The 113,464-nt window shown below is 60.2% G+C and carries 112 protein-coding genes, 1 tRNA gene and 1 other RNA gene (1 of these 114 running past the window's edge); 52 read left to right on the top strand and 62 right to left on the bottom strand.

The genetic code is table 11. From position 1 onward, the window contains the following. Positions 1–1,401: the 3' portion of a M14 family metallocarboxypeptidase gene (locus M2375_RS05095; protein WP_259164357.1), read on the top strand. 408 nt of this gene lie to the left of the window's left edge; only the last 1,401 of its 1,809 coding nucleotides appear in the window; its start codon lies off the left edge, out of view; the stop codon is at positions 1,399–1,401. A gap of 390 nt (positions 1,402–1,791) precedes the next feature. Further along, positions 1,792–1,923: a hypothetical protein gene (locus tag M2375_RS05090; RefSeq protein ID WP_259164356.1), complete on the top strand. Its 132-nt coding sequence runs from the start codon at positions 1,792–1,794 to the stop codon at positions 1,921–1,923. A gap of 163 nt (positions 1,924–2,086) precedes the next feature. Here M2375_RS05090 and M2375_RS05085 read toward each other — a convergent pair whose 3' ends face one another. From M2375_RS05085 to icd, 11 genes are all read right to left on the bottom strand, one after another. Beyond that, positions 2,087–2,407 (bottom strand): FHA domain-containing protein, encoded by a 321-nt coding sequence (locus tag M2375_RS05085; RefSeq protein WP_259164354.1) that lies wholly within the window; start codon positions 2,405–2,407, stop codon positions 2,087–2,089. A gap of 429 nt (positions 2,408–2,836) precedes the next feature. After that, positions 2,837–2,913, bottom strand: a tRNA-Arg gene (locus M2375_RS05080). Between the two features lie 282 nt (positions 2,914–3,195). Beyond that, the gene (locus M2375_RS05075) at positions 3,196–4,269 is read right to left on the bottom strand and encodes an alcohol dehydrogenase (protein WP_259164353.1); all 1,074 of its coding nucleotides are present in this window, start codon (positions 4,267–4,269) and stop codon (positions 3,196–3,198) included. A 219-nt stretch (positions 4,270–4,488) separates the two neighbouring features. Continuing rightward, positions 4,489–4,986, bottom strand: a complete 498-nt coding sequence (locus M2375_RS05070; RefSeq protein WP_259164352.1) for a disulfide bond formation protein B — start codon at positions 4,984–4,986, stop codon at positions 4,489–4,491. 135 nt (positions 4,987–5,121) lie between these two features. Beyond that, positions 5,122–6,255: a sulfate/molybdate ABC transporter ATP-binding protein gene (locus tag M2375_RS05065; RefSeq protein ID WP_259164351.1), complete on the bottom strand. Its 1,134-nt coding sequence runs from the start codon at positions 6,253–6,255 to the stop codon at positions 5,122–5,124. A 23-nt stretch (positions 6,256–6,278) separates the two neighbouring features. Continuing rightward, entirely contained in the window at positions 6,279–7,244 is a 966-nt protein-coding gene (gene cysW, locus M2375_RS05060) for a sulfate ABC transporter permease subunit CysW (protein WP_259164350.1), read from the bottom strand. A gap of 12 nt (positions 7,245–7,256) precedes the next feature. Beyond that, a complete protein-coding gene (gene cysT / locus M2375_RS05055) occupies positions 7,257–8,129 on the bottom strand; it encodes a sulfate ABC transporter permease subunit CysT (protein ID WP_259164349.1) in 873 nt (290 codons plus the stop codon). Positions 8,130–8,201: 72 nt separating this feature from the next. Continuing rightward, positions 8,202–9,206, bottom strand: coding sequence for a sulfate ABC transporter substrate-binding protein (locus tag M2375_RS05050; protein ID WP_259164348.1), 1,005 nt, complete (start codon positions 9,204–9,206; stop codon positions 8,202–8,204). A gap of 118 nt (positions 9,207–9,324) precedes the next feature. Next, on the bottom strand, positions 9,325–9,876 hold the full coding sequence (locus M2375_RS05045; protein WP_259164347.1) for a DUF1439 domain-containing protein: 552 nt from the start codon (positions 9,874–9,876) through the stop codon (positions 9,325–9,327). Between the two features lie 63 nt (positions 9,877–9,939). Next, complete coding sequence (locus M2375_RS05040; protein WP_259164346.1) at positions 9,940–10,578, bottom strand: trimeric intracellular cation channel family protein; 639 nt, start codon at positions 10,576–10,578, stop codon at positions 9,940–9,942. Between the two features lie 61 nt (positions 10,579–10,639). After that, positions 10,640–11,905, bottom strand: a complete 1,266-nt coding sequence (icd, locus tag M2375_RS05035; RefSeq protein ID WP_259164345.1) for an NADP-dependent isocitrate dehydrogenase — start codon at positions 11,903–11,905, stop codon at positions 10,640–10,642. A gap of 316 nt (positions 11,906–12,221) precedes the next feature. Between icd and M2375_RS05030 the strand changes: the two genes are divergently transcribed. From M2375_RS05030 to M2375_RS05020, 3 genes are all read left to right on the top strand, one after another. Further along, the gene (locus tag M2375_RS05030) at positions 12,222–12,665 is read left to right on the top strand and encodes a DUF192 domain-containing protein (RefSeq protein ID WP_259164778.1); all 444 of its coding nucleotides are present in this window, start codon (positions 12,222–12,224) and stop codon (positions 12,663–12,665) included. 108 nt (positions 12,666–12,773) lie between these two features. Next, a complete protein-coding gene (locus tag M2375_RS05025; RefSeq protein WP_259164343.1) occupies positions 12,774–13,358 on the top strand; it encodes a peroxidase-related enzyme in 585 nt (194 codons plus the stop codon). Positions 13,359–13,369: 11 nt separating this feature from the next. Continuing rightward, on the top strand, positions 13,370–14,395 hold the full coding sequence (locus M2375_RS05020) for an Ldh family oxidoreductase (protein WP_259164342.1): 1,026 nt from the start codon (positions 13,370–13,372) through the stop codon (positions 14,393–14,395). Positions 14,396–14,448: 53 nt separating this feature from the next. Here M2375_RS05020 and coaBC read toward each other — a convergent pair whose 3' ends face one another. Beyond that, positions 14,449–15,663: a bifunctional phosphopantothenoylcysteine decarboxylase/phosphopantothenate--cysteine ligase CoaBC gene (coaBC, locus tag M2375_RS05015; protein WP_259164341.1), complete on the bottom strand. Its 1,215-nt coding sequence runs from the start codon at positions 15,661–15,663 to the stop codon at positions 14,449–14,451. Positions 15,664–15,852: 189 nt separating this feature from the next. On the opposite strand from coaBC, the gene M2375_RS05010 reads away from it, so the two are divergent. The 6 genes from M2375_RS05010 (at position 15,853) to M2375_RS04985 (ending at position 21,119) form a co-directional block, all read left to right on the top strand. Continuing rightward, positions 15,853–17,508: a CTP synthase gene (locus M2375_RS05010; RefSeq protein ID WP_259164340.1), complete on the top strand. Its 1,656-nt coding sequence runs from the start codon at positions 15,853–15,855 to the stop codon at positions 17,506–17,508. A gap of 111 nt (positions 17,509–17,619) precedes the next feature. Further along, positions 17,620–18,477, top strand: coding sequence for a 3-deoxy-8-phosphooctulonate synthase (gene kdsA, locus M2375_RS05005; RefSeq protein ID WP_259164339.1), 858 nt, complete (start codon positions 17,620–17,622; stop codon positions 18,475–18,477). Then, entirely contained in the window at positions 18,478–18,768 is a 291-nt protein-coding gene (locus M2375_RS05000; protein WP_259164338.1) for a DUF1330 domain-containing protein, read from the top strand. Between the two features lie 89 nt (positions 18,769–18,857). Continuing rightward, positions 18,858–20,144: a phosphopyruvate hydratase gene (eno, locus tag M2375_RS04995; protein ID WP_259164337.1), complete on the top strand. Its 1,287-nt coding sequence runs from the start codon at positions 18,858–18,860 to the stop codon at positions 20,142–20,144. A gap of 60 nt (positions 20,145–20,204) precedes the next feature. Beyond that, positions 20,205–20,483 (top strand): septum formation initiator family protein, encoded by a 279-nt coding sequence (locus M2375_RS04990; RefSeq protein WP_259164334.1) that lies wholly within the window; start codon positions 20,205–20,207, stop codon positions 20,481–20,483. A gap of 117 nt (positions 20,484–20,600) precedes the next feature. Further along, on the top strand, positions 20,601–21,119 hold the full coding sequence (locus tag M2375_RS04985; RefSeq protein WP_259164333.1) for a hypothetical protein: 519 nt from the start codon (positions 20,601–20,603) through the stop codon (positions 21,117–21,119). Between the two features lie 67 nt (positions 21,120–21,186). Here the strand turns inward: M2375_RS04985 and M2375_RS04980 are convergent, their stop codons facing one another. Then, complete coding sequence (locus M2375_RS04980; RefSeq protein ID WP_259164332.1) at positions 21,187–22,176, bottom strand: Hsp33 family molecular chaperone HslO; 990 nt, start codon at positions 22,174–22,176, stop codon at positions 21,187–21,189. Between the two features lie 67 nt (positions 22,177–22,243). After that, on the bottom strand, positions 22,244–22,771 hold the full coding sequence (locus M2375_RS04975) for a gamma carbonic anhydrase family protein (protein ID WP_259164777.1): 528 nt from the start codon (positions 22,769–22,771) through the stop codon (positions 22,244–22,246). A gap of 98 nt (positions 22,772–22,869) precedes the next feature. Between M2375_RS04975 and M2375_RS04970 the strand changes: the two genes are divergently transcribed. Together M2375_RS04970 and M2375_RS04965 are read left to right on the top strand one after the other, a co-directional pair. Further along, on the top strand, positions 22,870–23,676 hold the full coding sequence (locus M2375_RS04970; RefSeq protein WP_259164331.1) for a ferritin-like domain-containing protein: 807 nt from the start codon (positions 22,870–22,872) through the stop codon (positions 23,674–23,676). 232 nt (positions 23,677–23,908) lie between these two features. Then, complete coding sequence (locus M2375_RS04965; RefSeq protein ID WP_259164330.1) at positions 23,909–25,030, top strand: EAL domain-containing protein; 1,122 nt, start codon at positions 23,909–23,911, stop codon at positions 25,028–25,030. A 127-nt stretch (positions 25,031–25,157) separates the two neighbouring features. On the opposite strand, the gene M2375_RS04960 is transcribed toward M2375_RS04965, so the two are convergent. The 4 genes from M2375_RS04960 to dnaX all read right to left on the bottom strand — a co-directional run bounded on the left by M2375_RS04960 (position 25,158) and on the right by dnaX (position 30,145). Beyond that, positions 25,158–26,468 (bottom strand): MFS transporter, encoded by a 1,311-nt coding sequence (locus tag M2375_RS04960; RefSeq protein ID WP_259164329.1) that lies wholly within the window; start codon positions 26,466–26,468, stop codon positions 25,158–25,160. 366 nt (positions 26,469–26,834) lie between these two features. Then, positions 26,835–27,425 carry a recombination mediator RecR gene (gene recR, locus M2375_RS04955; RefSeq protein ID WP_259164327.1) on the bottom strand — a complete coding sequence of 197 codons (591 nt, stop codon included), beginning with the start codon at positions 27,423–27,425 and terminating at the stop codon, positions 26,835–26,837. A gap of 94 nt (positions 27,426–27,519) precedes the next feature. Continuing rightward, complete coding sequence (locus M2375_RS04950) at positions 27,520–27,852, bottom strand: YbaB/EbfC family nucleoid-associated protein (protein ID WP_182322547.1); 333 nt, start codon at positions 27,850–27,852, stop codon at positions 27,520–27,522. 64 nt (positions 27,853–27,916) lie between these two features. Next, positions 27,917–30,145, bottom strand: a complete 2,229-nt coding sequence (gene dnaX, locus M2375_RS04945; RefSeq protein ID WP_259164326.1) for a DNA polymerase III subunit gamma/tau — start codon at positions 30,143–30,145, stop codon at positions 27,917–27,919. 154 nt (positions 30,146–30,299) lie between these two features. Here dnaX and ffs point away from each other — a divergent pair. The 12 genes from ffs (at position 30,300) to M2375_RS04885 (ending at position 42,042) form a co-directional block, all read left to right on the top strand. Next, positions 30,300–30,395, top strand: an RNA gene (ffs, locus tag M2375_RS04940) — signal recognition particle sRNA small type. 97 nt (positions 30,396–30,492) lie between these two features. After that, complete coding sequence (locus M2375_RS04935; RefSeq protein ID WP_259164325.1) at positions 30,493–30,804, top strand: lipopolysaccharide assembly LapA domain-containing protein; 312 nt, start codon at positions 30,493–30,495, stop codon at positions 30,802–30,804. Beyond that, positions 30,794–31,960: a lipopolysaccharide assembly protein LapB gene (gene lapB, locus M2375_RS04930; RefSeq protein ID WP_259164324.1), complete on the top strand. Its 1,167-nt coding sequence runs from the start codon at positions 30,794–30,796 to the stop codon at positions 31,958–31,960. Before M2375_RS04935 ends, lapB begins: the two co-directional genes overlap by 11 nt. 433 nt (positions 31,961–32,393) lie before the next feature. Beyond that, positions 32,394–35,318: a monovalent cation/H+ antiporter subunit A gene (locus M2375_RS04925; protein ID WP_259164322.1), complete on the top strand. Its 2,925-nt coding sequence runs from the start codon at positions 32,394–32,396 to the stop codon at positions 35,316–35,318. A 12-nt stretch (positions 35,319–35,330) separates the two neighbouring features. Beyond that, a complete protein-coding gene (locus tag M2375_RS04920) occupies positions 35,331–35,696 on the top strand; it encodes a Na+/H+ antiporter subunit C (protein ID WP_259164321.1) in 366 nt (121 codons plus the stop codon). Further along, positions 35,696–37,525: a monovalent cation/H+ antiporter subunit D gene (locus M2375_RS04915; protein WP_259164320.1), complete on the top strand. Its 1,830-nt coding sequence runs from the start codon at positions 35,696–35,698 to the stop codon at positions 37,523–37,525. Before M2375_RS04920 ends, M2375_RS04915 begins: the two co-directional genes overlap by 1 nt. Then, positions 37,522–38,013, top strand: a complete 492-nt coding sequence (locus tag M2375_RS04910; RefSeq protein ID WP_259164319.1) for a Na+/H+ antiporter subunit E — start codon at positions 37,522–37,524, stop codon at positions 38,011–38,013. The genes M2375_RS04915 and M2375_RS04910 overlap by 4 nt, the downstream gene beginning before the upstream one ends. Continuing rightward, positions 38,010–38,288: a K+/H+ antiporter subunit F gene (locus M2375_RS04905; protein WP_259164318.1), complete on the top strand. Its 279-nt coding sequence runs from the start codon at positions 38,010–38,012 to the stop codon at positions 38,286–38,288. Before M2375_RS04910 ends, M2375_RS04905 begins: the two co-directional genes overlap by 4 nt. Continuing rightward, positions 38,285–38,662 carry a monovalent cation/H(+) antiporter subunit G gene (gene mnhG / locus M2375_RS04900; RefSeq protein WP_259164317.1) on the top strand — a complete coding sequence of 126 codons (378 nt, stop codon included), beginning with the start codon at positions 38,285–38,287 and terminating at the stop codon, positions 38,660–38,662. The genes M2375_RS04905 and mnhG overlap by 4 nt, the downstream gene beginning before the upstream one ends. A 59-nt stretch (positions 38,663–38,721) precedes the next feature. After that, positions 38,722–40,554 carry a peptidase M14 gene (locus M2375_RS04895; RefSeq protein ID WP_259164316.1) on the top strand — a complete coding sequence of 611 codons (1,833 nt, stop codon included), beginning with the start codon at positions 38,722–38,724 and terminating at the stop codon, positions 40,552–40,554. 69 nt (positions 40,555–40,623) lie between these two features. Next, entirely contained in the window at positions 40,624–41,007 is a 384-nt protein-coding gene (gene crcB, locus M2375_RS04890) for a fluoride efflux transporter CrcB (RefSeq protein WP_259164315.1), read from the top strand. Positions 41,008–41,175: 168 nt separating this feature from the next. Beyond that, entirely contained in the window at positions 41,176–42,042 is an 867-nt protein-coding gene (locus tag M2375_RS04885) for a TIGR00730 family Rossman fold protein (RefSeq protein WP_259164314.1), read from the top strand. An 86-nt stretch (positions 42,043–42,128) separates the two neighbouring features. Here M2375_RS04885 and M2375_RS04880 read toward each other — a convergent pair whose 3' ends face one another. The 5 genes from M2375_RS04880 to M2375_RS04860 form a co-directional block, all read right to left on the bottom strand. Further along, positions 42,129–42,830, bottom strand: a complete 702-nt coding sequence (locus tag M2375_RS04880; RefSeq protein ID WP_259164775.1) for an ABC transporter ATP-binding protein — start codon at positions 42,828–42,830, stop codon at positions 42,129–42,131. A gap of 8 nt (positions 42,831–42,838) precedes the next feature. After that, entirely contained in the window at positions 42,839–43,606 is a 768-nt protein-coding gene (livG, locus tag M2375_RS04875; RefSeq protein WP_259164313.1) for a high-affinity branched-chain amino acid ABC transporter ATP-binding protein LivG, read from the bottom strand. A gap of 37 nt (positions 43,607–43,643) precedes the next feature. Next, on the bottom strand, positions 43,644–44,870 hold the full coding sequence (gene livM, locus M2375_RS04870; protein ID WP_259164312.1) for a high-affinity branched-chain amino acid ABC transporter permease LivM: 1,227 nt from the start codon (positions 44,868–44,870) through the stop codon (positions 43,644–43,646). Then, positions 44,870–45,793 (bottom strand): high-affinity branched-chain amino acid ABC transporter permease LivH, encoded by a 924-nt coding sequence (gene livH / locus M2375_RS04865; RefSeq protein WP_259164311.1) that lies wholly within the window; start codon positions 45,791–45,793, stop codon positions 44,870–44,872. The genes livM and livH overlap by 1 nt, the downstream gene beginning before the upstream one ends. A gap of 89 nt (positions 45,794–45,882) precedes the next feature. Next, positions 45,883–47,007: a branched-chain amino acid ABC transporter substrate-binding protein gene (locus M2375_RS04860; RefSeq protein ID WP_259164310.1), complete on the bottom strand. Its 1,125-nt coding sequence runs from the start codon at positions 47,005–47,007 to the stop codon at positions 45,883–45,885. A 710-nt stretch (positions 47,008–47,717) separates the two neighbouring features. Here M2375_RS04860 and M2375_RS04855 point away from each other — a divergent pair. Beyond that, entirely contained in the window at positions 47,718–47,933 is a 216-nt protein-coding gene (locus tag M2375_RS04855) for a hypothetical protein (RefSeq protein WP_259164308.1), read from the top strand. A 322-nt stretch (positions 47,934–48,255) separates the two neighbouring features. Here M2375_RS04855 and M2375_RS04850 read toward each other — a convergent pair whose 3' ends face one another. Beyond that, the gene (locus tag M2375_RS04850; protein WP_259164306.1) at positions 48,256–48,465 is read right to left on the bottom strand and encodes a hypothetical protein; all 210 of its coding nucleotides are present in this window, start codon (positions 48,463–48,465) and stop codon (positions 48,256–48,258) included. Between the two features lie 451 nt (positions 48,466–48,916). Between M2375_RS04850 and M2375_RS04845 the strand changes: the two genes are divergently transcribed. From M2375_RS04845 to M2375_RS04815, 7 genes are all read left to right on the top strand, one after another. Further along, entirely contained in the window at positions 48,917–49,135 is a 219-nt protein-coding gene (locus M2375_RS04845) for a hypothetical protein (protein ID WP_259164305.1), read from the top strand. A gap of 831 nt (positions 49,136–49,966) precedes the next feature. After that, positions 49,967–50,530 carry a sigma-70 family RNA polymerase sigma factor gene (locus M2375_RS04840; protein ID WP_259164304.1) on the top strand — a complete coding sequence of 188 codons (564 nt, stop codon included), beginning with the start codon at positions 49,967–49,969 and terminating at the stop codon, positions 50,528–50,530. Positions 50,531–50,535: 5 nt separating this feature from the next. Continuing rightward, positions 50,536–51,555 (top strand): FecR domain-containing protein, encoded by a 1,020-nt coding sequence (locus tag M2375_RS04835; protein ID WP_259164303.1) that lies wholly within the window; start codon positions 50,536–50,538, stop codon positions 51,553–51,555. Positions 51,556–51,700: 145 nt separating this feature from the next. Further along, complete coding sequence (locus M2375_RS04830) at positions 51,701–54,181, top strand: TonB-dependent receptor (protein ID WP_259164302.1); 2,481 nt, start codon at positions 51,701–51,703, stop codon at positions 54,179–54,181. Positions 54,182–54,197: 16 nt separating this feature from the next. Next, entirely contained in the window at positions 54,198–56,087 is a 1,890-nt protein-coding gene (locus tag M2375_RS04825) for a PepSY domain-containing protein (RefSeq protein WP_259164301.1), read from the top strand. A 220-nt stretch (positions 56,088–56,307) separates the two neighbouring features. Further along, complete coding sequence (locus M2375_RS04820; RefSeq protein WP_259164299.1) at positions 56,308–56,601, top strand: excalibur calcium-binding domain-containing protein; 294 nt, start codon at positions 56,308–56,310, stop codon at positions 56,599–56,601. A gap of 258 nt (positions 56,602–56,859) precedes the next feature. Continuing rightward, positions 56,860–57,183 carry a hypothetical protein gene (locus tag M2375_RS04815; RefSeq protein ID WP_259164298.1) on the top strand — a complete coding sequence of 108 codons (324 nt, stop codon included), beginning with the start codon at positions 56,860–56,862 and terminating at the stop codon, positions 57,181–57,183. Positions 57,184–57,320: 137 nt separating this feature from the next. On the opposite strand, the gene M2375_RS04810 is transcribed toward M2375_RS04815, so the two are convergent. After that, positions 57,321–58,820: a PLP-dependent aminotransferase family protein gene (locus M2375_RS04810; protein ID WP_259164297.1), complete on the bottom strand. Its 1,500-nt coding sequence runs from the start codon at positions 58,818–58,820 to the stop codon at positions 57,321–57,323. A 108-nt stretch (positions 58,821–58,928) separates the two neighbouring features. Here M2375_RS04810 and M2375_RS04805 point away from each other — a divergent pair, with 108 nt between their 5' ends. Together M2375_RS04805 and M2375_RS04800 are read left to right on the top strand one after the other, a co-directional pair. Continuing rightward, complete coding sequence (locus M2375_RS04805; protein WP_259164294.1) at positions 58,929–60,170, top strand: benzoate/H(+) symporter BenE family transporter; 1,242 nt, start codon at positions 58,929–58,931, stop codon at positions 60,168–60,170. Continuing rightward, positions 60,170–60,979 (top strand): YggS family pyridoxal phosphate-dependent enzyme, encoded by an 810-nt coding sequence (locus M2375_RS04800; RefSeq protein WP_259164293.1) that lies wholly within the window; start codon positions 60,170–60,172, stop codon positions 60,977–60,979. The genes M2375_RS04805 and M2375_RS04800 overlap by 1 nt, the downstream gene beginning before the upstream one ends. A 150-nt stretch (positions 60,980–61,129) precedes the next feature. Here the strand turns inward: M2375_RS04800 and ycaC are convergent, their stop codons facing one another. Both ycaC and M2375_RS04790 read right to left on the bottom strand, forming a co-directional pair. Continuing rightward, complete coding sequence (ycaC, locus tag M2375_RS04795) at positions 61,130–61,759, bottom strand: isochorismate family cysteine hydrolase YcaC (protein WP_259164292.1); 630 nt, start codon at positions 61,757–61,759, stop codon at positions 61,130–61,132. A gap of 364 nt (positions 61,760–62,123) precedes the next feature. Continuing rightward, positions 62,124–62,819, bottom strand: a complete 696-nt coding sequence (locus M2375_RS04790; protein WP_259164291.1) for an isochorismatase family protein — start codon at positions 62,817–62,819, stop codon at positions 62,124–62,126. 172 nt (positions 62,820–62,991) lie between these two features. On the opposite strand from M2375_RS04790, the gene M2375_RS04785 reads away from it, so the two are divergent. Continuing rightward, entirely contained in the window at positions 62,992–63,903 is a 912-nt protein-coding gene (locus M2375_RS04785; RefSeq protein ID WP_259164290.1) for a LysR substrate-binding domain-containing protein, read from the top strand. 304 nt (positions 63,904–64,207) lie between these two features. Continuing rightward, positions 64,208–64,546 carry a hypothetical protein gene (locus M2375_RS04780; RefSeq protein ID WP_259164289.1) on the top strand — a complete coding sequence of 113 codons (339 nt, stop codon included), beginning with the start codon at positions 64,208–64,210 and terminating at the stop codon, positions 64,544–64,546. 350 nt (positions 64,547–64,896) lie between these two features. On the opposite strand, the gene M2375_RS04775 is transcribed toward M2375_RS04780, so the two are convergent. Both M2375_RS04775 and M2375_RS04770 read right to left on the bottom strand, forming a co-directional pair. Then, positions 64,897–65,736 carry an alpha/beta fold hydrolase gene (locus M2375_RS04775; protein ID WP_259164288.1) on the bottom strand — a complete coding sequence of 280 codons (840 nt, stop codon included), beginning with the start codon at positions 65,734–65,736 and terminating at the stop codon, positions 64,897–64,899. A gap of 64 nt (positions 65,737–65,800) precedes the next feature. Then, positions 65,801–66,484 carry an SOS response-associated peptidase gene (locus tag M2375_RS04770; RefSeq protein WP_259164287.1) on the bottom strand — a complete coding sequence of 228 codons (684 nt, stop codon included), beginning with the start codon at positions 66,482–66,484 and terminating at the stop codon, positions 65,801–65,803. Positions 66,485–66,776: 292 nt separating this feature from the next. Here M2375_RS04770 and M2375_RS04765 point away from each other — a divergent pair, with 292 nt between their 5' ends. Beyond that, complete coding sequence (locus M2375_RS04765) at positions 66,777–67,409, top strand: hypothetical protein (protein ID WP_259164285.1); 633 nt, start codon at positions 66,777–66,779, stop codon at positions 67,407–67,409. A gap of 5 nt (positions 67,410–67,414) precedes the next feature. Then, on the top strand, positions 67,415–68,608 hold the full coding sequence (locus M2375_RS04760) for an XRE family transcriptional regulator (protein WP_259164283.1): 1,194 nt from the start codon (positions 67,415–67,417) through the stop codon (positions 68,606–68,608). Between the two features lie 318 nt (positions 68,609–68,926). Here the strand turns inward: M2375_RS04760 and M2375_RS04755 are convergent, their stop codons facing one another. After that, positions 68,927–70,819, bottom strand: coding sequence for a S8/S53 family peptidase (locus tag M2375_RS04755; protein ID WP_259164282.1), 1,893 nt, complete (start codon positions 70,817–70,819; stop codon positions 68,927–68,929). Between the two features lie 190 nt (positions 70,820–71,009). Between M2375_RS04755 and M2375_RS04750 the strand changes: the two genes are divergently transcribed. Beyond that, positions 71,010–71,855 (top strand): hypothetical protein, encoded by an 846-nt coding sequence (locus M2375_RS04750; RefSeq protein ID WP_259164281.1) that lies wholly within the window; start codon positions 71,010–71,012, stop codon positions 71,853–71,855. A gap of 110 nt (positions 71,856–71,965) precedes the next feature. On the opposite strand, the gene M2375_RS04745 is transcribed toward M2375_RS04750, so the two are convergent. Genes M2375_RS04745 through M2375_RS04700 form a run of 10 tightly spaced genes read right to left on the bottom strand, consistent with a single transcriptional unit; the run spans position 71,966 to position 81,867 of the window. Beyond that, on the bottom strand, positions 71,966–72,505 hold the full coding sequence (locus M2375_RS04745; protein ID WP_259164280.1) for a hypothetical protein: 540 nt from the start codon (positions 72,503–72,505) through the stop codon (positions 71,966–71,968). Further along, positions 72,502–73,134 (bottom strand): glycoside hydrolase family protein, encoded by a 633-nt coding sequence (locus M2375_RS04740; protein WP_259164279.1) that lies wholly within the window; start codon positions 73,132–73,134, stop codon positions 72,502–72,504. Before M2375_RS04740 ends, M2375_RS04745 begins: the two co-directional genes overlap by 4 nt. Next, complete coding sequence (locus M2375_RS04735; protein ID WP_259164277.1) at positions 73,131–73,427, bottom strand: hypothetical protein; 297 nt, start codon at positions 73,425–73,427, stop codon at positions 73,131–73,133. The genes M2375_RS04740 and M2375_RS04735 overlap by 4 nt, the downstream gene beginning before the upstream one ends. A gap of 56 nt (positions 73,428–73,483) precedes the next feature. Further along, positions 73,484–75,292 (bottom strand): hypothetical protein, encoded by a 1,809-nt coding sequence (locus M2375_RS04730; protein WP_259164276.1) that lies wholly within the window; start codon positions 75,290–75,292, stop codon positions 73,484–73,486. Position 75,293: 1 nt separating this feature from the next. After that, complete coding sequence (locus M2375_RS04725) at positions 75,294–75,734, bottom strand: hypothetical protein (protein ID WP_259164275.1); 441 nt, start codon at positions 75,732–75,734, stop codon at positions 75,294–75,296. After that, positions 75,731–78,118 carry a hypothetical protein gene (locus M2375_RS04720; protein WP_259164274.1) on the bottom strand — a complete coding sequence of 796 codons (2,388 nt, stop codon included), beginning with the start codon at positions 78,116–78,118 and terminating at the stop codon, positions 75,731–75,733. Before M2375_RS04720 ends, M2375_RS04725 begins: the two co-directional genes overlap by 4 nt. Beyond that, positions 78,115–79,281, bottom strand: coding sequence for a hypothetical protein (locus tag M2375_RS04715; RefSeq protein ID WP_259164272.1), 1,167 nt, complete (start codon positions 79,279–79,281; stop codon positions 78,115–78,117). Before M2375_RS04715 ends, M2375_RS04720 begins: the two co-directional genes overlap by 4 nt. Further along, positions 79,275–79,961, bottom strand: a complete 687-nt coding sequence (locus tag M2375_RS04710) for a hypothetical protein (RefSeq protein ID WP_259164271.1) — start codon at positions 79,959–79,961, stop codon at positions 79,275–79,277. Before M2375_RS04710 ends, M2375_RS04715 begins: the two co-directional genes overlap by 7 nt. Positions 79,962–79,968: 7 nt before the next feature. After that, positions 79,969–81,060, bottom strand: a complete 1,092-nt coding sequence (locus tag M2375_RS04705) for a hypothetical protein (RefSeq protein WP_259164268.1) — start codon at positions 81,058–81,060, stop codon at positions 79,969–79,971. Positions 81,061–81,069: 9 nt separating this feature from the next. Further along, positions 81,070–81,867, bottom strand: coding sequence for a hypothetical protein (locus M2375_RS04700; RefSeq protein WP_259164266.1), 798 nt, complete (start codon positions 81,865–81,867; stop codon positions 81,070–81,072). Positions 81,868–82,075: 208 nt separating this feature from the next. Here M2375_RS04700 and M2375_RS04695 point away from each other — a divergent pair, with 208 nt between their 5' ends. Continuing rightward, entirely contained in the window at positions 82,076–82,582 is a 507-nt protein-coding gene (locus M2375_RS04695) for a hypothetical protein (RefSeq protein WP_259164265.1), read from the top strand. Positions 82,583–82,776: 194 nt separating this feature from the next. Next, entirely contained in the window at positions 82,777–82,947 is a 171-nt protein-coding gene (locus tag M2375_RS04690; protein ID WP_259164264.1) for a hypothetical protein, read from the top strand. On the opposite strand, the gene M2375_RS04685 is transcribed toward M2375_RS04690, so the two are convergent. Then, entirely contained in the window at positions 82,942–89,556 is a 6,615-nt protein-coding gene (locus tag M2375_RS04685) for an LPD38 domain-containing protein (protein WP_259164263.1), read from the bottom strand. The genes M2375_RS04690 and M2375_RS04685 overlap by 6 nt on opposite strands. A 366-nt stretch (positions 89,557–89,922) precedes the next feature. Here M2375_RS04685 and M2375_RS04680 point away from each other — a divergent pair, with 366 nt between their 5' ends. The 10 genes from M2375_RS04680 (at position 89,923) to M2375_RS04635 (ending at position 97,826) form a co-directional block, all read left to right on the top strand. Continuing rightward, entirely contained in the window at positions 89,923–90,402 is a 480-nt protein-coding gene (locus tag M2375_RS04680) for a GNAT family N-acetyltransferase (protein ID WP_259164262.1), read from the top strand. Between the two features lie 157 nt (positions 90,403–90,559). Further along, positions 90,560–90,904 (top strand): hypothetical protein, encoded by a 345-nt coding sequence (locus M2375_RS04675; RefSeq protein WP_259164261.1) that lies wholly within the window; start codon positions 90,560–90,562, stop codon positions 90,902–90,904. Between the two features lie 36 nt (positions 90,905–90,940). Beyond that, positions 90,941–91,369 carry a helix-hairpin-helix domain-containing protein gene (locus M2375_RS04670; RefSeq protein ID WP_259164260.1) on the top strand — a complete coding sequence of 143 codons (429 nt, stop codon included), beginning with the start codon at positions 90,941–90,943 and terminating at the stop codon, positions 91,367–91,369. A gap of 248 nt (positions 91,370–91,617) precedes the next feature. Further along, positions 91,618–92,772, top strand: a complete 1,155-nt coding sequence (locus tag M2375_RS04665) for an Ig-like domain-containing protein (protein ID WP_259164259.1) — start codon at positions 91,618–91,620, stop codon at positions 92,770–92,772. A gap of 83 nt (positions 92,773–92,855) precedes the next feature. After that, entirely contained in the window at positions 92,856–93,257 is a 402-nt protein-coding gene (locus tag M2375_RS04660; protein WP_259164256.1) for a helix-hairpin-helix domain-containing protein, read from the top strand. Between the two features lie 283 nt (positions 93,258–93,540). Beyond that, positions 93,541–94,059 (top strand): GNAT family N-acetyltransferase, encoded by a 519-nt coding sequence (locus tag M2375_RS04655; protein WP_259164254.1) that lies wholly within the window; start codon positions 93,541–93,543, stop codon positions 94,057–94,059. Between the two features lie 146 nt (positions 94,060–94,205). Continuing rightward, positions 94,206–94,529 (top strand): hypothetical protein, encoded by a 324-nt coding sequence (locus tag M2375_RS04650; RefSeq protein ID WP_259164252.1) that lies wholly within the window; start codon positions 94,206–94,208, stop codon positions 94,527–94,529. 275 nt (positions 94,530–94,804) lie between these two features. Next, positions 94,805–94,978 (top strand): hypothetical protein, encoded by a 174-nt coding sequence (locus M2375_RS04645; RefSeq protein WP_259164250.1) that lies wholly within the window; start codon positions 94,805–94,807, stop codon positions 94,976–94,978. 131 nt (positions 94,979–95,109) lie between these two features. Next, positions 95,110–96,066, top strand: a complete 957-nt coding sequence (locus M2375_RS04640; protein ID WP_259164248.1) for an Ig-like domain-containing protein — start codon at positions 95,110–95,112, stop codon at positions 96,064–96,066. Positions 96,067–96,347: 281 nt separating this feature from the next. Beyond that, positions 96,348–97,826 carry an IPTL-CTERM sorting domain-containing protein gene (locus M2375_RS04635; RefSeq protein ID WP_259164246.1) on the top strand — a complete coding sequence of 493 codons (1,479 nt, stop codon included), beginning with the start codon at positions 96,348–96,350 and terminating at the stop codon, positions 97,824–97,826. A gap of 42 nt (positions 97,827–97,868) precedes the next feature. Here the strand turns inward: M2375_RS04635 and M2375_RS04630 are convergent, their stop codons facing one another. The 21 genes from M2375_RS04630 to M2375_RS04530 all read right to left on the bottom strand — a co-directional run bounded on the left by M2375_RS04630 (position 97,869) and on the right by M2375_RS04530 (position 113,275). After that, on the bottom strand, positions 97,869–98,012 hold the full coding sequence (locus M2375_RS04630) for a hypothetical protein (protein ID WP_259164245.1): 144 nt from the start codon (positions 98,010–98,012) through the stop codon (positions 97,869–97,871). Positions 98,013–98,017: 5 nt separating this feature from the next. After that, positions 98,018–99,637: a hypothetical protein gene (locus M2375_RS04625; RefSeq protein WP_259164243.1), complete on the bottom strand. Its 1,620-nt coding sequence runs from the start codon at positions 99,635–99,637 to the stop codon at positions 98,018–98,020. Positions 99,638–99,652: 15 nt separating this feature from the next. After that, positions 99,653–100,324 (bottom strand): hypothetical protein, encoded by a 672-nt coding sequence (locus M2375_RS04620; protein WP_259164242.1) that lies wholly within the window; start codon positions 100,322–100,324, stop codon positions 99,653–99,655. Further along, positions 100,321–100,770: a hypothetical protein gene (locus M2375_RS04615; RefSeq protein WP_259164240.1), complete on the bottom strand. Its 450-nt coding sequence runs from the start codon at positions 100,768–100,770 to the stop codon at positions 100,321–100,323. Before M2375_RS04615 ends, M2375_RS04620 begins: the two co-directional genes overlap by 4 nt. A gap of 55 nt (positions 100,771–100,825) precedes the next feature. Continuing rightward, positions 100,826–101,305 carry a hypothetical protein gene (locus tag M2375_RS04610; protein ID WP_259164239.1) on the bottom strand — a complete coding sequence of 160 codons (480 nt, stop codon included), beginning with the start codon at positions 101,303–101,305 and terminating at the stop codon, positions 100,826–100,828. A gap of 69 nt (positions 101,306–101,374) precedes the next feature. Then, positions 101,375–102,664: a DUF4043 family protein gene (locus tag M2375_RS04605; RefSeq protein WP_259164237.1), complete on the bottom strand. Its 1,290-nt coding sequence runs from the start codon at positions 102,662–102,664 to the stop codon at positions 101,375–101,377. Positions 102,665–102,681: 17 nt separating this feature from the next. After that, positions 102,682–103,773, bottom strand: coding sequence for a hypothetical protein (locus tag M2375_RS04600; RefSeq protein ID WP_259164236.1), 1,092 nt, complete (start codon positions 103,771–103,773; stop codon positions 102,682–102,684). Positions 103,774–104,006: 233 nt separating this feature from the next. After that, a complete protein-coding gene (locus M2375_RS04595; RefSeq protein WP_259164235.1) occupies positions 104,007–106,346 on the bottom strand; it encodes a hypothetical protein in 2,340 nt (779 codons plus the stop codon). Positions 106,347–106,348: 2 nt separating this feature from the next. Next, the gene (locus M2375_RS04590) at positions 106,349–107,623 is read right to left on the bottom strand and encodes a PBSX family phage terminase large subunit (protein ID WP_259164234.1); all 1,275 of its coding nucleotides are present in this window, start codon (positions 107,621–107,623) and stop codon (positions 106,349–106,351) included. Next, the gene (locus M2375_RS04585; RefSeq protein WP_404979274.1) at positions 107,620–108,213 is read right to left on the bottom strand and encodes a terminase small subunit protein; all 594 of its coding nucleotides are present in this window, start codon (positions 108,211–108,213) and stop codon (positions 107,620–107,622) included. Before M2375_RS04585 ends, M2375_RS04590 begins: the two co-directional genes overlap by 4 nt. Positions 108,214–108,277: 64 nt before the next feature. Then, positions 108,278–108,877 (bottom strand): hypothetical protein, encoded by a 600-nt coding sequence (locus tag M2375_RS04580; protein ID WP_259164232.1) that lies wholly within the window; start codon positions 108,875–108,877, stop codon positions 108,278–108,280. An 81-nt stretch (positions 108,878–108,958) separates the two neighbouring features. Continuing rightward, on the bottom strand, positions 108,959–109,492 hold the full coding sequence (locus tag M2375_RS04575) for a hypothetical protein (protein ID WP_259164231.1): 534 nt from the start codon (positions 109,490–109,492) through the stop codon (positions 108,959–108,961). A 13-nt stretch (positions 109,493–109,505) separates the two neighbouring features. After that, positions 109,506–109,964 carry a hypothetical protein gene (locus M2375_RS04570; protein ID WP_259164229.1) on the bottom strand — a complete coding sequence of 153 codons (459 nt, stop codon included), beginning with the start codon at positions 109,962–109,964 and terminating at the stop codon, positions 109,506–109,508. Next, positions 109,961–110,461, bottom strand: coding sequence for a hypothetical protein (locus M2375_RS04565; protein WP_259164227.1), 501 nt, complete (start codon positions 110,459–110,461; stop codon positions 109,961–109,963). The genes M2375_RS04570 and M2375_RS04565 overlap by 4 nt, the downstream gene beginning before the upstream one ends. Next, positions 110,454–110,789, bottom strand: coding sequence for an endonuclease (locus tag M2375_RS04560; protein WP_259164226.1), 336 nt, complete (start codon positions 110,787–110,789; stop codon positions 110,454–110,456). Before M2375_RS04560 ends, M2375_RS04565 begins: the two co-directional genes overlap by 8 nt. Before the next feature lie 5 nt (positions 110,790–110,794). Continuing rightward, on the bottom strand, positions 110,795–111,004 hold the full coding sequence (locus M2375_RS04555; protein ID WP_259164225.1) for a hypothetical protein: 210 nt from the start codon (positions 111,002–111,004) through the stop codon (positions 110,795–110,797). After that, complete coding sequence (locus M2375_RS04550) at positions 111,001–111,249, bottom strand: LexA family transcriptional regulator (RefSeq protein WP_259164224.1); 249 nt, start codon at positions 111,247–111,249, stop codon at positions 111,001–111,003. The genes M2375_RS04555 and M2375_RS04550 overlap by 4 nt, the downstream gene beginning before the upstream one ends. Further along, positions 111,246–111,902, bottom strand: coding sequence for a DUF6475 domain-containing protein (locus M2375_RS04545; protein ID WP_259164223.1), 657 nt, complete (start codon positions 111,900–111,902; stop codon positions 111,246–111,248). The genes M2375_RS04550 and M2375_RS04545 overlap by 4 nt, the downstream gene beginning before the upstream one ends. Beyond that, positions 111,895–112,773 (bottom strand): hypothetical protein, encoded by an 879-nt coding sequence (locus M2375_RS04540; protein ID WP_259164222.1) that lies wholly within the window; start codon positions 112,771–112,773, stop codon positions 111,895–111,897. Before M2375_RS04540 ends, M2375_RS04545 begins: the two co-directional genes overlap by 8 nt. A 51-nt stretch (positions 112,774–112,824) precedes the next feature. After that, positions 112,825–113,013 carry a hypothetical protein gene (locus M2375_RS04535; protein WP_259164221.1) on the bottom strand — a complete coding sequence of 63 codons (189 nt, stop codon included), beginning with the start codon at positions 113,011–113,013 and terminating at the stop codon, positions 112,825–112,827. After that, positions 113,006–113,275, bottom strand: coding sequence for a hypothetical protein (locus M2375_RS04530; protein ID WP_259164219.1), 270 nt, complete (start codon positions 113,273–113,275; stop codon positions 113,006–113,008). The genes M2375_RS04535 and M2375_RS04530 overlap by 8 nt, the downstream gene beginning before the upstream one ends. Positions 113,276–113,464: the final 189 nt, after the last annotated feature.

Genomic DNA, 113,464 nt, shown 5'->3' with positions numbered 1-113,464 from the left:
GGCAGCCAGGCCAATGGCACCAAATCCGAGCTGATCACCGCTGGCACCTCCCAGGAAGGCCAGCCCATTTTGGCGCTGCTGCTGACCCGCGCCACCAGCACCAGCTTGCATGACCTGGACGCCAGCAACCGCCCCACGGTCCTGCTCATCGGCCAGCAGCATGGCGATGAGCCCGCTGGCAGCGAAGCCTTGCTGGCCCTGGCCCAGGACCTGGCGCAAGGCCCCTTGTCATCCGTGCTGGACAAAATCAATGTGCTGCTGGTGCCGCGCGCCAACCCCGATGGTGCTGCCGCTAACCGGCGCACCACCTCCAATGGCCTGGACATGAACCGCGACCACCTGCTGCTGCAAACACCCGAGGCGCAGGCGCTGGCCAAACTCAGCCGCAACTACCGGCCCATGGCAGTTTTCGATGCTCATGAGTTCACCGTGGCGGGCCGCTACCTGGAGAAGTTCAAAGGCGTGCAGCGCTATGACGCGCTACTGCAAACGCCTAGCACCGCCAATGTGCATGAGTTCATTGGCAAGGCAGCCAACGAATGGTATCTGCTGCCCATGCAAAAGGCGCTGACCGAGCAAGGGCAAACCACCAACTGGTACTACACCACCACGCGGGATCCCCAGGATCTGTCCCTGTCGATGGGCGGCGTGCGCGCGGACACCGGCCGCAATGTCAATGCCCTCAAGAACGCGGCGACCATGCTGGTCGAGACACGCGGTGTCGGCATTGGCCGCGCCCACATACAGCGCCGCGTGCACGGCCAATACACCGCCATCGCCTCAGCACTGCAAACCACCGCCCAACGCACCAAGGAGCTGGAGCAGGTGCGCACCTTTGTCAACCGAGACATCGCATCTCAGGCCTGCCGGGGCGAGTTCAGCCTGGAATCGCAGCAGACCACAGAAAAGCGCCGCGTGATCTTTATTGACCCGCAAACCGGCGAAGACATGCAGCAGGAAGTGGACTGGCACTCGTCCGTCAAACTGCGCCCCGGACCGACGCGAGCACGGCCCTGCGGCTACTGGCTGGCCGGCAATGCCACCGATGCGGTGGACAAGCTCCGCGCCCTGGGCCTGCAGGTGCTGCGCATTGCCGAACCGGGCAACCTGCTGGCCGACACCTACCAGGAGCAAGAACGCAGCAGCAGCGCCAAAAGCGACGTGCTAGGCCCTGGCGCGCAGAACGTAGAACGTGTCAAGGTAGCGCTCGAGCGCGTTGCCATTGATGTGCCAGAAGGCAGCTTCTACGTGCCGTTGAACCAGTCGCTGGCCAATGTGGCGATCGCCGCATTGGAGCCCGATACACAAAGCAGCTTTTTCGCCAACCACATCATTCCCAGCCTCAACGATGTGGCCCGCTCGATGAACAACCCCTCCCTGGTGTACGAAGAGACGGATTAAGGCCCGACACCCGTGCTCGGGTGTGCTGTGCAGAACACCTGCAAGCACCCCGGCGCGGGTGAGAGCATTCGACCACGAGCAGCATTTTAAAAATACTGCTATACTGGTGGATCGACCTGGGTCTGCTTGCCCCCATGTCTGACTTCTATATTCTGGCGCCCGGCACCTCTGCCGCTCTCGCCCACCCCCTAGGCAAGCCACAAGCCATAATAAATTCCTAGGTTCGGCTTTTTCCCGTATTTCTGTTTTTATGTCTGGCGCACTATGCTCCACCGTACAGCGGCGGAGCGCGTAAACATGTTCCAATTTTTCAAAAACGCCCCAAAAATCTCTCGCTATTTCGTATCCCCTGGCGTCTGCCAGCAGGCTGACGGCAAGTTCAGAAGCGCCGTGTCGCTCAAATCTGGCCAGGGCGCGCTGGCACAAGACACCATCTACACCTTCAGCACACTGTTCGAAACCGCACAGGAAGCAGTGGACCACGCCACACACGAAGGCATGTCGCTCGCGCTGATGCGCTAAGCCCCCGGTTGCCAGCCAGCCAAGCAGTTCCGCTAGCGGGCTGACTTGCCAACGGCCCCCTTAACGCATGCCATGGCATGCAGCACAAAGCCCGCAATTGCGGGCTTTGTTGATGGGAAATGGCTGCAGTGCCAGACCCGTGGAATTGCCTTTGTTCAGGCGCTCAGTTATCCGCTTGGGCGGAGCGGACGGAGCCAGACTTGACCACAATCTCGAACGGACCCATCGACACCTGATCACCGGCATACAACACCTGCCGTTTGACACGTTGTCCATTGACGAAGATGCCATTGGTGCTGTCGTGGTCCTCGACCATCAAAAGGCCGATGTAGTAACTGAATGCGCCATGGTCACGGCTGATGCTCGGGTCGCTCAGAAAAACACCACTGCTTCTGCCCCGACCGATACCCGTGCAGCCGCGCTCCAGCTGGATGGCGCGGGGAGGCGATTGAAGATCTGAACGAACAAGGATTTCCGGCAACATACTGAGCCCCTGAGGCACTGGCGAATTTCTACGATGGCCGGATTATGCACCTATTGTTTGATAAATTTTGATATAGATTAACAATAATTGTTATAGCCGATCCCAATGCATGGAATCTATCGGCGCCGTTGCGAAACGCTGGGCATTTGAACGCTGCCAGCACCGCCCAACGTCGACACAAAGGGCACTCGCCAAAGCCGCCACCAATACCGCTTGCGCAGCACCGCCAACCACAAGCCACAAGCCACAAGCCACAAGCCAACTCAGTGGTTATTGTGCGCAGACGTTCCAGGGATGGCCTGCAGAGCCCATGCCCTCTCGGATGGAGCGGAGAGCGGAGTGTTAGAGGCCATGCGCAAACAGCAGCAGAGACCTACGCCGACTTGCCTTGGCATTCGGGAGAACTGGCTGCCATGTGTGATGCTGAGGTGGCCTGCCCGACTGGGATCGAACCAGTGACCCACAGCTTAGAAGGCTGTTGCTCTATCCAACTGAGCTACGGGCAGATGCTTGATTGATCAAGTAGATGGACATGCGCACGAACCTTGCCGGGGCTGTATGCAGCGCGCTTTGCCGTAGGCAGAGGCTTCATGACCATCCGTTATTATGCCCGCAAATTGCTGCGCATTCTTGGCATTGAAAGCCGGGTTCCTCGCTGGGCTTACCCCTGCCGCTTTCGGCAACCCAGCGAGCAGGCTCCCAGGTTACCTTGCCGCATAGCTTTGACGGTGTCAGCTGGACACCGGCTGATCGGGCGAGGCCTGCCGCCCGATCTGCATGCCTGACCTTTAGGCGACTGCCTCTTCGTGCGGGGTCAGCATGAGCCGGCCCACTGCTTTGCCCTGCTCCAGCGCCACCAGTGCCGAGAAAGCTTTGCTGAAATGCATGCAGGTGGTCGGCACGGGGCTGAGGTTCTTGTCGCGCACCAAGGCGATCAGCTCACGCAGATCGCCCAGGTTGCCGACATAGGTGCCTTGGTAGGTGATGGCGCGGATCGCATGCGTGGGGGTGGGCAGGTCCACATGGCCGCCAAACAGGCCAATTTGCACCAGGTGGCCGCCCTTGGTCAGCATGTCGATGCCTTGCTGCACCGTCTGGCTGGAGCCCACGCAGTCGATGATGGCCCAGACCGCGCCACCCGCAGCCTGCTTGACCTGCGCGATGAAATCCGGAGATTTCGGATCAATGACCACGTCCGCTCCCGCGTTCAGCGCAGCGGCGTGCTTGCTGGCATCGGGCTCGATCACCACGACGCCGGCGCCGCCCATAGCCTTCATCAGCAAGATCGCCATCAGGCCCAGGCCACCGGCGCCAAACAGCACGATCTTCTCGTCCTTGAACACCTGGGGGTCGATCTTCTTGATGGCGCTGTAGGTGGTCAGGCCCGAGCAGGCATAGGGCGCGGCACGCTCGGCGGGCATGTCGCCAATATCCACCAGGTAGTAAGCATGGTTGACCAGCACATGGTCGGCGTAGCCGCCGTTTTGGTACACGCCCATCGATTTGCCAGCCAGGCACAGGTTCTCATCGCCGCGCTTGCAGACCTTGCATTCGCCGCAGCCATGCCAGGGGAAGACGACATAGCGCTTGCCGATCTCCACGCCCTTGGCATCCGGGCCCATGGCCACGACTTCGCCAGCAATCTCATGGCCCAGTGTCAGCGGCAGCTTCATGCCACGGTCGGCCATCGACAGCTTTTTGCCATTGCCCAGGTCGTACTCGCCATGCCAGATATGCAGGTCCGAGTGGCACACCCCCGCCGCCTCGATGCGCACCAGCACCTGGTCTCCGGTCGGTACGGGGGTGGGGCGCTCGCTGCGCACCAGTGGTTCACCAAAGCCTGTGACGTCATAGCTGATCATGCGATCTCCTTGTTGCTTGTTGGTTGTAGTGAGCCGGGCAGTTCCTGCCCATCTCGATGCCTGACAGATGAGCATATTAGTGCCGCTGTTTTGCAATACAAGCTGGCACCGCGCGCGCCAGTCGCCTTGGCGATAAAGGCTTAGCGGGTATTCCCGCGCCCTCCTTCGGGCATGAAAAACGCCCCTCGAAAGGGGCGTCGGAATGCAGATCGGAGAAGCTTAGCGCTTGGCTTTGAACAAGGCCAACAGCAGCACCACGGTGAATACCGCAAAAGCGATGAAGGACCAGTTGGCAATCGACAGGCCCAGGAAGGTCCAGTCGATGGCGGTGCAATCGCCCGAGCCACGGAAGATCATCGGCAGCGAGCGGCTGATGGGGTAGTTCTCGATCATGCCGTAGAAATCACGGCCGCAGGTGGCGAACTCGGGCGGGTTCCATTGCAGCCAGCTCTGGCGCGCCGCAGTGAAGGCGCCAAACGCAGAAAACAGCAGCGCCAGCCCGCCAAAGCTTTTCCACCAGCCGGCTGTGGACGGCTTGAGGCTGCCCAGCAGCGCCAGCACACCCACCGCAATCAGGCAGTAGCGCTGCACGATGCACATCGGACAAGGCTCCAGCCCCACCACGTGCTGCAAATACATGCCAAAAGCCAGCATGGCCGCGCAGGCCACAAAAATCAGCGCCAACGTGCGGCGCGGTGCGTTCCAGATCCAGTTCAAGTCATGTCCTTATGCTGCCAATCCCGCCATCTTACGCGTACAGACCTGCAGGGGCCCAAAACCAGAAAACCGGCCCCGCCCCAAGGGGCAGAACCGGGTCTCACAGCTTCAGGCGCAGGCGCGAGCGTCAGGGCACTAGATATTGGCTGCTTGATCGAGAAAAACTCGGGCTTGGCGTGGTGTCACCACCAGCGTCTCGCCTTCCTTCAGGCCCATGGCTTTGAACTGTTGCGCAGAAATCTGCGCCTCAATGAGCTTGTCGCTGTCCGAAGCCTCGGCACCTTGGGCTTGGTGCCCATCGATGGCAATAAGTTCCAGCCGCGCGATGGGGCCGACCACAATGGCGCGCTCCAGCTGCACGACAATGCCGCGCTGGCGGCCATCGGCGTCCTTTTCCTGGCCGGGCGAATAGCGCTCCACATCCAGCTCATGGGGGCGCACATAGGCCAGGGCCTGGGCATTGTTGGCCGAGGCAAATTCGGGCGAATCGATCTGCACGCCCCCTGCCACCACGGTATGCCCATCGGTGGCACGGCCTCGGAACAGGTTCACATCGCCCAAGAAGCCGTAAACGAAAGGGCTGGCCGGGCTGTCCCAGACTTCCTGCGGGGTGCCGGCCTGCTCGATCTGGCCCTTGTTGATCACCACCACCCGGTCGGCCACTTCCAGCGCCTCTTCCTGGTCATGGGTCACAAAGATACTGGTCACATGCAGCTCATCGTGTAGGCGGCGCAGCCAGCGGCGCAATTCCTTGCGCACCTTGGCGTCCAGCGCACCAAAGGGCTCATCGAGCAGCAGCACCTTGGGCTCCACCGCCAGCGCGCGTGCTAACGCAATACGCTGGCGCTGACCGCCCGACAGCTGCGAGGGATAGCGGTCGGCGATCCAGTCGAGCTGCACGAGCTTGAGCAGGCTCATCACCTTCTCGCGGATCTGGGCCTCGCTGGGCCGCTCCTTGCGGGGTTTGATGCGCAGACCAAAGGCCACGTTCTCGAACACCGTCATGTGACGGAACAGCGCGTAGTGCTGGAAAACAAAGCCCACGTTGCGGTTGCGCACATGTACATCGGTGGTGTCTTCACCGCTGAACTGGATGGTGCCCTGGTCGGCAGACTCCAGGCCCGCGATGATGCGCAGCAAGGTGGTTTTGCCGCAGCCCGAGGGGCCAAGCAGCGCAATCAATTCGCCCGATTTGATATCCAGGTTGACATTGTTCAGCGCCTGAAAGCTGCCAAACGACTTGGAGATATTTTGAATTTCAATGCTCATATCCGACCTCGAAAATACCGTGTTTATGCCGTGACTGCGCTGTCATCGCGGGGACGTTCAGGGGGCAGACTCGCGGCCTGCTTGTGCTCCTTCTCGGCGCGCCATTCGGCGATCGACTTGAGCACCAGCGTCACCAGCGCCAGCAAAGCCAGCAAGGACGCCACCGCAAAGGCCGCAGAGGACTGGAAGTCGGCGTACAAGATCTCGACATGCAGCGGAATGGTATTGGTCTGGCCACGGATACTGCCCGAGACGACGGACACCGCACCGAACTCGCCCATGGCCCGCGCATTGCACAGAATCACGCCATACAGCAAGCCCCATTTGATATTGGGCAGGGTCACCCGCCAAAAGGTCTGCCAGCCGGTGGCGCCCAGCACAATGGCGGCTTGCTCCTCGTCATTGCCCTGGGCCTGCATCAGCGGGATCAGCTCCCGGGCAATAAAGGGGAAGGTGACGAACACGGTGGCCAGCACAATGCCAGGCACCGCAAAGATCACCTTCAGGTCATGGGCCTCCAGCCAGGCACCAAACCAGCCGTTGGCGCCAAACAGCAGCACATAGGTCAGGCCTGCCACCACCGGCGACACCGAAAACGGCAAATCCACCAGCGAGGTCAGCAAGGCCTTGCCCTTGAACTCGAACTTGGCAATGGCCCAGGCCGCAGCCACACCAAACACCAGGTTCAGCGGCACCGCAATCAGGGCAGTAATCAAGGTCAGCTTAATGGCCGACCAGGCATCGGGCTCGGTCAGCGCAGCGGCATAGGTGTCCCAGCCCTTGCGCAGCGCCTCGACAAACACAGCAACCAAGGGCAGCAGCAAAAACAGCAGCATGAAGGTCAGCGCGATGCCGGTCAACGTCCAGCGCACCCAGCGCGGCTCCGTGACCGTGCTTTGCTCTTCGGGCTCGTGGCGGGCCACATAGCGGTAGCGCGCAAGCACCGTGCCCAGCACCACCACAACGACGGCAATCAATACAAGATACATGGTTGGCATGGCTTAGGCCCCCGAACGCTTGCGCTGCCAGCTCTGCAAGCCATTGATGAGCAGCAAGAGCACGAAAGAGATCACCAGCATCACCATCGCAATGGCAGTGGCGCCGGCATAGTCATGCAGCTCCAGCTTGGCCATGATGACGAAGGGCGTGATCTGGGACTCCATCGGAATGTTGTTGGAGACAAAGATCACCGAGCCGTACTCGCCCACTGCACGGGCAAACGCCATGGCAAAGCCGGTCAGCAGCGCGGGGCCGATGGCGGGCAAGATCACCTTGTAGAAGGTCTGCCAGCGCGATGCACCCAGGCTGCCGGCGGCCTCTTCCAGTTCTTTTTCAAAGTCTTCCAGCACCGGCTGCACCGTGCGCACCACAAAGGGCAGGCCGATAAAGATCAGCGCAAACACGATACCGACGCGGTTGAACACCAGCTGGATACCCAAGGGCGCGAACAGCTGCCCAATCCAGCCGTTGTCGGCCAGCAAGGCGGTCAGCGAGATACCCGCAACGGCGGTGGGCAAGGCAAAGGGCAGATCGACCAGGGCATCGACAATCTTCTTGCCAGCAAACTGGTAACGCACCAGCACCCAGGCGATCAGCATGCCAAACACCAGGTTCACCAGTGCAGCAATCGCCGAGGCACCAAAGGTGACCTTGTAAGCGGCTACGGCGATGGGGGCTGAAATCGTCGTCCAGAATTGCGACCAGGTCAGCTCAAAAGTCTTGAACAGCAAAGTGGCCAGCGGGATCAGCACAATGATGCTGAGGTAAAAAATGGTGTAACCCAGGGTAAGTCCAAAACCCGGCAGCACCCGTTTGGCGCCTCGGCGTTTGGCACTGGGCACGGCCGGGGCCGAGGCAGTGGTAGCAGCTGACATGGAATCCGATCGGCAAAAATCTACAGGAAATACGCAGTCAGCGCCCGACTGGCGGGCGCTGCTGCTGGCTCATCACTTCTTGGGTTCGGTGAACAGCTTGTCGAAGTAGCCGCCATCCCCAAAGTGGGTCTTCTGCGCTTCGCCCAAGCTGCCAAAGTACTTGCCGACAGTGAACTGCTTGATCGGTTTGAAAATATCGGCGTGCTTTTTCAGCACCGCTTCGCTGCGCGGGCGGATCGCATGGTTGGCGGCAATCTCCTGGCCTTCATCCGAGTAGAGGAAATCCAGGTAGGCCTTGGCCAGCTCAGCGGTGCCCTTTTTCTCGACCGTGCGTTCGACCACGGCCACCGGGTTTTCTGCGGTGATGCTCACCGATGGGTAGACCGGATCGACCTTGCCCTTGCCAAACTCGCGGTCGATCGACACCACTTCCGATTCAAAGGTGATCAGCACATCGCCCACATTGCGCTGCAGGAAGGCGGCCGTCGCATCACGCCCGCCCTTGGCCAGCACGGGCACGTTCTTGTACAGCTTGCTGATGTAGGCCTGCGCATCGGCGTCCGAGCCGCCCTTTTCACGCGCCTGGCCCCAGGCTGCCAGATAGGCGTAGCGGCCGTTGCCACCCAGCTTGGGGTTGACGACCACCACCTGCACGCCGGGCTTGATCAGGTCGTCCCAATCCTTGATGCCCTTGGGGTTGCCGTTGCGCACCAGAAACAGCATGGTCGAGGTGGTCGGCGATGCGTCATTGGGAAACTTCTTGGCCCAGTCCTTGGCGACCACGCCCTTTTCGGCCAGAAACTCCACATCGGTGGTGGTGTTGAAGGTCACCACATCGGCGGCCAGGCCTTCAGACACGGCACGCGCCTGGGCGCTGGAGCCGCCATGCGACTGGTCCACCTTGATGTCCACGCCCTTGGTCTTCTTGTAATGGGCGATAAAAGCGGTGTTGTAGTCTTTGTAGAACTCACGGGCCACGTCATACGAGACATTGAGCAACTGGTTTTGTGCCAGCGCCGAACCACTGGCTACCACCGCTGCGGCAACCACCAAAGATTTGAATCCACCCAATTTCATGTTCTGCTACCCCTTTGTATGAAGTGATGTAGCAAATTGTGGACTTTTGTACTTAAAACTCAAACGAATATATTCTTGTTAATTTATGGTGTTTTTGGAATAAAGAAAAAGCGCGGTATCACAGGCCCAGAATGACAACGAGCACGCCCTTGTCCACCTTGATGTCTCGCACTGCCATGCGCGCAACACGCTGGCGGGTATCCGATGCATTGAGCGTGTAGACCGGTTGCTGCGCCAGGAAGGAAGCCATCGCAGCCTCCAGCGCGACCTGCGCCATGGCGGTGCGTCGCTCATCCAGGCCCTGCACCACCAGCTTGTCCATCACCGGCTGGTCCAGAAAGATCGCCCCGCGTTCAGCGTCATAGCGCAGGGAGGCAGACACATCGATCTGCGCACCCAGCAGCTGGCTGCCGCTGGTATTGGTGTTGACGGTCATGTGCAGACCGAAGTCGACACGCTCGCTGTCCTCGTTCAAATGCACCCGGGGCTGCGCCATGGTGACGGAGACCAGCGGATAACGCTGGGTCAGCGGCAGGCGCTCGGCCAGTTTTTGCTCCAGCTGCGCCTGGCTGATGCGGATTTCGTAGGTTTTCCCCGCCAGGTACCAGATCGCAGCCGCGCCCACCAAGGCCAGCAGCGCCAACAGTGACCATGTCAATTTTTTACCCATGCCTGCACAACTCCTCTTGCCTTAACCACGCGGCCCCGCCATGGAGGCCTGCGCCAATCCTTGCTAATCCACCCGCCAGCTCGGAAGCCGCCAGTGGCGCCACAACGCAATCGCCCGCAGCCCGGCCGTGACGAACACACAACCCAGCATGGGCGCCATCTCGGGCACGGGCGAGCTGCGCAGCAGCAAATCCACCCAGCCGCCCACAAAGGCACAGACCGCATAAGGCTGGTGGTCGCGAAAGGCCTGCGGGATCTCACCGCACATCACATCCCGCAGCACTCCGCCGAACACCCCGGTGATCACGCCCATCATCACGCAGATAAGTGGCGGCAGGCCCTGTTCGGCAGCCATGTCCACGCCCACAGCCGCAAACAGGCCCAGGCCCAGCATATCGGGCCAGAGCATGGCGCGCTCCGTCAGCGCAAAATGGCGCTGCCGCAAAAACACGATGGCCAGCAGGCTAATGCCCAGGATCACCCAGACAAAGGTCTCCTGACGCACCCAGAAAAAGGGCCGCTGGTCCAGCAGCAGATCGCGCAAGGTGCCGCCGCCAAAAGCGGCCACAAAAGCCACCACGCAGACCCCCACCACATCGAGCTTTTTGTGCGCTGCCTTGATCACCCCGGACAGCGCAAACGCGATGGTCGCGGCAATCTCCAGCACCTGGCGGGCCGTGTCAATGATGTGGGGTGTGTCCATGGCCATGGGCAACAAGCGGGGCACCACCTGCGTGCGCCAGCACGCCAGGCGGCGCGGTGGCTCAGGCCGGTTGCATATGGCTGATCATCTCGTCGCCAAAGCGCGAGGTGCTCACCTGGGTGGCACCGTCCATCAGCCGCGCAAAGTCGTAGGTCACGCGCTTGGAGGCAATGGTGGCCTCCATGGCAGCAATGATCAGATCCGCCGCCTCGGTCCAGCCGATGTGGCGCAGCATCATCTCGGCCGACAGGATCAGCGAGCCGGGATTGACATAGTCCTTGCCCGCATACTTGGGCGCCGTGCCATGCGTGGCCTCGAACACGGCGACCCGGTCCGACAGATTGGCCCCGGGCGCAATACCGATGCCGCCCACCTGGGCGGCCACCGCGTCCGAGATGTAGTCGCCATTCAAATTGAGGGTCGCAATCACCGAGTAATCCGCCGGGCGCAGCAGCACCTGCTGCAAGAAGGCATCGGCAATCACATCCTTGATGATGATCTCGGAGCCATCCTTGGGGCTTTTGAGCCGCATCCAGGGGCCGCCGTCGATCACTTCGGCGCCGAACTCGTTCTTGGCCAGCGCATAGCCCCAGTCGCGGAACGCGCCTTCGGTGAACTTCATGATGTTGCCCTTGTGCACCAAGGTCACGCTGGGCTTGTCATGGTCGATCGCATACTGGATGGCCTGGCGCACCAGGCGCTCAGTGCCTTCGCGCGAGACGGGCTTGATGCCGATGCCCGAGCTGTGCGGGAAGCGGATCTTCTGCGAGCCGATCTCCTGCTGCAAAAAGGCGATCAGCTTGACGGCGATATCGGAGCCAGCGGCAAACTCGATGCCAGCATAGATGTCTTCGGAGTTCTCGCGGAAGATCACCATATGCGTTTTGTGCGGCTCGCGCACCGGCGAGGGCACGCCTTCAAAGTAGCGCACCGGCCGCAGGCAGACATACAGGTCCAAGGTCTGGCGCAGGGTGACATTGAGCGAGCGGATGCCGCCACCCACCGGCGTGTTCAGCGGCCCCTTGATGGCGACCAGGTACTGGGCGATGGCATCCATGGTTTCCTGGGGCAGGCTCTGGTCTTCCCCATAGAGCGCAACAGCCTTGTCGCCGGCAAAGACTTCCATCCAGGCAATGCGGCGGGACCCGCCATAGGCCTGGGCGACGGCAGCATCCACCACCTTGCGCATCACCGGGCTGATGTCACGGCCCACGCCATCGCCTTCGATGAAGGGAATGATGGGCTGGTCAGGCACACACAGGCTGTGGTCCTCGTTGGCAGTAATGGCCTGTCCGCCCTCGGGCAGCTGGATAGGTTGAGCACGCATCGTCACAAATCTCCCAAACTGATTCTTCGCCCACCCGAAGCAAGCTAGGGGGCACATGTGTTACTGCCAACGATTCTATCGACAAATACCCGCCAGCCCCTGATTGCCCAAACCGTGACAAATGGACACAACGCCTTGCCACCCACGCAGCGCCCGCAGTGCCGCTGGCATGGTGTATAAAACCGCCTATGGCGCCATGCGCTGCGGCTGCACAGTCCGTGCGGTTTGCTTTGTGAGAGTCTTGACCACCATGTTCCCCACCCCCCTGGCTAATCCATCTTCCCGCCTCGTTCAGCGCTTCTTGGCGGCATCGGCCATGGCCTGCGCCTTGGCAGCCGCCCTGCCCGCAGCGGCACAACAGGCAGCGCCCACCGGGGAGCCGCAGATGCGCTTGGCGCGCACCGAACTGTCAGCGGGCATGCACCGCATCCATGCGCAAGTGGCGCAAACGGCCCGCGAAAAGGAAATCGGCCTGATGTTCCGCAAGGAGATGCCGGCCAACGAAGGCATGCTGTTTGTGTTTGACCGGCCCGGCGTGCAGTGCTTCTGGATGAAGAACACCCTCTTGCCATTGACGGCCGCCTTTGTCAGCGACGACGGCACCATCGTCAATCTGGCCGACATGCAGCCCTTGAGCGAAGACTCGCACTGCTCCAGCAAGCCGGTGCGCTATGTATTGGAGATGAACCAGGGCTGGTTCAAGCAAAAGGGCATTGCAGCGGGCACCCAGCTGCGCGGTCGGCCTTTTTCTGCACCCTGAGCCACCGCCGACACCGCTGCCACCGCTTGGAGGCAGTCACCAAGAGGCAGGCCCGGCGCAGGGCTTGCCTCTATGATGGTCCGCAGAACAACTCTGTGGAGACAAACCATGGCAGCCACCGCGCGCTACCCCCTGCCCGATCTCAAAAGCCTGCCGGAAGACATCCAGGCCCGCATCGCCCAGGTGCAGGAAAAATCCGGCTTCATCCCCAATGTGTTCCTCGCCTTCGCACGCCGCCCGGCGGAATGGCGCGCCTTTTTTGCCTACCACGATGCGCTGATGGAGCGTGAGCAAAGCAGCCTGAGCAAGGCCGAGCGCGAGATGATCGTCACCGTCACCAGCGCCCACAACGAATGCCTGTACTGCGTGGTCGCGCATGGCGCACTGGTGCGTATCTATGACAAGGCCCCGATGCTGGCCGACCAGCTCGCCGTCAACTACCGCAAGACCAACATCTCTGCGCGCCAGCGCGCGATGCTGGATTTTGCGATGAAGGTCTGCACCCGCTCGCAAGAAGTCGATGACGCTGATTTTGAAGCCCTGCACACCCATGGCTTTGATGACGAAGACATCTGGGACATCGCCGCGATCACCGCCTTCTTTGGCCTGAGCAACCGCATGGCCAGCTTTGCAGGCATGCAGCCCAATGAGGAGTTCTATCTCATGGGCCGCATTCCCCGCAGCAAGACCTGAGGTGGGCGGAAATGGCGCAACCACCAGAAGACACACTGCTGATCAGCGAAGAAGATCTACACCGCCTGGCGCTGCGCGTGCTGCAGCACCTGGGCCTTAGCACAGCCCACGCCCAGTCCATTGCGCGCATCGTAGTTGCCGGCCAGCGCGATGCCTGCCAGTCCCACGGGGCCTACCGCATCCTGAGCGCAGCCCACACCATCGGCACCGGCTTGGTGCACCTGCAGGCCCAGCCCGTGCTGCAGCCCACGCAAGGCGCCATCACCCGGGTAGATGCCAAACGCGGCTTTTCCCCCCTCGCGCTGGAGCTGGGCCTGCCACCGTTGGTAGCCACCACCCGCTCCTTGGGCATGGGGGCCTTGGTGATCAACCATTGCGTCCACTTCACCGCCCTGTGGCCCGAGGTGGAGATGCTCACCGACCAAGGCCTGGCCGCGCTGATCATGACCCCCAGCCATGCCTGGGTCGCCCCGGCCGGCGGCACCAAGGGCGTGTTTGGCACCAACCCCATCGCCTTTGGCTGGCCCCGGCCTGGCCCCTACCCCTATGTGTTTGACTTTGCCACCAGTGCCATTGCGCGCGGCGATCTGGACCTGCACCGCCGTGCCGGAACCCTGCTGCCCGAAGGCGTGGGCATCGATGCGCAAGGCCAGCCATCGACCGACCCGGCAGCCGTCGCCCAAGGCGCGATGCGCACCTTTGGCGGCCATAAGGGCTCGGCCCTGGCGACCATGGTGGAGTTGATGGCCGGCATGCTGATTGGCGATCTGGGCAGCCAGGAATCGATGGCACTGGACGCCGGTGCTGGCGGAATGCCCTGCCATGGTCACTTGGTGCTGGCTTTTGATCCACAGCGTTTTGCTGGCGAAGACTGGCCCGGCCACCAGGCACGTGCGGAGGCCATGTTTGCCGCCATCAAGGGCCAAGGTGCACGCTTACCGTCGGAGCGGCGCTATGCAGCGCGGGCCCTGAGTGCGCAACAAGGCATCAGTCTGCCACGCAAGCTGCACGACGAAATTCTGGCCTTGTTGGGCTAAGTCCAAGCACACAGCCACCCATCTTGGTGGCTGTAAGGGGCGGAGTTTTTGGCCTACCGCGTGATGCGCTTGGCGATCTCCGCCACCAGTTGCTCGCCCAACACCGCCTTGCTGGCATGGGGCAGCTCCTGGTGGCCCTGCGCGTCCACCAGCAGCAAGGCGTTGTCGTCCTTGCCAAAGGTGGCAGGGCCGATATTGCCGACCAAGAGCGGTATCTGCTTGCGCAGGCGCTTGGCCTGGGCGTTAGCCAGCAGGTTCTCGCTTTCTGCGGCAAAGCCGACGCAGTAAAGCTGGCCGCTTTTGGCGCGCGGCAGCTGGGCCACAGTGGCGAGGATGTCCGGGTTCTCGACAAAGGCCAGCTGCGGCACCGCGCCACTGCCGTCTTTCTTGATCTTTTGGTCGGCAGCGCTGGCCGGGCGCCAGTCGGCCACTGCGGCAGTTGCCACAAAGATATCGGCGCTTTCGATGCCGCCCAGCACGGCCTGGAGCATGTCCTGCGCCGATTGCACATCGATGCGGCGCACCCCGCGCGGCGTGGGCAGATGCACCGGCCCGGCCACCAGGGTCACCTCGGCACCTGCCGCCTGGGCGGCGCGCGCAATGGCAAAGCCCATCTTGCCGCTGGAGAGGTTGGTGATGCCCCGCACCGGGTCTATGGCTTCGAAAGTAGGCCCAGCCGTGATCAGCAGCTTTTTGCCTGCCAGCGCCTTGGTGCTGAAAAAATACTGCAGCTCTTCCTCAATCTCGGCCGCCTCCAGCATGCGGCCATCGCCGGTTTCGCCGCAGGCCTGGTCGCCGTTGCCCACACCCAGCACCACGGCGCCATCGGACTGCACCTGGCGCAGGTTACGCTGGGTGGCGGGGTGGGCCCACATCTCACGGTTCATGGCCGGCGCCAGAATCAAGGGCACGGTGTCGATGGGCCGCGCCAGGCATAACAGGCTCAGCAGCTCATCGGCACGGCCTTGCACCAAGCGGGCGATAAAGTCCGCACTGCAAGGGGCCACCACAATCGCATCGGCCTCGCGACTCAGGTTGATATGCGGCATATTGTTGTGCTCGCGCGCATCCCACTGGGATACATAGACCGGGCGGTTGGACAGCGCCTGCATCGTCACCGGGGTCATGAACTGGGTGGCCGCCTCGGTCATCACCACCTGCACCGTCGCGCCAGCCTTGGTCAGGCGGCGGCACAATTCGGCAGACTTGAAAGCGGCAACGCCGCCGGACATGCCAAGAACAATATGTTTTCCGTGGAGCTGGTTCATGCCCGCCAATGTAGCAGAGCAGGCCCGCCGCCGCTGCCCTGCAGCAGACAAGAAAGCAGTGCCAGCACGGCTATCTGCGCAGCGGTGTGCAAGGCGCAAACCCGTGGGCATTGAAGCCCATTTAGAGCAGCTGCCCGCACGGGCTGGCTTACGCCTTTATAATCAGAATTTCCCACCTCCCTAAAAGACATGACCAAATTTGTCTTCGTTACTGGCGGTGTGGTGTCTTCCCTGGGCAAGGGAATCGCCTCAGCCTCCCTTGCAGCGATTTTGGAATCGCGCGGACTCAAAGTCACCCTGATCAAGTTGGATCCCTACATCAATGTGGATCCAGGCACCATGTCCCCCTTCCAGCACGGCGAAGTGTTTGTGACGGACGATGGCGCCGAGACCGACTTGGACCTGGGCCACTATGAGCGTTTCATTGAAACGCGCATGCGCCAGACGAACAACTTCACGACCGGCCGTATCTACCAAAGCGTGCTTGAAAAAGAGCGCCGTGGTGATTACCTGGGCAAGACCGTCCAGGTCATCCCCCACATCACCAACGAGATCCAGGAATACGTCAAGCGCGGCGCCGGCATCGGCACCGACCATGCTGTCGATGTCGCCATCTGCGAAATCGGCGGCACGGTGGGCGATATCGAATCGCTGCCCTTCCTGGAAGCGGTGCGCCAGTTGTCGCTCAAGCTCGGCCCCAACAACTCGGCCTTTGTCCACCTCACCTACCTGCCCTATATTGCGGCGGCTGGCGAGCTCAAGACCAAGCCGACCCAGCACACGGTGCAAAAGCTGCGCGAAATCGGTATCCAGCCCGATGCGCTGCTGTGCCGTGCCTTGCATGCGGTGCCCGAAGAAGAGCGCGAAAAGATCTCCTTGTTCACCAACGTCCAATCCTGGGGCGTTATCAGCATGTGGGATGTGGACACCATCTACAAGGTGCCCCGCATGCTGCACGAGCAAGGTCTGGACGGCCTCATCTGCGACAAGCTGCGCCTGAACACGCCGCCAGCCAACCTCAAGCGCTGGGATGACCTGGTCTACGAGACCGAGCACCCCAAGGGCGAAGTGGCCATCGCGATGGTCGGCAAGTATGTCGAGCTGTCGGATGCCTACAAGTCCGTCAACGAAGCGCTCAAGCACGCCGGCATGCAAAACCATGTGCGCGTCAAGATCACGCATGTGGATTCGGAAACCATCCACGACAGCGATGCGGCAGAGGTTCTCAAGAGCTATGACGGCATTCTGGTGCCCGGCGGCTTTGGCTCGCGCGGCGTTGAAGGCAAGATCTCGACGGCCAGGTTTGCCCGCGAAGGCAAGGTACCCTACCTGGGCATCTGCCTGGGCATGCAGGTCGCGACCATCGAATATGCACGCCATGTAGCGGGTCTGGACAACGCCAACTCCACCGAGTTTGACCGCCAAACCCCCCACCCCGTGATCGCCCTGATCACCGAGTGGAAGGATGCCGACGGCACCATCAAGACCCGCGACGAGAACTCGGACCTGGGCGGTACCATGCGCTTGGGCGCGCAATCGTCCGATGTGCAAAAGGACAGCCTGGCGCACAGCATCTATGGCGATGTGGTCACCGAGCGCCACCGCCACCGCTACGAAGCCAACACCCAGTACCTGGACCAGCTGCGCAGCGCGGGCCTGGTGATCTCGGCACTCACCCAGCGCGAGCACCTGACCGAGATCGTCGAGCTGCCCAAAGCGGTACACCCCTGGTTCATCGGCGTGCAGTTCCACCCCGAGTTCAAGTCCACCCCCTGGGCCGGCCATCCGCTGTTCAATGCCTTCATCAAGGCGGCAGTCGATCGCAAGAAGCTGGCAGCCAAGTAAAATTGCAGCCAGCTTGCGGCACACACAGAAGCCATGACAAACAAAGCACTCCAAGACGCTGCGTTTCTCATGGCGTCTTTGCTCTCACACCACCCTTAAGGAACACCGTCCATGCAATTGTGCGGATTTGATATCGGGCTTGATAAGCCCTTTTTCCTGATTGCCGGCCCCTGCGTGGTCGAGTCCGAGCAGCTGCAGATGGATGTGGCCGGACAGCTCAAGGAAATGACGGCCAGCCTGGGCATCCCCTTTATTTTCAAGAGCAGCTTTGACAAGGCCAACCGCAGCTCGGGCACGAGCTTTCGCGGCCCGGGCATGGAAAAGGGCCTGGAGATTCTGGCCAAGGTGAAAAAAGAGCTGAATGTGCCCATCCTGACCGATGTACACAACGAGGCCGAAGTGCCCTACGTCGCCAGCATCGTTGATGTGCTGCAGACCCCGGCCTTCCTGTGCCGCCAGACCGACTTCATCCGTGCGGTCGCGCAGTCGGGCAAGCCGGTCAATATCAAGAAGGGCCAGTTTCTGGCGCCCCATGACATGAAGAATGTCATCGACAAGGCCCGCGCTGCCGCCAAGGAAGTCGGCCTGCCCGAAGACAGCTTCATGGCCTGCGAACGCGGCGCCAGCTTTGGCTACAACAACCTGGTGAGTGACATGCGCTCGCTGGCCATCATGCGCGAGACCAATGCGCCCGTCGTGTTCGACGCCACCCACAGCGTGCAGCTGCCCGGCGGCAATGGCACGTCCAGCGGCGGCATGCGCGAGATGGTGCCGGTGCTGGCCCGTGCAGCGATTGCCGTGGGCGTCGCTGGCGTGTTCATGGAAACCCATCCAGACCCCTGCAACGCCCTGAGCGACGGCCCCAATGCCGTGCCTCTCAAGCACATGAAGGCCTTGCTCGAAACCATGGTGGCGCTGGACAGCATCACCAAGAAGAACGGTTTCCTGGAAAACAATTTTGGAGCTTAAATGCCAAGCGCATACATCATTGCATCGGTCACCGTGACCAACCCCGAGCAGTACGAGGAGTACCGCAAGTACAGCACCATCGCCATGCAGGCCTATGGTGCAGAGGTTTGCGTGCGCGGTGGCAAGGTCGAGGTGATCGAGGGCGACTGGAACCCCGGCCGCACCGTGATCCTGAAGTTCAAGGACAGCGAGCAAGCCCGCCGTTTTTATGATTCCCCCGAATACAGCAAGGCGCGCGAAGCACGCGACGGCGCGGCCATCATGCGCATGGTGCTGGTCGAAGGCGTTTAAGACGCACCCCACCCTATGGATTCCGTGCCGTTGCAGTCCACCCGTATGCAGCGCACCAACCCTTTTTTCAATCTCTGAAAGGCTCTAAAGTGAGTGCAATTGTTGATATCGTTGGCCGCGAAATTCTGGATTCGCGTGGCAACCCCACTGTGGAATGCGATGTACTGCTGGAATCGGGTGTGATGGGCCGCGCGGCCGTCCCATCGGGTGCCTCGACCGGCTCGCGTGAAGCCATCGAGCTGCGCGACGGCGACAAGAGCCGCTACCTGGGCAAGGGCGTGCTGAAGGCGGTTGAGCACATCAATACCGACATCTCCGAAGCCATTCTGGGCCTGGATGCTGCTGAACAAGCTTTCCTCGACAAAACCCTGATCGACCTGGACAACACCGACAACAAGAGCCGCCTGGGCGCCAATGCCATGCTGGCCGTGTCGATGGCCGTGGCCCGCGCCGCCGCTGAAGAAGCCGGCCTGCCGCTGTACCGCTACTTTGGCGGCATGGGCGGTGTGCAGTTGCCCGTGCCGATGATGAACGTCATCAACGGTGGCGCCCACGCCAACAACTCGCTGGACCTGCAAGAGTTCATGATCGTGCCCGTAGGCGCGCCGAGCTTCCGCGAAGCCCTGCGCTGGGGCGCTGAAGTGTTCCACGCGCTGAAAAAGATCATTGACAGCCGTGGCATGCCCACCGCCGTGGGTGATGAAGGCGGTTTTGCGCCTTCGGTCGAGAACCATGAGGCCGCCATCCAGCTGATCCTGGAAGCCATCGACCAAGCCGGTTACACCGCCGGCGACCAGATTGCACTGGCGCTGGACTGCGCTGCCTCCGAGTTCTACAAGGACGGCAAGTACGTGCTGGAAGGCGAAGGCGGCATCAGCCTGACGGCTGAGCAGTGGACCGACATGCTGGCCACCTGGTGCGACAAGTACCCCATCATCTCCATCGAAGACGGCATGCACGAAGGCGACTGGGATGGCTGGAAGGTGCTGACCGAGCGCCTGGGCAAGAAGGTGCAGCTGGTGGGTGACGACCTGTTCGTGACCAACACCAAGATCCTCAAGGAAGGCATCGACAAGGGCATCGCCAACTCGATCCTGATCAAGATCAACCAGATCGGCACCCTGAGCGAAACCTTTGCCGCCATCGAAATGGCCAAGCGCGCCGGCTACACCGCCGTGATCTCGCACCGCTCGGGCGAGACCGAGGACAGCACCATTGCCGACATCGCTGTGGGCTTGAATGCCGGCCAGATCAAGACCGGGTCGCTGAGCCGCTCGGACCGCATGGCCAAGTACAACCAGCTGCTGCGTATCGAAGAAGACCTGGGTGAAGTGGCGGTCTACCCTGGCCGCTCTGCCTTCTACAATCTGCGCTAAGCTTGCGTCGGGGCATGGCATGCCGCCATGTCCCGGCTGCCCTCGGGACCCGTCTTTCTCATGATCTCTCGTATTGTTCCCTTTGTGCTGCTGGCCATCCTGGTCAGCATCCACGCCCAGCTCTGGAGTGGCCGCGGCAGCATGCCCTATGTCAAGGACATGAAGCAGCAAATTGCCACGCAGAAGACCGAGAACGAAACCGCAGTGCGTGAGAACGTTCGCCTGGAGACGGAGGTCACCGACCTCAAACAAGGGATGGACATGGTCGAAGGCAAGGCCCGCAACGAGTTGGGCATGGTCAAGCCCAATGAGGTATTTGTGCAGTACACGCGCAAATAGGTCCAGTCCTCGCCTAGCCCACCAAGCGCCTCTTTGCAGGCGCTTTTTTATTGGACGCCGCCGCTTTGACCGTATCATCGCGGCCATGCCTGCGCCCCAACCACCCCATCCCGCGCCATGACGCCCAGCACCCCGGCAGCGCCACCCAAGGTCTACCTGGCGGCCATCACCTGCGAGGACAGCACCGGGCTGGCTGCGCAACTCAACCCCTACCTGGCAAGCCACCCCGCAGCTGAACCACCGGCTTTTCTGCTGCAAGCCTGCAGTCTGGCGCAGTTGCTGCACCGGCTAGATCTGCCCATGGCCGCTGCGGATGCGGTCTTGCTGATGGCCCCTCCGCTGTCGGCCAGCCCCATCCAGGACAGCCAAGCCCAGGCACTGCTGATGCAAACGCGCTTGCAATTGGTCGCTCGCGCTCAGGCCTTTCAGCTGTTGTTCAGCCAAGGCCAACGGCTGGAGCAAGAGGCCCTGGCCGCCCTGTGCAACTGGTACCCGAAAGCAGCGGCCCTGCAGGCGCTGCGAACGGCTTTGCGTGCAGCAGGCCACAGCACGCGCCAAGGCTGGAGTTGCGAGAAGTGCAGCGACCCGGACTGCGAGCTGCGCCTGTTTCAGGACCTGGTGGCGCCCAAAGCCTGAAGCAGTTGGCGCAACGTAGCCAGGTAGCCAGGCCATCAGGCGCTTTGCGGCCTGCACTGCCAGCGCATTACTGCACCAGGTGCGGCGCAGGCGGATCATTGCCGCGCTCAGTAAACAGGTGCGCCACATCAACGGCATCGAAGCGGTACTGCTGGCCACAGAACTCGCAGCCCACCTCGATCATGCCCTGCTCTTCGAGGATGCTGTCGGACTCTTCCTGGCCCAGGCTGCGCAGCATATTGCCGACACGCTCACGGCTGCAGGTGCAGGCAAAGTGCGGGCCACCTTCGCCGTCTTCGGGTACAAAGCGCAGCAGCTTTTCTTCCCAAAACAAGCGGTGCAGGATGGTCTCAACATCCAGGTTCAAGAGCTCATCGCGGGTCAGGCTGGCGGCCAGGTGGGCAATGCGGTTGTACTCTTCATTGAGGCCGATCTGGTCAAGCTCTTCGGTGTGGAGCGTGCCGCCTGCCAAATTGGCCTCGCCCTTGATGGGCATGCGCTGCACAATCAGGCCGGCTGCCACCTTGTCGTTGGCGGCCAGCACCAGCACCGTGTCCAGCTGCTCGGACTGGCGCATGTACTGCTGCAAGATGGCGGCCATGCTCTCGAGCGGCTGGCCATCCACATCGACCAGCGGCACCACGCCCTGGTAAGGCTGCTGGCCGGGTTGCTTGTCTTTGGGGTCCAAGGTGATCGCGCAGCGGCCTTTGCCCTGCACATTGACCATATCGGTCAAGCTCGCATCGGCGGGCAAATCCCCCATCATCGTGACAGTGGAGCGCACGCTCAGGTTGCTGAGCACCTCGGTGACGGCCAGTTTTACTGGGCCATCACCCGAGATCTGGAACACCAGCGCCCCATTGAATTTGATGTTGGACTGCATCAGCACGCCGGCAGCGGTCATCTCGCCGAGCATCTCCTGCACCGGCAGCGGGTAGGCACCGGTGCTGGTGTTGACTGCACGGCGCTGCAAGATCTCTTGCCAGGCCTCGGTCAGTCGAACAATGGCGCCCCGAACGGGCAGCCCATCAAACAAAAATTTATGCAGTTCAGACACTGTAATTCTTCCAATTCAATACATGCGGGCCTGCTGTGCCCGGGCATGGCGCCCAGGCTACAGCCCCTCAATCCGGTAATTTTCGCAGACCCGATTTAAAACGCCGGGCATTGGCCACATAGCCTTGTGCACTGCGCCGCAGCCCCTCGATCTGCTCCGGGCTCAACGGCCGCACCACCTTGGCGGGGCTGCCCACAATCAGGCTGCCATCCGGGAACTCCTTGTTCTCGGTCACGACAGCGCCAGCACCCACCAGGCAGTGCCGCCCAATCTTGGCGCCATTGAGCACAATCGCCCCCATGCCAATCAGCGACTCATCGCCAATCGTGCAGCCATGCAAGATGACGTTGTGGCCAATGGTGACGTGTTTGCCAATCTCCAAAGGCTTGCCCTTGTCGGTGTGCAGCACACTGCCGTCTTGCACATTGCTGCCCTCGCCGATGCGGATCGGGTCATTGTCACCGCGCAGGATGGCACCAAACCAGACGTTGCTGTCCGCCGCCATCTCCACGCGACCGATCACCTGCGCGCTATCGGCAATCCATGCCGATTCTGCGACCAGCGGTTGCACACCATCGAGTTCATACTTGGCCATCAATGTCTCCAGCTTGTTGTGGCTGAACCCGCCAAACCAATCCATGGCTCGGGGGCCTTGCCCTCCCCAAGGGGGACGGCAGCCTCATAATTGTAGGGATGGAATTACGTCAATGTGCCTTGCAAGCCCTGTCTGTGGCCGATGCCGAGGAAAAAACCGCACGCACCCTGGCCATGTATGCGCAAAGAGCCACTATTTCAATAGCGCCCCAGGCCCGATTGCAGCTGCCCAACGGCACCGTTCTGCCCGGCCACCCGGAAAAGCCCGAGCTCAAGGCCCATACCGCGATGGGCCGCCGCTCACCGGCCACGCCGGAAGGCCGCGCCATTTTGCTGCATGCTATCGCCCACATCGAGTTCAACGCCATCAACCTGGCGCTGGATGCGATCTGGCGTTTTGAAGGCATGCCCGAGGCCTTCTACCAGGACTGGCTGCAAGTCGCGGCAGAAGAGGCCAAACACTTTGGGCTGCTGCGCGCGCACCTGCGCAAATGGGGCCACGACTATGGCGACTACCCTGCCCACCAGGGCCTGTGGACCATGTGCGAGAAAACGGCCCATGACATCGTGGCCCGGATGGCCTTGGTACCCCGAACTCTGGAAGCCCGTGGTTTGGATGCAACGCCCCAGATCCAGTCAAAATTGCAACAAACTTCTGCCGTGGATGCGCTGGAGGCCGTGGCCATTCTGGACATCATCCTGCGCGAAGAAGTGGGCCATGTCGCCATCGGCAACCACTGGTACCGCCACCTGTGCCAGCAGCAGGATCTGGACCCAGAGCAGCACTACAGCTGGCTGGTCGCGCACTACGAGGCACCACGCCCCCGCCCTCCGTTCAACCTGGCCGCGCGCAGCCAGGCGGGTTTCAGCCAGGCCGAGCTGGCTTGGCTGCAGGGCCAGTTGTAACAACCAGAATCGTTTTAGGTCCCCAAAGCGTGTGTACTTTGCTACAAACCCAGCAGGTTCACTCCACCCTCAGACGCGTGAGGCGCCCGATATGAAGGACAATGCACGTCGATCCCGAGATAACAAAATGCAGACACTGCTTGCACCGGCCGTTGGTGAGGCACCACTGATGCATGCGATGGTTCAGCCGTACATGCCACACACGAGCGCGTCACCTTCCCCCACATCCCCTTTGGCTGCTGCCTTGGTCTTTACGTCTCCTGCCCCGCCCATTGCCTGGCAGCCGATCAAAGACCCCCAGGGCACGCTGATTGGTCACGAGATATTCAACCGCTCTCGCACGGCGTCGGCCCACACCCTGGAGTCCGATCTGGCCTTGACCCATGCGGTGCTTTCGCATATCGAGCCGGCCAAGCTGCTGGGCGATGGCATGCTGTTTTTGAACACCACCTTCGAGAGCCTGCGCGGCAGCCATCTCGATCTGCTGCCGGCCCACCAGGTGGTGCTGGAGATCCCCTCTCTGGGCCACGCCGCCTCTTCCGAAGCACTGGCACGCCGCCCTGCATTGGAGGCGCTGCGCGCCAAAGGCTTTGCCCTCGCCTTCAACCACTCGGTGCTGGACTCGGCCTATGAGCCCTGGCACGACCTGGTCAACTACCTGAAGATCGACTTTTCGGTGCTGACGGCCGAGCGCGCCGTGTTGATGCTGCAATGGGCGCGCCGCATCTCGGGCGCCACCTTGATCGCCGACAAAATCGAGTCCCGCGCGCAGCTCCAACTGGCGCAAGAAAACAAGGCCCATCTGCTGCAGGGCTACGCCGTCAGCCGGCCAGAATCGGTTTCCGCCCGGGTGGTGCTGCCCAGCACCGCCGATGTGGCTGCACTCTCCACCGCATTGAGCAACCAGGCACAGACCGCTGCACTGGTGGAGCTGCTGCAGCAGCGCCCAGCGCTGATGTTCAATTTGCTGCGCATGGCCCATTCACAGGTCTTGGAAGCGCGCACGCCCTATCTGTCGCTGCCTGCGCTGGTGCAGGCTTACCCGGCGGAGCATCTGCGCGCATGGGAGACCATGCTCCAGGCCGTGGCCGCCAAGATTCCGCAACTGCCCGAGGTGCAGCAGTGCGAGAAGCTCTACCCCCGCCAAAGCGCCGAGCTGGCCAGCATGGCCCAGGCAATGTGGCCTGATGTGCCGGCGGACAGCCTGCAGCTGATCGCCAGCGCCTTGCTGCTGGGCCATGTGCTGGGTCTGTCGGTGGAGCAAACTGCCGACCAGCTGCTGCCCGGCGCGCTAGCACAGCCCGTGCGGCTGCTGGCGCAGGAATGGCAGCGCTTGCTGCAGGCCTTGACCTAAGCGCTGCAAGGCCGGCGCGGTCGCCAGCCATCTCCCCCGCCCCTGAACAACAAAAACCCGGGATTCGTGAGAGTCCCGGGTTTTGGCTATCTGCTTGGCCGCGCCTTGGCGGCGCGTCCCTCTGCCCTTACATCACGGCGTCCAGATCGTCCTCATGCGCGCGGTCACGAATGAAGAAGGCCGCAATCAGGCCCAGGGTCACGCCAAACATCACATAGAACGCCGGAGACATGGTCGAGCCGGTGGTCTTGATCAGCCAGGTCACGATGAACTGGGCAAAGCCGCCAAACACCATCACCGCGATGTTGTAGGCCATGGACATGCCCACCGAGCGCACATTGGCCGGGAACAGCTCGGCCATCACCGTGCTGAAAACGCCAAAGAACACCGACACAAACAGGCAGATCACCACCTGCACCGTCATCAGCTTGGCAATGGTCGGGCCATCGGTCAGCCAGGCATACAGCGGGTAAAGCACCAGCAGGTAACCCAGCAGCGAGCCAATCATCAGAGGACGGCGGCCCACGCGGTCGGACCAGGCACCCATGAAGGGCATCAGCACAACCATCAGCGCTGCACCGGCCATCTGCACCATGAAGGTGTCATGCAGGGGCAGCTTGAGGGTGACGGTCGAATAAGTCACCAGGTAGGTGAAGGTGATGTAGATGGACACGGTCGCGGTCACCACCAGGCCCATGCCCACCAGGGTTTCACGCGCATGGGTGTGCAGCATCTCGACCACGCCCACTTGCTTGACGGTGCCGGCCTTTTGCGCGGCTTGCATCTTCACAAAGGTCTCGGGCTCGTCCACATGGCGGCGGATATAAATGGCGACGGGCACGATCAGCAGACCCACCGCAAATGGAATGCGCCAGGCCCAGGACATCAGCTGTTCCTGGGTGAAGAAGTCGGTGATTAGGGTGCCCACGGCGGCGCCAATCAGCAGCGCTGCCATCTGGCCGGTCATCTGCCAGGAGCCATAAAAGCCCCGCTTGCCCTTGGGTGCCAGCTCGATCAGCAAGGCTGTCGAGGTGCCAAACTCGCCGCCAGCGGCAAAGCCTTGCAGCAAACGAGCCAGCACGATGAAGATCGGCGCCCAGATGCCTACGCCCTGGTAGGTGGGCGCAAAGGTGATCAAGGCAATGGCCACCGCCATGATGCCGGTGACCATCACCATCGCCGCCTTGCGGCCCTTGCGGTCGCCGTACAGACCCAGCAGGATGCCACCGACCGGGCGCATAAAGAAGCCCACACCAAAGACCGCCGTGGTCATCAAGATCCGGTTCAGGTCATCGCTGGGATCGTTGGGGTTGGAGGGAAAGAACAGCTTCGCCACGATGGGCGTCATGAACGCGAAGACCAGAAAGTCATACCATTCGAGCGCGTTGCCAATGACAGCGGCCAGAATATTTCGCTTGGATACAGCAGTAGATTGCACGCAAAAATCCTAAAAAACACAAGGCACAGCCGGCAGCAACGCGGCTTGATGCAATAACGAGAACGAAGAATGATCTTTGGAACGGTACGGCCAGAGAAGTAGGCGTGCGAGACAGAAAAGCGGGCAAATCCAGAAAAAACAGACTGCACCGAGGATGATTCATGCATGAAATGCATAAATAACCATAAAGATCAGCATTGAATTGTAATCGGTCGCAAGCAGCGCGCCAGGGGCCAAGGCGGGATTTAGCCCTGATGGGGGTGCAGGAAAACCCAGTTTCCCAATCTGCGGGAGGCTCTGCGCCAAATACGGCACAGACCTATGAATCCCTGGGAAAAGGCGCTGGCTCCGCCACTCGCCCCGGCTTCAGCGGCGATCAGCCAAGGCGTGGGCAATGGTGCCCAGATCCACATACTCCAGCTCGCTGCCGATGGGCACGCCCCGCGCCAAGCGGGTAAAGCCGATGCCCTTGCGCTGCAAGGCCTCGGAGATCACATGGGCGGTGGCCTCGCCCTCCGCTGTGAAATTGGTGGCCAGAATCACCTCTTGCACCACCCCATCGCTGGCACGCTGCAGCAGCTGCTGCACGCCAATATCACGCGGACCGATGCCATCGAGCGGCGACAAACGCCCCATCAGCACGTAGTAATACCCTTTGTAGGCACCGGTGCGCTCAAGGGCGGCCTGGTCGGCAGGCGTCTCCACCACGCACAGGCGCGCGGCATCCCGGCCTTCATCGAGGCAGGTTGAACAGATGCTGTTTTCGGTAAAGGTATGGCAACGCTCGCAATGGCGCACCCGGCTGCTAGCCTCGTGCAAGGCGCGCGAGAGCAGCTCGGCACCTTCGCGGTCGTTTTGCAGCAGGTGGAAGGCCATCCGCGAGGCCGACTTGACGCCGACACCCGGCAGGCGGCGCAGCGCCTGCACCAAGACTTCCAGGGTGCCGGTATCAGACATGGGAAAAACTCACAAAGGGCCTAGCACCACAAAGCGCCCGCCCATGCCATCTGCCAAGCAGCGTCAGGAAGGGCAAGCGCATCAGGCAACAGATTTAGAACGGGAGCTTCATGCCACCGGGCAAGCCAGGCATGCCGGCGGAGATCTTGCTCATTTTTTCGTTGCTGGTCTCTTCGGCTTTGCGCACAGCGGCGTTGAAGGCAGCAGCCACCAAGTCTTCGAGCATGTCCTTGTCTTCGGACAGCAGGCTCGGATCAATGGTCACGCGCTTGACGTCGTGCTTGCAGGTCATCAGCACCTTGACCAGACCGGCACCCGATTCGCCTTCGACCTCGATGTTGGCCAGGTCATCCTGGGCCTTTTTCAGGTTGTCCTGCATGGCCTGGGCCTGCTTCATCAAACCAGCGAGTTGTCCTTTGTTGAACATGAAAAATCCTTTTGTTTGAAAACCTGCGGCAGGTTGTAAAGCCAACCCGCCAGCGAACGCCGCATCATAGTGGCTGAATGCTACCGGGCACTATTTTCGCGCCAAATTGCTGTATCAGCGATTGAACATAGGGGTCTTTGCGCACGGTGTCCTCGGCAGCCCGCTGGCGTGCCTGCACCGCATGGGCCTTGCGCCGTGCCGGAGAGTCCTCCACGGCACCGACCGACACCTGGATTTTGCCCACCAACCCGGCTGCCACCAGGGCCGTGCGCAGCCGCTCCACGGTCCCCGGCTGGGCCAGAGACTCCAGATCCACGCGCAGCTGCCACTCATCGGCATCGCGCTTGAGCAGCTGGGAACGCAAAGCCAACTGGCGCGCCACGGCGGTCACCGCCTCTGCCTGCACCAGCTGGGTCACGGTCTCGTTCCAGAACCGGCCCTCGGCCGTGTCCTCGAACTCCGCCGGCACCCGGCCCAGGTTCTCGCCAAAGTTGGCAGCCGGCCGGTCAAAATCACTGGCTTGTGGTGTCTGTACCGGCAAGGCAATCAGGCTGGTGCGCTCTTGGGCAAGCCCGGCCATGCCCGGCGCATGGGGTAGCGCGCCAGGGGGCGCTGCCAATGCCGCATCTTCGTCATTGGCGTAGGCCTCCATCGGCACATCGTCAAAGTAAGGCACGCCATCCGCGTCAGCGCTGCTGCCGCTTTGCGTGTCCTCATCGCCGTCGTCATCGCTATCGTTATCTGGCAACGGTGCCGCGTCATCATCATCGTGCAGCTGGGGCTGCTCCTCTTCCACCAGCTCTTGCTCAGTCTGGGCTGGCGTGGGTGGCGTCGCCGCCACCTCGGGCACCGATGCTGCCGCACGCGCGGGGATCAGGTCCTCAGCACTGCGCACCGGCAGCTTGACCGCCTCCACCGCAGCGGGGGCCGCTTGCGACACCGGCGCGTCTGCGGCGGTGGCTGCGGCTGGAACTGCGGCCTGGGCTGCCACAGCAGGAGCAGGAGCAGGAGCAGGCTGAGGCGCAGGCGCCGCAACAGGGGCCACTTGCGGCAATGGCGGGGATGCGGGAGCTGTAGATGCCAGCGCCGGGGTTGCGGGCATGGCCACAGCGGCTGGCGGGGGTGCAGGCGCCTTGGGCGGCTGCGCTAGCGCATTATTCAGAGTTTTTTTTTCAGCCGATGCTGCAGGTTTGAAAGCCAGCAGCCGCAGCAACGCCATCGTCAGCGCCGCATACTCATCGGGTGCCAGCCCCAGTTCAGCGCGGCCGTGCAGCGCAATGCTGTAGAGCAACTGGGTTTCATCCGCAGGCATTTGCTGCGCCAGGCGCAGCACTTCTTGCTGATCGGCATCGTCTTCAGCGGCGGATGCGCGTGCCTTGTCCGGCACGGCCTGCAGCACTGCCATGCGCTGCAGCTGCACGGCCATGTCTTCCAAGGTGGACGCGGCTGACAGACCTTGGTGGCGCAGCTGGTCGACGGTATCGACCACTTCGGCGCCGTCTCCGCGCGCCAGCGCATCGATCAGGCGAAACACATGGCTGGAATCCACGGCACCCAGCATCTGGCGCACGCTGGTTTCCTGCAGTTGGCCACCACCAAAGGCAATCGCCTGGTCGGTCAGCGACAGTGCATCGCGCATGGAGCCGCGGGCCGAGCGCGACAGCAGGCGCAGCGCCTGGGGCTCGGAGGCAATCTCTTCTTGCACCAGCACACGGCCCAGATGCTCTTGAATGGTCTCTGGCGCCATGGGCCGCAGATTGAACTGCAGACAGCGCGACAGCACCGTGACCGGCACCTTCTGCGGATCGGTGGTCGCCAGCACAAACTTCAGGTACTCGGGCGGCTCCTCCAGCGTCTTCAACATGGCGTTGAAGGCGGTATTGGTGAGCATGTGCACTTCGTCGATCATGAAGACCTTGAAGCGCCCCTGCACCGGCTTGTACACCGCCTGCTCCAGGAGGCCCTGCACTTCATCGACGCCGCGGTTAGAGGCGGCGTCCAATTCGGTGTAGTCAGGAAAACGCCCGCTGTCGATCTCGGTACAGGCCGGGCACACACCGCAAGGCGCAGCAGTGATGCCGCCCTGGCCGTCGGCACCCGTGCAGTTGAGCGACTTGGCCAAAATGCGTGAGACCGTCGTCTTGCCCACGCCACGGGTTCCCGTAAACAGGTAGGCATGGTGCAAGCGCTGCTGCACCAGTGCATTGGACAGCGCCTGCACCACATGCTCCTGGCCTACCATTTCAGAGAAATTCCGCGGACGGTATTTGCGAGCGAGAACAAGATAAGACATAGAGCTGCATTCTACGGTCAGTCGCGGCAGCCCTGAGAGTCACTGCCTTGGCGGGCACGCAATACTTTTGCCTGCACCGCAGAGCCGCCCCCGCTTAAGGACTTTTTGGCCGGCTTGCTTGGGAGTCCGTTTTCTTTAGGTACAATCAACCGCTGACGGGCCTCCTCGCATGGGGAAGCGGCCAACCGGGTCAGGTGGGGAACCAAGCAGCCCTAACTGTGGATCCAGTGCCGGGGTCAGGCTCGTCACCTCATACAATAAATGCCAGCCTTGTGCTGGCATTTGCTTTTCAAGAGCCCAAGCGTGAATCCACGTAGAATGGCGCCCAAGCCATTCCTGTCACTGCCATGAAATACCTGCTGTGGCTGCTCAAAGCTGTCATCTTCTTCACCCTGTTTGCATTTGCGCTCAATAACCAGCGGGATGTAGTGGTGCACCTGTTTTTTGGCACCCAGTGGCAAGCGCCCTTGGTGCTGGTGGTGCTACTGGCTTTCAGCGCCGGGGTGATTGTGGGCATCATCGGCATGGTGCCCCGCTGGTGGAAGCACCGCAAAGCGGCGCAACGCGCCGCATTGGCGCAAACTGCTGCCGCAGAGCCGACCCTCTCCTCCACGTCCTCTGCGGACGAGTCCACACCGCTGCCACCTCATGGAATTTGATATCTCCTGGATCTTGCTGGGCTTTCCGGCCGCCTTTGTGCTGGGCTGGCTGGCATCGCGCTTTGACTTGCGCCAGATCCGCCGCGAGAACCGCAGCGCCCCCAAGGCCTATTTCAAGGGGCTGAACTTTCTGCTCAATGAGCAGCAGGACAAGGCCATCGATGCCTTTATCGAGGCAGTACAAAACGACCCCGACACCGCCGAGCTGCACTTTGCGCTGGGCAATCTGTTCCGCCGCCGGGGCGAGTACAGCCGGGCCGTGCGCGTGCACGAGCACCTGCTCTCGCGTGCCGACATCAGCAAGCCCGAACGCGAGCGCGCTCAGCACGCATTGGCACTGGATTTCCTCAAGGCCGGCCTGCTGGACCGCGCCGAAGATGCGCTCGCCCGGCTGGACGGCACGCCCTATGAAAACGAGGCACGCCTGTCGCGCCTGGCCATTTACGAGCGCGCCCATGACTGGCCCCAGGCCGTACAGATTGCCCGCCTGATGCACAGCCGCAACCAGGGCGACTACAGCGTGCGCATTGCGCACTACCTGTGTGAGCAAGCCCTGGGGCAACAGGCGCAGGGCCAGCTGGATGCCGCACTGGAGTTGCTGCAGCAAGCCCTGTCCGAGGCGCCGCATGCGCCGCGCCCACGCATCGAAGTGGCCCATCTGCAACACAAAAGCGGGCAGCATGCGCTGGCGCTGGGCTCGCTGATGGAGCTGGCCTCGGTCTCTCCGTCATCGGTGCCTCTGGTGGCGCCCTTGATGCTGGAGCTGGTCAAGACCGATACACGCAAGCCGCAGGTGCGCGCCTTGCTGCTGGCTAATTACCGCAGCTCGCCATCGCTGGACGTGATGCAAAGCCTGGTGCAGATGGATGAACAGGCCATGGTGCCCGATGCGGCGCACCCGCTGGCGCGCGACTGGTATATCGAGCATCTGCGCCATGAACCGTCCCTGGTCGCCGCTGGCCGCTGGCTGGCACAAGAGACGCTCAGCCATGAAGAGCACCACCCTGCCGTGCAACGCGCGCTGGACACGGCCGCCAAACCGCTGACGCGCTACCGCTGCGCGGCCTGCGGCTTTGAGGCCAGGCAGCATTTCTGGCAGTGCCCGGGCTGCCAATCCTGGGACAGCTACCCCCCGCGCCGGGTGGAAGAGCAATAGGCCATCTCCGCGGCTTCTGCTAGGATGCGTTGACGCCCTGCTCCAGGGCGCAGGAGCCCTGATATGCCTTGGCACTGGACCCCGACGCAACGCAACTTCTCTTGCAAACCACCACTGCCATCTCCCGCAGCATGGCTTGGCACACGCTTGCAACACCCCGGCGGCACCGCCGCGCGGTCTTTTTCTCCCCCCCCAGCTCCACCCCGAACCGGTCACATTGCCGCAGTCAGGCGCTATGGCGTGCCCGCTTCCTATTCATGCAAAGCATGCATCAGCGCATGTGCAAAACAAGCAGCGAGAAACCACCTTTGCTGCGGCATTTGCAGTCACTAACATAGGGTATTGACTATCGATAACCCATGACCAATATCCTGAACTTGCTCGGGTTTTAGTAGCAGCTGGGATCGGGCCAGCTTGTAGAATTTACAAAAAAATGGCACTTTCATACCTGATCCTTCTCCCCTTCATCGGCAGCGCCATCGCGGCGCTGCTGCCTGCCAACGCGCGTAACACGGAGTCCACGCTGGCAGGGGCCATCGCCGTGTTCTGTGTGGTCCAAGTCGCCATGCTTTTCCCGGAAACACAGAACAACGGCGTGGTTCACCACAATGTTGCCTGGCTGGGTCAGCTGGGGCTGGATCTGCATTTCCGCATGGATGGCTTTGCCTGGTTGTTCTCGATCCTGGTGCTAGGGATTGGCAGCCTGGTCGTGCTCTATGCGCGCTACTACATGTCGCAGGCCGATCCGGTGCCGCGCTTTTTCTCCTTCTTCCTGGCCTTCATGGGCTCGATGATGGGTGTGGTGCTGTCGGGCAACCTGATCCAACTGGTCTTCTTCTGGGAACTGACCAGTATTTTTTCGTTCTTGCTGATCGGCTACTGGCACCACCGCAAGGATGCCCGCATGGGCGCTCGCATGGCGCTCACCGTCACCGGCACCGGGGGTCTGTGTCTGCTGGGCGGCGTGCTCTTGCTGGGCCACATTGTCGGCAGCTATGAGCTCGACAACGTGCTGGCCGCTGGCGACCAGATCCGCAACCATGAGTTGTACCGCGTCACCCTGGTGCTGATTTTGCTGGGTGCGCTGACCAAGAGCGCCCAGTTCCCCTTCCATTTCTGGCTACCCCGCGCCATGGCCGCGCCCACCCCGGTCTCGGCCTATTTGCACTCGGCCACCATGGTCAAGGCCGGCGTTTTTCTGCTGGCGCGCCTATGGCCTGCGCTCAGCGGCACCGAGGAGTGGTTCTGGCTGGTGGGCGGCGCGGGCGCCATCACCTTGCTGCTGGGTGGCTATATCGCCATGTTCCAGCACGACATGAAGGCGCTGCTGGCCTACTCGACCTTGTCGCACCTGGGGCTGATCACCTTGCTGCTGGGCCTCAACAGCCCGTTGGCAGCCGTGGCAGCGGTGTTCCACATCATGAACCATGCCACCTTCAAGGCGTCGCTGTTCATGGCCGCTGGCATTGTCGACCACGAGTCGGGCACACGCGACATACGCCGCCTCTCCGGCCTGCAAAAGATGATGCCCATCACCGGCACCCTTGCCATGGTGGCCAGTGCGGCAATGGCCGGTGTGCCGCTGCTCAATGGCTTTTTGTCCAAAGAGATGTTTTTTGCCGAGACGGTGTACATCAACACCACGCCGTTTCTGACCACCGCCCTGCCGGTGGCTGCCACCTTGGCCGGCATTTTCAGCGTGGCCTACTCCTTGCGTTTTACCGTGGATGTGTTTTTTGGCCCGCCCGCCACCGACCTGCCCCATGAACCCCATGAGCCCCCGCACTGGATGCGGGTGCCGGTCGAGTTCCTGGTGCTGGTCTGTCTGCTCGTGGGCATCTTCCCGGCCTGGGCAGTGGGCAACTACCTGGATGCAGCAGCCTCGCCCGTGGTGGGCGGCACGCTGCCTGAATTCAGCCTGGCGCTGTGGCATGGCATCAATGCGCCCTTGGTGATGAGCATCATTGCCATGCTGGCGGGCATCTTGCTGTACTTGCTGCTGCGCCAGCTGCGGGCCAAAAACTATGTCGATGATGCACCGCTGGTGGCACGCATCAACGGCCAATGGGTGTTCCAGGCCGTGATGGCCATCATCACCAACGGCGCGCGCCACATGCGCCGCTGGCTGGGCACACGCCGCTGGCAATGGCAGGCGCTGTGGCTGGTGCTGGCGGCCTTGCTGACCGCCGCCCTGCCCTTGTTGATCCATGGCTTGCAACTGGGTAACCGGGGCCTGCAGCCGCTGTCACCCGCCTTCGGCATTCTGTGGTTGATTGGTATCAGCTGCTCGCTGGCGGCGGCCTTCCTGGTCAAGTACCACCGCCTGGCGGCCTTGGTGACCTTGGGCGGTGCCGGCCTGGCCACCTGCATGACCTTCCTGTGGTTCTCGGCACCCGATCTGGCCTTGACCCAGTTGGTGGTCGAAGTCGTCACCACCGTGCTGCTGCTGCTGGGCCTGCGCTGGCTGCCCAAGCGTGACAAGAAGCTGAAAAAGGTATCACAGCAAGGCGTTTGGGTGACGGTGCGCCGCTGGCGCGATCTGCTGATCACCTTGCTGGCCGGCGGCGGCATGGCCTGGCTGTCGTTTGCGATGATGAGCCGCCCCTTCCCCGAAAGCACCTCCACCTTCTTTCTGGAGCGTGCGCAAGCCGAGGGGGGTGGCACCAATGTGGTCAACGTCATGCTGGTGGATTTCCGCGGCTTTGACACCTTTGGCGAGATTGTGGTGCTGGGCATTGTGGCGCTCACGGTCTATGCACTGCTGCGGCGCTTTCGCCCGGCCCCTGAGGCCATGGATGTACCCGAGCAGCAACGCTTTTTGCCGGCTGACTTGCACACCGACCTGCTCAACCCGCGCAGCGCCACCGATACCGCTGTCGGCTACCTGATGGTGCCCGCCGTGCTGGTGCGTTTGCTGCTGCCTTTTGCAGCGGTTGTGTCCATGTACCTGTTCATGCGTGGCCACAACGAGCCCGGTGGCGGCTTTGTCGCCGGCCTGACCCTGGCCATCGGCCTGCTGCTGCAGTACATCATCTCCGGCACGCACTGGGTCGAATCGCACCTGCCGATCTACCCGCGCCGCTGGATTGCAGCGGGCCTGCTGTTTGCGTTGGGAACGGGCGTGGGCAGCTGGTATTTTGGCTACCCCTTCCTCACCAGCCACACGGCACATTTCAGCTTGCCGCTGGTGGGCGAGATCCATGTCGCCAGCGCGCTGTTCTTTGACATCGGCGTGTTTTCGCTGGTGGTGGGCTCGACCATGCTGATGCTCACCAGCATTGCCCACCAATCCGTACGGGGCTTCCGCTACCACGAGCGCCAGCAAGGCGAGCGTAGCGACTCCGCTTCTCAACCCTAAGGACAATACCAAATGGAAATCGTACTTGCCATTGCCATTGGCGTATTGACCGGCTCGGGCGTCTGGCTGCTGCTGCGCCCACGGACGTTTCAGATCATCATGGGTCTGCTCTTGCTGTCGTATGCGGTCAATTTATTTATTTTCAGCATGGGCCGCGTCGGCCTGGCCATTGACCGGGAACCGATTCTTCAGCCCGGTGTGCCTACCGATCTGCTGCACTACGCCGACCCCATGCCCCAAGCACTGGTGTTGACGGCCATTGTGATCGGCTTCGCGATGACTGCCCTATTTCTGGTGGTGCTGCTCGCCTCGCGCGGCATGACGGGCACTGACCACGTGGACGGCACCCTCTCCAACGATGTGCAGGAGACGCCTTGATGTCGCTGTTGACGCTGGCTGAGCGCCTTATGCCGCACCTGCTGCTGGCCCCGATTTTGCTGCCCATGCTGACGGCAGCCTTGATGCTGACCCTGGGCGAAAAGTACCAACGCACCAAGCTGCTGATGAACATCAGCTCCTGCCTGATTGGCCTGGTGATTGCCATGGCCCTGGTGAAATGGAGCAACCAGGACGGGGTGGCCACTTCGATGAGTGTCTACCTGTCGGGCAACTGGGCGGCGCCATTCGGCATCGTGCTGGTGCTCGACCGCCTCTCGGCCCTGATGCTGCTGACCACCAGCGTCGTGGCGCTGTGCGCGGTGGTCTATTCAGGTGCACGCTGGCACCGGGCAGGTGTGCACTTTCACCCGCTGTTCCAGTTCCAGATGATGGGTCTGGCAGGCGCCTTCCTCACCGGCGACCTGTTCAACCTGTTCGTGTTCTTCGAGATCATGCTGGCCGCCTCTTACGGGCTGCTGCTGCACGGCTCGGGGAAATCACGGGTGCAACATGGCCTGCACTATATTGCGATCAACCTGGCCGCCTCTTCGCTGTTCCTGATCGGGGTGTCGATGCTGTATGGGATCACCGGCACCTTGAACATGGCCGATCTGGCGCGCATCATCCCCAGCGTCAGCAGTGCCGACCGGGGTTTGCTGCACACCGCCGCCGGCATTTTGGCCACCGCCTTTTTGATCAAGGCGGCGGTCTGGCCACTGAACTTCTGGCTGGTGCCCGCCTACGGCTCGGCCACGGCCCCAGTGGGCGCCATTTTTGCGCTGATGACCAAGGTCGGCATCTACACCATCGTGCGGCTGTGGACCCTGATGTTCAGCAGCGAGGCGGGGCCTTCTGCGCACTTTGGCAGCGCCTGGCTGATTCTGGGTGGGCTGGCCACCATGCTGTATGCGGCCATATCCATCCTGGGCACGCAGCGCCTGGGCTATGTCGCAGGTTACGCGGCCATCTTGTCCGCAGGTACCTTGCTGGCCGCGGCCGGCTTTGGCCAGAATTTGATGACCAGCGCCTTGTTGTACTACCTCCCCAGCTCTACGCTGGCCGTGGCAGCGCTGTTCTTGATCACCGACCTGATCGAGCGCTGGCGCACCACCGATGGGGCCAGTGTGCGCTTTGATGACGAGGAAGCGCCGTTTTTGACGGCGGAGCTGCTACCGCGCGAAGGCCTGAACCTGGACGAAGACGAGGAGGTGCTGATTGGCCGCGCCATTCCTGCGGCCATGGCCTTCCTCGGGCTGTCGTTCATGCTGTGCACCCTGGTGGTGTCTGGCCTGCCTCCGCTCTCTGGGTTCATCGGCAAATTTGCCATGCTCTCGGCCCTGCTCAATCCGCTGGGGCTGGGTTCTTCGGCGGGCACCCAGATCGGCTGGCTGGGCTGGCTGTTCATGGCCGTGCTAATTGGGACTGGCTTGATGGCCTTGACGGCCATGGTGCGCATCGGCATCCGCGAGTTCTGGTCCAGCGTCAGCCGCACCACCCCTGAGCTCAAAGTCATCGAAGGCTTGCCGCTGGCCGTGCTGCTGGGCTGCTGCGTGCTGATGGTGACCCATGGCGCCAGCGTCATGCGCTTTACCCAGCGCGCCGCCGATAGCCTGCACTCGCCTGACACCTACATCCGTTCGGTGCTGGGCAAGCAGCCGCTGCCATCGCCCACGGCCAAGTCGGTGCCTACCTTGGAAGAAACCCCGGCTGAGAGCCTCACCACCAGCGCCGACAGTTCGAGTACCTGGTCTCCGACCACAGAGCAGGTGCCTGCAGCGCCAACGCAAGACGCTGCGCCCGTCCTCAATCCTAGCGAAGGAAAGCCATGATCAAGCGTCTTTTCCCCGCCCCTTTGCTGTCGGTCTTCCTGTTCGTGGCGTGGCTGGTGCTGAACCGCACCACCAGCGCCGGCCAGATGATTCTAGGTGCCGTGTTTGGGCTATTGATTCCCGTGCTGACCCAAAGCCTGCGGCCGCGCGAGGTCCATATCCGCAAGCCGTGGACGATTGTGCGCCTGGGGCTGCGCGTGTCCCGCGATTCCATGCAGTCCAACTGGGCGGTGCTGCGCCTGCTGCTGGCACCGGGCAGTCGCAAAAACCCGGCGGCCTTTGTCCATGTACCGCTGCAACTGCGCGATCCCAACGGGCTGGCGGTGCTGGCCATGATTGTCTGTATCACCCCCGGCACGGCCTGGGCAGAGATATCACGCGACCGCTCCATCTTGCTGCTGCATGTGCTTGAAGCCGATGACCCCCAGGGCATCATCGACCACATCAAGGCCTTTTATGAGCGCCCCCTCATGGAGATTTTTGAATGAACCACATCCTTGCCTGGACCATGCCCGTGGCCCTTTGCATATTGCTGCTGGCGATGCTGTTTGCCATGGTCCGCCTGCTCAAGGGCCCACAGGCGCAGGACCGCGTGCTCGCGCTGGACTGCATGTACCTGATCGGCATGCTCACCATGCTGGTGCTGGGCATCCATTACGCATCGGTGAACTACTTTGAAGCGGCCCTGCTGATTTCCCTGTTCGGCTTTGTCAGCTCCACGGCCATGGCCAAATTCCTGCTGCGCGGCGAGGTGATCGAATGATCGAACAACCGCTCTCCACCTGGGTGCAGATTCTGGTGTCCGTGCTGGTGCTTGCGGGCGCGCTCAATGCCCTGATCGGGGCACTGGGCCTGTTTCGCCTGCCCACCTACTATGAACGCGTGCATTCTCCGTCCATCATCGCCACCGGCGGCTGCTGGTGCATTGTCTGGGGCAGCATCATCTATGTGACCTTGCAAAGCGAATCCATCTCGCTGCATGCCTTGCTGATTGCGGTGTTCATTGCCATTGCCGTGCCCATCACCAACATCTTCCTCATGCGCGCTGCCCTGTTCCGCGATCGACGCATGGGCAAGGCCGTGCCGCCCAGCGTCAGCCGTATCGTCTCGACAGACAGCGATTCCAACGACGCCTGAGGCCATCAAAACGGAGCACGGTGACAGCGAGAACCGCGCAATTGCACTAAGCTCCGTGCATGACCACGATCCTCTCCACCTCCATCGAACGCAGCCTGGTCCAATGGCTGCGCGCCCGCACCGCGCAAGGCCAACCCGAGCTGCATTGGCAGCTCTGGTGTTTTGAAGGATTAGCGGCGCGGCGCGCGGTCGAGCAGCAGTTGGCGGAACTGGGCATCAGCGCCCGCATCCGCAGCGCCTACAAGCCGCTGGTGCATGCCCTGCTGGAGGACGTGGACATGGCAGGCCTGCAAAGCCTGCATCTGCACTACCCACTGCATGACGATGCCGCGCCCAACCGTTTCATGCTGGAGGCCTATCCGCTGGCCGCCATGCTGCCACCCACGGTGGCGCTGCAGATGCAGGCGGGCCAGCGCAACAACACCTACGAGCTCCTGCTGCGCTACCAGGATGGGCGCACACAAAGCCTGCAGGTGTTCGCACCCAACCGGTCCTTCCAGTCGGCACACGGCAGCAAGGGCATCACCCCCTGCGGCTGGCAGCAAGCCCACGATGCCCAGGGACACATCGTGCACGATGCCCCCTTGCACACCGAGTATGAAGAGGCCTATGCCCAGGCCATGCAGGCCATTGCGGCCCATAGCTGGCCGCAGACCGAACCATTTTTTGGCCGCCTACACATCGCCATGCAGCTGCCCGGCTTTGAGCAGCAGATTGCCGGCACGGGCGAGACCATGAGCACACCGGAAGCCATGCACGAGGACCTGTACTTCTCGCTGCTGGAGCACTTCCAAAAACTGTCCGGCCGCGTTGCCGGTGACCGCCGCCTGCAACCCGGCCAGATCGTGCCGGATATCCGCGTAGCTGCGCAATCCCACCCGCTTGCGCTCACCAGCATCGCGTTGCAAATCCGCGCCCTGTCCCTGTCCGATTCCCTGCCCGCCCCAGTGACCGGGGAGGAAGAAAACACCGCACCCTCCCCGTCCGCACTGCGGTCGATCGCCCAAGCCGATGCCGCAGCAGCACAGCTGCAACGGGCACCCAGTCTGACCCAGATGGATGCGCTGGTCCAGCCCCTGTTTCATGCCTACGGCAGCGCATGCCAGGGGCAAAGCGTACAGGGCCGCCCGATTGCAGCAACGTATAAAAGGGGCAGCCAGCACCCCGTGCTGCTGAGTGGTGGCCAGCATGCCAATGAGATATCGGGCGTGACCGGCGCCTTGCGCGGCGCGCTGGCACTGGCGCAACAGGCAGACAGCCACTTTGCCTATATCCCCATCGAGAACCCGGACGGCTATGACCTGCACCAGTGGTACTGCCGCTATGCCCCCGAGCAAATGCACCATGCAGCGCGCTACACCGCGCTGGGCGATGACCTGGCCTACCGCGACCATGCACCGTGGCACGAGAGCGCGCTGCGCAAGGATGCCGCTGCCGCCAGCGGCGCCCAGTTGCACCTGAGCCTGCATGGCTACCCGGCGCATGAATGGACCCGGCCACTGTCTGGCTATGTGCCGCAGGGCTTTGATCTATGGACCATTCCCAAGGGGTTTTTCTTGATCCTGCGCTACCAGGAAGGCTGGCCGGCTGAGGCCGAGGCCTTGGCTGAGCAAGTCGCGCAGGCCTTGCTGCAGGTGGAGGGCCTGCCGGCGTACAACCGCCGGCAACTGGCGCTGTACCAAAGCCATTCCGGCCGCCAGCCTTTTGAGCTGCGGCACGGCACGCCCTGCAGCATGCAGATAGACAACACCGGACCCACGCCCGTGAGCCTGATCACCGAATTCCCGGACCAAACGGTGGTGGGTGATGCGCTGGTATTTGCGCATACGGTGCAACGCGCTGCGGTTCTGGCCGCGTATGCCGCTTGGCAGGGCATTGTGCAAAAGCGCTAAGCCGAGCTGCGGTCAAGGGTTGCCGTGGATTTTTCACGCACACGCCGCCGCCCTGCTAAGCTGCCCGCCATGTGGAATGTCATCGGTATATCGATCGGAGCCTGCCTGGGTGCCCTGGCGCGCTGGCAGCTGGGTCGCTGGCTCAACCAACCCCATGCCTTGCTGCCTTGGGGCACCTTGGCGGCCAACTTGGTGGGGGGCTATGCCATTGGCTTGCTGGTGGCCTTGTTCCAAAACTCACCGGGCATTGACCCGGTCTGGCGCCTGGTGCTGATCACCGGCTTCCTGGGGGCGCTCACCACGTTCTCCAGCTTCTCGGCCGAGACGGTATCGATGCTGCAGGCGCAGCGCTATGGCCTGGCCTTGTTGCAATGCAGCCTGCACCTGCTGGGCTCGCTGGCACTGACCGCCCTGGGCCTGGCAACGGGCCAAGCCCTGTGGGCAGCGCGTTGATACGTATTTTTTGACGCAATGCGCCGGGCGCGTGCCCAATTCGCTCTATATTCAGTAGCAGCGCAGGCTCGGCTTGCGCTGGCCGTGTTTTTTGTGAACGCTGGTGTATCCCGGGCTGCCTCTACCGAGGCGTCCTGGCACCTTGCATAGTGAAAGCTGGAGAAGACCATGGACGCCAACACCCAACTCGACGAACAAGTCATGGCGCATGACTGGAACCTGTTTGGCACCGAAATGCCGGCAGAACAAGCTGCCAAACGCGACTCTTACCGCCTGGCCTTTGCCGACCCGGAGTTTCTGAGCCGCCGCGAAACCCGCTCCATCCGTTTTCAGTTGGAGATGCTCAAACCCGACCTGGAGTTGACCGCACAAGGCATCAACAACACCGTGGTGGTGTTTGGCAGTGCACGCTTTGTGGCCCCGGATGAGGCAGCGCAACTGCTGTCAGCAGCCCAGGCCCAAGGCGATGCGCAAGCCATCGCCGTGGCGCAACGCGCCGTGGCCACCAGCCGCTACTACGATGCGGCACGCCGCTTTGCACGCCTGGTGGCCAAATTCAGCGAAACCCAGAAGCTCGAAGACCGGCTCTACATCTGCACCGGCGGCGGTCCCGGCATCATGGAGGCGGCCAACCGCGGTGCTTCCGAAGAGCACGCGCCCAATGTCGGCATGAACATCACCTTGCCGCACGAGCAATCGGGCAACCGCTACATCACGCCCGAGCTGTGCTTCAAGTTCCACTACTTTGCGCTGCGCAAAATGCACCTGATGATGCGCGCCAAGGCCTTGGTGGTCTTCCCCGGCGGCTTTGGCACCATGGACGAACTGTTCGAAGTGCTCACCCTGGTGCAGACCCACAAGGCCAAGAGCGTGCCGATTGTGCTGTTTGGTGTGGACTACTGGACGCGCATGCTCAATTTCGACGTGATGATCGAGTACGGCACCATCTCGCCCGAGAACGTCAAGCTGTTTAACATCACCGATGATGTGCATGAGGCCTGCCGCCTCATCCAGGCCTACTACCAGCCCGCATAAGCCCCATAAGGCGCAAAGGCCATGAAAAAACCGCTCCTGACCAGGAGCGGTTTTGCGTTGTGTACCACGTTCAGCAGCCGCGCTGATCAGCCGCCCAGATAGGCCTTGCGGATGTCCTGGTTGCGCAGCAGGTTGGCGCCGGTGTCTTCCAGGGTGACCTTGCCGGTCTCCAGCACATAGCCGCGATCGGCAATCTGCAGTGCCTGGTTGGCATTCTGCTCGACCAGGAACACGGTCACGCCTTGCGCACACACGGCCTTGATGATCTCAAAGATCTGCGCAATGATCAGCGGCGCCAGGCCCAGGGTCGGCTCATCGAGCAGCAGCAAGCGGGGCTTGCTCATCAGTGCACGGCCAATGGCCAGCATCTGCTGCTCGCCACCGGACATGGTGCCGGCACGCTGGTCGGCGCGCTCCTTGAGGCGGGGAAAGAGGCCGTAGACGTAGTCGATGCCCTGCGCAATCTCCGGCTTGCTCAAAAAGAACGCGCCCATCTGCAGGTTCTCCATCACCGTCAAGTCTTTGAAGACGCGGCGGCCTTCCGGCGAGATGGCAATGCCCTTGCGCATGATCAGGTGCGACGACTGCCCCACCAGCTCCTCACCCTCGAACTTGATCGAGCCCGTGGTGGCGCAGGGGTTGCCGCAGACGCTCATCAGCAAGGTGGTCTTGCCCGCGCCATTGCTGCCAATCAGCGAGACGATCTCGCCCTGGTTGACATGCAGGCTCACATCGTTGACCGCACAAATTGCACCGTAATGCGTGCTGACATTCTTGATTTCCAACATCGGCTGCATCAGGACTCTCCCAGGTACGCCTTGATCACGCGTTCATCATTGCGGATGGCCTCCGGCACACCCAGTGCAATCGGCTTGCCATACTCCATCACCAGGATGCGCTCGGACACCCCCATCACCAGGCTCATGTCGTGCTCGATCAGCAGCACGGTCACGCCGTACTCCCGGCGCAAGCGGTCGATAAGGTGCTGGAGCTCGACTTTCTCCTGCGGATTGAGGCCGGCTGCGGGCTCATCGAGCATCAGCAACTTGGGCTTGGTGATCATGCAGCGCGCGATCTCCAGCCTGCGCTGGTGGCCATAGGCCAGGTTGCCCGCTTCGCGGTTGCTGAAGGCGCGCAGCCCCATGACATCCAGCCAATGGGCCGCTTGCTCCTTGGCCCGGTCCTCTGCCTCGCGATAGGCCTTGGTCTTGAACAGACCGGCCAGCAGGTTGCGCTTGATGTGCTGGTGCTGTGCCACCAACAGGTTCTCCAGCACCGTCATGCCCTTGAACAGGCGCACGTTCTGGAAGGTACGCACCACCCCATGGTTGGCGACCTCATGGCTGGCCAGGCCGGCAATGGACTGGCCATCCAAAACGACCGTGCCAGCGCTGGGCTTGTAAAAGCCACTGATGCAGTTGAACACCGTGGTCTTGCCCGCGCCATTGGGGCCGATGATGGCAAATATCTCTTGGGGCTTGACATCCAGCGCGACTTGGTCGACGGCCAGCAAACCACCAAAGCGCATGCACAGGCCTTCTACCTTCAATATGCTTTGACTCATAAACACTTCTCCCTGTTTGCGTTTTCCGTGTTTACGGTCACTGCTTCAATTCTTCGTGGTGGCGCTTCATCGGGAACAAGCCCTGCGGACGCCACACCATCATCAAGATCATCACCAGGCCAAAAATCAGCATGCGGTATTCAGAGAACTCGCGCGCCAGCTCCGGCAGCACCGTGATCAAGATGGCAGCCACCACCACACCGATTTGCGAGCCCATGCCGCCCAGCACCACAATCGCCAGGATCAAGGCCGACTCGATAAAGCTGAACGATTCCGGGCTGACGATGCCTTGGCGAGCCGCAAAAAACGCACCGCCAAAGCCGGCAAACATGGCGCCCAAGGTGAAGGCTGAGAGCTTGATCTTGGTGGGGTTCATGCCCAGCGACTTGCAGGCCACCTCGTCTTCGCGCAAGGCCTCCCAGGCACGGCCAATGGGCATGCGAATGAGGCGGTTGCTGATCCACAAAGTGACCAAGGCCAGGCCCAGCGCCAGCAGGTAGAGGAAAACCACCATGTGCATGGTGTTGAACTCCATCCCCAGGAACTGTTGCAGGGTCTGCGCGCCCTCTTGCGAGGCGCTGCGCGTCAGCTCAAAGCCGAACAAGCTGGGCTTGGGAATGCCAGAGATACCGTCGGGACCTCCGGTGAAATCCACCAGGTTGACCAGCAGCAGCCGGATGATTTCGCCAAACCCCAGGGTCACGATCGCCAGGTAGTCGCCGCGCAGGCGCAGCACCGGAAAACCCAGCAGAAAGCCAAACAATGCAGCGGCCGCGCCGGACAGTGGCAGGGCTTCCCAGAACGACCAGCCCGCCCAGTGGAACAACAAGGCGTAGGTGTAGGCGCCTACGGCATAAAAACCGACAAAGCCCAGGTCCAGTAGCCCGGCAAAACCCACGACGATGTTCAGCCCCAGGCCCAGCATCACATAGATCAGCGCCAAGGTGGCAATATCGACCGCATTGCGGCCGCTGAAGAACGGCCAGATGATGGCAGCCACGATCACCAGCCACATCAACGTCATGCGCATGCGCGCACTGACCTCGGGCAGGCGCGGCGCCTGCACACGCGCCATGTGCTTGCCCAGCAGGGGCTTGACGAGCTGCAGCAGCAGCACAATCACAAAGCCCCAGATCACCAGGTTCCAGTGCGGCTCAATCGTGTTTTGTCCTGCCTTGCGCTCCAGGTGCAGTCCAAATATGGGGACCACCACCAGGGCAGCGAGCACGGCGGAGATGAAGGCGTTTTTGAAATTTGCTTTCATCAGACCTTCTCCACTTCAGGCTTGCCCAGCAGACCTGTGGGGCGGAACAGCAAGATCAGCACCAGCAGGCCGAACGCTACGATGTCCTTGTACTCGGACGAGATGTAGGCGGCCGCCATGGTCTCGGCGACGCCCAGCAGCACACCGCCCAGCATGGCGCCGGGAATGCTGCCGATACCGCCCAGCACGGCTGCGGTAAAGGCCTTGATACCCGCAACAAAACCGATATAGGGGTTGAGCTTGCCAATGGCCAGCGCAATCAGCACCCCGCCTACAGCCGCCAGCACCGCGCCCAAAATAAAGGTGAAGGACACCACCTTGTTGGTGTCGATGCCCAAGAGGTTGGCCATCTGCATATCCTGCGAACAGGCACGTGAGGCACGGCCCATACGCGAGTGGCGGATGTAGAAGGTCAGCGCGGCCATCAGCACCACGGCGACCACGATGATCAAGATACGGGTGTAAGGCACAAAAACCTCGAAATCACCCATGTGAAAGTTAAAAGCACCTGGCAACAGCGAAGGCACGGCCATATCGCGTGCGCCTTGGCCCAAGGCCACCCAGTTCTGCAAGAAGATGGACATGCCGATGGCCGAAATCAGCGCCACCAAACGCGGGCTGCTGCGCAAAGGCTTGTAGGCCACCTGCTCCACCACATAGCCATACACACCGGTGAGTACGACGGCCACCAGCAGCATGGCACCGATCACCACAAAGACCGGAAGCCCGCTTTGCGTGCCTATGGCCGACAAAGTCACCAGCCCGATATAGGCTGCAATCATGTAAATCTCGCCATGGGCGAAATTAATCATTCCGATAATTCCGTACACCATCGTGTAGCCAATGGCCACGAGCGCGTAGATCGCACCCAATGACAGACCATTGAACAACTGCTGTACGAATTGAGGCAAAAAATCGTTCATACCCTACCCACCCAATCTCTTTGGCGCTCGTGGCCGCCAAAATAAGAAGGCATGGCTTTATGTTTTAAAGCCATGCCTTTCATTCACACTTACTTAGACGCTGGCGACTTGCTGCCATCCTTGTGCCAGTTGAAAACCTGGAAGTCATAGGACTTCAGGTCACCCTTGGCATCCCAGGCGAGCTTGCCCAGAGGGGTGTCGAAGCTGGCGGTATGCAGATGCTTGGCCACTTTGCTGCCGTCATTGCCCACGGCCTTGATCGAGTCAGCGATCACCTGCACTGCCGTGTAGGAGCCCATCTGGAACGAGCCCGATGGATCGCGCTTCTTGTCCTTGAACGCCTTCACGATGGCGGCATTCTTGGGGTTCGAGGCAAAGTCGGCAGGCAGGGTCACCAGCATGCCTTCCACAGCCGGGCCGGCAATCGCATTGATCTCCGGGTTGCCCACGCCTTCTGGGCCCATGATGCGAACCTTCAGGCCCTGCTCGGCAGCCTGGCGCAGCAGCAGGCCCATTTCTGGGTGATAACCGCCGTAGTACACAAAGTCCACACCTGCGCTCTTGAGCTTCGTGATCACCGCAGAGTAGTCGCTGTCGCCGGCATTGATACCTTCAAACAAGGCCACGTTCACGCCGTCGGCCTTGAGGGTGTCGCGCACGGCGGTGGCAATGCCTTGGCCGTAGGACTGCTTGTCATGCAGCACGGCAACCTTCTTGGGCTTGACGGTCTGGGCGATGAACTTGGCAGCGAATGGGCCTTGCTGGTCATCACGGCCGATGGTGCGGAAGATCGACGTGAAGTTCTTGCCTTCGGTCAGCGCCGGCGAGGTGGCCGATGGGGTGACCACCACCACACCTTCGTTGTTGTAGATGGGGGCAGCAGCAATGGCAGCGCCCGAGCACACCGGGCCCACCACGTAGTGGATCTTGGCATTGACCACGCGGTTAGCGGCCACCGGGCCTTGCTTGGGCTCGCAGGCATCGTCAACGATCACCGCTTCGAGCTTGCTGCCATTGACACCACCGGCAGCATTGATTTGCTCAAGCGCCGTATCCACACCTTCTTTGACCATGTCTCCATATTGGGTCAGCGGGCCGGTCGCAGGGATCACCACGCCAATCTTGATACTTTGCGCCTGAGCAGCGCCAGCCAGCATCGTGCCAGCCAAGCCAAATGCAACCACCATCGAGTTGAAGCGAAACGGTATCTTCATATCGGGAATCCTTTTTAGTGAAGCTATGGATCGCGGACATTGCCAATAGAGCAACTATTATTCGCGATGCGGAGAGAGCATATAGATGTCTTGAAGACTCGCAACCGGGATGCCAAGGATTGTCAAATATGTCACTTATGTGCTAGCAAATAGTGTTTTCTGCACCTATACAGGGCATTTTTTGCCATTTACGCACCAAAAATGTGCAAACAGCCGATTTAAGCTCTGCCAGCAAAATAAACAAGCAAGCACCTAGATGCATTTTGTTGCAACAAATATGCGCTGACGATGCTGCCCTGCCCCAGCAGTCATCGCTTACCCATACTTTTACCCGGGCATTTTTCAGAACGGTACCAGCCACCGCAATGCGCGCACCGGGCCGCATTGTCCGCGAAGAAATCCATGGCACCGATAAAACCGCCAAGTTTCGGTGTGGCGCTGCGCCAGTATGGGCCTGCACCACCCAGGATTGATAGGAAATTTGTTACACCCACCTGCTAGCCGCTTTGCGCTGCGAAAGCCCGGGCAAGTTTCTAACGGCATATTTGGTGCAAAGTGCTTTGATATCTATAGCAGCAAGCCGTCAATGCACGCAAACATAAAAAGAATAACGCCATCCCTCAATTCTTTAACCATTGCTAACCCCAGCAGAAATTGCTTGCACAAAGTCAATCACAACTGGAGAATTGTTCAACATGAAAGAGATTAGGTTGATCAATTCAAACCGTGCTGGTGCCAGCGCTGGCACGGCCACGCCCACCTCCGACTGGCTGCCCGATGACGCCGTCCATCGGCAGCAATTTCTGTTGCTGCTGGAGCAGGCCATTGCCGCAGGCGGGCCGGGCACCTACCTGATGCAAACCCGTGGCCAGCATGTGCTCACCGACATCCTCTACCCCAATCGGGCATTTTGTACACCGGCATAGACCGGCTTTAGCGGCTACCTGCGAGGGCAGCGCTGCCAAATCCTCGCCGAATGGGATGGCCACGGATCGCCCGAGCCCGCGTTCAGCCCAGGGCAGAGCGTTTTCAAAGGGCTCCTAAGCCATCGTCACCCACCGACATGCCCATGCAGCGCGGGCGCCGACACGCCGGCTGCGCCCATCCACCCGCGTGGTAAGTGGTATCGCAGCCAGCTACCGTCTTATTTCTTAGCCCCTAGACAGCTCGGCAGCCAAGCAGGTACCACCTGCGCTTTAGCAAGCACTCAGCAAGCACACAGCACTTGGCCGCAGTTGTCAGGCAGCATCAACCGCCCAACTCCACCCCCAGCTTGGCAAGCTTGGTGGCCAGCACATCACGGCGGCGTGCCGCCTTGGCAGCCGTTTCGGTGGCAGCCTTGATGGCCAGCGGCCCTTTGAGCGACGCGGCCCGCACCAGCGCCGTTTTCTTGTCCACTTCGGCCACCAGCTTTTGGTAGCTGGCGATCAGCTCGGCATGTTCATGGGATGGGTTCACAGCGCTTCCTTGTTTTTTGCAGCCGACATTGTCCGGCAAAACAGCCCCGCAACCCTTCAAACCCGCCCTGCCTGAAGGCCAACGCGGCCAGGGCCAGAGCCGATTGGCCCGCCCCCGCGTCGCGACCGCCGACGGCAAGACCCAACACTGAAACGCCACACCCTGTGCAAACCGGCCATTGTGCATTCCGTAACCGGTTACAGTGGAACCCAAGTGCCAGGAGGTATTCATGACAGAAGCTCAAGCATGCCGCAGCCAATGGGCAACCCAGCGCCTGAGCGCGCCGCGCTGCCCCTGCGGCGCCTCCACCCCAGGTCCAGGCGGCAGGACATGCCTGCATGCCACGAAGACCGGACTCCCGCCACCTCCTTTTCGCTAAAAACTTCCTTTTCGACCGCTGATCGCAGGCGAGCTGGCTTGCTTGATCACAGAACACAAGATTTGACCCAAGATGAAGACCATCGACGAGATGCTGAGCCTTGACCTGCTTACCCATGCCCAACACCTGGAGATCAGTGCCTGGATTGAACAGTCCAGCTCCCCCGAAGAGATCCTGCAAATGCCGTCCACACTGTGGCAGGCACTGGAGCGTGCGAGCATGGTCATGGGCGTGAATGACGATCTTTTGCGCCCACCGGCCTTGGATGCTGGAAGCTTGCTGCTCAGCTAGGGAGCAGCTGCTGGCTAGGGACACGCTTGCGCTGCGGCAGCGCAGGGGTTTGGTCCCCCGTTTTGGGTGCGGCCCCGGTACCACGCGCCTGATCAGGTGCTGGACCAAGGCTGCACCCGCAAGCGGGCACGGCAGACAGGTTCCATGCCCCGTTGTATAGGCTGAGCGAGTTGCTGCAACACTGGCTGCAACCCAGCCGTCCTCGCAGCTTGACCTCGATCAATATGTAAGCCGAAATGCGCGGCATTGTGACAGTCGTTCACTTTGAGAATGCGCTGCTGCAATAACCCTGAATTATGATTTCATCAATACAGGAGGGTGCCAGAACCAAGTATTAGCTAGTCTTCCTTCCAGAGTCTGCCAACCGCAGGCTCTTTTTTTTGCCTAGACCTAGGGAATACCATTACAAAATCGATTTCTATCAGTCTATAGAATATATCTAATGGTTTTGCCGGTTTCATGCACTACCCTCCCTCCCTCTCTTAATTTGCATGAACATCCCTGAGCAATCAGGAACGGCTTTTTACAGCGCCTCTGGCCACCTCCGGGTGGCTTTTTTTTGGCCAGACGGTCTATGCTGTGCGCGCCTGAAAAGCGCCCGCTCCCCGGGCTTGCTGCCATCGCAGGGGCCGGCAGACCCAGCTTGCCAAATGCTGGTGTCTTGGAATGCAGCACGCCAGCAGGCCTTCCACGTTTGGGATGTCGCAACAACGCAGCCCTGCAGCGCGAATACACCCACCAGGTTTGCACTTTTGCGCTGGCCGTCAAACCACCTTAGAATGCGAACAATTCTCAAATACACCGTTGCGCTGCCCGCTTCCTGATGCTTCCATGTCAGCCACTCCCGACGTCCAGCTTCTCTACACCGGTCACCACAAGTGGTTGCAACAGCGTTTGCAGTTTCGGCTGGGCAATGCAGCCGACGCGCAGGACATGGCAGCCGACACCTTTGTCTGCGTGCTCGCCAGCGCCACCCCAGCGGATGCCATCCGCGAGCCCCGCGCTTTTTTAACGACCATCGCCAAGCGGCTGCTGATCAACCACTGGCGTCGCCGTGATCTGGAGCGTGGCTACCTGGAGGCCTTGAGCGCCCTGCCCGAGCCCTTGATGCCATCGCCTGAAGAGCTGGCCGTGCTGCAGGAAACCCTGGCCCATGTGGCCCACGCGCTTGACGGCCTGCCCCTGCCCGCGCAGCAGGCCTTTTTGCTCAGCCAGCTCGATGGCCTGGGTTACCAAGCCATCGCCGAGCGACTGGGTATTTCGCACAGCACCGTGCGCCGCCACATGGCAGAAGGTTTTCGCCGCATCGCGCTGGCCCTGGCCCGGCAGGATGCGGGCATCGCACCGCCGATGCGCGTGGCGCCCCTGGCCTTGGCAGAAAGCCTGGGCGCTTGATGCCCGTGCGCTCCGAACCCGCGCTGGATCCCATCAGCGAAGCGGCCGTGGACTGGCTGGTCCAATACCATTCGGGCCAAATGACGCAAGCCGACCACCGCCGCCACCATGCCTGGCTCGCCGCCCACCCCCAGCACCAAGCCATCTGGCAACGCCTGAGCAGCAGCTTGCATGCGCAGTTTGGCGCTGCGCGGGAGGCAGCCCTGCCCCAGGACGGCGCAGTGCTACCGGCCGCCACTCCCATGGGCGATGTGATGGGCAAGGCTTTGGCCCACGCGCAACGCCGAGGCACTGACAGGCGCCGCATGCTCAGTGGAGCACTGGCCCTTGGTGGCATCTCTGCCACGGCTGCGCTGGTGTTGGCAGACCGCCAGACGCCGCTGCGCCAGATGGCGGCCGACCTGCGCACCGGTACCGGCGAACGGCATACATTCACGCTGCCCGATGGCAGTGCGCTTTTGCTGGATGCCCGCTCGGCCGTCGACCTGGACTTTGCTGCCGGCCACCGCCGCCTTCGGCTGCGCCAGGGGGCGCTGCTGGTGCAAGCCAGGCCAGCTACCCAGGGCCTCGCCCCCTTTGAGGTCTTGAGCCCCCATGGCCGCATCCAAGCCTTGGGTACACGCTTTCATGTGCGCCTCGCTGAAGGCCACACCCGCGTCGGCATGCTGGAGCATGCCAGCCAGCTGTACAGCTCCAGCGGCGCCACCGAACGCCTTGGCGAGGGCCGCAGCGCGCATTTCGACGCCAGCACGATCACCTTGGACGATGCCAACCCGCAAGCCGCAGCAGCCTGGCAGCGCGGCATGCTGGAAGTCCACAACCAACCGCTGGGTGAGGTGGTGCAGGCGCTGCGCGCCTACCGCGCCGGCTTTGTCCGCATCAGCCCCCAGGCGGCTGCGCTGCGGGTCTATGGCAACTATGCGCTGGACGACAGCGACCGCGTCTTCGATGCACTGGCTGGCACCCTGCCGATTTCGGTGCGCGTCTACCAGCGCGGCTGGCTGGTCGTCATCGACGTGGCCTGAGCGCCAACGCAGGCCCAGGCCTCCCCGGTCGAGGGTTGCCACAGGCGCCCTCGCCGGCGCGCCTCAAAAATAAATGAACACTTTTTAGCGCTCGCGCTACATACCTTGGAAGCCTCGATTTACCCCCTCCATTTCCAAGGATCCCATGCCTATCCGCCGCTCGCCCGCACTGTCCACCGCGCATATGGGCGCACTCGCACTGGCCGCCGCTCTGGCCTGCAGCCCGTCCGCGCAGGCCCAATCGACCAACCCCGCATCCGAACAGCGCTATGACCTGCCCACCCAGCCCCTGGGCAGTACCCTGGCCCGCATCGCCTCGCAAAGCGGCCAGCAAATCAGCATCGACGCCAGCCTGGTCCAGGGCCGCAACGCGCCCGCCTTGCGCGGCAGCTATGCGCCCGAGGACGCCGCGCGCGCCGCCTTGGCAGACAGCGGGCTGGAGCTGGTCAAGCTCCAGGGCGGCACCTGGGCGCTTCGCGCCGCGCCCAAGGCGGGAACATCGGCCACCCCCACAGATGCATCGGCCGCTGCGGCCGGGCTCACGCTCAACGAGATCCGCGTGACTGCGCCAGCCATGCGCAGCGCCAGCACCGAGCAGACAGGTGCCTACACGGCGCGCGCCGTCACCATCGGCAAGGGCGAGCAAGCGCTCAAGGACATTCCCCAGTCCATCAGCGTGGTCACACGCCAGCTGATGGATGAGCAAAATGCCACCTCGGTCTACGACGCCCTGGGCAGCACCACCGGCATCACCTTGCTGCAAAGCCCGCAAGGCGGCAAGTACATCTACTCGCGTGGCTTCAGCATGGCCACCATCCAGTACGACGGCGTCAATGTGCAACGCCTCTATGGCCGCGCCAGCAACTACCAGGGCGGCACGGCCATCAATGACCGCGCCGAGGTGCTGCGTGGTTCGGCCGGTTTGCTGCAAGGCGGGGGCGACCCGAGCGGTGCCGTCAACCTGGCGCGCAAGCGCCCGCTCAAGGAAGGCGGAGTCACGGTGACGGCCAAGGCCGGCTCCTGGGACCGCTATGGCGCCCAGGTGGACGGCAGCGGCGCGCTCAATGCCGAAGGTACATTGCGCGGCCGCGCGGTGATCGATGTGGAAGACCAGCACGCCTTCATCAACTACGCCAACCAGCGCAATGCCACCTTGTACGGCACCTTGGAGTACGACATCTCGCCCCAGACCCAGGTGAGTATCGGCGCCAGCCACGAGTCCTTCAAAGGCAGGCCCTTCATCTCGGGCCTGCCCCGCTACAGCGATGGCCGCGACATCGGCCTGCCCCGCTCGACCTACCTGGGCGCAAGCTGGAACCACCAGGACAACCACACCCAGACCTTGTACGCCGACCTGAACCACCAGTTCAACAGCGCCTGGCGCGCCAAGGTCTCGGCCCTGCATGTGAAAGAGGTGCTGGACATGAAATACGCCTCCTCCCAGCGCGCCGTGGCAGCGGCCACCGGCCTGGGCGGCACCGTCGCCAACCTGACCCAGGCGGACCAGAGCGCCTCGGGCCTGGATGCCAGCCTGGTCGGCGATTTCAGCGCCTTCGGTCGCCAGCACGAGCTGGTGCTGGGCACCAGCTACAGCCAGGGACGGGTGACCAGCGACTACAGCTCCCTGACGCCGCCCACGCCCATCAACGTGTTTGACCCCGACCCCTTCCGGCCCGAGCCCAGCAACGAGGCCATGCGCTACGCCAACACCGAGCGCACCCTGGGCAAGACACGCCAGGCCGGAGCCTATGGTGCGCTGCGCCTGCAGATCACCGACCCGCTCAAGCTGGTGCTGGGCGGGCGCCTGGGCTCCTACAAGACCGACTTCGACACCATCACGACAACCGCCGGCGCCGTCACCGCATCGTCCACTCACCAGGACAACAGCCGCTTCATGCCGTTTGCGGGCCTGATCTATGCACTCAGCCCCGAATGGTCCGCCTATGCCAGCTATGCCGACATCTTCAACCCCCAGTGGTCGCTGAATGCAGCGGGCCAGAACCTCAAGCCCATCCAGGGCGCGACCTATGAAGTGGGTGTCAAGGGCGAAATCCTGGGCGGCCGGGCCAACACCGCCTTTGCGCTGTACCGGGTGGACCAGAAAAACCGCGCCACCGAAGACATCGCCTCGGGCCCCGACTGCCGTGACGGCTACTACTGCTACAGCGACGACGGCCGCGTGCGCAGCCAGGGGTTCGACGCCGAGATCAGCGGTGAGCTGAGCCGGGGCTGGAACCTGTTTGCCGGCTACACCTTCAACCGCAACACCTACAAGCGCGACATCAACAACGAGGGGCTGGACTTCAACACCTACACGCCCAAGCACATGCTGCGCCTGTGGAGCACATACCGCCTGCCCGGCGCCTGGAGCGCGCTGACCATCGGCGGCGGGGTGAACACCCAAAGCGCCTCGTACCGCAAGATCGGTGCGGTCAACCTGGAGGCACCGGGCCGAGCCGTCTGGAGCAGCTATGTGCGCTACCAGCTCGATCCCCAGTGGCAGCTGAGCTTGAACTTCAACAACCTGTTCAACAAGCGCTACTACGCGTCCATCGGCAACCTGGTCAACAGCAGCCACTACGGCGATCCACGCAATGCCATGCTGAGCCTGCGCGGCGCGTTCTGACCGCATAAGGCGATCCATGCAAGGCGAATTTCGCAAGCGCATGGCCTGGCTGCACACCTGGTGCGGCTTGGTCAGTGGCTGGCTGCTGTGCGCCATCTTCCTCACCGGCAGCTTGAGCGTGTTCCGCGCGCCCATCACACGCTGGATGCAGGCCCAGCCCCTGGTGGAAGCCGTGCCCGCCGCACAAAGCCAGGGTGCACTGCAAGAGGCTGCCCGCTATCTGGGTACCCAGGCCCCGGGTGCCCGTTTCTGGCGCATCGAGCTGGCCCCGCAGCCCGGTGATGCACTGCTGCTGGCCTGGCAAGCAGCGGGCGGCCAGCGCAGCAGCCTGCAAACCGCTGCGCTAGACCCGGCCACCGGCGCCTTGCTGGCCCAGCCCTGGGGCCACAAGACCGAGGGCGGGCGCCACTTCATGAGCTTTCACTACACGCTGCATGGCGGCACGCTGGGCTTTTGGCTGGTGGGTTTTCTGGCCATGTGCATGCTGCTTGCCCTGGTCTCGGGCGTGGTGGTGCACCGGCGCATCTTTGCCGACTTTTTTACCCTGCGGCTGGGCAAGGGCCAGCGCTCCTGGCTCGATGCCCACAACGCCATGGGCGTGCTGGCCCTGCCCTTTCTGTTCATGGTCACCTACACCGGCCTGGCTTTCTTCTATACCAGCTACATGCCTTGGCCCATCAAGGCGGTGTACGGAACCGATGCCCAGGCCTACGGGCGCTTCCAGGCCGCGCTGTCGCCCGAAGCACCCCCGCCGCGCCGTGCGCTGCAGGGCAGCCCTGCGCCACTGCACGACCTGGCACTACTGCTGGCCCAGGCCCAGGCCATCACCGGGCAGCAGCCGCGCATGCTGTTTATCGAGCGGCCAGGCGACGCCTCCATGACCGTGCGCGTCTTCAACCATCCCCCCGCCGATGCCCGCAGCATCCGCAACCTGGCCGGCCAGCTCATGTTTGACGGGGTGAGCGGTGCCGTTTTGCAAGTGCGCAACCCCGACCCGGATGCCCCCACCCACAGCGGACATATTCATCCGGTGCTGGAGGCACTGCACGTCGCCAGCTTTGGCGGCTGGAGCATCCGCTGGATGTACTTCCTCTCGGGCCTGATGGGCACGGCGATGATGGCCACCGGCACGCTGCTGTTCATGGTCAAGCGCCGCCATAAAAGCGCCCTGGAATTTGGCCCAGCCACCGCTGGTGTCTACCGGCTCGTCGACAGCCTGAACGTCGCCGCACTGGCCGGTATCGCCCTGGCCAGCATCGGCTACTTCTGGGCCAACCGGCTTTTGCCGCAAGGCCTGCCGGGCCGCGAAGCCTGGGAGATACGCGGCTTCCTGCTCATCTGGGCCGCTAGCTGGCTGCATGCTGTTTGCAGACCCACGGCACGGGCCTGGGTGGAGCAGCTGTCGCTGGCGGGCGCACTGGCTGTCTGTCTTCCGCTGCTGAACCTGGTCACCACCGGGCAAAGTGCCTGGCACTATGCGCTGCTGGGCGACTGGCAACGCGCTGGCGTGGAACTCGTTGCCATCGCGCTGGGCCTGGTGCTGATGGGCATGGCCTGGCAGGTAAAGCAAGGCTGGCAGCGCCAAGCACCCGCCACAAAACCCAGGCCAGCGACCAGGCAGGCTGCCGCAGCCAGAGCCCACCACCGGCTGCAGGTTGCCAGCCGCGTGCTGGCAGCCAGCCTGGGCGGCTACGGCGTCGCAAGCCTGCTGGCAAGCGCCCTGGCCCTGCGGCTGCCGCAGTTCAGCAGCGTCTCGCCCGCCGAAGCGGTACTGGCCGCGACCCTGCTGAGCTATGTCTTCTTTCTGCTCGTCGCCATTTGGGTATTCAGCATCCGTGCCGCCACGCATGCCTGGCTGGGCCTGGCAGCGCTTGCCCTGGCCTGTGGCACCATGGTGGCGACATAGTTTCTACGCTCTAGACCAAGGCAATCCCAAGCGACCATGCAGGTGCTGCCCCTGGGCTGGAATACATGTGGGCTTCTCCAGTCTTCATCGACGAAGCAGGCAAACCAAAACCAAACCCAACTCCAAAACCCAAACACTTTAGTGGCGCGTTCCAGTGCTCCAGCAACACCCGGTCGGGTACGATCCACGTCCGTTCTGAATACACAGCGAGGGGTGTAGCTTGTTCCGGTTTCTTTTCTATATCCTGATTGCCGCAGCCGCCTGGAAGGCGTACACCGCTTACCAAGAAAAGACGGCGCACCCAAGCCCGAACTTGCTGCGCACCGAACCCCGGGACAGGGATATCCAGGTAGGCAGCAAGCCAGTGCGCCAACCAAAATATCAGTGCGACGGCCGGACGCATTGCTCACAGATGACCTCTTGTGAAGAGGCTACCTTCTTCCTGCAAAACTGCCCGAACACCAAAATGGATGGTGACAACGACGGCATTCCCTGTGAGCGCCAGCACTGCTGACCCTGAGCTGGGCCGGATACACGGCGCCTACCCTGTTCAGGACCTGTGCAAATACCCGATGGCCCGCAGATAGCGGGCTGCGGCCTGCACAGCGCGAGTCCACACCCATGGGCACCATCGCGAACGCAAGCACTATCACTAGTTTTGGGGATACCAAGCGTTACGAATTGTCTCTATCCTGCTAAGCAACCAGCCAGAAATGCGCAGCGGCCCCTGCAGGCCGCGTTCTGGCGAGTTCCCTTTGTTTGATGGCTAGCAATGAACACCTGCCCCGCCCACCCTGACAGCCCCGCAGCAACCCCGCTCAAAGGCGTGCTTCCTCCCCATTTGTGGCGAGTCCTCGCCAGAAACGGCATCACCACCATCGAGCAAGCAGCGCAGAGCTACCCCGATAAGCTCCTGCAAATGCCTTCCGTGGGGCCCACCACGTTCAGACAAATAGAAGAAAGCCTGTTTCCCGGAATGCGCTACGCGCCATCGCTTTGTGAGCAGATCGCACCGCATGACCTGGAGCTGGCATCGAAATCCCAACCGTTTTTCAGACGCGTTCAGAACGCGCTCAGAAGGCACGACCTCAAGTAGGAACTGCGGTCTTCTTGCCATAGGCCACGGATGCTTGGTACCAAGGCCTTGTCGTAACGGTCACCAAGACTGTGTACTGAGATCTCTATTCCAACCTCAGCTAGCCGCTGGTGGTTGTACAGGCCGACACACAGGCATCAGCGGCACAGCGCAGCCAGCACCTTGGCCAGTTTCTTGACGGCCACATCCAGCTCGTGCGGAGCATGCGCGGCGAACCCCATGAGAAAGCCTGCCTGGTGCCTGCTGGACCCATACAGCGCCGTCAACCCCAGCAAGTCGATACCCTCCGCACGGGCAGACTCCACCGCCTTGTGCTCGGAGATATCTCGGATAAACACGCACAGCATCTGCATCCCTCCGCTGGGCACGCGCGCCTGTACAAAGTCGGCCAGGTGCTCGCGCACCAGTCGCGCCAGCACATTGCGGCGCTCGGCGTAGACGGCGCGCATGGTGCGAACATGGGCGCCAAAATGGCCACCTTCGATAAAGCGCGCCAGCGTGAGTTGGGGAATCGGCGCACTGTGGCCATCCAGCAAAGTGCGGGCCACGGTCATGGGTGCCACCAACTGCTGGGGCAACACCATGTAGCCGATGCGCAAACCGGGAAACAGCGATTTGGTGAACGTGCCAATATAGATCGTCCGCCCATGCGGATCGAGCCCCTGGACGCATGCGGTGGGTTTACCTGCGTAGTGGAATTCGCTGTCGTAGTCGTCCTCGATGACCCAGCTTTGCTGCTGCCTAGCCCATTCGATGATGGCCAGGCGCCGGTCCAGCGAGAGTGTGGCCCCCGTGGGGAATTGGTGTGATGGTGTCAGGAACACGGCTCTGGCCGCTTCGCTGGGCGTCTTGCTGGCCCCAATCAAATACTCCACCTGCAGGCCGTCCGCATCCAAGGGGATGGGCACGCAGGCCAGCCCGGCTGCATCGAACGCCTTACGCGCGCCGTGATAAACGGGGTCTTCGATAAAGATGCGCTCACCCGCATCGAGCAGCACGGTGGCACACAAGGTCAAGGCCTGCTGGGAGCTGGTCAGCACCAGCACACGCTCGGGGCTGGCCCGCGCACCCCGTTCGAGATTGACGTAATCAGCGATGGCACGCCGCAATGCCTCCATGCCCTGGGGCGGGCTGTGCAGCAATGCCAAGCTGCCGTGCTCCTTCAACACCTGCCGCTCCAGTCGCTCCCAGGTCTGAAGTGGAAAACTGCGCGTTTCCGGCACGCCAGGCGCAAACGGGCGTGGTGCCAGAAAGTCGCGCAGCCCGCCACCTTGGTACATTGCGCTGCCGCGTTGGCTCAGGCGCGGTGTTGTCTGGTGGTCCGCAGGGGTTGTCGGCGGCTTGCCGCGCCCGGGCAGACGCTGTGCCCGCTCCGACACAAAGCTGCCACTGCCCACGCGCCGCTCGATAAAGCCTTCCGCATGCAACTGGCTGTAGGCCGACTCGACTGTATCGCGGGACATCCCCAAGGACTTCGCCAAGGCACGTGACGCGGGCAACGGTCTGCCCACGTCCAGCACACCGTCGAGGATCAGCTGGCGAATGGCCCGCTGCACGCGCGCATGTAGCGGCAAGGCGCCATGTGCAGGATCGCCGATCCAGGCTTTGACGGATTCAAGTTGCGCGTGCTTGAACAATTGGTCTGTACCTCATCATAAAAATGGCAGGGAACACCAAGCCATTTTAAAACTATAAAAACGTCTCACCAGCCCGCTACCCAATTCGCCAGGAGTCACCGTCAGGCCATGCCATTCAGCCCTTCAAGCTCCCCTATTCGTTGGAAAGATCTCAGCCATCCCGTCGTCGCCGGCCTGATCTCGGTCATCGTCAACTACGGCGGTACCTTCATCCTGGTGTTCCAGGCCGCCAAGGTTGCGGGCCTGAGCCCGGAGCTCACCGCCTCTTGGGTGTGGTCGGTTTCCATCGGTGTCGGCCTAACCGGCATCCTCCTGAGCTGGCACACACGCGAGCCCATCATCACCGCCTGGTCCACACCGGCGGCTGCGTTTTTGGTCACGGCGCTGGCAACTACGCCGTATGCCGAGGCGGTCGGTGCGTATCTGAGCTCCGCAGCGGCCTTTGTGCTGCTGGGGCTGTCGGGTTGGTTCGAACGCTTGATCCGGCTGATTCCTCCAGGGGTAACCGCAGGTTTGCTCGCCGGCATCCTGCTGCAATTCGGCATCAAGGCTTTTGGCGGCATGGGCATGGATCCGGTGCTGGCGGGCTTGCTGATTGCAGCCTATGTGGTGCTCAAACGCTTCAGTGCACGCTATGCCATCGTCGGCATCCTGGCGCTGGGGCTGGGCTTTTTGCTGATAGACGATCGGGTCAACCTGTCGGGCCTCAGCTTAGGCCTCGCCGCACCGGTTTTCACCATGCCTGCGTTCTCACTCCATGCACTGCTGAGCGTCGCCCTCCCCCTGTTCGTCATCACGCTGACCGGCCAGTACATGCCCGGCATGCTGGTGCTGCGCAATGACGGCTTCAAGACCAGCGCCAACCCCATCGTGGCGGTGACGGGGCTGGGCTCGTTGCTAATGGCCCCGTTCGGCTCACATGCCTTCAACATCGCCGCCATCACCGCGGCCATCGCCACGGGCCCAGAGGCGCATGAAGACCCGTCCAAGCGTTGGATCGCGGGCATCGCCGCAGGCGTGGGCTACATCCTCGTAGGCGTTTTCGGGCTGACACTGGCTGCCGCCTTCATGGCCTTCCCACCCACCTTCATCACCACGCTCGCGGGGCTGGCATTGCTGGGCACCATCGGCACCAGCCTGGCCACCGCCTTGGCAGACGTGAGGACGCGCGAGGCATCGCTGATCACCTTTTTGGCCGCCGCTGCCAACATCACTTTGCTGGGCATCGGCGGCGCATTCTGGGGCCTGGTGATCGGGCTCATCGCCTATGCCGTGCTCAATGGCAGCTTGCCGCACATGGCATCCCCAGCCGCCATCGCAGCCGCGCAGCCCAACAAGAGGGGGAACTGATGCCAACACCATTCGAGACACCGACCGGCCACGATCAGCATGGCCTCTACCCCGAAGCCACCACGGTGGAGGATTTTCAGCGCAACCTGGCAGCGGTACAGGCGCGCATCGATGCGGCCTGCCGCCGGGCGGGACGCGACAAGGCAACGGTACGCCTGCTACCCGTCAGCAAGACCAAGCCCGAGGCCAGCCTGCGCCTGGCTTACGCGGCCGGTTGCCGCCTGCTGGGCGAAAACAAGGTGCAGGAAGCCTTCGGCAAATGGACGGCCATGCAGGATCTGGATGACCTGCAATGGTCGGTCATCGGCCATCTACAAACCAACAAGGCCAAGCTAGTGGCGCGTTTTGCCAGCGAGTTCCAGGCACTGGACAGCCTGCGCGTAGCCGAAGCGCTGGAGCGGCGCCTGCAGGCAGAAGGGCGATCGCTGGATGTGTTTGTGCAGATCAACACCTCGGGCGAGGCCAGCAAGTACGGACTGGTGCCCGAGGACGCGCAGAGATTCATACAGGAGCTGCCCGCATTCCCCGCGCTGCGCGTGCGCGGACTCATGACCTTGGCCTTGTTTTCAGCAGAGGCTGAGCGGGTGCGCCAGTGCTTCATCCTGCTGCGCACCTTGCGCGACCAGTTGCGGCAAAGCGCACCTGCGGGCATCGAGATGGACGAGCTGTCCATGGGCATGTCCGGCGACTTTGAGATCGCCATCGAAGAAGGCGCCACCGTGGTCCGCGTCGGGCAGGCCATCTTTGGCGCACGCGCCATGCCGGACAGCTATTACTGGCCGACTGAGACAACGCAGATGCAGTTATGACAGACACACCGCCACCTGCCCTAGGGAGACTCAGCAAAACTCCAACCTCGGTCTGGACGCGATATCGGGCGATCCGCGTCCATCCCATTGGGCGGGGGTTTTACAGAGGACCCCTAGACAGTATCGTCGTAGTGGAGCTGCCAAGCTGCTTTACTTAGCGCTCTTCAGCGTGTTGTAGCTGGTGATCAAATTTCGGTAATCGGGGATATGGTTGGAGAACAGCGTATCAAGACCCTCGATGTCATTGCGCCAATCGCGGTGCAGTTCACAAGCCGCCCCAAAGAAGGTCATGAGCTGGGCGCCAGCCTGTTCCATGCGACCCCAGGCCGCCTGTTGGGTCATACTGTTGAAGGTGCCCGAAGCGTCAGCGATCACGAACACCTCGAAGCCTTCGGCCAGGGCCGAGAGCGCGGGGAAAGCCACGCAGACCTCAGTCACCACGCCGGCGATGATGAGCTGTTTCTTGCCCGTAGCCTTGACGGCCTTGACGAAATCTTCGTTGTCCCATGCGTTGATCTGGCCGGGTCTGGCGATGTAAGGTGCGGTGGGAAATTTTTCCTTCAGCTCAGGTACCAACGGTCCATTCGGGCCGTTTTCGAAGCTCGTGGTCAAGATGGTCGGCAAATTGAAGTACTCGGCCATGTCGGCCAGGGCCAGCACATTGTTCTTGAATTTGTCGGGGTCGATATCGCGTACTAAGGACAGCAAGCCGGTCTGGTGGTCCACCAGCAGCACAGCCGCATTGTTCTTGTCGAGGCGAACATAAGGTTTATTGCTCATAGAAATCTCCTTAGGAGCGTTGTTGCCCACACGGGCGGGATATCCGGGCCTTTTGAGACAAGGGAAGCTGATGATTGAAGCGATGGGTGTAGTTCAGCTCTGGGCCAAAAACCAAGGTCTTAGATGGGCCTGGCTGGCCGAGAATTCCGCCCGGCCTGTTGAACCACGTTGCTCTATCTCGAGACTGGCAGGCAATGACCCTCGAGCAATTCATGGATGCACTCAACGCTTACATCCGCTGGTAGACCGAGAAGCGGATCAAAGTCGCTCTGCACAACCACAGTCGCAAGGGGATACCAGGTGAGCCTTCGGCTTACCACATGAACGGGTGCAAATTTTTGTCCCCCCAAGCGCCATTGCTGCGTTATGTGCGCTGAGAATCCAGTTGCTCGTTCTTCTGAACGACCTCCTGCGCCTTGGTGTAGCTCTCGATCAGCAGTTGATAGTTGGGGAAGATACCGGTGTAGGCTTGGGCCCATTCGCCTGCGTCTTCGCGATTCCAGGTCTTTTGCAATTCGGAAGCAACAGCTGCCACATCAATGGGCACCACGCCCGCTTGCATCATGCGCGCAAGCGTGATTTCCTCAGCCATTTTGGAGTAGGTGCCGGAGGCATCAATCACGGCAAAAACCTGATAGCCATCTGCGACAGCAGCAATGGAGGGGAAGGCCATGCACACGCTGGTAATAGTGCCAGCAATGATGAGTTGTTTTTTGCCCGTTTCTTTCACTGCTTGCACGAAATCAGGATTGTCCCAAGCATTGATCTCTCCCTTGCGAGCAATATATTTCGCGTGTGGTGCATTCTGGTGAATTTCAGGGATCAGGGGGCCATTGGGACCCTGAGGCACCGAGGCCGTGGTGATCACAGGAATTTTGGCTAAACTGGCGATCTTGGCCAGAGTGGCCGCCAGGCGACGGAGCGTGGTGAACGGCATGTCATGCACAGTCTGGAAGAGACCGCTCTGATGGTCAATCAACAACATGGCTACGTTGGCGGGGTCAATAACAGGTTTAGCACCGTTGAAATTGGCAGGCAGTGCAACTGATTGAATAGACATCTGTAGGCCTCTTGGAGAATAGCGCTGAAGGTTTCGACAGCAACCTGAGCGCGAAACAGGCCACATGCTGGAAAAAACGCAGATTTACGAATTTCTAGATCGACAGTATCCGGGCAACAGAATTTCTTGAACAGCCTACAATAGTGGAATCCAGCGTTCCATTTTTGAAACGATGCCAACACCAGATTTTAATGAATTGTTCTACTTTGCACAGGTGGTAATACACGGTGGATTCTCACCTGCGAGCCGAGTGCTAGGCATCCCAAAATCAAGACTAAGCCGTCAAGTGACCGCATTAGAGGCTCGTTTAGGCGCACACCTAATACTTCGATCTTCGCGCAGTTTTACCGTTACTGAAGTCGGAAAGCGCTTCTACACCCACTGCGAAGCAATGCTAGTAGAAGCCCAAGCTGCTGAAGAATCTGTGGCGATGTCCTTAGAAGCGCCTAGCGGTACAGTGCGCTTATCCTGTCCTGTCGCTCTCCTCGCTACGCGTGTGGGCAAAATACTCAGCAATTTCATGGTGAAATATCCACGTGTGCAGCTTTTTGTTGAAGAAAGCAATCGCCGCGTAGATGTAATTGGTGATGGCCTTGATATCGCTATTCGTGTTCGGCCTCTGCCTTTGCAGGATAGCGATTTGGTGCTTCGTGATTTGGCCGAGCGCCGCCAATGCCTTGTTTCGAGTCCGAATCTTCTAGCCAAAATGGGGCAGGTGATAATTCCTGAAGATTTATCTCTATTACCATCCATGGACGTGGGGATACCCAAAGACACACACCGCTGGATAATATTTAGCACCAATGGGGAACGTGCAGAAGTACGCCATAAGCCTCGCTATGTAACCCACTCGATGTATGCATTGCGAGACGCCGCGCTGGACGGCGTGGGCGTGGTGCAACTACCGATAATGATGGTCCGTGATGAATTGGAGCGCGGACTATTGATGCCTGCACTCCCCGGGTGGGAACCTCCGCCCGAGAAAATTCATGCGGTGTACGCATCACGCCGTGGACAATTACCTGCTGTGAGAGCGTTGCTAGATTTTCTTTCAGCCCAGTTCAAGTTACTCGAAGAAGAGTGAAATTTTCCCAGTGCGGCATTTCTGAACCACCCACCAATAGCAGTCATCGACGAAATTAAATCACCCTGAGCTTGAGCGTGACCCTCAGAAGTTGGTCGATTACGACCCCATCAAATTGAGGACTCGTTCACGGGTGCACCCAAGCACCAGGTTATTAGCCAGCACTTGGGTTCCCGCAGTCCTTGACCAAGGCCTGCAGCTCAGGCTTGGCATGGCTCAAACCTGATCCCTCAGTCCAGCGCGCTCCATGCCCTGCTGCGCTTGCTCGTCCTGCACGGTTCAGCAAGTCAAGACATCCACGAACTTGCATACCGAGATCGTGAACGAACTGGCTAGCCTCATAGAGGAGATCAAGGCTGACAAGCTATCCGCGCTGTCCCTAGCACATCACCTTTTGGTGAACGAAAGACGTCAAAAGCCGACGACAAACATGCTCCGCGACTGCTTCGACGATGCACGAGAAGCTGCGCAAATTCCAAAGGCTGAGCTCCAGTTCCGAGTTATGGGCGCGACGGCCGCCACCAACTCTGACGACACCTCCAGCATCAAGGATGTGCAGGCATTTCTTGGGCGTACCACTGCGGCGATGACGGCCAAATACATCGGCCACGAGGTAGGCAGGAAGGCGAAGCCCGCCACATGATTGCGGAACATCCCTAATAGTTGAGGAACATCGGGCAAGAAAAAAGCCTCTGCGCTATTCGCGTAGAGGCTTGATTTTCATAGATATCGTTTGGTGGGTCCTGCGAGATTCGAACTCGCGACCAACGGATTAAAAGTCCGCGACTACAACCGGCCTCCAGCCCGCATGGTTAAGCCAAACTAACATCGTTCCTGTCTCATAAATTTTGCTGTTTGGTGCATGACTTTGCCTATAGCAATCCGAAAAATAGTACTGGATATGAGACGGCAGACATGTCCACTTTTCCGCCTGAAGCCCCCTTTTCACTACTTCCAGTGCGACTCTGTAAATCCCAGAGTGACTGACTTTTGTTAGCTTGACTTCATAAAACTTATCAGTGCCTGATTGAACTCTGCTGCGTGCGATACATTGCAACCGTGTGGGCCTCCCTTGATAAGGTGCAACTCGCAGTCTTTAACCAGTTGGTGAGTATGATAGCCGCTTACTTCAAACGGTACGATGGCATCACTATCGCCGTGTAATACCAATGTAGGGATGGTGATTTTTCTCAGATCTCCCCGAAAATCAGTGCGCGAGAATGCATGCCTGCAATCAAGCGTACCTTTGGGCGAAGCCAAGGTAGCTATGGCATATGCGTAGGCTCGTTGGGCTTCACTGACTGCGAGTTTTCCGCCTTTTGGCGTGAAAAAATCATGGGTAAATTTTTCCAAAAAAACCAGCCGGTCAGCGCGGATGGCAGCGTCCTTCTCGGCAATTGCCTGTTCCGTCACCGGGCCTTCTGGGTGCTCGTCGGTCTTGAGCAGGTACGGTGTGACAGCGGCTGCAAACACTGCTTTGGAAATACGCTTACTGCCATAAAGACCAAGGTAGCGGGCAACTTCTCCACCACCCATAGAGAAACCGACCAAGGTGACATCTTGGAGCGTTAGAGCATCGAGCAAGGCTTCTAGATCTTGAGCAAAAGTGTCGTAGTCGTAACCAGACCATGGCTGAGAGGAGTCTCCGAATCCTCTGCGGTCATACGTAATCACACGGAATCCTGCTTCAACTAGCGGCAGTATCTGTGCTTCCCAACTGCGGCCACTCAACGGCCAGCCATGAATAAGCACGACTGGTTTGCCTTGACCGTAGTCCTGGTAGTGGAGACGAACTTCTTCTTTGTCAGCTGATGGATTTATGATGTGCGGCACGTATAACTCCTGTCAGATTGTGAATCGACAGCTTTACTTTCCCAAATTCTGATCACGAGGTCTTTCAGGCATTCCTGATACGCCTGTGGGCGGATACCGGCACTGCCGTGAACACCCCGACCGGGGCCAGCTTCAACACAGCCTGAGCTTCTTTCATCGAACCCTCAAGCCACTGGTCCACCTCAGCCAGCTCGATGGGGATCACGCTGCGCTTGTCTTGCTTGTCAGCAGCGAGCTTTGGGTCTGGCTTGTGCATGCGGTTCATCAGCGGGTGCTCATCTGCGTTGAGCGTAAGCATGGTGTAGCTCTCGATCAGCTCGCCGGTCGCTGGATCCTTCCAGGTGTTCCACAGTCCCGCGAGGCCCCACGGGTCGCCATCAGCCCGGGCAAATCTCCACCAAACGTTTTTACCGCTCTCCCAGTTGGGCTCATCAAAGGTTGTAGCCGGGATGATGCAGCGATGGCCGCGCTTCCACGGGTCTTTGAAGCTGGCCTTGTCTGCCACCTCCTCCGCCCTGGCATTGTTGGTGCTGTACTTGATGTCAGGCGTCTTGCTGAACCAAGGGATCAAGCCCCATCGTCCTACGGTCAGCTCCTTGCTGTAGCCGGGATCATCCACGGCGCGCCGGATGAAACCGCCAAGTGAACGCGGGAACACATCACGGGCGCCCAACCCCAGCTGCCGGGGGTTCAGCCGCCAATACTGCTGGATGTAGCCTTCATCTGGGGAGTGGTAGCGATTGCACATTGGAGCCTCCTGGCGCCAAGGTACAGGGGCCAACAGTTGGGCAGTGTCATCCGAAACCCTATCTGAAACGAAAAAAGAGCCTCCCCAGTGCCGTAGTGGCGCCGGGGAGGCTGTTTCTATTTCTGGCTGCAGGCCTGTGCGCTTGACTGGTCGCCTCCAACAGCAAACCCGGCTGGGATGCTGGCTACATCTTCATTGATCTCCATGGTGGCAACGACATGAATTTTGTGAGACATATTCAAAACGAAAGAAAAATAGCATAAAATCCGCATAACGCAAGTTGGAGCTTTTCATGAAAATTGACCTCGTTGAGTACATCTCCTCTCGTACGCCCCAGCCATTTTTCCAAGCTGTGACGGAGCGCTTGGAAGCGGCTTACGCTCAAGCTCATCAGCACGCAGAAACGTTTGCCGCTAAGTCCAAGGCGCGCGCTCTAGGCCAGCTCCGTCACTATCGCCAGAATGATGCGTTCATTAGTGCGGGTGAGACTGTAGGGCAAATGGCAATTGCCAAGTCCACCTTCCCTAAAGGCGAGTACTACAGCTTGGTGGCCGCTCAAGACATCCGCTTTGGCCGAATTGCGATTCCGTTTAACAACAAGATAGCGCGTCCCGCCAAGCATCGCCTGGCCATCGCAGCCGTGAATGCTCGATTGGAGCCCCAAAATTGCGACCTTTTCTCTCCGTTCGCAGATGCCGTGACGGATGGTCTTGGCTGCCTCGTCGTGACAGTTAATCCTGCTCGCGGTGAGCCTCAGTCCGTCCCAGCCTCGATCATGGTTGGCGTGCCTTACACCAACCTCAAGGGATGGCATTTGCTTGAGCCCGTTTCGCACATTCTTGCCGCGTACAACCCTGCTCAGGAAATTGCGGTCAAGGACATTGCCTGGGCCAAGCTCAAGCGCCAACTTGGCGAAAAAGAGTAACCATCATGCGATCAGGAGTAAGTGGATTTCAGTCCGAGCGTCTTCTACAAGCTCGACTGGTGCGGGGGCTCACCCAAGCGTCGCTATCAGCGATGGTTGGAAGATCTTCAAGCACAGTATCCAAGTGGGAAAGCGGAGAGCAAAGTCCGGAGGCAGACGCATTAGAAAACATCTCTCTGCGTTTAGGGTTTCCGACTTCATGGTTCTTGAAGCCAGTGCCAGAGTATGGCGATGCTGTGTGCTTCTTTCGAAGCAATGCAGCTATCACAAAATCAGCCCAGAACATTTCTGATATCAGGTTGAAGTTGCTCAATGAGACCAGCCTTGTGCTGCAAAAATGGATTGATTGGCCTGATGTGGATGTCTTCACTCTCGGGGATGAAGATCACCGGACGATCTCTGATGCAGACATTGAGAGTGCGGCTTTAGCGTGCCGCAAGCAATGGGGTCTAGGCTTGGGTCCGATCTCAGACATGCTGCTGGTCCTCGAAAATGCGGGCGTGGTATGCGTCCGTGAAGAGCTTGGATTTTTGAAGATGGACGGTGCATCTCGCTGGTTTGATACCGACGGACGCCCTTATATTTTCTTGGCTGCAGATAAAGCGAATGGCGTTCGTAGCCGATTCGATGCTGCGCATGAGCTCGGACACTTGGTATTGCACCGAAATTTGACGAATTTGGAGTTCACCAAGCGATATCCTGAGATCGAACGTCAGGCCCACTTGTTTGCAGGTGCGTTCTTGCTGCCTGCGGAGTCGTTTGCGGCAGAAGTCTCAAGCCCGAGCTTAGACACATTCATGTCGCTAAAAATGCGTTGGAAAGTGTCGATCGCAGCCATGATCATGCGCTGCAAGGGCCTTGGAATTATTGATGATGCTTACGCGACTCGGCTTTGGAAGAACTACAGCGCCCGAGGTTGGCGTCGAGGAGAACCTAAGGACGATCAGATTCCTTTCGAGGAAATTCGGCTTATGCCTCGCGCGATAAAGATGCTGCTCTCTGAATCAAGCCTTGACCGGCAAGCACTTGCATTGGCTATCGGCTTAGAGGCACCGGATTGCGAGTCCCTGTGCAGCTTGCCATCAGGCTTCCTATCCGCTAGCCCTACGATTCAGAAGATCGGAGGAGTACGGTTTAAGGGAGAGAGCACGTTGCGCACTGCCAATGGAGCCGAGGTGATAGCTTTCCCTGGTCGGTAACACCTCTGACTTTGATCAACCGCCTCAGGGCGGTTTTTTGTTGCCTGGGATTCGATACCATGGCTTCCCGTCCAGTCCAGGACAGCGAAGTAGCGGCTACGCTTTCTAACATAGACTTGTTAGGCCTCCGCTAAGCAATGCTTACAGCTGCAACATCAGTCATATGGCGTGCCCAATACAAAAAAGGCCCACGCAAATGCGTGAGCCCCTGAAAAAGGCCCACGGTAGCGAGCCTAGTGTGTTACTGCCTACAAGTAATAGAAATAGCTAAGAATTGGGAAAGCGGCACCCTAAAATAATGCAGCCACCACAACTACCTTATTGATACGTCTCGAACTCAGACAGAGCAACCCAACCTCCATTAGGTTTATTGAAAACAATTTTATAAGAGCTGTAGGATTGATAACCGGATGGTATCTCAACCGTCACAGGCACCCGGTCATAAGTATTGGTTGACCCAGAAACGATATTATTCCACGCGCCTGTAGAACTATTCATAACCTGAATACTATAATTCAACACCCCATCTTCCCCCGGCCCTCTAGGAGTAAATCTTACCAATTTCAGAGGAGTAGCATTAAATATAAATTCACCGTTGTTTGAGCCAGCATTCCAAGCGATACTATCGAATTTCCCATCCGTTAGATACACAGCTTGACTTTGGTTGACAGAAATAACAGGCTTGACATATTTGATCCCATAGGACACTGCATTTGAGTTGTACTTAACCCCCATCATTGCCTGTCCGGTCGTTGGATCATAGCCACCAGTATGGGAGGAAGTTGCCCTCAACATTGATTCAAGCTGAGGCGGCCGAATATTATTACTCAAATTCAGACGAGCTGCAATACCAGTTACAAAAGGAGCCGCAAATGAAGTCCCACCAGCGGCAATCATGTATCCTTTACTAAGCAATGTACTATTATTATTATAATATACTCCATTTAGTTCGGTATACTGCGGATTAGAAAAGTAAGCTTGATCAAGATAAGAGGAAACAGCAATATCTTTTCCGGGAGCCCAAATATCCACACAAGCTCCAGAATTAGATCCACCGCTCCACTGCCCCCATCTATTTTCCAATCCGACACCAATTCCGTCTGGCCAATCAGCTGCGATGCCACCATTATTGTTGTACGCTCCAACCACCATCACACCATCGACCGGGCTAGCAGTCGATCTACCCTGCGGAACATAGGAGTAGCTACAAGCATTACCTCTATGATTACCCGCAGACTGCGCAATCATTAATCTGTTACTCGCAATGCTGACCCATTTATGTAAGTTTTTAGTATGATTTCCAAAATCGGCGGGGTTCGATGCATTAACCGACAGATTCAGAGGAGAAAATCTGCCACTCGCTTCTGCGTGAACATATGCGGCCTCAACAGCCTCCGCAAACCCACCCACACTTAAAGTCAATATTGAGGAATGAATAATTGGCCCCGTTGATATGCCTCTAGCTTGTTGGGAGTTATTTTTTGCACCAATGATGGAAGTCACATACACAGGGTGAAACGATTCATCAAGCAAGAAATAAGACTGATTTTCGTGAATGCGAGTCATTGCAGGATGATCAGCCATGGCTATATTGCTCAATGTAAGATCGGCCACATATGCAGTGCCGCCCGACCCCATCACTGAGGTATTTGTCGCTTCAAACCCCCAAGTAAGAATCTGATCCGAATTACCACCATTCCCAAAACCTGATGCGACCACAAGTTCGTCAGGAGAAATCCAATCAATCAAATCATCATGTGATATTTTTTCAGCTTCTTCTTCGGTCAAATACGCGGAAACTACTTTGTCAATAGCTGTCAGAACTAATTTTGCCTCGATTTTATAGTTGGCACTGAGATAGCGAAGAGATGCAATAGACTCCTTAGAGGCCCACTTAATCTTATCTTCAGCGTTCCGCAGTACCTTATCATCGATTACATCAGGCTCACTGATTTCAGGATAATACCTGGATAATCTACTTCCATTCTCTCTTATTTTTTGCGGATCAATTGATACTGATTCTACAGGTTTGAATTTGATAAGAAATTTAGTTTTATTGAATTCATCTCTAATTAAATTTTGCGAAGGAACCCTTTTCAACTGCTCGTTGACACTCAAACGAACATTCTGGGAGTCGATAAACCCATCGTCAGCAGCCACACAATTCAATGCTGATGCCAAAGCAGATACCAAAATTAACTTTTTATACATTTCTCATCCCTTGATTTGACTTATTTGCATAGATATGCACTATGCATTCTAATAAATCAATTCGATTAAACCATAGGGTTTTCACTGTCCGCGCCCTATTTACGACAAGACCTTCAGGCTAACGAAATGAAGTTCGATGCGGGACTTGCAGACTGATCGAAAACGCACAACAATCATCGAAAAATGATCTTTGATTAACGTCTCCAATGAGGATTTATCGATGCGAACTCTACAGGTTTGGACCTTCAGCGCCTTGCTCTTGGCTTCTTCTGCGTCCTTTGCAGCCTTGCCCCAACCAGGAATGTGGGGCATCGATTCCGAGATCAATGGCAAGCCTGGCCGGGGCATTCAAATTGATCGCCAGGGAGGCAACACTGTCCTTGCAACCTACTATGGCTATCGGGATGACGGCACATCTACCTTCTTCCAGGCGGTGGGGGAGATGGAAGAGGGCAAGCGCTTTGTTGCAGACTTAGTTGAGTATAAAAATGGGACTGCTCTAGGCAAAAACGTTAGAAGCGGGGAGGTCCTGCGTGTCGTGGGTCAAGTAGTGATGCAGTTTGACACACCTTCTACCGGATCTATTTTGTTACCAGGTGAAACAGCGAAGAATTTTTCGCCGTTGGTCTACGAAAACATTCAGGCGCGGCTCAACAATGATTTCAAAGTAATGAAATTTAGTGACTCTAACCAAAGCATAAATAACGTTCGAATTGAGACAGACTCAAAGGATGTTAAATTTACGATTGCCCTTGGTAGCTACACCTGTAAGTTCTACGGCAATTTGACACAGAATGGACTATCCTTTGAGTCAGTTGCTAATGGAACATGCTCGCCTAGTTCGTCAATTAGCACTTACTCTAAGAAATTTGAGAAAATTTCCGTTGATGAAAACGGAATGATCTCCATGTCTGTGAGCGACGTCGACCCCGCCAATCCGATCAACGCAGCATTGAATGGTTTGTATGTCGGCAAATGCATCAAACCCCTTGAGCGTTTAAATGACGTGACAGCAATTGCCTCTCCATGCGATTAAAAGCCATCAACTGTTAGGGCACGCCGAATAGAACAGAATGTAGCAAAGCTACACAATGTGGAATTTTCAAGCCCTGATGTTAGGTCGCATCCTCCGCCTGAGGGCGGTTTTCAACGCCCGCTGCAGGCCTGATCACTGTCGTCACCACTCAGCCGGCGCTCGATGTTCACCTGGCTGCACAGTGCTGCTACTTCTGCGTCTCGCCGCCTAAGGTCGCCTCCGAGGCTTGCGACCACACCGAGGCCTTCTGCAAGCTGGCGGTCGAGGGCTGCGGCTTGATCTGCAAGATCGCTGCGGGCAGCTGCGTCGGCTTGGGCTTGCGCACGATAAGTGGCGGCTCGGCTGTCGGTGTCGCGGTGCAGGCGCTCAGCAAGGGCAAGCTCAGCGCGCACATCAACATCAATGCCGGTCTTGAGGTTCGCCAGGCGGTCGGCGTTGTAGATCGTGTCTTGGGCATGCTTGCTTTCCTTGATCGCGGTTTGGGTTTCTTCGGTGCGGGCGGCTTCGGCGCGGGTGGCCACCCCTTGAGCCTTCTCGGCGCGCAGCTCGGCAATGGTCTTGCTGGCCTGCCAGCCTTTGACCACCCAGCCGGAAGCGAATAACGCCGCGGCGATAACTGCGGCCACGGCGGCTTTGATCTGCCAGGTCATAAGCCCACCTCACAGATCTCGCCGTTGGCATCGCCGCGGCTCTGCAGGCCTGGCAGCACCACAGACACCCCGTTGACCGTGCCGCGATTCCAGCGCGGATTCTCGCGGCATGCCCCCACCACATCGCCCGCGTTGGCCTTGCGCAGCAGGGTCGAGGTGTACAGCGCGCCCTCGCCCTTGTTGTGGATGAAGTCGATGAACACGGCTTGCTGCAGCGGCGTGTAGGTGGACCAGAGGCGGAACATGCCCATCGCTGTGCGCTCAGCTGCCAGGTAGCGGCTGCGTTCCAGCGCGTAGCAGTCGGCCGGCGTGTAGTACCGGTCAGCCACCACAGCACGGCCCGTGATGCCGTTGCAGACCGTCAGCGGCTGGCCCTTGCCGAGCTTGTCGCCGTAGGGCGTGCCAATGTGGCGGTAGCTGCTCTCGTAGTAGCTACCCATCACCATGGCGATCTTGACCGCCTCAGATGTGCCAGTGTCAATGGCCACGGCATGGATGTACTGGTAGTGCTCGGCCATGGCCTGGGCGGCGGCTTTGTCGCGCTCAGCCACCACGTAGCCGCCACCGCCTGCAGTCAGCACAGCCAGGGCCATCAGGCCAGAGCGCAATGCGTTGGGAATGCGGCTCACAGCTCACCCCGCACAGTCTCGTCGGCAATCTTGCCCATGGCGCGTCGGGCGAGATCGCGCCGGTAGTCGCGGCGCCACTTCCATACCAAGTAGCCTGCCTGCAGGACGATAAAGAAGATGGAAGCCACAACCAGCCAGTCAGAAAGAGGCAGGCCGCCGTAGCGAGCTGCACCCCCTGCCACTGCTCCTGGCGTCGCGTGGTAGGCCGCTGTGGCAATGTCCTGGCGCTGCTCAGCACTTAGGTGCCGGTTGACACCTATGGCGGCGAGAAGGACGACGAGCGCTTTTTTCATGGGCCCATGATCCCGGGCCCGGCCCACAACGTCGAACCCTATACGGGGTACACGATTTACGACTGATGCACGTAGGTGTCAGTCGAGCCCGCAGAGATAGCAGCCGATGCAGACACCATGCTCCAGGCAGACGCCACCTGTTGCGATCCTGTGCCCAGCATCACCTTGGCGGCGTCCATGCGCGCATCGTTGGCGTGGATGATGGCGTCGTTGTTCGACTTTTGCACGCGGAAGGTGAGCTCGCGCCCGGCCTCGTACTGCTTGATGTCGGACTGCCAGCGGTACATGAGCGAGTTGGCCTGCGCTTCGGCAGCATAGGCACCGGCCCGGTAGCCGTCCATCAGCACCGAAGAAGATCGGGCAGCTGCTTCCACCTGGGCCGATGCGGCGGACAGCCGGGCTTTCCAGCCATCCCACTCCAGTCCCTTAGCCGAGATAAGCGCCTGGAAGCGCGCCACTTCTACCCGGGCCCGCTCAGCCTGGGCGCCCACGCGTGCACTGTAGGCCTGGACCATGCGGCCATAGGCGTCCACCTTGGTGGCTTCGGCGCTGATCTGAGCCTTGTACAGCTCGGCCTTGGACTGCTCGGCGTTGACGGTGGCCACAAAGGCCTTGATCTGCTCGCCGCCGGCTTGGATGCGGGTGCGTTCCAACTCCACCAGGGTCTGCGCTGCGCCCACGCGGGCCTTGTAGATCTCGACGGTTGCCATGGTGCCCTCGATCTCCGCCTTATAGCGATCCACCAGGCTCTTATTGATGTCGGCCTTGATCTGCTCGGCAGACAGCAGCGCCTTGAACACTTCCACCTTGGACAGCTCGGCGCGGATAACCGTGTCGTAGGCAGAGGCATAGGCTTGGTAGCCGGCCAGCAGCGCTTTGTAGTGCTCGACGGCAGCATTGTGGATAGCGATGGCATTGTCTGCCGCTGCCTTGGTGGACTCAAACACCAGCATTTCCCACTTGTAGTGGTGGTCCATAAGCGCCGATTCCAGCTGCAGGGCAGACTGGATGCTGTCGCGCACATTCTGCTGCTCCAGCTCGGCCTGCTTGATCGACACATCGCGGCTCAGCCCAGAGAGCTTGTCGTGGTATTCGCGGCGCGCATCGGCCAGTTGGCCGGCCATGACACCAACAGGCAGCGGGAAGCCAAGCGCCTCGGCGCCGCGCTGCACCTCCTGCTCGCGGGCCAGCGCCAAATAGGTTTCCCGGTCGCGCGCGCGATCCCAGATCAGCTGCTCCACCACTGGCGACAAGCCTGAGCCGCCGTTGATGCGCGCGGCCAGGGTGGCCTTGAGGCCATCCAGCAGCTGCGAGGCGTATTTCTGGCCGGGCGTGTACTTCAAGGGCGCAGGCTGCAGAACCGACAGCGCGGGGATTTCATCGAGCTTGTCCAGCCAGTCCTCGTGCAGGTTCACACCGCCAAAGGTATGCGTCGTCAGCGTAAGCAACTGGGGCAACTCAGGGAGGCTGACCTCCGGTGCATCAGGCAAGGCCACCTCGCGCATTTGCGGCAAGGCCGGGGCCTGGCCAATGTTGAGCGTTGGCGCCACGCCAAAGTTCAGCGTCGGGGCAGCGACCGCGAAATCGCTGAAGGTGACATCCCGCATGGTGCCGTTGAATGCGGTAGGCATGTCCGCAGGAAGCTGCAGCTCCAAGGCTGGCAGGTCTGGGGTGTCTGGGATGACCGGCAGATTGGGCGCGGCAAGGGTAGACCACTGCACGTTGATCTGCGGGGGCTGGTAGATGCTCTTGTTGAGCGCGTCCTGGAAGCTGGTCACCTCCTTGGCCGCTTTGTCCGCCAGCTCCACAGAGCGCTCGTACTTGTCTTTGACTATTTCGGCTGGGCCGTTGACATCGGTTGCCATATCAAACTCTCCGTGTTTTAGATTCGAGGGTCAGGATCTCGATGCGATCGAGGGTGAAGGCCTGGCCAGCAGGGTTGCTGAGCGCAAAGCCCAGGTAGTTCTCGCGGATACCCTTGCCCACCTGGCAGCGCGTCTGCCCGCTGCTGCGCAGAGGGAATTGGTAGTCCCAGGGGAAGTCATCGGGCCCCAGCACGCTGAACTGCGCGCAGCCCTCCCCGCGCATGGACAGGTAGGCCATATCGATGCGCTTTTTAAGGGTGGACTCACGCAAGGTGGCCGGCAGCCGGATGCTGGCCACGATGGGCAGGTCAACGTCCAAGTCGCCGCCCAGGGCGTACAGGCCGGTGGCCGCGCCCGCATGGGTAGGTGTGATGCTTTGGAACTCGTGGCGGGTGTATTCGCTCACGGCCCCGGTGAGGGTGTTGAGGACGATGGCGTTCATTCTGGGTTGATGTTCGTGGTTTGATTGACCAGCACGCTGGCTTCGAGCGCAGACACGCGCCTGACCCCCTGCCTGTCTATGGCAAAGGCCATGGGCTCGTCTACAGTGAGGTTCACCGAGATACCGCCGGCAATCTGGTAGGGCTTGATGAGCAGCAGCGCGGCGCCCGTCCATGGGTCCTTGGCGTAATAGACCTCGATGGTCGGCATCCTGCATTCAAGTGGCACGCAACGCGGGAGGTCGTTGAAACGGCCGAAGGTTGTGTGAGCGACCCGCCCCTTGTTAACCCCCCAGTGCTCGTGGCCTACGAGCGCCCCTGCTGGGGTTCCATAATTGCGGCCACTGTTGACCGTCATGAATTGATTGGAGGGGATCTGCCATTCAGGCTCCACCCCACTCGTCACACCCCAGGACAGACGATGCAGCTTTGTGGCCACTGGATCATTCGACCGATGGACGATAGGGATGGTTTGCTTGGTGTTGCCGAAACGAATCACCAAGCTAAATTGGGGGTTGGGAAGCGGACAGTTGTTCGACAACGAACTATCTAACCCTTGGTCGGTATTTGGTCCTTTTCTGTGATCCCAATCGTGCGCCTCATAGCTAAATCCCCCGGAATGCTCTGCGGAGCCTTCCGTGTAGACCAACAGGTAAAGAGACGGGTCGTAGAGATATAAACCGCGCGATAGCAACTTTGCGCTGTACGACACATCACTGGTCATCCAATCGTCTCTCCATTCCGTGGCCTGCATTGAGCGGATGCGATTTGTCCGCCGGGATGTGTACGAACCGCTTTCACTCACCACTTGCCCGAGAAGCTGGAACCTCTCGCCATTGTTCAGCGTGACGAAAGAGTTTCGAGTGCGAGTGATTGAGCCACCGTCGTTATGGGTCTCATCCCCCTCACTGGGGAACCCCAAATCCCATAGCTGGCTGATGTGGTCAAAATTCCCAGTAGCCGTCAGCGAGTAAGTACCTTCACCTTCTGCAACAAGCACCACCGGCTCATTACCAGCAAAGTAATTCATCAATACACCGCGCGACTTCCAGCTCGACTGCTCTGATGCCGACACTGGGCCTGAGCCTTTCCATGTGGTGTGGTAAAGGGGCTGACCAAACATGTCATACCCAATGATGACTGTGCTGGTTACCACGATCTGTGGTGCAGTCCTGGTGGACCACACCGGGAAATTGCGATCCAGTGTGTCGCCCCAGAGGTATGGGCCGATTCGATATTCCGTGTTTGGCGTCGAGTCTACGAAGCCAAACTTCCAGTCCGCAATAGGATCTACTTCTAAGAGCGCGCCCGTCTGATTGAACAGCAAGCCAACACGAGAAAGGCTGTTGCCCTGCAGCCGATACTCAGCGATGCGGTAATTGGCTTCGCGTGCTTGTATCCAGCGGTCGCGGGGGCGGTCGAGATAATCCCCGTCGGTGTAGCCATATGTCGCCTTAAGGTCGGGCGCCACGCTGGCTCCGATTTCTGGAACGTTGGGAACAGCCCACCTCACAACTTGGCCACCCTCTGGCACCCCCGGCACGATTACCATGCCCTCACCCTGGTACACCGCCAGCACGCGACTGCCATCCTTGCTGATGCAAAAGTCCTCGGCGAACGGCACGCTGGCTGCCATATCGCCAATCACCAAGTTCTGGTGCAGCTTGATATCGAACGTCGTCTCTACAGGATCGAGTGCATACGGGTTCTCGCTGGGCGGGAACAGCTCGCCGGGCTTGAGCATGGTGAGGCGGTGCAGCTCCAGACCGCCGCGCGAGCTGGCTAGGGCCAACAGCGTGCGGCTATCGAGCAGTGCAACAGGAGAGCGATTAAGCTGCGGGAAGGGCTGAATAAACCGCCGGTTGCCAAACCCGCCATAGCTTGTGATGTAGCTGCGCTTGGTGGGGGTCGAGAACGTGCGGTTTTTAGCCCAGGAGGGGAATTTGCCGCCAAAGCTCGAAGTGATGTAGACACCATCGCGGCTGCCGGCCTGCACATCGGTCACATCCCAGGTGCCGTCTGGCTTATCGTATTCACCGCCGGGCGTGAACAGCTTGTTGATGTAGCCCGCGCTCACCTTGGTGGTCAGCATGATGCCCCACTTGCCGGGCGGCTTGTCCTTGGCATTTTGCGGCCACACCGTCATCACGGTGCTGTTGCCCACCACCATGATCTTGTAGCGGGAGCCATCAGGCAGCAGGCCCTGTTCATTGGGGTTGCGCCAGAAGGATACGCGGCTGCGGCCACAGAACTGGGCGAACGCGGCTTGCGCCATGCCCAGCTGCGTAGACGTTGCCTTCCCACCCACTATGCGCAGCGCAGGAGGCGCAGCCACTGAGGCGCGCTCTCCCGTGGGGGTGAAGGCGTAGGGGTTCCACAGGCTCATTGCGGAATCGCCAGGTACTGCGGGATGCCGTCCACCTCCCGGAAGGTGGCGCAGACCTCCTGCACATTGGTCTTGTAGCGGTTGGCCGTGAGGCTCGTGGTCTGGCCCTGGTTGAAGCCAGCCACGACCTCACCACTCGCAATGCACAGCATGGCCACGCCCGTACCGACCCCATCCCCAAACTTGACCCGATCCCCGCGCACCGCCACGCCAGAGCCCAGAACCACGGGGCCTCGCTTGGTCGGCTGGTACACCAGGCCATCCCAGGTGGTGCCGCCCAGGTACACCAGATCCTGATCGGTGCCCACATAGACGCCGTCATCGACCGGTTGAATGGCCGTGATCTTGCCGGCCAGCTGCTTGAAGTCGCGCCAGTCGCTCAGGTGCGGTGCGTTGGGCCGGCTGGCCCACAGCACATTGCCCAGGGCGACCAGCACGCGGCCGCGCCAAAAGGCGGTGATGGTCCCAACGGGAAAGCTCTGCGCGCCTAGCGTGCGGCATGGCAGCACCAAGGCTGCGTTGTTGCCCGTGTATTCATAGCTGCTGGCCGTGGTGGTGCCAGCCAGATAGGCGCCCTCCCCGTCCTTGCCGCTCAGGTAGACATTGATCGCGTGGCCATCGAGTACCGGCAGGGCGTCGAGGTGCAGGCCGCCCTGGGCAATGGCGATGGGCTCCGAGCTGATGGCCGGGCCTTCCAAGTGGTCAGCCAGGCGAACATAGCTCAGGTGGTAGCGGTAGTTGCCCGGATGCAGCTGACCAAAGCCCAGATCCGGCGCGCCAAGGCCTTGCGGCGTGGGCACGCTGCGCTCTCGCCCGGTCAGGCCATCGGTCACACCCTGGATCAGGCCATTGCTGTAGGTTACGCGGCCGTCCGGCAGGTCGCAGTACCAGACCCGCTCCGGGCCCATGGCTGGGTGGATCACATGCCGCGCGCCATCGGGATGGATAGCGGTCAGCTCCGCGCCCACGGTAGCCAGCATGTAGCCGGTCGCCGGGTGCAGGTTCTTGTGGCAGCGCTCGTCCACCAGGGCTAGGCCGCCGCGTCGGGTAATCTCGCCCGTGAGCCCGATGTCCACGTTCTCGGCCGCCAGCAGGTCTTTGCCAGATAGCCGGTGCGCAGGCTGCACGTTGTTGATGCCGCTGAACGACTCAAATGTCAGCATTCGCTACCCCTTTCGACGCGCACTGCACCGATGCCCAGCGCCAAAGACTGGCCCGCGCGGACGGCATATGACACGGTCAGCGCGCCGAACCCGAGCACCTGCGAGCCCTCAACCTGGCCATCCATGCCGGCGATTGTCACGGCGACGGACCCAGAGCGGCAGAGCGAAACACCAGGGATGGCCACCGAACTGACCACAGTCAGGCTGCCCATGCCCAGCACACGCGCCGACGGCACCCAGCCAATGCGCGAGGCAGATACCTCGCCCAGGCCCAAGACCTTGGCGCCGGATGCAAACCCCACGGGCTCGGCCGCCAGTGCGCCAAACCCCAGGACCACGGCGCCTTGCGCCTGGCCTTCCAAGCTGCCAGCCACAGCGCGCATGGCGCCGATGCCCAACACCCGAGATCCAGAAACGGAAAACGCTGTATTGGCCGGTGGCTGGCTGGCTTCCGCGCTGTGCCAAGGGCTCTGCACCAGGCTGATGCCCGGCAGGTAGAGTTCAACGTCCTCGCCGATCTTGGCCGCCAGCGCGCCAAAGCCCCAAACCATGGAGCCCGCGACATCGAACTCGAACACCGCCAGGGGTTCACCGGCCGCGCACAGCGACAGCCCCGGGATGGTGTTCTCTGCTGCGCTGTCTGCGTTGATCGCGGCGCCGTTGATAAGGGGGTAACTCATGGCTCAATCACTGGTCAATGACCATCCCGCGCCAGTAGAAGCGGCCATAGAAACGCCCAGTAGCTGGTGTCTCCAGCTTGAAAGCTAGAGAGGCTGCCAAAGCACCGCCAGGGTTCACCGCGAAGCGCTGGATATGGCGAGCGCCCGTGATGGCAGAGAGGGCCTGCGCATTCACCAGGTCACCATCCGCCGCCAGGCCAATCGAGATAACTGGCGCAGTGGTGGCGTCGTACTCATAGCAGATGAAACCCACCTCCGTCAGCGCCACGCCTCCTGCCACGCTGGGCATGCTCAACTCCAGCGCAAGCGGGATGGGTAGGGGCAACCATTGCCCGGTTAGCTCAGGTTCCGCCCCTTCGCCGCTGTTCGGGTTGTATGCCTCTATGGCATAGCCCGAGTCATCAAAGCCTGGGTCTACAGCGCTGCGTGTGTACTGGAACTGCACATCCGAAGGCTCAAACAGGTAGTTGAACCCGGTGGGGGTGGGCGGCGCTACGATGGCCAGGCCCTGGTACGACTGGTTGGGCTGCCAGACAGGAACATCGTCGCCCAACGCAACAAAGCAGGAACCGCCTACTGTCTCGACGGACAGATTCATGTCCTGAATGTATCGCCCTGCGCCGATGGTTGTGGTCAGCCCCGCGCCGATCCGGTGGAGCATCTGCACGCCAGACAGCTGCACCACCCGGAAATCCCGTTCGACTTTACCGTTGACCACAAAGCTCGATGCTCCAGCACCACCCTCACCTCCAGTGGTCTTGAAGATGCCACGGCTATCAGCGCGCAGGAAGCGGCCAAGCATCCCAGCCGTGATCCGCGCCTCCAAGGTCGTGCCTGCCGGCCAGTCTTCAGCCGCATAGCTGTTTTCCTGGCGGCGGTTGACCGTGAAGCTGGAGCCGTCCTTGGCGGTGATGTAGACAATCTCAATCTGACCCGGCAGGGCTGGGTTGGAGAGCGTTGCACGCTGCATGCGACCCTCGGGCAGGTCGGCAAAGCGATCAGCACTCCCGTCGTCTGGCAGCGTGATGACCGTGTCCTCGCTGCCCAGCGCCACAGTGGTTAGGCCAGTTGCGTTGTTGGAGAAGGCGTCGAGTGACATTGCGCCTCCTTACGGGACCGTGCTGAAAATCTTGAGCGCGCCATCGGACCAACGCAACTCGAAGCCGCCACCGTTCGCTGCAAACGGGAAGCCTGCCACCTGGGTGATGCGCTGGAGCACTGGCGATGTGTCTGGCACACCTGTGTCCTTGTAGAGAAGCACTGAGCCAGGGGAGCCACCAGAAACCGCCCCGAATTCCACATCGTCAGCATTGAACACGCCACCGGTAACGGTGCGGCCAGTCAGCGCGTGTGCGGTGCCCAGCGTGGTGCCCACATCGGCCAAGAAGCGATAGGTGCCGCTGTCGTCAAACGAGGCTGGCAGGAGCGTGACCTTCAGATCATCCGTTAGGAAGTTCACCCCGGCGCCCAGCACCAGCTCGCCGCCTGCGGGGAAGAACGGGGCCAACAGCGCTGCGATGCCCAAGGGCCCGGTGTCCCATGGCAGTTTGAGCGCGCCGCCATTCGTTGCCAGGGGGAAGGCCGCCACGTTGTCGCGGTACAGCAGCAGCGGCGAGGTGCTGGGGTTGCCCGTGTCCTTGTAGATGACGATGGCCTTAATGGTGCTGCCCGGCACCAGCGGCGCAGTCTCGGCGTCATCCGCATCGAAAACTCCGCCCGTGATCGACTTGTTGACCAGGGTGATGTCATCCCCCACGCGCGTGCCGAGCTGCGAGACGAACTCATGGGCGGCACTGTAGGTGTAGGCTTCGGTTACGAGGGCAACCTTGATCGTGTCGGTTGCGAAGTTGACGGAGCCCTGGAGCAAGCGCTCCATGCCCTTGGGATAGCTGGTGGTGATGGCCATGTGAACTCCTAGGGTGAGTTCGTGGCCGCCCTGTTGCCGCCACGGTATTCATGGCACCAGTGTTCCGTTTTGAACGCCCGCTGGCGAACCCTACGCGGGGGCACGGCTTCACTGAATGGCAGCTTGAAAAGGACAGCATGTGAGCAACGCGGACTCGGTTTGGGCACATTCCGTTTGCTAACATGAACGCTTTGTTTAGGAGGGATCCATGAAGTTCATCTTGTCATTGTTATTGGTTGCTGGAGCAACGGCAGCGCATGCCCACCCCTTGTGGACAAAAGCGAATTCCGGCATGTCGGTTGAGGATGTGCAAGCTGCGTTCCCGAACGGCGTGATAACTCCCCCAGGAACTGGAAGTCTCTACTCTGGTGCAATACTTAAATATCGCTTGGAGAACGTTGATGTTCAAGGTTCGCCATTTCAGGCAAATTTTTATTTCAATGCCGACGGCTTAGAGCAGGTAGCATTAAGCAGCAGGACAAAGGAAGACACAACACTGTGCACTGCGCGATATACGCAACTGCATTCCGCCCTCAGTGGAAAGTACGGCACTCCTGTCAACATCAGGAAGTTTGAACCTGATTTTGGGCAAAAGGAATCAACGTTCTCGCAAGGAGATCTCGCAATCGTTACTTCCGTTTACCCACTCTCTCGCGGTTGTTCCATTGACATCAACTACAAGAGCAATAAGACTGGGTCAAGCTCGAATCTTTAACCGACAATCTAGCTATGCCTCCTTCGTCAAGGTAGGAGGTCACACGAAGGCTCATGTATCACATCATGGGCCTTTTTGCTGGGCGGAAAAAAGCCCTCCGGAGAGGGCCTAGATCAGTCCAAAACCAGCCGGGGGACAATCCAATCCCGTTGAGGCGGATTGCCAACCATGATGGCAGCGCTTAGCATCCAGCGATGGCAGCACTCGTTTTCTGGGGCGCGGTCATCGTGATCGTCATCTTCCTCAACCTCACCACGCGCGCAGAGCGCCGAGAGATGTGGTCCACTTTCTGGGTGGCCATCGTCTTGCTCGGCGCTTGCGGCTTCGTGTGGCAGTTCCTCCGCCAGGGCACTCTTAGCTCATAAGGTGGCCAGGCGTTTTGCGATTACATCCTTCTGGGCGGCGATCTCATCGAGCCGGCGGCGCTTGGCCTCCGCGCTCATGAGGCGGTCGCCCTCCACCTTCTTGGCATGCTGCGACAGCTCAGCCACCCGGGTCTTGGCAGCCTCCACTGGGATGCGCTTGGCCAAGGCCTCTGGGTTTGCTGCCCGAATCTTGGCCGCGCCTTCCACATCACCGCTTTTCACGGCGGCTTGGTAGGACGCCCACACCTGGCTGATCTCCCGGGCCTGGTCGTACATGGTGCTGACGTAGCGGCTGGAATTGGTCGGCAGGTTCTCCACGAAGTTGCCCGCCAGGAACACGTCCCGCATCTTCATTTCCGGACGATCCCCCCGGCCCATCATTGGCCGCAGCACGGTATCCGTCGCCGTGGTGAACACGGTGGACAGCCAGCCTGTGTATCCACGCATGAGGAAATCGATCTGCTTGGGGCTGAGTGCCGAGTAGTCGCCCTTGGCCAACTTCACCGGATCAGGCAGTCCCCAGGAGCCCAACAGCCGCGCCACTTCGGAGGTCCGGTCGCTGTAGCGGTCCTGCGGGCGCAGGCGCTCGTCAGCAAAACCCTCGATGGCCTTGCCGGAGAAACTGTCCTTGTTGGCGTAAACGTCCAGCAACGGCTTGACCGCCTGGGGCGTCGGGTCCATGGCAAAGGTGTTGAAGATCATGTCGCTCAGCCTTTCGCCAAAGCGCTTGCCCGTCATCTCCTTGCTCAGCATCAGCTCTGCCGTGCGCTCGGCCAGCGTGCCGATGGAGCCCACTTCGAAGGGTTTAGGGATGCGAAATGCCTGTTTGCCGATCTTGAACCACCAGTAGCTGTCGCGGTCCCAGTCGTCGCGCTTCTTCCAATCCTCGTCATCCTGGTAGGCCGCCATCAGGCCTAGGCTGGCCAGCGACACGGCGCCGGCAATCGCGCCAAAGCGCTTGGGATCTTCGGCGGCGGCCCGGCCCAGCTTGTACAAGCCCTGCATCCGAGCGTTCAAGAATGGCACCGTCTGGGTGAGGAAGCGCACCATCTCCCATTTGCCACTCATCGAAAAGTCCATCAGGTCGCGCGCCATGAACGAGGCCTCTGCATGGCTGTGGCCTTTGGCAATCAGGCGCTCGTACAGCGCTGCACGGTTGGCATTCTCGGTGCGGTCGCCAAATTCCTCGTAGGCCTCCCACAGGCTGGCCATCTGGCTCTTGAGCTTGCCGAACCCATCCTTGTCCAGCATGGTGCCGCCCAGCTTGTCGATCTTGCGGCGCAGCGCCCCGGTGTCTTCCTGCGTTCCGAACTTGATGATCCCGCCGGATGCCAGCATCGAGGCCTGCGTCTGGCTGTTCTTGTCCATGGCCTTCCAGCCTTGGGCAACGTTGGCGAACGGGTTGTACCCCAGGTCCGACTGGGCCATGGCAGACAGAGAGTCGCGGATCAAGTTGCGGATCTTGAACGTAGGATTGATCGTCACGCCCATGGTCAACAGCCGCTTGAACGGCGCTATGCCCTGGGCCAGTTTGCTCGGCGTGTAGTGCAGCGCGGATACAGCGTCCAGCAGGTATGGGTCTTCGATCATCCAGTGCTCGGTCACACCATCGCGCATCACCTTCACAGCGCCCTTGGTGTCGGCGGGCACCTGGTAGGCAATGCCCATGCCCTCGGCATCCTTCATCGTGGCCAGCGCGGCGCGGTTGCGCGCGGCAGCCGCGTACAGGTGGCTCCAGTTCAAAAGTGTGTTCTGCAGCAGGTCAGCGTTGATCTGTTGGGTGCCGCCCTTGAGCTTCTTGAAGGCCTGCTGGTTGATCAGCCCAGAGCTGAACTTGGCGCCCTTGATATCGCCATCTTCCATCAGCCGGTAGAACGGCACATAGGGCTGATCCTTCATCAGGTCCATGGCGGCCTGGTCGATCAGGCCAGATTCCTTGGCGATCTTGAGCCCTGCCTCGTTGAAGGCATTGAGCTCGCGCAGGGCCGCCGCGTAGGCCGGCATGCGCGGCGTGCCATCCTGGAACGATCCTGCGTTGAGGCTCTTCAATGCAGAGATGTCCTGGTCGGTGAGCAGATTCTCCTTGCCCTCGGCCTTGAGGCGCTCGGCGCGCTGGGCCGCCACCCACTGGAAGAAGCGGTCGTGCTCACCCTTGAGGCCGGCCAGCACCTTGGCAAAGCCGCCATCCTGGATGTTGACATCGGCCACGCCATCCTTGAGGAAGGGCTTGCCGTACAACAAGGCAGCCTCCACTGCCCCGTCGCTGCCCTTGGACAAGCGGGCCAGCATGTAAGCATGGGCGCTCACCTCCTTGAGCGGAGCGAACTGGTCGACCAGGCCCTGCCGCAGCTTGGTGCCCAGGTTCGAGCGCATCTCGTTGGCGCGCTCCGCCACCGTCTGCTTGGCCACGGCGCCGAAGGCCTTCTCTGCGGCCTGCTTCTGGGATGGGGTGTAGCTGTCGTTGATCGTGGCGGCGCCGGCGCGGCTGAACATGGGACCGGCAGGGCCATTCTTGCCATCCGCTGGCGTCGCCAATACACTGGCAGCGTTCCCGCCATCGCCTTGTGTGTTGGGATTTTGGGTGGCCGCGCCTGTTGCCGCACGAATCGTGGCGGGAGCTGAAGCCTCAGAATTGCGGCGTTCTACCTCTTGCGCTAAAATACGCACGTCCTCTGCAGAGTTGCCCAGGGTTACACCGTGGGGCGGCGCGAGGGTTGCTCGGGATCCAGCTTGCTGGTCATCCTGCCGACCCACTCCCCGCTGCAGGGGATTTTTTGCGTCCAGGCTTACCCCATCCTCGCGGGCAGCGGCCTCCAACCAAGCATCCCCGGGCAGATTTTCATTCAGCTCAACCGCTTCTATGGTGTACAGCGGATTCTGGCGATCCTCGCTCACGCTTTCCTTGACCGTCAGCTTCACCAGCTTGGTGCGGCCGTTGACATCTAGTGGGGCGAAGAACCGGTGAATGGCCCGAATGTTCGGGTCGCCGGCGCGGTCCGCCTTGCTCCACCCCAGAATTGCCCGTTCGAAAAGGCTGTCGGCATTTGCCACAGCCATGGCATGCGTGGCCGGCGTCTCGGATTTGCTCACGGCCTTGCCGCTCAACATTTTGTCCAGACTGTTGCGGGCAAGCACTGCCGTCATGCCAGTGGACGTGTTTGTAAGCTGGCTCCCCTGGAATTCCTTCACTGCTTGGCGCGCCTGCAGGAAGTTGGTAGCTGTGCGTAAGGGTGTAATTGAGCCATCGAGTTCACCAGCATGCTCTGGGTTCTCCCGCTGGGCAATGCCAAATGCCAGGTTCACCATGTCCTGCGCTTCGAACTGGCCGGGCTTGCCGGTGATCTTGGCCCACACCTGGCGCAGCGCGGCGCGCACCTGGCCGAGCCAGCGGGCGACGGTGCCCGGCTTGGCCAACAGATTGGGGCGCACGCCCATCTCCAGCGCCACCTGCACTGCATAGGGGAACAGCTCCTGCGACGAATACTGCTGCTGTTGAGCACCGTCGGGCATGGAAGACTGCACGCGGGCTTGCGCTTCGCTGTACACCCGTTGCTCCATACTGCCCTCTGCCGAGCTGGCCCAGCCACCAATCATCCCGTGCAGCTGCTGCCAGCCCTCGGCGCCGAGCACCGCCTCGCCGTGCTTGTGCATGAGTTCGTGCGCAACGACGCCCGCCTCCTGGCCGCGCTGGATGTGATCGGCGATCAGGAACACCGTCTTGGTCTTGGGGTCGTAGAAACCCTGGGCGCGGCCAGTGTCCCCCGCTGCCTCCATGGCCACCGGCCCAATCAAAGGTTCCCAGTTCTGGCGGATCTCTGCGGAGGTGGCCACCACCACGCGGCCCAGGCGGTTGGGCAGAGTGCCCAGGCCCCCGACCAGGTCACGTACTGCAGCGCGCACGGTGTCCACGGTGGCCGGCATCTTGATGCGCATGATTGCGGCGGCCAGCTCTGGCGTCATGGCAGGTGCGCCACGGCTGAACTGGGCGGCCTCCGCCTCCGAGGTCGTCCGGCTGCCAGCAGATTCGCCGGCGCCACTTCGTTCGGTTGTAGCGCCTTCTGATACCTGGGTGCTGGGGAACTCGGCCACCTGGGCAAGGGCTTCCCGGATTGGAGCCTGCAGGCGGACCACCTTCACCGGCTCGCCGTTGGCGCGCTTGGCCAACCATTGGTGGTGCCCGTCCACAACGTAGCCATCAGACGACACCAAGATGGAGCGGTCGCCACCGATGAAGCTGCGCGCGGCATCCACTTTGCGCTGCGAGAACTCTGCCTGGGTAGGTTTGAGATCATTGGCCGGCATCTCTGCAGCCTTGCTGTCGATGCCTCGCGCCTTCAAGAAATTGACCAAGGCGCCACGGTGGGAAGCTTTGATCTGCGGCATCTCTGCGCGCGGAATACCCAGAGTGCCAGTATCTGGAGCAAATGCGCTCCACTCACCGTCAATCTGGCCAGCCGCGAGATCCGCGCCAGTCTGCGCCACGCCGGCACGCTTCGCATCCGCTGCATCGACCTCCGCCACTACTTGGGCCAGGCGCTTGCCGCGCGTCTCGATCCCAAGCGCGCGCGCCGCCGGCGCTGCTCGCAGCATGCTGGTGCGCCAGTTTTCTGGCCGGGCCTGCGGCTGTGGCGCAGCGGCTACCGCTTGGGCAGCAGGCGCAACTGTCGGCGTTCCAAGGTTCTGAGGCGCAGCGCCGCCATCGGTCAGCCCTGCGGTCGCTGGTTGGACTGCTTGCGCTCCTGCTGCTTGCGGGCGTTGCGCTGGGACTTGCTGGGCTTGATCGGTTTGCGGGACAAGGGCTGCTCCTACGGGTTGAGAAACTGGCGCAGGCCCATCGGCTTCCACGGGAAGGGCTCGGGCTGTGGGAATGGATTGGGCGGCTCGGGCCAGCGAGCCTTGGGTAGCTTGGGCATTTGCTGCTCCATCAACTGCAGTCACTGCGGCGCGGGAGAGTGGGCCGGCGGCAGGGTTCAGGCCCATGCGCTCGGACATTGGCCGCTCAGGGATCAAGGACTCCATGGCCGCGTTATCCGCGTTCATGTCGGCCGGGCGGCGCGGCGCCGATGGCAGCGGTGCAACCTCACCTGCTCCCTTGAAGCCCATGTAGGCGTCGGTCATGCGGCGCACGCGCGCCACCTCGCCCGGCTGCAATGGGTCTTCGCCAATGCGCACCAGGGAATCATTCAAACGGGACAGCACCTGCAGGGAGTTGTCGGCACCGGTGTCCAGGACGTTCTGCAGGCCGGTGAGCACGCGGCCGGTGCGCACACGCGCATCCACCGCTGCGACGGCGGCATCCTGGCCGGCCTGGTCGAACTCTGCCTGCAACTGCTGGCCAATGGCGTCTGCCGCCTGCGCCGGCGCAACTGCTGCCGTATCTGGCGCGGCCTCAGTCTGTACGTGCTGCTGCAGCCAGGCGTCTTCCATGGCGCTCCGCACCGTGTCTACCGTCTCTTGTGAGCTGAATGGCGTGCCGCTGCGCACCGCCTGCTGCACCTCGGCCAGGTAGTCGGGGCGCTCTGTCTGGTTGCCATCCTCGCCATAGTTCTCCCACCAGCGGCGTGCCTGTTGCGCTTGGGGGTCATTGACCTCGGTGAACTGCTGGCCCGCTAGGCGCAGACGCTCCTGCTCACGCTGGTCTTCCGGCAGGTTGGCCAAGTAGCTTTCAACCTCACCGCGTCGGCCCACGCTGCCATCGGGGAAGGACACCATCTGATCAGGTGGTGCATTGCCCAGCATCAGGGGTGATGGCTGGTTCTGTGCGTTTTCGGCAAGGCCATTGGCGCTGGCTGCCGCATCCCGGGCCAGGTCGTTGGCATGCTCGCCTTCCGTCCGGCGGCCGCGAATGTTGGCACCCGCGCCCATGACGCCACCGGCGATGGCGCCTTCCACGCCAGCGCGCGCCACACCATCCCAGATGTCTTTGCCCTCGGCATAGTTCTGCCACATCTGCTCCTGGGTGGACTGGGGCAGTTCTTGCAGCACGGACTCGGACACCATGCCGCCAGCAACGCGCCCGGCCAAAGACTTGGCGCCGCCCTCTGCCAGCCGCCCCTTGCCAGCGTTGACGATGGCAGTTTCTGCAGTTTCCAGCCCAAGCTTGTTGGCCACCCGGCCGCCGATGGCGCCCAGCGCACCGGTGCCTACACCAGCCCCAAGGGAGGCCAGCGCATTCTTTTGTTGGTCGTCGCCCTGGTATTGCGCCATCTGCTGCCCAGCGGTGATGGCACCTTCACCGGCGCCGGCGGCAATCGGCACGGCCAACTTTTGGCCCACGGCGTGCTCCAGATACCCCGGCACAGCTGCGCGCGCGGCAGTTGCGGCGCCGCCAGCGACATTGCCGGCAGCCGCTGCCGCGCCGGCGCCCATCAGCGCGCGACCGACCAGGCCGCCAGCCACCATGCCCGGCAGGGACTCGGCCACCTGGCCAGCCGTGTAGCCAGGGTTCTGCAGGTAGGCCTTGGCAATGGTGCCCACATCGCCTTGCTCCCAGGCTTCGTCTACTGCCTTGCGGCCCTGCTCGTGCCCAGCGGAGAACTTAGTTTCGTCAGCCCACTTACCAGGCTGGAATCCCGTGACCTTGCCGATGGCATCAGCTGCAGCCGTCACTGGGCGCGCTCCGCTGACAGCAGCAATCGGGATGTCTGCCAAGCCAGCGGCCATGCCTGGAAGGCGCTGAACGCCCACCTTTACGGACTTGGCTAGGTCGGAGGCTAGGCCGCCGTCCTTCTCGCCGTCAAGCTTTCCATCGAAGGCCTTGAGTCCGGATGGCGGCGCAGGGTTTGCATCGAGTTGACCAGAAAAGGGTTGGAGGTTTGCAGTTGCCATGCCCCAGTGTCACCACCGGTGCCATAAGCGTCCAACCCCAGAGGGGGTGAGGAATCAGTGCACTGGTGCGGCCTTCAATGCGCTGAAGGTGACGCAGTTCTGATAGCCTTCAGCTCCAACCGATAAACGATCAAAACATTTAGAACAATGAATCTGGAGTTCAAGCGACTTACCGAAGTCGATTTGCAGGAAATTATCGCGCTCAACAATCATCCTGAGGTGCTGCGTCAAATGCCCCTTGGCAGCCCCGACTATGACGAGGTGAAGGCTAAGGAATGGATAAAAGCCAAAGATGCCCAGTGGGCCGAACACGGCTATGGCCCGTGGGCATTCTTCATAGACGATGAATTTGCGGGCTGGGGAGGATTGCAAAACGAAGATGGCGATGCCGACCTGGCACTAGTGCTTCATCCGCGATTCTGGGGAAGCGGCAAAGCCATCTATGAAGAGATCATCAAACGCGCATTCACGAGCATGGGGCTGAAGTCCATCACCATTCTTCTCCCCTTCTCACGAACTAGACTCAAGGGCATTGCTCGACTTGGATTTCAGGCAGATGGCGAGGTGGAGTTTGATGGCGTGCGCTTCAAGCGCTTTCGGCTACCTGGACCAGCTAAACGCGTTTGACCTCATGCGCCGAAGGAAATCAAACTGATCTTGAAGCCCTCTTCGGAGGGCTTTTTCACGAACATTCGTTACATCTTCGTAAGAATTATGTTGCGTAAACAACTAAAGTGCAGGCAATGTAAGTTTGGGTCAGTTCCAATTTGTATTATGCCGTCGCATGAATCGGAAGACCCACGAGACTCAAGATCAAGAAGACGAAGCACTGAAGGAAATTTTGCCCGCTGCCCTTTGGAGGGTTCTGGGCAGGAACGGGATTACGACGCTCAAGCAAGCGCAGCAGAGCTACCCTGAACAACTTCTGCAGATGCCTGATATTGGCCCTATCACCTTCAGAAAGATTGAGGAGCTACTGTTTCCTGGTCAGTACTACGTGCCGACTTTTGGCGATGAGTTGGATAGTGACGCGCTTGATGGTAAATCGAAGTATCGCCCGTTTCTTAAGCGCGTCATCGTAGATCTGAAACGGTATGACGACCAGTCTGCACAAGATTCCAAAACCTAGAATTCGGTTCTGGGGCATGCGTATGATGGCGACAGCATGCATGACCTCCTCGCACTACAACCCGAAACACCGCTGGGCGACCTACTCCCACCCCGAGTGAAGCTCGTTCTTGAAAAGAATGGGATCCATACAGTTGAAGATGTGCGAAGGGCCTACCCCAATCGATTACTGAAGATGCGTGGCATCGGCATGCTCAGGTTCAAGCAGATTGAGGTAGTTCTCTTTCCCGGCGCGTCATTCACGCCAGAGCGAGTCTCCTCGCCCATACGTCACATCGAAGGCTCATCTCTCAACGGCGTTCTGTCACCAGGGACGGTTCGAATCTTGGCTGGCGGCGGGGTCACGACAGTCGAGAAGCTAGTCGCAATGGAACCCGAACAGCTGTTGAAAATTCATGGCCTCGGCGTGGGGAAGCTCCGGGAGATCGAGCGCGTGTACTTGATGGGGCAGAAGCGCGAGGCGTAGGGTGACGGATGGATCTTTTGACAGGCGCCCGCCCTCACCCGAGGGCTTTTTCCCACTCGCCTAGTTGATGATGTCCGGAACTTGGACGCCATCCACCCCACCCAGCAACCCGCAGACGCAGGCTTTTTTGCGTCTTGCCGCATATGCACGCGGGCTTTCCCTATCACTAGTTTCAGTTATTGACACCTTGAAACATTTCGATGACATTTGGCGGCTGATTGTTAGTAACTCTGCCTATAGGCCAAATGATGAACTTATTCAAACACGCAGATCTTCCGCGCTCACCCCGAGGCAACAAGCTCTCCAAGTGGATCAGTCTCATGGGAATGTCTCTGTTCGCTCTAGGGTCTGCACATGCAGGGAACATTGCCTATTGGTCAGATGCCTATTCTGACTTCCCCGCTCCAGCGGTTGCGGCCGCCAATACAGTGACTAATGTGTCGGCATCAGACATCGATGCGGGGGCACTTCAAAGCTACGACGTGTTGATCGTAGGTCACATCTACTCAAATACCGCCACCACCTGCACCCAAGTGTCTGAATTTTTGGCTGCCGGAAAGGGCATGATTTCTGAGTGGAACGCAGCAACCCTTTTATTCCAACCAGCTCCTGATGCTAGTGCTCCAGTGAGCACTCCATGCAATTTATTTGCAGGGACCGCATCAGGAGGCGATCCCGACTTTGGCACTAACTTACCACTTCAAATTGTTGATGCAGCAAGCCCTCTAGTGGCAGGACTTCCCAATCCATTCTCAATGGCTGGGGGAAGTGAATTTGTATACCAGCTCACGGGCATAGGTGCAGAGTGGTCTGTGGCTGCAACTTTTGATGGTGCTGGGACAATTTACCCTGCTGTTATATCTGCGGCCCCAGTAACTGGCGGATGCATCGCACTCTCTCCATTCGACTATTTCGATGCTGGTTTTGAAGGAGGAACTGCTCTCTCCAACATGGAAATTTTGATGGGGAACATGGTGAATTGGGTGGCAAGAGGATCCAACGGTTGCGGCGCGGTGCCACCGCCTGCTTTGGCAGACGATGCGGTAACCGCATCGCGCTCACAGCCCACTACCATCAATGTGATCAGCAATGATGAGGCAGGCGTAACGCTTGACACTACCTACACCCTCGCCCTTTCTGATCCTGCAGCCGGCGCCCTCACCTACTCTGGTAGTCAAATTGTGTTCACCCCCACAAGCAGCTTCACGGCTCCAGTGACTTTCGTATACCAGGCATGCAACACAGCTTCGCTCTGTTCTACTGCCACAGTGACGATAACGCCACAAGCAATTGCACCAGTTGCACCAACGCCCGTACCCACCCTGGGTGGTGTTGGCCTGCTGCTCCTGTCCGGGGTAGTCGCCGGATCCATGGGCCTCATGCGCCGACGGAAATCGAACTGATCTGTGAGCCCTCTTCGGAGGGCTTTTTTACACCCGTTCTTTCCCTCTCGCTGTCAAGCGCTGCACCATCTATGATGCTGAGCATGCCCGACGAACAACAATCCGAAACGCCGCTAGGCGATCTGCTTCCAAGTTACGTCACTCGCGTCCTCGCGAAGAACGGCGTGCACAGCGTGGAAGGGGTCAAGAGAGCTTATCCGAATGAACTGCTAAAGATGCATGGCATAGCGATGCTCAGATTTCGGCAGATTGAGGCGGTCTTTTTCCCAGGTCAGACGTTCACGCCAGCACAGGTGTTGTCACCCCTGCGTCATATCAGTGGCGCCTCTCTCAACGAACCACTCTCCCCAGTAACGGTCCGCGCACTGGCTCGTGGCGGGATCACGAGCGTTGAACAGCTCCAAGCGATGAAGCCCAAGGACCTGCTGAAGATTCAAGGCCTGGGCGTGATAAAGCTTCGGGAGATCGAGCGCGTGTTCTTCTGACAGACAATGCCACTGCGAGCCTAGTGGCGCTCCGGAGCGGCACCACTGCGAGGTACTTTCCGCCAATGCCCGGCAGCGCCCCCTACCCTTTGAGCAGGATAGGTTATGCCAATCTGCGTTTATTGTTTTGCACGCGGTAGTTCAGCCCATACCATCATGCGGTAATGACGCTTGGTTCAGAACGACCCTGTGTGAAGTTTTCATCCCTATGAGCTCCAGTGAAGGCGCTGCTAAATGAAGCGGATAAAATACAGCGCGCTACACCGAAATTCCTTTGCCAAGCATGTTAATTCGTCTCGCCCGGCTCCAAGACGCTGGAGGTCTACCACTCGTAGAAAAATCGGCGGCAAAATTGTTCCTCGCCATGGAGGGTCTGTCCTGGTTGGCAAACGGACCTGTGATTTCACAGGCAGAACATGAAAGACTCATACGAAATCATACGGTCTGGGTTGCTGAAGCAGGACCAGACGACTTGATTGGGTTCATAAATGCCGAAGTTTTTGAGGATGAACTTCACGTATGGGAGTTGTCAGTACATGAGGCTTGGCAACGATTGGGAGTTGGTCGAAAGCTTATGCTGAGCGCGTCAGAATACGCTTTAATGAATGGACTAGATGCGTTGACTTTGACCACTTTTTCTGATGTTCCGTGGTGCGCTCCTGCATATTCCAAGTTGGGTTTTCGCCCGCTACCTCAGCCTGGACTACGCCTTCAGGCCGCCCTCAATGCAGAAGATGAACATGGATTGCCAATCGCCCGGCGCCTAGCGATGCGGCTGCAGATTGGGACGCCGTCAGACTAGAAATCGCCACGCAGGTTAGAGCGCCAGGTTCTGGCCAATAGTGACGATCGCAGTTCGACCCGAAGCAGCCATTTAAAGTTTTACAGATACGTACTCAGAACACGATTTCCTTTGTGCGCCTTGCATGCCAGAGATAGATAAATAAGATGGAAACAACCGCTATCCAAAGCGTCAAACTCGTAATCGTTAGTGCTACCGGACTTTCCAAAGATGCGCTGCATATTTATGTAGGCATTGCCATTTTTTTAGTGGCAAGGTTAGCGTTTCGCAAATACGCCAACATGTTCTTGCCTGTAGCAGTTGTAGTAGTTGCCGCTTGCATTGGAGAGTTGCTAGACATGCGGGATGACATCAATAGCCTAGGCTACTGGCGCTGGGCCGCAAGTCTGCACGATGTCGTGAACACTGCGTTTTGGCCATTCGTCCTATCTATTTTTATGCGCAGCACTCTGCCAAGTTCATCGAACTGAGATTCAAACCCAAGTGTCAGCTTCTGGTCGGTTGCGCCGGATGTTACCTTTTGGGACCTACGTTGTAGGCGGGGGTGGACACGATTTATGGACATGGTTGACCAAGTAATGAAGCAAAAGGGCGACACCCTCGACCTGCCCTTTGACCCAACTTAGCTCATAAGCCACCTCCGGGTGGCTTTTCTTTTGCCGGCGCTGTAGCATTCCAGAAGGAGGAAGTCATGACCATATAAGTTGATCCCTACCTCGAAATGTTCCGAGTGCAGGCTGAGCGCATGGATGAGCTGAGCATCCCCTGTGACCCAGATGCTGCTATGGCGCTTTTGGCTGTGTTCATGAGTGAGATCGAGGGGAGCATCTCCGAGGAAGAGATGTTCTCCCTGGCCGAGATCGGTGGCCACCTCTTCCGCGAAGGACTACGACGAAAGATGGAAGGTAACGCTAACTAGCCCTTCCCTAGCTGCATCTCAGCTCAGCATCAGGGTTAGTACCATCACTGCTTAAAAGACTGGGATAGTTATAAATTGTGTGTATAGTAAAAGGAGGTATACACATTAAACAATACTATCAGGAGATATAAATGACCAGTCGATGCAATTTTTTGAGCGGTGCACGTTTAATGGTTGGGGTTTCCGCAGCCATATCTTTTGGGCATGTATTTGCTGCAAACCAGTGCATAACCACAGCGGGCACGTACGGCGCGGTCACCATTACACAGTCAGCTGGATGCACAGAACCAGGATTTAACCCCCTCAACTATGAAGGCATGGATGGGTTTGGTCTGGGAACCGACATGGATAATACGGCCGGGGTGGCATGTACCATTGGGTTCGATCATCCAATACGTACGTCATCTATTACTATTGATATGAGTGGGCACAACCCTGGTGATGACACCTCGTTCACAACCAGCTCGGGCACTTACACGCCAATCTCCGCAGATCTGGACCCAACTCCATTGCCCACCAGCCCCTCAGCCACAGATCCTTTGGCCGTCTCGGGTAACTTGATTGTCACAAGCGGGTTCGGATCGGGTACTTTTCGCTTCACGAATGCACCTCCAGAGACAACAACGTCTCTTACGATAAATCATGCAAGTCAAGGATACGGTACTTTCTTTCGGGTTTGCTTAGACGATGCAGATGTGAGCCCGCCTGTGCTTGCCGACGACAGCTTCACGGTCTCCCGCAGTGCTCCGACTGCTTTGGACGTTTTGCCAAATGACGAAGCGGGTGTGACTCTTGACACGTCATATGCGTTGACACTCTCAAATGCTGCGGCAGGCGCCCTCGCCTACTCGGGTGGCCAGATTCAGTTCACGCCGACAGGCACCTTCACAGCACCTGCGACCTTCCAGTATCAAGCATGCAACGCAGCTTCAGTCTGCTCCATTGCCACCGTAACGCTTACTCCGCAAGCGATTGCGCCGTCTGCACCTACCCCAGTGCCAGGCTTAGGCGCCATCGGGCTGCTGGCTCTGACGCCAATGATTGGCTTGGCTGGCATAGCGGGCTTCTCCAGACGCCGCAAGCAATGACCAGTGACAGAGTGACAGAGTGACAGCCAACCGCCTCCGGGCGGTTTTTTGTTAGCCACTACATTCCTAGCGGCAGGCACCCTACCAACTTTTGCTAACAACAATTGGAGTTTACCCCATCACTAATTTCAGTGATTGACAAATTTTTACAACCGATAGAAAGTTGCTCTCGGACAACGCCCAATGTGACTGATTGTCAATCCTGACGCATCGGCATAAAGATTGTTCTACAAAAAAGTTAGTTTCCACCAAACTACGTTCACGGAACAATTAGGAAATTTATGCAAAAACAGTCACTTAGTCTTGGTTTGGCAACTGCAATGCTAATAGCGGCTGGGCCCTCATTTGCGGTTGAAAACGAAGTCATCATGGACTTCGCGGGTCAAGCGAACAACCTTCCTCTGTACACATCTGCGACAGGACTAGGGACCATGACGGTCAGCCCACCAGGTGTTGGAGGTTTCAGTGTGCCTTCAGGTCATACTGCATTTGTCACTACTCCGGGGGCGGGAGGCATAACTACGGTTTTTACGCCTTCCAGTACAGCCGTTCCAACTCGGATCGCGATTTATGATCAGCGTGCTTCGACTTATAGAAATATCACTGCAAAGTGTCTCAACCCGAACACCTTAGCCATTGAGCCGTGCGACTTTGGCAACACTGCGCTGTTCCCGCGCACTAACACTCCGCCAAGTGCAGCGCCCTACACGCAAGCGACCGTGTTCAACTGGTACGGAGATCCTTTCTATACTTTGCAGCCTTACACCCCCGGCTCCGGCAACATACAAAGCAACGGTGGCTATGTAACATTGCCGCCTTATGTACGAGAGATCACGGTCACTGCATACGGTGGTGGCAACGCTGACTTCTCTGGCACAGATATCTACATGGCTGATCCGCCAAGTGTCAGCAAAGCGTTCGCACCTGCAGCCCTAAATCCTGGCGGGCAGACCACCTTGACGATTTCTATCAAGAATCCGGGCCTCGGTGCACCTATTCCGGGTGTTTCAGTCATCGATTCACTGCCTACGCCGTTGAAGATCGTTAGCGCTTCGCATACCTGCACCGATGGATCATTGACGGCGGCGGCCGGCTCCACCAGCCTCTCATTGACAGGAGCCACACTGCCCACTGCCGGCTGTGAAATAACTGCAGTTCTTGAATGGCCTAACGATACCGCTAGCATTTCTGCCTGTGTTGCTACTCCCACGGTCACCAATCGCATCACGCCGCCAGCACAGTTCAGCACCGCAATCGGTCAACTCAACACAGAAGCCGTGGCAGATCTGAGCTGCTCTTACACACCCCCGGTTGTAAGCGTAGCCTGCACGCCTTCCGAGCTGTTTGATTCGCCAAATCAACAGTCGGTCTGCACGATTACATCCAGCACGCCGGCCGGTTCTTCTGGCTTGAATGTGAATCTCACGCCACCAGCCGCCAATACTCGCTACACCTCTGACTGTTCCACATCAGTCACGATACCTGCAGCACAGACATCAGCACAGTGCATGATCACTGCGACAGCCAACACTGTCGCTGGCGACGGAGATGTGACAGCAACTCTGGCTATCGCAGCCCCAAGCAATACCAATGACTACACAATTGGAGTGACACCTGCTCAGGTGGTCATCAAGAATGATGATGAATCCGGCGGAACTACCGCTAAAGCCGTGCCGACCCTTGGCGATTGGTCGTTGATCCTAATGGGTTCAATGATCGCATTGCTGGGTGTGGCGCGCCTTGGCAGACGCGAAATCTAAATCTCAGCAAACCGCCTCCGGGCGGTTTTTTGTTGCCTGGGTTCAGCGCTGCACCAGCCTCCACCCTCCCGGCACCTCGACAGCCCTCATGCGCAGTCTGCTGGCCTCCAGGTTGGCCCCGGTCTTGTTGGTGTAGTTCGGGCACTCGGTTTGCGTGGCTTGTTTCATGACGTTGATTGCGGACACGGGAGTTAGCCTCCGATGAAACGATTGCCTTGCGCGTCTTCGTACACAGGCTTGCCACCCGAGGTTCCGATCTGTTTGTTCATGCCCGCTGGAAGGTTGCCAGCCTGACCCGGCTGCTGCACCCACTGCCCAGTCTGCCGGTTGAACACAGTCGATGGCGTGCTGTAGGCCCGGCCGCTGGCAGCATCCACCTGTTGGCCGCCTGGCACAACCAGGTAAGGATCTGCCTGGGTCTGCTTGCCTTCCATGGCCATCATCGTGTCGGTCAGCGCGCGACGCTTAGCTGGATCCGTCTCGGTCATGATGCGTTCGCGCATCTGCTCGGCTTGGCCAGCGGCACGGTTGGCGTAGCCTGCAGTAACACCAGCTTGGTTGATCCTCTGCTGATCCAGTAGAGCCTGTACACCACCACGGAAATCGGAACCCCGCTGTTGCATGCCTTCGCGCTGCAGGTTGGAGTTGAGTTGATTGGTTTGACTATCGAGAACTGGCTGCACACCGCGCGCCGTGAGGTCTGCGCGCTGGGCATCTTGGTATGCGGTCTGCGCCACCGATGGCCCGCTGATGCGGCCGCGCCGAGAATCGAAGGAGCCGCCATTGTTCGTGATGGAGCTGGCCGATACTTCCAGGTTGCGCAGGTTGTTGCGTGATTCCCAGTCGTTACCGCTGTGCGAAACCTGGGGCGAGTTGAACTGGGGCACCTGGTCAGGAGGGCTTTGGGTGGCGGATCGCTGCAGCAGTGCGCCTACACCTCCCACAAAACCGCCCGAAGGCGTGCCGCCATTGATGGAGATGTCGCCGCCCACGTTCGTGCCGCTGTAGCTGTTTCCAACTCGGGTGACCAATCCTGTCATGGAAGGACCAGCGGGTAGCGCCGCCTGCACTGACTGCGCGGCAGGAGCCGCCGCCATGGCTTGTGGCTGGGGCGGCGTGGCCGGAGAGCTTGCTGCCGGGTTCGAAACGGGATTGGTTACAGGTGCCGTGCTGCTAGCCCCTGCGCCGGAAGACAACGCAGCAGCACCGCCCACCACCGGTGCGTATGGGCCTGCCGCCTGAGCTGCTCGGCCAGCAAAAGACACAGCAGGAGCCGCAGCTCCCATCGCACGGCCAGCCAACACAGCACCAACACCTACCGCGCCAGGTACTGCTGCGGCTCCAGGAAGAGCGTTCAGCGTATTCGTCACGTTCCGGCCAAGCTCGCTGTTCATGGGGTTGTTCAGCGAGCCATCGGACATGGGGGTGCGTTTGTCGTAATCGGTTGGGATCATCCGCACGGATGGGTTCTGCGATGCTGCTGCAGCGTCACCAAAGCTATTCGCCTTCCTCAGCTCATCCTCTGGTGCACCGCCTTGAGCAAAGAACATCTCAGGCTTGAACCCCAAGGGAACCATTGCACCAGCGTTGCTGGGTGTGTGGGTGCGGTCAACTGCGCTCTGCAGCACAGCCTTGCCACCCAGCGCGTGCACAGTGTCCGGTGGCAATACAAATTCACCCGGCTTAAACATTCCTGGGATAGAGTCAGGCTGCTGATTCTGGTGCTGCGCCATAGCAGCGCCGCTGAGCAAAGGGCCTACACCCAGTCCAACGGGTCGCGCCTGCTTCTTGTCTTGGTTTGGGTTGGCCATCTTGGCTCCAGTAAATTAGAAGGTCTGTACGACGGTGGTTTGCACTTCATCACCTCGGGTGCTGCGTCGCAGGTCCACATCAGGACGCAAACCGAAATAGCCCTCAAAGGCGAGGTATGCGGCCTGCGACCTGGCTGCATCGAACAGATCTGAATCGGGCGTGCTGAATGCTTTGAACAGAGCCCACTGCACCAGCTTGATGTGGTGTGCCTCATGGATTTCCGGCTCATCTATGGGCGAACACATGTCCTTCATGGGTAGCCGGTAGGCTTCGATCCGCAACACCCCACCCTGAAAAGGCACAGGTACAAGGCGCACTGCGGTATCCGTCTGAATAAGCCAGCGCGGATCAGCAGTAGGAAGCTCCCGCCACTGGGGACACACGCGGTCAAGCTTTTCGCGCGTGACGATGTCCAAGCCACAAGGCGAATGTGTTGCTTCAGGGATGAACGCCTGGTGCACGATCTCGTAGACCTTGGGGTGCAGCCGATAGCTGGAGGTCCCCGCGTCCACTTTGATGCTGCAAAGGCCTAGGTTCGCGTCTTCAAGCAGGAGGCGCGCGCGGATGGAGGCCTCCCGTTCCGCCTCATTCAGCCAATCAATAATGTCGGCATCCGAGCACATAGGCGGATCGAGGAGATCCAATGCATCTCGCCGAAACCGTTTGATCAGCTGCTTGAGGTTCATGCTGCACCGTACTGGTCAACGAACTGGAGCACTCGCTCACGGGTGTTGTCGAGCGTCAGGTTCTTGGCGAGCACCTGGTTCCAGCGATCCTTGGCCAAGGTCTGCAGCTCAGGCTTTGTCATGGTCCGCACCTGATCCATCAGGCCAGCGCGCTCCAAGTCCTTCTGCGCCTGCTCGTCCTGCTGCTTTTGGGCGGCGGCCAGCAATGCAGCGGTGTCATCCTCCTGCTGTGGCGGCGTGTCGCTCTGCTCAGGCGTCTGCGCCTGCTCGTCCTGCTGCTCGTCGCCTTCACGCTCCTCACGGAACAGATCGCTGTGGCGCAGGAACTTGTCGGCTAAACGCGCCGGCAAGGAACGAACTTGGTTGGGCGCAAAAGTCAGTCCCGTCCCATAGAGGAGATCGGTGTAGCTTGGCTTGCGGCCAATGTATTGGACTGGTGTGTTCATGTGGATCCCCGTGGTTCGGGCAAGGGGCACACGGCCCCCTCCCCGTTTGCGACGCTTACTCAGCGCCCAGCAGTTCACCCTTGACCACCACATCCGCATAGGCTGCTTGAGCCACGGCAGCGTCGGTGATCGTGAGCACCAAGAAAGCATCCTTGGGCAGCGGCAGGAGCTTCTTCTTCAGCGGCACGGCAATTTCACCGGCGGCGCTGATGTCGATGGCCGTGCCGAAGTAAGCAGCATCCTGTGGCAGCGCGGTGCTATCCACGCCATCGGCGTAGGCAAAGCCCAGCGAGCATTTCACGCCAGCACCGAAAGCGGTGGACACGATGATCTTCACCGTGTCAGCCACCAGACCGGCTTGAAGCAGACCCACAGTGATCACGTCGTTTACCGCCAGCGCGGCCGTGGCATCGCGGGAGTTCAGCAGAATCCCAGTGGCACTGGTTTCCAGGGAATGGCGATGAACTGCTTCATTGCCGAAGGGTTTGTTACCGAAACGTGCTCGGCTCGAACCATCAATCTTGAGTTTGGCCATGTCAGGCTCCTTGGGAAATGTGTTGCGCGAGAAGGTAGGGCCGGGCTGATCCGGCTCCTGCCGCCCTACTTACTGGCGAGCGCCGATGATGGGCACCACGGCATCCACCACTGCTGCACCGTGGTCGGTAAATTCAATGCGGCCATCGCCCACATTGACGGCGAAGCGAATCTTGGACATGCCCAGGATCGCGCCGATCATGATTTCAAGCTTGTCATCGAAGTCGCTTGGCGCTTCCTTCCAGAAGTACGGCCAGCCGGAATGGCGGCTCTTGGCGTAAGCCTTAGCCAGGGCTTGACCGCCCAGCAGGATGTTGCGGTCCACAGCGAACTTGTCAGCGAACGATGCTGGAACTGTGGTCGTGCCTTCTGCCTCGCTGTCGTAGGCGGTGCAGTACTTGATTGCATCGCCGGCATAGAAGCGGACTGGCTTGGGCATCTTCACCAGCAGCGTGTTGCGCCACAGCGCCACTTCTGGGTTGGTGAACAGCGGGTGGTCCTTCGCGTAGCGCGCACGGGCCAGCGCATTGGCCTGATAGTTGCGGAAGTTGGGGTCCGCCGTGAACAGGTTGTAGGTGGCTGCGGAGCACAGCAGCACACGGAACGGGCTGTCCTTGGCGGCCTGGTCGCTCTCAAACTCGACAGGAGGTGGAGGTGCCACGATCTGGTCCAAGTACGAGGAGAGCGAGTCCACTACACCCATGCTCATGGCATCAGCCGTGGTCAGATCCACTTCACCGGCGTTGTCCTTGAACAGCGCGATGGTGCCGTTGTCCACCATGAAGTGGCGGTTCTTCGTGGGAGCCTCCACGCGGTTGGTCGCCACTTTGCCGAAGCGCGAATCGCTGGCCAGCGGGATACGCCACTCGATGTTGTTGTGAAAACCACGGGCACCAGCCATGTGAACCAGGGCCATCTGGTCCTCAAAGTTATCCATCGAACTTTGCAGCAGCGGCTTGCTGATGCGATGGATATCCACTGGACTGCGGATCTCATCCATCACGTCGCCCAGGTCCAGAGGGAAGCGAGCCTGGTTCACGCGCAGCTTATCTTCGGACAGCGAGACACCCTCGCCACGGCCCTCGGCCATCTCGCCGCCCATGATGGGGATGCCGCCGACAGGGTTGACGAAGTTGAACTTCACCTCGTCGCCCTTGCCTTTGCCCAGGTCCATGGTCTGGACGATGGGCATGGAGTTGCTCGACTGGTTAGAGATCGAGTTGGCAACGTCTTCGATCTGGGGCATCTTGCCCGTCAGACGGTTGATGTTGGACTTGCGCGACTGGGTGCCGATGAAGACCCCCATCGCCTGCTGGACAAGCTTTTTGCTGTCATCAGCAGAAGTGTGCGTTTTGCTCATATGTGAACCTCGATGAATCAGGATTTGCGGGAGAGGTAGGCGTTCAGCTGGCTCTCGGAGATGTCTCCGCTATTGACCGCGTTGAACAAGTCCACCTCATTCATGGCTCCCAGCCGCTCGGCCAAAGTGCCACCACCCGTTCGTCCGCCCGGGATATCGGTAGGACTGTTGGGCACTGGCGCCTTCAGCTGTTCCACCACCTTCTGCGCTGCCGCTTGGGTGGCCTTGGGCTGGGCTACTTCTGGACTCTTTTGCGTGTTGGCTGCTTTGTAGCTATCGAGCAACTCCACCACCTGCTTTGAGGAGCCCTTTTCGAGCACCTCTGCCATGGCGGTTTGCACGTAGCTCGGATGTGAGCCTTTCCACTCCGCGAACTCGGTGCTTTCCAGAATGCTGGGAGCTGCCGGGTGGGCTTGGAGAATGGCGCTCACATGCGCCGACTGAGCGTCCTGTTGGTGCTGCTGCAGGATCGGTGCGATTTCCGCACGCAACTCCTGCATCACCTCAACCTTCAGCTCAGCGCGCAGCTTTTCGCTGTTGCGGCGGGTCACCTCGACAATGCCTTTGGTGAGACCTTCTTCATCGAAGTCGCCGAAGACCGATGGGTCAACGCCGGCGTCGATAGCCGCCTGTGCCTGGTGAACCAGTTGATCCTGCTTGGTAGGTGCCTGGCCGGCAATGGCACGGGCTTGCGCCTCCTCTTCCATTTCAGCAAGCTGACGCTTCGCCTCCTCGGCCTCCGCCTTGAAGCTGTCGCGCTGTTGGCGCGCCTTTTCCAAGTGCGAGAAGTCGATGGTGTGCTTGCCATCCTTGGCCAGAATCACCGTGTTCGCAGGATCGGGCTGCAGTTCGGGTTGGGCTGGTGCTGCCTCCTTGCCAGCTTCATCCCCACCCGCCGCCTGATCACCTTCTGGCTTCTTCTCTGGTTCGCTACCATCAGCCGATGCGCCTGGCTTCGCATCGATTTCCTCGGTGGGGTCGACAGGGGCGGCCACCTTGGTATCGCCATTCATCCCAGTGTTGAACATCTGGGCGAGCTGTCCGGTAGAAAAGCCAGCGTCGTCGCCGGTTACCGCAATAGAGTCTGTATCGTTAGTTGATGTCGTCATGCTGTCCCGCCACATATCGCCGTGGCCGCTTGGGCCTTGCAATCCGGTGCCACCACGAGGGCGGCTCCATCTGCCTTTGGAGCAACAGGCCGAAACCTGGTGCACTTCACCTCATGCGACGCATGGGGCTTAATAGGCAGTGTTCCTGGGAAGACTGAATGGCGCGAACCCTAGACGGGGGATAAAACAAAACCGCCCATCGTGGGGCGGCTTGGTGGTTGTTTCAGGGACTGCTACTGACGAGCACCGCTGAAATTGTCTGCAGGTGTCGCAGTCTCAATGCCTTGGGCGCCTGTGTCTGCAGACTGTGGCACCGGCGGAAACCCAGGACTGGTGTTCCGCCGGACCTCTGGCGCTGCTTGAGCCTCCTCTACAGCAGCACCAGCAAAGCCAGAAGCCTGGCCCTGTGCAGGCATGACGCTCGCTTGTCCAGGCTGAGGGATGTTCGGATCGTCGCCGGGCAGGTTCTTGTGTCCCGCGTTTTGCAGGATCACATCCGCAATCGGGGCAATCATCGGCATCTGCGCAACCTGGGCCCCGCCCTGCATAGCACTGAAGGCAGATTGCACGCCCTTGAGAACAGCGGCGGCGACAATGTCCTTGATCTGTGCGTCCGTCAATCGCTCCTTCAGGTCGAGCTCGCGTTCCTTCAAGTCGTGGCCCGCCTTGACCATTGCGTCCTGCACGGACTGCTTGATGCGTTCTTCCACCTGCTCAGGGGTCTCCTGGGCACCAGCTTGGCGCAAGGCCTCCACGATTTCGCGCTTGTAAGGGCTGTCCATGAGCGCGACCATGTACGGGAACGCTGCTTGCTGGAATTGAGGCGGCATAGTCTTGATGACCTCTTGGAAGGCGTACAGCTGCTGCGAGCGGAATCCAGCAGTGCTTGGCACTTCCTCCAACTGCACCTGCAGCATTGTGCGCAGTACATCGTTGCTGCGGTAGGTGTAGCCTGACTCGTCGGTCTCCAGGCGATTGAGCACCACCGTCCGATCCGACTTCACGGCATCACCCTCGATGATCACCGTCTTCTCGCGCTCGCCCAGATCTTGGATGATCATGGAGAGCAGCATCTCACCGATCATGCGGCGGCCGTCACGGAAGTTGTCCATGATGACGCCAAGCGCCTGGTTGGCCTGTTCCAGCTGCGTCCTCTCTTGCAGGCCACTGCTGGCGTTACCACGCTGGCCGGTAAATGAGGCTGGAGCTGCAGAGATCTGCTCAAACACCGCGCGGCAGTTATTCATCAATTGGTGCTGCTGGTCCGTGAGCTGTACATCACGCTTGATCTCGAAGCGGGCGCCGGTCTTGGCCAGGCCCGACGATTTGAGCTTGATGTCGGCATTGCGGCGCCCCACCTGCCGGCGGAACATGTCATCGGGCATGTCAAGAACGTCTTCGGTGCGCTCCACGCGATATGCGGCCATTCCCCAGCGCATCAATGCGGTGCCGCTGTTGAGGCTGTCCTGCTGGAAGATCAAGCCGCGAACATAGCCGTAAGGCACGCGAGTGCGATCCTCCCGGAAGCCCCAGAAGAATGCATACGGGAAATGGTTGTGCGGGTAAGGGGTTGGGCCGTCATGCACTTTCAGCGGTCCGATCCAATAGCTCAGGCGCACCTTGGCCACAACGGCACGGAACACCTCACTGGATCCAATAGCGATGCCAACGTTGTGCGCGATGTTCTGCGGGTCGTATTCGACCACCCGACCATCAGGCGTGCGCAGCAGCGCCGCGCTCTCCCAGCGGCGATACCAGAGGGCCGAGAGACATAAGCGCTTGTTCTCGCGGTTGTACCAGCGCGATTCCTCTACAGACCAACCCCGGCCATCCTGCCAGACGTTTTCCAAGCCAGTCGATCCCCCACCGCCGGTGATGAATTGACCAGCTAGGCCACTCTGCCACCAGTTGTTGCCTTGGATGCCCATCTGCTTGATGTGCTCGGCGTGCTGCGGGAACGATGCCGCCAGCCGATTCCAGTGCAGCCACTTGTCATGCTTGAGATAGCGGGCGTCATCAAGGTTTTCCTCCTCTGCCGCCCAGTCCCAGCGAACATCATTGCGGTTCACGACAGCGCATTTGTACCGGTACTTGGTTGGATCGCTTTGGCGCTTCACCTCCACAACACCAATGCCAACTCCGGCCTGCGGACGAAAGGCGCTGGAGCAAGCCTTGTCAGCTTTGCTCTTGTCTTCGGCCTGGTTCAGCTCGAAATTGAGTGCTGCGGCGACCTCTTCCGATCCCGGCTGACCGTTCGCAGTCACACGCCAGTCAGTGCGGACTGCAGTCTCATATCCCTGAAGGGCCAGGAGCATAGGGCCAATGCGGTCCTCGATAGCGGGGGGAATGCCTTGCTCCTTCATGGCGCGCAGCAGATCGGTGTCAAGCTGGTTACCGTCGGCGTAGTCCATCTCCTTGTCGGCCGTGCGGCGCCAGGCGGGCTCCTGATCCATTTCGCGGAGCCATTCCTGGTATTCAGCAAGCGTTAGCTCACCGCTGCCGGTTTGGTCGGCCTTCTCAGAGCTTTCCATCAGCTCATCGTCGCTCGTGCTGTCGTGTGTGCCGGCGTCCATGGTCATAGCCTCCAATCGGATTCTTCGGGTTCTTCGTACTGGTGACCAAAGGTTGTCTCCATGACTGGAACAGCTTGGCCCACGTAGCGGAACATGTCTGCCCCGTGGCTGTACTCATCATGTAGCGGCCCCATTGGCTCGTTCGTTTGCGTATGGATTTGGCGCTGATAGCGCTTGAGGCATTCCAGAAGGCGGGCTGTCTTGGTCTTGTCGAAGTAGCAGCGCGGAAACATCATGCGTGCGGCTTTGATGCCCTCTTCCACGCTGGTCTGCGCCTGTACTACTACGCTCTTGCGCCCCATCGACTGCAGTTGCTCCTGCGTGCTCTGGCCAGTTTGGAAATTACGGGCTCGCCCGTCATGCGGCAGGAAGTCTGTGCCCCAGCGATAGGAGCGCTTCTCCAGCTGAGCGACATACCAATCCAATGTCCGGTGGCTGTCCTCGATGTAGTCGATCAATCGGACATCGTGCGGACCGCGCTGGACCATGCCAATAGTCATGGCGTCATTCCACCCCAGATCCCATACGGTGTGGACAGGCAGCAGCGGGTCATATGGAACGTCGCGAGCGCGGTTTTCTAAGTAGAGGGTCTCAATCTCGTGCCGGTAGATCGCTCCGGCCGCCACACGGCGCGCTTTGCCTTCCCAGATGTGTTCATAGTCTTCCTTGAGCATGGAGCGCTTGGCCTTGAGGCGCTCCTCGTTCAGCACATCCGGAAACCAGGGGTTGTCACGCCAGTTGATGTCGCACACCCAGGTGTCACCCGATGGGGTAGCGATGAACCTCTGGTAGGTTTCGTCCGTCTCCATGTCCGGATTGAGGGTCAGCCAGATCTCGCTGCCGTCCTTGCGGATGGTGGGTGTCAGGGTGTCCCAGGACTTCTTGCCTACCCCGTGGGCTTCTTCAATCCACACCAGGTCCACACCTTCAAAGGACTTGATCGAGTCCACGGTGTGGCTCTGCAGGCCGGAGAACACGATCAGGGTGCCGTTGGCGCCCCGGATCTCGGTGTCCAGCACCTCATAGAACGCCTGCAGGCCCAGCTTGACGATCTTGTCCTTGAGCAGCCGGTGCACGGAATCGCGCATGGACTTCTGGATTTCGCGGGCACACAGGATGCGCAGCGGGTTGCGGGCGCCCTTCTCCAGCAGCACCTCAGCCACGCCGTGCGACTTACCGCCGCCACGGCCGCCCTTCATCACCTTGTACCGGCAGGGCTTGTACAGGCCTGCGAGCTTGGCCGGAATCTGGACGCTGATGGACAGTGGGGCGTTCATTCGTCGCCTTCCTCGCGTGCCGGCGCATCAACGAACGTGACCGTAGACTGGATTGCGATTGGCGCGCCGCCTGGTCCGCTGTGCTCGGCTTGCACCTTGTCGCCGTACTTCTTGGGGACCAGCTTGGACAGCAGCCACTTGCGGGCATCCACACGCAGGCGGTTGCGGGCAACGGCTGTAGCGTCAAAGATGACCTCAGTCTCACCGTCGCCGTCATCGCTGCTACCGTGCTTGCTGGCCTTCACCATCGTGCACTCTTCATCAGCAATGGTCAGGATGTCTTCTGCGATGGTTTCTGCCTGGGCCTCGCGCGCGTGCGCGTAGCGCTCTCGGAGCTTGTCGCCCTCTTCCCCCTCTTCTGCCAACCAGCGCATGAAGGTCGCCATGGCGGGCATGCCTTTCTCGGCGCAGATGGATCGCAGGCTGTTGCCCTCTACCAGCTTCTCCAGGACGGTATCGATGACTGATCGGTCAAGCGCATGAGGCGGGCGAGCAGACGCAGCACCGCCTACTGCCTTTTTCTTGGCAGCGGGCTTGGTGCTTGATTTCTTGGAGGTTGCAGGCTTCGCGCCTGGCTTTTGAGTTGCCATCTCCTCAGTGTTAGAGGATGGGGCCGAAGAGTCGAACCCTACGAGGGGGATGTCTTCACATGGCTTAGTTTGATTTCGTGCTCTCGTAAATAGCTTGCAACTCCTCGTGCAAACTATCGATCAGCTTCTCAAGTGCAGTCGCTTTACCAATGACCTCTTGTTGTTCAGCCATGACGGACCCTACAGCCACTCCTGCCCCTGCCACGGTCTGTCCAGTCCTTATGGCGCGATCCATCTCTTGAATGCGCTCATTAAGCGACTTCAACTTCGAATAGTTCGCATTGATCAGTGCATTTAGTGCAGCCAATTTTTCTGAGTTCCGACCATTTTCCACCAACTTTTCTTGAGCTTTGTTCGCATTTGATAACGCAGCATGCGCCTTCGCAAGCTCTTCCTTTTGAATCTTCACTGACTCAGTCAGCCAGAAGAAGGCAGCAAAGGCCACGATCGGGTTCAGCACTCCACCGATGAAATCGCCAAAGGCTCCCCACTTATCCGAATCTGTCGCTGGATTCTGGCCAAGGATCAGGCCGAAATAAATCAGATATGCGCCAATCAGACATGCAGCGATCCCGGAAACCCACTTCTTCCACGAACGAACCCTTGCTTCAAGTTTTTGAAGTTGTTCGGCGGCATCGACCGACGCGTTGCTCTCCATTTCCATCACCCACTCCAGTTATGTAAAGCGCCGCACTATAGTCCAGATAGCTTGCGGCGGCTTTACATTCCGGGGTTTCGGTGCGGATCAGCCCCCGATGAGGTTCAGCTGGTTCTCACCCTGGCGCTGCTGAGCCCGGGTGGCGGCGAGCTGCTTCTCCAGGTCAACAATGCGGTTACCCATCTCCCGCTTGGTCGCCAACAGGTCCGCCGAAAGCTCGGTGGCCAGGACTCCAGCCTCTACGCCGGCCTGAATGTTGCTGTATTGGACGGCATCGCCCACCAGCATGGTTGCCAGCTCGCGGCGCTCGCGCGGGTAGATGTGCACCACGCACTCGCCAATCTCCAAGATGGTGGTGCCGTCGCCCATACGGGTCATAGAGATGGCCCGGGGTTCTGGCATGGCCGCCACCAGGGTGAACACGCCGGCGCGCAGGCGATGCACCCGACCGTTCTCGATCATGCGACTGACGTGGTCGTCCACGATGGTCATCTTGAAGCCGGTCAGGTCGCAAAGCAGCTCCCTGGTGGCCACCTGCCCTTGCTGGTGCAAGTCCTGCAGGGTGTCAAAGATGATTTGGCCGGTGGTGCGTTCCTGGCTGATGGTTTGCTTTTCGGTCATGGTTTTCCCCTTCTCAGTCTTGCAATGTGTTTTGATCTGTCGGCCACTTCGGGAGATCTGCAGGCCACTGGCCCTTCATCTCGATCTTGCGGCGGGTGTCGGAGCCCCAGGCTTCGGCCACCAGGGCGGCGGCAGCCTTGGGGTAGAGCTCGTATTGGTCGAACTTCGGGTGGCACCCCTTCACGCCTGGACGGTCGCAGCACAGCGCAAAACAGGTGCGGTCATCAGTCTTGAGGCCAGCGCCCTTGCCGTGGTTGGCGTGCGCGGCCTGGCTGTATCCCACGATTCCGCATGCGCAGCATGGGAGGCTTGCCACGGCGCGGCGGTAGCTCTCATGGCGCAGGAACTCGCCCTTTGCCACCGGTGCGGCTGTGTCGGTCGCGGGCGCATAGTTTGGCGCGCTGGCCAGAGGTTGGTGCGCAGCCTTGGCTGTCGGCGCCCAGGTTCGGGACTTGAATCCGCTGCGCTTCATCCCAGAATCTCCCCGGTGTCTGGATCCACTTCGCCGCGGGCAATGGCCGCCTCCCACTGGTCATAGGTCGCCGGGAACGTGACCTTCAACTCGGTAGCCGCGAAAGCCTGCACCCTGTCGATCAGCTTGCTGTAGGCCCGGATGCCCAGGTCTTCAGTGCTGATGCGCTGGCGGCGGCGCGACTTGCGGCCGGTGAGCGGGTTCACCGTGGTGACCGTCTTGTGCCCCAGGAACTCCACGCGGAAATGCTCCTTCCAGGTCTTTAGGTCGAACCCCTGCCCGGTCGGGCGCGCCTGCTGTGCGATGGTCTTGAGCACCACGCCGTGGTAATACTTGCGCTGGCGGTCGGTCTTGGCGTCCTCCCAGAGGCGCGCCTCGATCACCAGCGCGCGGCCGGCGGCCAACTGCTCACCCACCCATGGCAGAAAAGAGCCCCGGCAATTAGCCCGACCCTGGTCGGCGGTGTGCCACTCGGCGCGGAATGCCAGCTCAGCCATGGCGCACCTCAACTTTCACCATGCCGCCGATCTGATCAGCACGGGCAATGCTCAGGCTCCAGTGCTTGTCGTCCACTCCTAGCACATCGGCCAGGCCGTCGAGGCCAGACTTCATGCGCGCCAGTGAGTTATCGAGGTCAAAGGCGCGGCGCGATGGCGGGTAGAACGTGAGGGAGAGGTGCAGTTTGCCGGCGGTCAGGCGGCGGACACCCTGCACCAGCGCTTGCTGGGCGCATGCGTGCCGGTAGGCCTTTTTGGCCTTGGCCACACGGGCCCAGTGCAGGCGCGCATTGGGGCTGAGGTCCTTTGGTGGCCAGGGTAGCGTCACCCGAGCTATCGCCACATCTGCTCCAGCTCCGCAGGCGGCGGCCGATACCCCTTGGCCCTGAGCTGGGCCCGCACAGCCTCCCGCATCCCCGTCCAAGCCCCGGCCGCTTGCAAGTCGTTCTCCAGCTGGGCGGCCTGCTCCCTGCTGTAGTGCCACCATCCCGGCGTCATTGCCAGCGTCACCAGCCAGTCGCGTGCTTTCTGAAATTCGCTCATTCATCACATCCCCGCTTTCTCGCTGTCGCTGGCACTCGGCCCCTCAAAAATTTCACCTCCCCAGTAGCATTGGCTTCCAGGTAGCCCCTGCGCTTCAACGCATCGACGTGGCACTGGGCGGCGTTTTCGGAACGGAAACTGAAGTGCTTGGCCACGGCCCACATGGGCGGCATTTCGTCGTTTTCGATCAGGAAAGTGCGCATGAAACCCATCACCTCCAGCTGGCGAGCAGTGGGCGCTGTCATGCTTGCAGCTCCTGACCAGAGGCGTTGGCCAGCAAGTGCATAGCATGTGCTGGCAGCGAAGTGATCAGCGTCTTGCCGCCGGCATTGCCGTTCTGCAGCACTGCAATGGCCTTTTCACGAACCCCTACCAGCGCAGGCCTCGGGAGCTTCAGCCCATGGCTGGTGTACTCATGGTCTGGAGAGCGGTCGCCCGGCAGACGGCGCATGTACTCAAACTGCCCGCGCTCGGTATATGCTCGGTGTGCCTCCTGGAAGCGGTGCTGCAGGTAGGACAGCTCTGCAGTCTCGGTGCGGCACACCTTTGGCCAGCCGCCCAGGTCCTCGATGGCAGCATGGATTGCAGGATCATCAAACACCACATCGGTGTATGCGCCGACAGCGGACATGGCGCCCAGCACCTTGCCCCAGGCCAGCGCAGCGCGGTCTGTCGTGGTGCCCTGCAGTACCCGGATGATGTCCGCCACACGGGGCGCGAACCGTCCGCGCTCTGGATCCGTCGCATGCCGACGCAGCGACGAGCTGATCTGCTCCATCTCGAATGAACGCAGCGCTTCCCACCAGACGGTGAGCATGAACTCGCTGCAGTCCTTGCCGTAGTAGGCCATCACGTCGGTAAGGAGGTCGCGAAACCCTTCCAGTTCGGATTCACGCATTTGCAGCACCTCCCATAGACCGGCCACCGCGCATCTTGTCCACCCAGGACTGGCCGACAGCGCGGTTTCGTGCCTCCAGTGCCTCTTGCTTGTTCAGGGGGGTTGCGGGGGCGTGGGCCCCGCCTCGGAAACTGGGCTTCGGGCCATCGCAGCGGCGAATCCAGTTGCGCCAGGTCGCCGCCCAGTCCAGTTTTTTGGCATCGGCACCTGCCTTCGCGCGCCAGAAATCAGCGAAGCAATCAGCCTCTCGGCGCACGTCGTCGGGAGACATGTCGGGCCGTGCCTGCAATGCCCAATCGCCCCAGGCTTTCAGCAGGGTCCAGTCATCAGGCAAGCGGGTAGCGGTAGCGGTCTTTGGCCTTTTTGCCGGAGCCGCAGGCGGAGGGTCAGCAGCGGCAGGGCCACCACCAACTACTTCTAGTTCTTTAACTACTTCTTCTTTCTTATCTTTATCTGTATCTATATCTGTACGCGTGACATCGTGACAGGTCACGCGTGACTCGTCCGTGACGCTCTCGGAAGCCGCACCAGTCTTAGCTTTGGCACGTTGACGGCGCTTGCGATCAGCCGCCGTAGGATCGGCATCGCTGCGCATCTGGCGCGTGTCCCAGTTGAGGGGCTGCAGCGTCTCGCGCTCAATCAAACCTACCTCGGCCAGGCGGCGCGCCACTTCTTCGAGCGTGCGGGTGTCTATCCCCATCTTCACGCCCACCTTGCGCATCAGCAGAGGGCCAGCGTCGTCCAGAACGCCCTGCCCTTTGAGGCACAGCAGGGCCATGAAGTGCCAGCGGTCTTCGAAGGCCAGCAAGCGCAGCTTTTCGTCATCGATCATTTCCGTATAGGCACGGAACCATGGCAGTTGCGTGCTCATACCCACTCCCATCCAGGAGCCTTGCTCCCAGGCTCAAAAGAGTCGAATTGCTTAAGCATGCGCGACCTCCTCACATTCAGCCGCATGAGCCGCCTGGCGGTATGCGTTGTTAAACAGGTGCCACAAGGGTGTGCCTTGCTCGTGGTGGTTTGCCTCAGCCAGCGGGACGCCTTGCACGGCGGCATGGGTGGCCTGCGAATGGAGCACGTCGGGGCTAAGGGTCTTGATGGACTCAGCCATGACTGCCCTCCTTCGAATCCGCAGGCGCCGGATTCACATTTGCCAGGCGGAGAACTACAGTTGCGTCATGGACCTTTCGCTCTGCCCACGAAGCCAAGATTTCGTTGACCACCTCTTTGCGGCTGGAGGCACTGCCACGGACGATGCCCTCGGCATCAATAACGCCCATGACCCACTTGGGAATGTCAAGGCGCAGTTCGGTGTCTTCGCGAGCCTCGTTGCGGGCCCGAGCCATTTGCAGAGATTCGGAGTTGTCTGTCATTGCTTGATCCTGGTAGACAGTGCCGGTGTTGCCCGGCCGGTGTTTCGGTTAGAGGTGTCGGGATCTGAGCTGCCTGTGAGCGGTGCTGCTCGACGTGCTATGTCGCGGCGTGTGCGGCGTCAGGGTGGTGCTTTGTGATCGGTGGTGCCCGCGCCCTCCTGGGGCAGAATGGAAGCTTCCCAACTACCA

The organism is Comamonas sp. BIGb0152, from assembly GCF_024809975.1.
Lineage (GTDB): Bacteria > Pseudomonadota > Gammaproteobacteria > Burkholderiales > Burkholderiaceae_C > Comamonas.
The sequence above is the reverse complement of the archived record's forward strand: the minus strand, read 5'-3'. Positions and strand labels throughout refer to the sequence as shown.

What these genes read in the sequence shown, in the direction of transcription:
- M2375_RS04620 (WP_259164242.1), bottom strand. Translation starts at nt 100,324, where the DNA reads ATGAACCTCAAGCAGCTGATCAAACGGTTTCGGCGAGATGCATTGGAT.
- recR (WP_259164327.1), bottom strand. Translation starts at nt 27,425, where the DNA reads ATGTCTGATACCGGCACCCTGGAAGTCTTGGTGCAGGCGCTGCGCCGC.
- M2375_RS04540 (WP_259164222.1), bottom strand. Translation starts at nt 112,773, where the DNA reads ATGAGCACGCAACTGCCATGGTTCCGTGCCTATACGGAAATGATCGAT.
- M2375_RS05010 (WP_259164340.1), top strand. Translation starts at nt 15,853, where the DNA reads ATGACCAAATTTGTCTTCGTTACTGGCGGTGTGGTGTCTTCCCTGGGC.
- M2375_RS04615 (WP_259164240.1), bottom strand. Translation starts at nt 100,770, where the DNA reads ATGAACACACCAGTCCAATACATTGGCCGCAAGCCAAGCTACACCGAT.
- M2375_RS04975 (WP_259164777.1), bottom strand. Translation starts at nt 22,771, where the DNA reads ATGGCCAAGTATGAACTCGATGGTGTGCAACCGCTGGTCGCAGAATCG.
- M2375_RS04825 (WP_259164301.1), top strand. Translation starts at nt 54,198, where the DNA reads ATGCAAGGCGAATTTCGCAAGCGCATGGCCTGGCTGCACACCTGGTGC.
- M2375_RS04905 (WP_259164318.1), top strand. Translation starts at nt 38,010, where the DNA reads ATGAACCACATCCTTGCCTGGACCATGCCCGTGGCCCTTTGCATATTG.
- M2375_RS04790 (WP_259164291.1), bottom strand. Translation starts at nt 62,819, where the DNA reads ATGTCTATTCAATCAGTTGCACTGCCTGCCAATTTCAACGGTGCTAAA.
- M2375_RS04575 (WP_259164231.1), bottom strand. Translation starts at nt 109,492, where the DNA reads ATGACCGAAAAGCAAACCATCAGCCAGGAACGCACCACCGGCCAAATC.
- M2375_RS05075 (WP_259164353.1), bottom strand. Translation starts at nt 4,269, where the DNA reads ATGATCAGCTATGACGTCACAGGCTTTGGTGAACCACTGGTGCGCAGC.
- M2375_RS04925 (WP_259164322.1), top strand. Translation starts at nt 32,394, where the DNA reads ATGGCACTTTCATACCTGATCCTTCTCCCCTTCATCGGCAGCGCCATC.
- M2375_RS04635 (WP_259164246.1), top strand. Translation starts at nt 96,348, where the DNA reads ATGCAAAAACAGTCACTTAGTCTTGGTTTGGCAACTGCAATGCTAATA.
- M2375_RS04985 (WP_259164333.1), top strand. Translation starts at nt 20,601, where the DNA reads ATGACGCCCAGCACCCCGGCAGCGCCACCCAAGGTCTACCTGGCGGCC.
- M2375_RS05045 (WP_259164347.1), bottom strand. Translation starts at nt 9,876, where the DNA reads ATGGGTAAAAAATTGACATGGTCACTGTTGGCGCTGCTGGCCTTGGTG.
- M2375_RS04950 (WP_182322547.1), bottom strand. Translation starts at nt 27,852, where the DNA reads ATGTTCAACAAAGGACAACTCGCTGGTTTGATGAAGCAGGCCCAGGCC.
- M2375_RS04770 (WP_259164287.1), bottom strand. Translation starts at nt 66,484, where the DNA reads ATGTGCAATCGCTACCACTCCCCAGATGAAGGCTACATCCAGCAGTAT.
- icd (WP_259164345.1), bottom strand. Translation starts at nt 11,905, where the DNA reads ATGCGTGCTCAACCTATCCAGCTGCCCGAGGGCGGACAGGCCATTACT.
- crcB (WP_259164315.1), top strand. Translation starts at nt 40,624, where the DNA reads ATGTGGAATGTCATCGGTATATCGATCGGAGCCTGCCTGGGTGCCCTG.
- coaBC (WP_259164341.1), bottom strand. Translation starts at nt 15,663, where the DNA reads ATGAACCAGCTCCACGGAAAACATATTGTTCTTGGCATGTCCGGCGGC.
- M2375_RS05025 (WP_259164343.1), top strand. Translation starts at nt 12,774, where the DNA reads ATGGCAGCCACCGCGCGCTACCCCCTGCCCGATCTCAAAAGCCTGCCG.
- M2375_RS04670 (WP_259164260.1), top strand. Translation starts at nt 90,941, where the DNA reads ATGCATGACCTCCTCGCACTACAACCCGAAACACCGCTGGGCGACCTA.
- M2375_RS04800 (WP_259164293.1), top strand. Translation starts at nt 60,170, where the DNA reads ATGCCAACACCATTCGAGACACCGACCGGCCACGATCAGCATGGCCTC.
- M2375_RS04610 (WP_259164239.1), bottom strand. Translation starts at nt 101,305, where the DNA reads ATGGCCAAACTCAAGATTGATGGTTCGAGCCGAGCACGTTTCGGTAAC.
- M2375_RS04565 (WP_259164227.1), bottom strand. Translation starts at nt 110,461, where the DNA reads ATGGCTGAGCTGGCATTCCGCGCCGAGTGGCACACCGCCGACCAGGGT.
- M2375_RS04885 (WP_259164314.1), top strand. Translation starts at nt 41,176, where the DNA reads ATGGACGCCAACACCCAACTCGACGAACAAGTCATGGCGCATGACTGG.
- M2375_RS04910 (WP_259164319.1), top strand. Translation starts at nt 37,522, where the DNA reads ATGATCAAGCGTCTTTTCCCCGCCCCTTTGCTGTCGGTCTTCCTGTTC.
- M2375_RS04600 (WP_259164236.1), bottom strand. Translation starts at nt 103,773, where the DNA reads ATGACGACATCAACTAACGATACAGACTCTATTGCGGTAACCGGCGAC.
- M2375_RS04710 (WP_259164271.1), bottom strand. Translation starts at nt 79,961, where the DNA reads ATGAGTTACCCCCTTATCAACGGCGCCGCGATCAACGCAGACAGCGCA.
- M2375_RS04675 (WP_259164261.1), top strand. Translation starts at nt 90,560, where the DNA reads ATGAATCGGAAGACCCACGAGACTCAAGATCAAGAAGACGAAGCACTG.
- M2375_RS04590 (WP_259164234.1), bottom strand. Translation starts at nt 107,623, where the DNA reads ATGAACGCCCCACTGTCCATCAGCGTCCAGATTCCGGCCAAGCTCGCA.
- M2375_RS05000 (WP_259164338.1), top strand. Translation starts at nt 18,478, where the DNA reads ATGCCAAGCGCATACATCATTGCATCGGTCACCGTGACCAACCCCGAG.
- M2375_RS04650 (WP_259164252.1), top strand. Translation starts at nt 94,206, where the DNA reads ATGGAAACAACCGCTATCCAAAGCGTCAAACTCGTAATCGTTAGTGCT.
- M2375_RS04530 (WP_259164219.1), bottom strand. Translation starts at nt 113,275, where the DNA reads ATGACAGACAACTCCGAATCTCTGCAAATGGCTCGGGCCCGCAACGAG.
- lapB (WP_259164324.1), top strand. Translation starts at nt 30,794, where the DNA reads ATGGAATTTGATATCTCCTGGATCTTGCTGGGCTTTCCGGCCGCCTTT.
- M2375_RS04840 (WP_259164304.1), top strand. Translation starts at nt 49,967, where the DNA reads ATGTCAGCCACTCCCGACGTCCAGCTTCTCTACACCGGTCACCACAAG.
- M2375_RS04830 (WP_259164302.1), top strand. Translation starts at nt 51,701, where the DNA reads ATGCCTATCCGCCGCTCGCCCGCACTGTCCACCGCGCATATGGGCGCA.
- kdsA (WP_259164339.1), top strand. Translation starts at nt 17,620, where the DNA reads ATGCAATTGTGCGGATTTGATATCGGGCTTGATAAGCCCTTTTTCCTG.
- M2375_RS04880 (WP_259164775.1), bottom strand. Translation starts at nt 42,830, where the DNA reads ATGTTGGAAATCAAGAATGTCAGCACGCATTACGGTGCAATTTGTGCG.
- M2375_RS05050 (WP_259164348.1), bottom strand. Translation starts at nt 9,206, where the DNA reads ATGAAATTGGGTGGATTCAAATCTTTGGTGGTTGCCGCAGCGGTGGTA.
- livH (WP_259164311.1), bottom strand. Translation starts at nt 45,793, where the DNA reads ATGAACGATTTTTTGCCTCAATTCGTACAGCAGTTGTTCAATGGTCTG.
- ycaC (WP_259164292.1), bottom strand. Translation starts at nt 61,759, where the DNA reads ATGAGCAATAAACCTTATGTTCGCCTCGACAAGAACAATGCGGCTGTG.
- M2375_RS04690 (WP_259164264.1), top strand. Translation starts at nt 82,777, where the DNA reads ATGGCAGCACTCGTTTTCTGGGGCGCGGTCATCGTGATCGTCATCTTC.
- M2375_RS04555 (WP_259164225.1), bottom strand. Translation starts at nt 111,004, where the DNA reads ATGAGCGAATTTCAGAAAGCACGCGACTGGCTGGTGACGCTGGCAATG.
- livG (WP_259164313.1), bottom strand. Translation starts at nt 43,606, where the DNA reads ATGAGTCAAAGCATATTGAAGGTAGAAGGCCTGTGCATGCGCTTTGGT.
- M2375_RS04580 (WP_259164232.1), bottom strand. Translation starts at nt 108,877, where the DNA reads ATGGAAATGGAGAGCAACGCGTCGGTCGATGCCGCCGAACAACTTCAA.
- M2375_RS04915 (WP_259164320.1), top strand. Translation starts at nt 35,696, where the DNA reads ATGTCGCTGTTGACGCTGGCTGAGCGCCTTATGCCGCACCTGCTGCTG.
- M2375_RS04550 (WP_259164224.1), bottom strand. Translation starts at nt 111,249, where the DNA reads ATGACAGCGCCCACTGCTCGCCAGCTGGAGGTGATGGGTTTCATGCGC.
- M2375_RS04725 (WP_259164275.1), bottom strand. Translation starts at nt 75,734, where the DNA reads ATGAACGCCATCGTCCTCAACACCCTCACCGGGGCCGTGAGCGAATAC.
- M2375_RS04735 (WP_259164277.1), bottom strand. Translation starts at nt 73,427, where the DNA reads ATGAAAAAAGCGCTCGTCGTCCTTCTCGCCGCCATAGGTGTCAACCGG.
- cysT (WP_259164349.1), bottom strand. Translation starts at nt 8,129, where the DNA reads ATGTCAGCTGCTACCACTGCCTCGGCCCCGGCCGTGCCCAGTGCCAAA.
- M2375_RS04545 (WP_259164223.1), bottom strand. Translation starts at nt 111,902, where the DNA reads ATGCGTGAATCCGAACTGGAAGGGTTTCGCGACCTCCTTACCGACGTG.
- M2375_RS04695 (WP_259164265.1), top strand. Translation starts at nt 82,076, where the DNA reads ATGAAGTTCATCTTGTCATTGTTATTGGTTGCTGGAGCAACGGCAGCG.
- M2375_RS04785 (WP_259164290.1), top strand. Translation starts at nt 62,992, where the DNA reads ATGCCAACACCAGATTTTAATGAATTGTTCTACTTTGCACAGGTGGTA.
- M2375_RS04990 (WP_259164334.1), top strand. Translation starts at nt 20,205, where the DNA reads ATGATCTCTCGTATTGTTCCCTTTGTGCTGCTGGCCATCCTGGTCAGC.
- M2375_RS04895 (WP_259164316.1), top strand. Translation starts at nt 38,722, where the DNA reads ATGACCACGATCCTCTCCACCTCCATCGAACGCAGCCTGGTCCAATGG.
- M2375_RS04720 (WP_259164274.1), bottom strand. Translation starts at nt 78,118, where the DNA reads ATGAGCCTGTGGAACCCCTACGCCTTCACCCCCACGGGAGAGCGCGCC.
- M2375_RS04745 (WP_259164280.1), bottom strand. Translation starts at nt 72,505, where the DNA reads ATGACCTGGCAGATCAAAGCCGCCGTGGCCGCAGTTATCGCCGCGGCG.
- M2375_RS04730 (WP_259164276.1), bottom strand. Translation starts at nt 75,292, where the DNA reads ATGGCAACCGATGTCAACGGCCCAGCCGAAATAGTCAAAGACAAGTAC.
- M2375_RS05065 (WP_259164351.1), bottom strand. Translation starts at nt 6,255, where the DNA reads ATGAGCATTGAAATTCAAAATATCTCCAAGTCGTTTGGCAGCTTTCAG.
- M2375_RS04585 (WP_404979274.1), bottom strand. Translation starts at nt 108,213, where the DNA reads ATGGCAACTCAAAAGCCAGGCGCGAAGCCTGCAACCTCCAAGAAATCA.
- M2375_RS04655 (WP_259164254.1), top strand. Translation starts at nt 93,541, where the DNA reads ATGTTAATTCGTCTCGCCCGGCTCCAAGACGCTGGAGGTCTACCACTC.
- cysW (WP_259164350.1), bottom strand. Translation starts at nt 7,244, where the DNA reads ATGTATCTTGTATTGATTGCCGTCGTTGTGGTGGTGCTGGGCACGGTG.
- M2375_RS04660 (WP_259164256.1), top strand. Translation starts at nt 92,856, where the DNA reads ATGCCCGACGAACAACAATCCGAAACGCCGCTAGGCGATCTGCTTCCA.
- M2375_RS04665 (WP_259164259.1), top strand. Translation starts at nt 91,618, where the DNA reads ATGAACTTATTCAAACACGCAGATCTTCCGCGCTCACCCCGAGGCAAC.
- M2375_RS04815 (WP_259164298.1), top strand. Translation starts at nt 56,860, where the DNA reads ATGAACACCTGCCCCGCCCACCCTGACAGCCCCGCAGCAACCCCGCTC.
- M2375_RS04755 (WP_259164282.1), bottom strand. Translation starts at nt 70,819, where the DNA reads ATGTATAAAAAGTTAATTTTGGTATCTGCTTTGGCATCAGCATTGAAT.
- dnaX (WP_259164326.1), bottom strand. Translation starts at nt 30,145, where the DNA reads ATGTCTTATCTTGTTCTCGCTCGCAAATACCGTCCGCGGAATTTCTCT.
- livM (WP_259164312.1), bottom strand. Translation starts at nt 44,870, where the DNA reads ATGAAAGCAAATTTCAAAAACGCCTTCATCTCCGCCGTGCTCGCTGCC.
- M2375_RS04680 (WP_259164262.1), top strand. Translation starts at nt 89,923, where the DNA reads ATGAATCTGGAGTTCAAGCGACTTACCGAAGTCGATTTGCAGGAAATT.
- M2375_RS05030 (WP_259164778.1), top strand. Translation starts at nt 12,222, where the DNA reads ATGGCCTGCGCCTTGGCAGCCGCCCTGCCCGCAGCGGCACAACAGGCA.
- M2375_RS04535 (WP_259164221.1), bottom strand. Translation starts at nt 113,013, where the DNA reads ATGGCTGAGTCCATCAAGACCCTTAGCCCCGACGTGCTCCATTCGCAG.
- M2375_RS04595 (WP_259164235.1), bottom strand. Translation starts at nt 106,346, where the DNA reads ATGGACGCCGGCACACACGACAGCACGAGCGACGATGAGCTGATGGAA.
- M2375_RS04605 (WP_259164237.1), bottom strand. Translation starts at nt 102,664, where the DNA reads ATGAGCAAAACGCACACTTCTGCTGATGACAGCAAAAAGCTTGTCCAG.
- M2375_RS04805 (WP_259164294.1), top strand. Translation starts at nt 58,929, where the DNA reads ATGCCATTCAGCCCTTCAAGCTCCCCTATTCGTTGGAAAGATCTCAGC.
- M2375_RS04715 (WP_259164272.1), bottom strand. Translation starts at nt 79,281, where the DNA reads ATGCTGACATTTGAGTCGTTCAGCGGCATCAACAACGTGCAGCCTGCG.
- M2375_RS04935 (WP_259164325.1), top strand. Translation starts at nt 30,493, where the DNA reads ATGAAATACCTGCTGTGGCTGCTCAAAGCTGTCATCTTCTTCACCCTG.
- M2375_RS04760 (WP_259164283.1), top strand. Translation starts at nt 67,415, where the DNA reads ATGCGATCAGGAGTAAGTGGATTTCAGTCCGAGCGTCTTCTACAAGCT.
- M2375_RS04570 (WP_259164229.1), bottom strand. Translation starts at nt 109,964, where the DNA reads ATGAAGCGCAGCGGATTCAAGTCCCGAACCTGGGCGCCGACAGCCAAG.
- M2375_RS04645 (WP_259164250.1), top strand. Translation starts at nt 94,805, where the DNA reads ATGGATGAGCTGAGCATCCCCTGTGACCCAGATGCTGCTATGGCGCTT.
- M2375_RS04765 (WP_259164285.1), top strand. Translation starts at nt 66,777, where the DNA reads ATGAAAATTGACCTCGTTGAGTACATCTCCTCTCGTACGCCCCAGCCA.
- M2375_RS04860 (WP_259164310.1), bottom strand. Translation starts at nt 47,007, where the DNA reads ATGAAGATACCGTTTCGCTTCAACTCGATGGTGGTTGCATTTGGCTTG.
- M2375_RS04700 (WP_259164266.1), bottom strand. Translation starts at nt 81,867, where the DNA reads ATGGCCATCACCACCAGCTATCCCAAGGGCATGGAGCGCTTGCTCCAG.
- M2375_RS05040 (WP_259164346.1), bottom strand. Translation starts at nt 10,578, where the DNA reads ATGGACACACCCCACATCATTGACACGGCCCGCCAGGTGCTGGAGATT.
- M2375_RS04970 (WP_259164331.1), top strand. Translation starts at nt 22,870, where the DNA reads ATGGAATTACGTCAATGTGCCTTGCAAGCCCTGTCTGTGGCCGATGCC.
- M2375_RS04920 (WP_259164321.1), top strand. Translation starts at nt 35,331, where the DNA reads ATGGAAATCGTACTTGCCATTGCCATTGGCGTATTGACCGGCTCGGGC.
- M2375_RS04845 (WP_259164305.1), top strand. Translation starts at nt 48,917, where the DNA reads ATGAAGACCATCGACGAGATGCTGAGCCTTGACCTGCTTACCCATGCC.
- mnhG (WP_259164317.1), top strand. Translation starts at nt 38,285, where the DNA reads ATGATCGAACAACCGCTCTCCACCTGGGTGCAGATTCTGGTGTCCGTG.
- M2375_RS04640 (WP_259164248.1), top strand. Translation starts at nt 95,110, where the DNA reads ATGACCAGTCGATGCAATTTTTTGAGCGGTGCACGTTTAATGGTTGGG.
- M2375_RS05085 (WP_259164354.1), bottom strand. Translation starts at nt 2,407, where the DNA reads ATGTTGCCGGAAATCCTTGTTCGTTCAGATCTTCAATCGCCTCCCCGC.
- M2375_RS04705 (WP_259164268.1), bottom strand. Translation starts at nt 81,060, where the DNA reads ATGTCACTCGACGCCTTCTCCAACAACGCAACTGGCCTAACCACTGTG.
- M2375_RS05020 (WP_259164342.1), top strand. Translation starts at nt 13,370, where the DNA reads ATGGCGCAACCACCAGAAGACACACTGCTGATCAGCGAAGAAGATCTA.
- M2375_RS04625 (WP_259164243.1), bottom strand. Translation starts at nt 99,637, where the DNA reads ATGGCCAACCCAAACCAAGACAAGAAGCAGGCGCGACCCGTTGGACTG.